Here is a 115,343-nt window from a genome sequence, read left to right on the forward strand (position 1 = left end):
TGTCACAAGACTCCATCGACAAAATGGCCAAGAGCGGCACAGTTGCGGTGCTACTACCAGGCGCTTTCTACTTCCTGCGCGAGACCAAGCTGCCACCAATAGACGAACTGCGCCAAGCAGGCGTACCCATTGCCGTCGCCTCCGACAGCAACCCCGGCACCTCGCCAGCGCAATCACTATTGCTCATGCTCAATATGGCCTGCACTCTCTTCCGTATGACGCCCCTTGAAGCACTACAAGGCGTCACCATCAACGCCGCTAAAGCTCTAGGACTAGAAGATAAGGTGGGCAGTATTGAAATAGGCAAAAGCGCTGAACTCGCGCTGTGGGATATTGACCACCCTAATCAGTTAAGTTATCAGTTAGGTGGGAATAACTTAGTTAAAGTTTATAACTCGACTAATAAACAATAGCTCGTCATGCCGTGGCACCACAGGCACTCCCAATGGTCGATCACCACCGTATCCAGAGTCTTTTCTAACTTGCAAAAAAGTCACCCAGGAATTAAAGTCGGCCATGCTAAAATATGTATTTATAATTAAGGAGAACTAAGATGCAATTACTTTGGGGCGCAATAATACTCGTTGTAGGCTTGGCGATAGGAGCTGTAGTTGAAGTTCCATTTTTTAAGTTTGATTCAAAAAACAGCATTCCTGTGCACTCTCCGGGAGACTTACTTTTTGAAGATAAGAACCCTAGAGACTTAACGGAAAGTAAAATCATAAGAATTGTTTTTAAAAAAGAGCTACCCAACGAAGTTGTATTCGAAGTTACATATAACTTTTTGGAAAATGACAAGCAAGGACGTAAAGTTGGTTTATGGACTGATAGTAACTTTTGGTCGTTTAGTCACGGGAAGTTAAAACAGGGACTGAATACTGTTACTGTAAAGTCCATTTTATCTTCACGATCTGAGGCTGTACATGTATCTGAGACGTTGACATTCACGATATCAAGTTCAGAAAATAAGTATAATAACTGGCTGGATAAGGAAGTAATTAACTTCAATAAAATATGGTTCCAATGTGAAAAGCATGAAACATGTAATTTTGTTTTTAATGCTTTATCACATGAAACAAAGGAAAAAGTTTTTAGTCGTGCCCATAAGTAAGACAATTATGGAGTTAAACTAAACTCTGCTTTACTATTGCGTTGCTTTTGATTTAAGTTTGTTAATAGCGGTCAAAAGCAGCGCATTGCAACTTCAGGACTAAGTCCTTAATCACTCCCCCAACCTTATGCGCCTTTTCCTTATCAAACAATCTTAATTTTTCATTTAAATACGTAGCCTGCGACAACTCTAGCTGGATGGTATAGATATTATCCTCTGGCTTGGCGTATTGACGAGTAATAAAACCGCCTTTAAAGCGTCCGTTGATAATTTTTGAATAGTCACCGGTATCGAAGTTTTCGAGCACTGCTTTAAGCTCGTCGCTTACAGTTTGGCCTTCGTTTGTGCCGAAGTTAAAGTCTGGCAACTGGCCATCGAAGAAACGCGGAACGTGGGACTGAATGGTGTGTGCTTCAAACAGTAAACAATAACCGAACTTGTCTTTGGCTTGCTTAATTAGGCGCTCTAACTCTTGATGATACGGTTTCCAGTACAATTCTGTTCGTCGAGCGACCTCATGCGAATCAGGCTCTTCGTCTTCTTCGTATAGTGCTTCTAAATCAAAGGTCGATGTTGGGCAAAGCTCAGTATTATCAGCTCCTTTGTACAGCACTTTACCGCTACAGTCTCGATTTAAGTCAATCAGGTAACGTGAATAGTTAGCGTTAATTCGAGTGACTTTTAGCTCTTCTAAATAGTCATAAAGTTGTACTAGATACCAGTCGGTGTCGGCGCTATTCAAGGCGGTGTCCGTCATCTGCTCTAAGACATCATGCGGGATAAACTGCCCGTGATGCGGCATCGAAACAATAATAGGCGAATCCTGCTCGACTAGATCGAATACTGGTATTTCAGCCTCACTAAAACGCAGGCTGGCTCTATCCAAAATCATAATATCAGCCTCGACATACTGAGTTCGTGCGAGGTCTGAATTGATTAATTCATCGCTGTAATAGTAACTAATCAGCTTTTTGGCGTCGCTAATCAATAACGGACACTGTTGCTCTACCGCACTCCATGATTCCGAGCTTGCGCCTGAATGATTTAAGTACCACTTTACTTGGTACAGGTAATCTAAAAAGAAGTCGGTCAGCGTTCGATGATACTTTTCTTCGGCGCCAAGAACTTTGGTCAGCTTGATAATATCCTGATGGAACTTTTCGCGAGCCTCGACCATAGAGTATTCATGGATATAATCCCAAGCAACTTGTAAATGCGCCAAGTGATTGAATTCACTCGGTTCTATTTGCTGCTTTTTAAATCGTTCGGTTAAAGATTTAGAATTCATTGGTCTCACTTGCCTTTTCTTTATTTCTCTTTTCACTTTTCTTTGCTATTTACGCTTGAAAAGCATACGTATTTATTAGTATAGTTCAACTTGTATATACAACTTAGCATACAGGATTTTTTGCTGGGTTCAAGTCACTACAGGGATTATACAATCAATTAGATTGGAGCTCATGACTGAAGCTAATACTCACCGTTATATGGTGGTAAAAAACTTTATAAAACAAGGTATTGAAGACGAAAGTTGGGCGGAGCACAAACGAGTGCCCTCTGAGAATCAGCTGGTGGAAACCTGTGGCGTCAGTCGCATGACAGCTCGCCGCGCTTTAGATGAACTGACCGAAGAAGGTATTTTGTATCGCGTTCAGGGCCGCGGCACTTTTGTCGCTCCAAAGAAGCTCCATTCGCCGATGCTCGAAATTAGAAATATCGCCGACGAAGTTCAAGATCGTGGTGGAGAATATTCTAATGAATTGATTTTATTGCAAAAAGAGCACTGCCCTACTCACCTTTTACACTACTTTGACTTAGAGGAAGGCGAAGACATTTTCCACTCGATCATGGTCCACAAAGAAAATAAAAAGCCGATTCAGATTGAGCAACGTTACGTTAATCCCAAAGCTGCGCCGGATTACTTAAAACAGAATTTTAATGAGATGACGCCGAACGTCTATCTATCAGAAGTAGCGCCACTAACGCAGGCCGAACATCAAATCGAAGCCAAAGAGGCAGATCCCTTTATGCGGATCACCCTAAAGCTGCAAGAGAATGAGCCGGTGTTATCGATTGATAGAACGACTTGGTCGAAAGAACTCTTGGTCAGCTATTGCCAATTATTCCACCCTGCCAGCCGTTTTAAGCTGACTGGACGATTTACTACTGAACACCAACTGACCGAGCTTTAGCTGGGTTACTTACAATATTAGAGAGGAGTCAAAATGAGCGAACGTTTTGATGCAAGTCGCGAGATAAGAGCGCCAAAAGGTACAGAGTTAAACGCAAAGTCATGGTTAACCGAAGCACCGCTTCGCATGTTAATGAACAATTTAGATCCAGATGTTGCAGAGCATCCGCAAGGCCTAGTGGTTTATGGCGGTATTGGTCGAGCGGCTCGTAACTGGGAATGTTATGACAAAATCGTTGAGTCGTTGAAAGAACTTAACGATGATGAAACGCTTTTAGTACAGTCGGGAAAGCCTGTAGGCGTTTTTAAAACTCACGCTGATGCACCGCGAGTTTTAATCGCGAACTCAAACCTAGTGCCACACTGGGCAAACTGGGAACACTTCAACGAGCTAGACCGAAAAGGTTTAATGATGTACGGCCAGATGACGGCGGGCTCTTGGATTTATATTGGCAGCCAAGGCATTGTGCAAGGCACCTACGAAACGTTTGTTGAAGCGGGTCGTCAACACTTCGACGGCAACACCACAGGCAAATGGATTTTAACCGGCGGTCTTGGTGGTATGGGTGGTGCGCAGCCGCTTGCTGCAACCATGGCAGGCTATTGCATGATCGCCGTTGAGTGCGACGAAACGCGTATCGATTTCCGCCTGCGCACGGGCTATGTCGATAAGAAAGCCACCAGCATTGATGAAGCTTTAAAAATGCTACAAGAAGCTTTGGACAATGGCGAGGCGATTTCGATTGGTTTACTGGGCAACGCGGCTGACGTGTTCCCTGAGCTTCAAAAGCGTGGCGTTAAACCTGACTTAGTGACTGACCAAACATCAGCACATGATCCTGTGAATGGTTATTTGCCACAAGGCTGGACACTTGAAGAGTGGCGCGAAAAAGCGCAATCTAGCCCTGAAGAAGTGACTAAAGCGGCGAAACAATCCATGGCCGTTCAAGTCAAAGCTATGGTTGAGTTTGCTCATGCCGGCATCCCAACCGTCGATTACGGTAACAACATTCGCCAAATGGCGCTGGAAGAAGGTGTCGAAAACGCTTTTGATTTCCCAGGCTTTGTTCCAGCTTATATCCGCCCTCTTTTCTGCCGCGGCGTAGGTCCATTCCGCTGGGTAGCGCTTTCAGGTGATCCAGAAGATATTTACAAAACCGACCAAAAAGTGAAAGAAATCATCGCTGACGATCCGCATCTTCACAACTGGCTGGATATGGCGAAAGAGCGTATTCAATTCCAAGGCTTACCATCGCGTATCTGCTGGGTCGGCTTAGGCTTACGCCATAAACTAGGCTTGGCATTCAATGAAATGGTTAAAAATGGCGAGCTAAAAGCGCCAGTTGTCATTGGTCGTGACCACTTAGATTCAGGCTCAGTAGCCAGCCCAAATCGCGAAACGGAAGGCATGAAAGATGGCTCTGACGCTGTATCTGATTGGCCTTTACTGAACGCCATGTTGAACGTAGCTGGTGGCGCCACTTGGGTATCGTTGCACCACGGCGGCGGCGTTGGCATGGGCTTCTCGCAGCACTCAGGCGTCGTGATTTGCTGTGATGGTACTGACGAAGCTGCCGCACGCATTAATCGTGTACTCTTCAATGATCCAGCGACAGGCGTTATGCGCCACGCAGATGCTGGCTACGAGGCAGCTGTCGAGTGCGCTAAAGAAAATAACTTAAACCTTCCAATGGTTAAGTAGAGCTGACAAACAATTTTAAGGTTATCAATTTATGACAATGTATACATTAACTCCAGGCAAGTTGACGCTTGCCGACTGTCGAGACATTTACTCGAAGCCTTGTCAGATCGAACTAAACGCTGACTTTTACCCAGTGATCGACCGCTCGGCGCAAACAGTCGCAAACGTCGTCGAAAACAACCAGACGGTTTACGGTATTAACACGGGCTTCGGTTTGCTCGCTTCAACACGCATTCCACGCGAAAAATTAGAGCTTCTACAAGAAAGTTTAGTGCTTTCTCATGCCGCAGGCATTGGCGAGTTACTTCCTGATAACGTAGTTCGCTTATTGATGGTGCTTAAACTGTCGAGTCTATCGCAAGGCCACTCAGGCGTGCGTCGCGAGACGGTTGATGCACTGATTAAACTAGTAAACCATGAAGTCTATCCGTGCATTCCGGAAAAAGGCTCTGTCGGTGCCTCAGGCGATCTAGCGCCACTAGCGCACATGAGTTGTACGCTAATTGGCGTCGGTGAAGTACGTCATAAAGGCAAAATTATCAGTGCCGTTGAAGGCTTAAAAGCTGCTGGGCTAGAGCCTTTGACGTTAGCCGCCAAAGAAGGCCTAGCGCTACTGAACGGTACCCAATGCTCAACGGCGCTAGCCTTAGCAGGATTGTTCGGCGCGGAAAACAATTTCTCAGCAGCGATAGTCGCTGGTGGTTTAACGGTTGATGCCGTGCTTGGTTCAGTTGCACCTTTCGATGCACGAATTCATGAAGTTCGTGGCCATGATGGTCAAAAGAAAGTGGCCTTGTCGTTACTGAATCTAATCAAGGGCAGTGAATTAAACGAATCACACGAAGACTGCGACAAGGTACAAGATCCATACTCTTTACGTTGTCAGCCTCAGGTCATGGGCGCAGCTCTCGACCACATGCGTTTCGCTGCTTCGGTATTATTAACTGAAGCCAATGCGGTTTCTGATAACCCGCTAGTCTTCCCCGAAGACGGCGATATTATTTCTGGCGGTAACTTCCACGCAGAGCCAGTCGCTATGTCCTCTGACTTATTGGCCATCGTTATCTCTGAAGTGGGTGCGATTGTGGAGCGTCGTATTGCTCTTATGCTCGATAAACACCTAAGCGGCCTACCAGCCTTCTTAGTCGAAGACAGTGGCGTTAATTCAGGCTTTATGATCGCACAGGTGACTGCCGCAGCATTAGCCTCAGAAAATAAAACATTGGCGCACCCTGCTTCTGTCGATAGTTTACCAACGTCAGCCAATCAAGAAGATCACGTTTCTATGGCTACCTTCGCGGCGCGACGTTTACGCGATATGAACTTCAATACTGCTGGCGTCATTGCAGTTGAGTTATTAAGTGCAGCACAAGGACTGGACTTTAGAGCACCACTTAAAACCTCAGCGACGCTACAGAAAGCTTACGATGCGATCCGTGAAGAAGTCCCTTATTACGATAAAGATCGCCACTTTGGCCCAGATATTGAAGCCATTCGTGAGTTAATTGATAGCGGCTTATTTAATCAATTCGCTAAAGAGTTAGAACTTCCTAGTTTATAAAACTTAAATTGTAATAAGCACAAAAAAAGCGCCAAATCGGCGCTTTTTTAATTCAGGAGCTTTGCTCTGCTTTTCTTACAACTTACATTCCTAACGAAATCTCAGCGATTCTTCGACGGGCTTTCTTGAGCTGAGAAGTAAATTCTTTCTTTTCCAATAAATGTTTGTAGCTGTCCGATTGATAAAGGTGGCTAACTAACTTCTTTTGTCGGATGAACTGCTCTGGCATGTAGTCTACCCCTACTTTGCACCAAGCCATTCCTTTCAGTCTAAGTTGCTCAGGATGGCCTTCACCTTTAACAAACTTGCAGATTGAGACGATCTTATCGGCAGTGTGGTCGTCAATATCAAGGATGTCAGCTTTTGCTGCCGAAGAAACCGCGAGTAACACAATGCCAGTTATAATGGGTTTGTACATTTGCCCTTCTCTATTGCTATTATGGTTGATAACAATAGCTGCTTGAAACCCTTATGTTTGTGTTTATTTTTTTCTGGATTTCACAGCTATATAAAACTCAACGTCAACCTCATGCTTCACCCAGTCTGGGTTTTCCCAAGCACCAAGCCCGAGGTCAAAATCGAGACGATTGATTGTAAAATTACCTGACAAATGCAACAAGTCGACTAGTTCACGAATTTCTAATTTAAAGCTGTAAGGCTTTGTTATTCCTTTAATTTTCAAGTCGCCAGTTATTTCATAAACACCTTTAGAAACAGACTTAATAGAACTTGACTTAAAGTAACTTCTAGGTGAGTTCTCAATATCAAACCAGTTACCTTTTTTGAGCTTTGTGTCACGCTTTTCGCTGCCACTTTCAACCGATGCCAGTTCGATAACAACATCTATCTGGCTAGCCTCTAAATTATGGCTATCAAAAGTCGCTTCAACGTCAAACTCTTTGAAGTGACCAGTGAATGATGTTTTACGATTTTGTACACCGCTAAATTCAATTTTACTGTCTTCTTTTACTAGCTGGTTATACTCGGCAGCCACTGCGGAGAATGGCGTGAAAAAACTCAACATTACAATAAAACTGCTCAACAAATGTTTAACTTTCAACATACTCAACCCACGATTCATAAAATTTTGAAAGATTTAACCCTTTTAGGTTCCTTAGACGTTTATAGTGTTAGAACTAAGGAAATACAAGGTAAACTTTATGCACATTACACATAACTCACATAGCCTTTTAACATTACTTGTCAGCGTAGCGTTAGGTACAACTGCTGTTTCCGCACATGCAAAAACAAAAAGCGAAGCCGTTACCATCTACAGCAGCGCTCAGCCCGGCTCTATTTCACCAAATGTCTACCGCCCTATTCCTGGGCAACATTATGGTCACTACAATGTCCCAGGATACGCTGTCGTTCGTAGCACTCAATCTCACAAGCTCGACAAAGGTCTAAACCGACTCGAAGTTAACGACGTCGCTGCTCTTCTTGACCCAACCACGGTATCATTTCGTTCATTAACTGACCCTGAAGCGCATGTTTTGGAACAAAACTACCAGTTTGACCTGGTTAGCCAGCAGAAATTACTGCAGCGCTATTTAGGAAAAACCATTATTGTAGAACAAGTGCAAGGTGATGATATTAATCGCATTGAAGGTGAGCTGATTAGCGCTACAGGAGGTCTTGTCCTAAAAGATACACGCGGCAACATTCATAGCATTAGGAATTACAGTAACATCAAGTTTCCACAACTTCCCGGTGGCTTGCGGACAAAGCCTACCCTGGTCTGGGATTTGAATGCGACCCAATCTGGTCAGCAAAATATTGAACTGAGCTACCAGACGGAAGGCATGACTTGGTGGTCAGATTATAACGTTGTCTATAACGAGGAAGATAACTGCACACTCGATCTGTCGGCATGGGTTAGTATTATTAATCAATCTGGCGCTAATTTTGAGAATGCCAAGCTGAAACTGATTGCGGGTGATGTCAATCGGGCGCAGCCAGAACAGCCTAGTAGAAACCATATGGTTTATGAAAAAGTGGCATCAGTAGCAGACGGTTCCAGAGGCTTTGAAGAAAAAGCCTTCTTTGAATACCACCTCTATACGCTTGGCCGCCCGGCTACACTTCCTAATAACTCCACAAAGCAGCTGGAGCTGTTCCCTTCCGTAAGTTCAATAAGCTGTAACAAAGAGCTGGTATTCGACGCATCAAGCCAATATCGCTATGTCGGCCTCAATACCAATCAAAGTTATGGCCGCAATACGCAAGGCGACGTTAATGTGTATTTGCGCTTTGATAATAGCGAAAAAAATAACATGGGAATGCCTTTGCCGGCTGGGCGCATTCGAGTTAATCAGAAAGACTCGGACGGCAGTTTGGAGTTCATTGGCGAAGACATTATTGATCATACGCCTAAAGATGAAGACGTTTTGATTAAGATGGGTAATGCTTTTGATATTAAAGGCGAACGCAAACAAACCGACTATCGAGTCGATACCAAAGCTCGAACCATGAGCGAAAGCTTTGAAATTACGCTACGAAACCACAAACCTGAAGCCGCGGATGTCGTCATTAGAGAAACCTTGTATCGCTGGTCTGAGTGGGAAATTGGGCGTAAATCTCACAGTTTCATCAAACAAGACTCCCGCCATATCCACTTTGATGTATCTATTCCGGCTAACGGAGAGGTTACGGTGACTTACACGGTAAACTACTCATGGTAAGGGTTTTACCACTAACGTTATAAACAGGCATAAAAAAGCCGCGATCTTGCTTACAAGTCGCGGCTTTTTCTGGTCTTCGGATTACTCAGCTTTCGCTTTATCACCTGCTTTGATAATAGAGATCTTATCTAAGCTTAAGTGTTCACGGAAAGCGTCATTAACGTCCTCAACAGTTAGAGATTCAAGCTTCTGCTCAAGCTCTTTATCCCAAGTCATTGAGCGCTGTAAATCAAGGTTTCCAGCAAGTGTTCCAACCAAGCGATTATCTTTCGCTCTGTCGATACGGCGGTTTTGAAGCATACCTTTTACAGCAGCATCTAACTCTTCTTGCGTAAAGCCATTTTCGATCACCTTCTCAAACTCTTCTTTAAAGCCAACCTCAACTTTCGCTAAGTTTTCAGGCGCACAAATTGCATAAGCACCAAACGTCGCTTTATCGTCATATGAGCTCGCACTAAAGAATGAACCCGCACCATAACTTAAACCATCTTTTTGGCGTAAACGAGTTGCTAAACGACTGTTCAAGAAACCGCCACCAAAAATTTGATTGGCCACAACTAAGGCTGGGTAATCAGGGTGACTGTCACTAAGCGGTAGTTGAGTCATTGCGCCGAAAGCGGCACCCGCTTTATCCGGTGTGTTAATGAAACGGTTTACTGACTCAACATCTGACGCTGACGTTTCAATACGTTGATAATCAACTTTTGAGTTCCACTCGCCCAATGTTTTTTCTAAAGCCGTCTGTACAGCGTCTTTATCAAAGTCACCAACTACCGCAATATCTGCTGCTTGAGCACCTAGGAAGTTATCATGGAATGTCTTTAACTGTTCCGGCTTAACGTCTTTAATAGCGGCTATCTGCTCATCAATACTCATTGCATACAATGGATGCGATGGGTCGTAAGTATTCATATGACGCCCAAGCTCCGTGAACACTTTGGATGTAGGTTGTTGCTTCTGCTGCTCTAACGCTACAATTCGCTCACGCTTAAGCACTTCCAACTCTTTTGCATCAAATGATGGCTTCTTGAACACTTCTTCCAATAACTGAATAACCTCATTCAAGTTTTCTTTGGTCGTTTCTACCTTAGCAGTTACCTGAGTAGTACCACCTTGGATGCTCACGTTAGCTTTCAAACGATCGAACTCGGACTGCAACTCTTTACGATTATGTTCTGTTGTGCCGCGCTCTAGCATTCCCGCTGTTAGCGAAGGAATGACACCGCTATTTCTTAGGTCTTCTAGATTACCCAAGTCTAGCTGCACCGTTGCTACAACGGACTCGCCTCGTGTTTTCTTTGGCAAATAAATCACTTTAGCGCCGTTAGATAACGTCGAGACAGTCGTTCTTGAATCAATGTTGTCTTGCGATGGGTCAAAGTCTTCACCTTGAGCAACAGCCTCACGTCCCTTATAACCCTTTAACATTGCTTTAACGTCTTCCGCGTCAAGTCGGGCAATTGAATCAGCGCGATCAGGCGACTGTTCTGGCAAGAACAATCCAAGCGTTCGGTTATCATTAACCAAGTACTCTTCTGCGGCGGCTTGAACATCGGCTGCTGTAACTTTTTCTAAGCGATCACGATTTAAGAACAGTAAACGCCAATCACCCATGCCGACCCACTCGGTAAGCTGCAACGCAATACCTTGCGACGAATTAAAGCTTAACTCTATTCCTTTTAAGATTTTTGCTTTGGCACGACTGACTTCTTCGTCAGTAATCGGCTTGCTTTTGATACCTTCAAGCGCGTCTAAAAAAGCTTCTTCTGTTTTTTGAATGTCTTTGTCTTTTCCCACTTGAGCCACAAACAACAATGCGCCGGGCTCGCCTAACTGGAATGGGAAACCAAATGATGATGCCGCTAAACCTTTTTTGACAAGAGAGTCATGCAAGCGACCTGTTTCGCTATCGCCTAAGATCTGAGTCAAAATTTGTGTTGCCGCAAACTTTTCAGAAGGACCCGCAGGCGTTTTGTATAAAGCGCCAACCATTTGGACGTCACCTGGACGACGAATCACTACTCGACGCTCGCCGTCTTGAATCGGCTCTTCCGTGTAAAGCTCAGGAATGACACGTTTTGGTTTCGGAATGTCGCCAAACTCTTCTTCAATTTGCTTAATGATCTGCTCTTCATCAATTTTTCCAGAGACAATCAAGGTCGCGTTATCTGGCTGGTAATACTTACGATAAAAAGCCTGTAAGTTGCTAATATCAACATTTTCGAGATCCGAACGAGCACCAATCGTTGACTTACCATAGTTGTGCCAGTCATAAGCGGTCGACATTAAACGTTGCAACAATACTCGAATAGGATTGTTCTCACCACTTTCAAGTTCGTTACGAACAACCGTCATCTCGCTATCTAAATCTTTCTTTGCGATGAATGAGTTAATCATTCGATCCGCTTCTAAATCTAGCGCCCAAGCAATGTTTTCTGGCGTAGCCGTAACTGTTTCATAATAGTTGGTTCTGTCATACCAGGTCGTGCCGTTTGGTTCAGCACCATGGTCGGTTAACTCTTTAGGAATATCTTTGTGGTCTGGCGTGCCCTTGAACACTAAGTGCTCTAGCAAGTGAGCCATGCCCGTTTCACCGTAGTTTTCATGCTTTGAACCTACGTGATACGTAATATTAACAGTGACTGTTTCTTGGCTTTTGTCTGGAAACAATAAAACTTGAAGCCCGTTATCCAAACGGTACTCCGTAATTCCTTCGACAGAAGTGACTTTTTCAACGCCTTCAGGAAGCTTGGCATAGGCTGTTCCAACGCCTGTTGCTAAGGCGATTGCTAGAAACGTTTTTTTAAATGTTAGAGCCATAGATATCCCTCTACTTAATATCCCGTTGTGGGTGAGTGTTAATGTATTGTACAAATCTTTTGGCCGCGTAACTGCGCGCTGCCAATAGCAAAGCCGAGTATCTTATAAACCTATGTAACAGTATAGGTACTAAATGTTAATAAATATGACAAGAAGTCAGAAATCAACGACTTAAAAAATCTTAGCCATAAAAAAACCGGAAACTAAGGCGTTTCCGGTTTTCTTTTTAACAAGAAATTACAACTAGTATTACCAACCAGTAATCTCTTTCATGGCTGAACCAATATCAGCTAATGAACGTACGGTTTTTACACCAGCATCTTCAAGCGCAGCAAACTTTTCAGCCGCTGTACCTTTACCACCAGCAATAATCGCACCAGCATGCCCCATGCGCTTACCTGGAGGCGCTGTAACACCAGCAATGTAAGAAACGACAGGCTTAGTGACATTTTCTTTGATGTAAGCCGCTGCTTCTTCTTCGGCAGAACCACCAATTTCACCGATCATGACAATCGCCTCAGTCGCTGGATCTTTCTCGAACATTTCAAGAATGTCGATGAAGTTTGAGCCAGGAATTGGATCACCACCGATACCGACGCAGGTTGATTGACCGAAACCAAAGTCAGTGGTTTGCTTAACCGCTTCATAAGTCAAAGTACCTGAACGAGAAACGATACCCACTTTCCCTGGCTTGTGGATATGACCCGGCATAATACCGATTTTACTTTCACCCGGAGTAATAACACCAGGACAGTTAGGGCCGATTAGGCGAACACCTAGACGGTCACACACAATTTTTGCATCCAACATATCAAGCGTTGGAATACCTTCTGTAATACAGATAACTAACTTAATGCCTGCATTAGCAGCTTCTAAGATAGAGTCTTTACAGAAAGGGGCTGGAACGTAAATAACCGATGCTTCTGCGCCTGTTTTTTCAACCGCTTCAGCAACTGTGTTAAATACTGGCAAGCCTAAATGCGTTTGGCCACCTTTGCCAGGTGTCACACCACCAACCATGTTAGTGCCATACTCCATCGCTTGTTCAGTGTGGAATGTGCCTTGTGAACCAGTAATACCCTGACAAATAACTTTTGTGTCTTTATTTAATAGAATACTCATTATTTGCCCTCCGCTGCAGCAACAACTTTTTTCGCTGCGTCAGTTAAGCTTTCTGCTGCGATAATGTTTAAACCTGACTCTGCAAGAACTTTTGTGCCAAGCTCAGCATTGTTACCTTCTAAACGAACGACAACCGGATCTTCAATGCCGACTTCTTTTACAGCACCGATAATACCTTCTGCAATCAAATCACAACGAACGATACCGCCGAAGATATTGACTAAAACTGCTTTTACATTATCGTCAGAAAGAATGATTTTAAATGCTTCAGTCACGCGCTCTTTTGTTGCACCACCGCCTACGTCTAGGAAGTTCGCTGGCTCACCACCGTGTAACTTGATGATGTCCATTGTTCCCATCGCTAGGCCCGCGCCATTAACCATACAACCGATGTTGCCGTCGAGAGCAACATAGTTCAGCTCAAACTTAGCTGCGTGCGCTTCACGCTCGTCTTCTTGCGACGGATCGTGCATTTCAGAGAGATTGTTTTGACGGTACAGGGCATTGCCATCAATATTGATCTTTGCGTCTAAACAGTGCAAGTCGCCGTCATCTTTGATGACTAAAGGGTTAATCTCTAGAAGCGCCAAGTCTTTTTCAGTAAACATTTTGGCTAACTGAATAAAGATATGTGTGAATTGCTTAACTTGTTTGCCTTCTAGACCAAGTTTAAAAGCTAACTCACGCCCTTGATAAGGCTGTGGCCCTACTAATGGATCAATCGTTGCTTTAAGAATTTTTTCAGGCGTTTCCTCAGCAACTTTCTCAATCTCGACACCACCTTCTGTCGAAGCCATAAAGACAACCCGACGTGATGAACGATCGATAACAGCGCCCAAGTACAACTCTTGAGCGATATCTGTGCAAGATTCCACTAAGATTTTGCTCACTGGCTGACCGTTTTCGTCAGTTTGGTAAGTCACCAAGTTCTTACCTAACCATTGTTTAGCAAACTCTTTCACTTCATCTTTAGTTTTAACTAGTTTTACACCGCCTGCTTTACCACGACCACCTGCGTGCACCTGAGCTTTAACCACCCACATGTCACCGCCGATTTGGCCCGCAGCTTCAAAAGCTGACTGAGGGTTATCAACTGCATAACCTTCAGATACTGGTAAACCGTATTCACGGAATAATTGTTTACCTTGATACTCGTGTAGGTTCATTTTGATGTTCCTAATTTCACGTTAATTAAAAAGACAAAAGCCGGATAGTAACTATCCGGCTGTACTTGATACTTATAGATTAAACATCCAATAAGATGCGAGCTGGATCTTCAATAAACTCTTTAATCGTTTTCAAGAAGCCAACTGATTCACGACCATCAATAATTCGATGATCATATGAAAGCGCAACATTCATCATTGGGCGAATAACGATTTCACCATCAATCACAACTGGACGATCTTCCATACGGTTCATACCTAAAATACCACTTTGCGGTGGGTTAATAATTGGCGTTGCCATAAGCGAGCCAAAGACACCACCGTTCGAGATAGTAAAGGTGCCGCCTGTCATCTCTTCGACAGTCAATTTGTTATCGCGAGCCTTTTGACCGAACTCACGAATCTTAGCTTCGATATCCGCCAAGCTCATCGTATCTGCATCACGCAACACTGGAACCACCAAGCCGCGAGGTGAAGATACGGCGACGCCGATATCGTAGTAACCATGATAAACAATGTCGTCACCATCAATTGAAGCGTTTACCGCAGGGTAACGTTTCAAAGCTTCGACCGTTGCTTTTACGAAGAAAGACATGAAGCCCAAACGAGTTTCATGAACTTTCTCAAACTGTTCTTTGTAGCGCGCACGCAATTCAACCACTTCTTTCATGTTGATGTCGTTGAACGTTGTTAGTAACGCTGCATTTTGTTGCGCTTCGACTAAGCGAGTAGCAATCATCTTGCGCAAACGAGTCATTGGCACACGCTTTTCTTCACGCAAGCCTGCTGAGACGCCTTGATTCGAGGCTGTCGCATCAGAAGAGCTCTTCGCTGCGGGTGCAGATTTTTTGCCACCGTCTTTAACAAACTTCTCAACATCTTCTTTAGTAAGACGTCCGCCTTTGCCTGTTGCGGGAATATCGGCAGGATTAAGGTTATGCTCAGCAACTAAACGTCGAACCGCTGGTGATAAAGCATCGTTCTCTTTTGAAGGCTCTGCAGGTTTGTCTTCAGTTTTCTCTTCAGGCTTAGACTCTTTCTTATCGCCCGAAGCGTCTTCTTTTGATTCAGAGTCAGACCCAGCGTCGCCACCAGCACCAGCTTCAAATTTAGCAATCGCTTCTTCTTGAAGAACCGTATCACCTTCTTCTTTCAAGATTTCAGAAATCGCACCATCTTCTGGCGCAACCACTTCTAAAACCACTTTATCAGTCTCAATATCGACCAAGTTCTGATCACGAGATACTGCTTCACCTGGCTTGACGTGCCAAGTAGCAATCGTTGCATCCGCTACTGATTCAGGCAACACAGGAACTTTAATTTCGATAGCCATGTTATAACCTTTTTTACCTTAATTTAATTTTAAATACTGTTTCTCAATGCCTTCAATCTTTAATCCAGACCTAAGGCATCGTTTACTAATCTTGCTTGCTGCTCGTTATGAATGCTGGCATAACCGACTGCTGGTGCAGCTGAGGCAGCTCGGCCTGCAAAAACAACCGGCTCTTTATTGGGTACAGCGTCATCTAAGTTATGGCGACTACAGTACCAAGCGCCCTGATTCTGAGGCTCTTCTTGACACCATACAAATGTATTCGCATTTTTGTATGAGTTCAAAATCTTCTTCACTTCGTCATGCGGGAACGGATACAGCTGTTCGATACGAATAATCGCTACATGCTCTAACTTCTCTTCACGACGCTTCTTCAACAGGTCATAATAGACCTTACCAGAGCACATGACTACCCGCGCCACTTTCTTTTTAACGATTTTATCGATTTCATCAATCGCATTTTGGAACTGACCATTGGTCAGCTCTTCGATGCTCGAAACCGCGTCACGATGACGTAATAAGCTCTTCGGTGTCATCACAATCAATGGCTTACGCATATCACGCACCATTTGACGACGAATCATGTGGAAGGCTTGGGCTGGAGTTGATGGCACAACAACCTGCATATTTTGTTCAGCCGACAGCTGCAAGAAGCGCTCTAAACGCGCCGAACTGTGCTCTGGCCCTTGACCTTCGTAACCATGCGGTAAGAATAAAGTTAAGCCTGATAAACGGCCCCACTTTTGCTCGCCCGAGCTAATAAACTGGTCAATCACGACCTGGGCTCCGTTGGCAAAATCACCAAACTGCGCCTCCCAAATCACCATGGAATTCGGTTCATTGGTTGAATAACCGTACTCAAAGGCCATGACCGCTTCTTCTGAAAGCACTGAGTCAATCACAGTAAAACGCGGCTGATCGTCTTTGATGTTTTGGAGAGGGATATACACTTCGGCGTCATCTTGATCGTGCAATACCGCATGACGGTGGAAGAAGGTTCCGCGGCCGCTGTCTTGGCCACAAATACGAACTTCAAAGCCTTCATCAAGCAAAGTTGCGTACGCTAAAGTTTCAGCAAAACCCCAATCCATTTTGGAATCACCTTTCGCCATCTCTTTACGAGACGCCATGATTTTCTTAACTTGGCGTTGTAGCGGCAGGTCTTCCGGGTAGTCGCAGATGCGTTCGGCTAACTTGTTAAACTTCGCCTTTTTGATTGAGGTATCCGCTGGAGACTGCCAAGACTGACCTTCAAAGGTTGACCAATCTACGCTGTATTCGTTTTTATGGGTCGGAATACGATTAAGCACCACCGAGTCACCTTTATCTAAAAGGTCACGATAATCATCAACAAACGTCTTCGCTTCATCTTGAGAGATAGTCTTTGCTTCGATCAACTTGTCTTCATAAATCTTGCGAGGCGTTGGGTGCTTTTTAATTTTTTGATACATCATTGGCTGAGTTGCGTTTGGCTCATCAGCCTCATTATGGCCGTGACGGCGGTAACAGACTAAATCAATCACCACGTCTTTCTTAAACTTGTTACGGAATTCCAGTGCTAAGCGAGTGACGTATAAAACGGCCTCAGGATCATCACCATTGACGTGGAATACTGGCGCTTCAACCATCTTAGCAACGTCCGTACAGTAAGCTGTAGAACGAGTATCAGCCAGTTTTGACGTTGTGAAGCCAACTTGGTTATTAATAACCACATGCACTGAGCCACCGATATAGAAACCACGGGCTTGAGACATGTTGAAGAGCTCCATGACAACGCCTTGGCCGGTCACTGCTGAGTCACCATGTATCAGAACCGGAACCACCTGTTCACAGTTCGTGTCGTTACGACGCTCTTGACGCGCACGCACCGAACCAATGACAACTGGGCTCACGATTTCAAGGTGTGATGGGTTAAACGCTAGCGCTAAGTGGACAGGGCCACCGTCAGTTTCAACATCACTGGAGTAACCCATATGATACTTAACATCGCCAGAGTTACCTTCTTCAACCACGGCATTTTTACCAGCAAATTCATCAAATAAAACTTCTGGTTTTTTGCCCATCACGTTAACCAGCATATTCAAACGCCCACGGTGGGCCATGCCGATAACGATCTCTTTAGTGCCTTTAGCACCAGCTTGGTTGATGAAGTCCCGCATCATCGGAATAAGGCTGTCGCCCCCTTCCAGTGAGAAACGCTTTGCGCCTGGGAACTTAGAACCTAAATACTTTTCTAGACCTTCTGCAGCGGTTAAACCTTCAAGTGTCTTTTTCTTAGTTTCATCGCGAAAATCATGGGATGACGATGCTGATTCTAGCTTTTCTTGAATCCAACGGCGTTCTTCCAGATCATTGATATGAAGGAACTCAGCGCCAATGGAGTTGCAATAAGTTGACTTTAGACGCTCTACAATCTCTTTAAGCGACTGTTGTTCTGGGCCCGCGAGATTGCCAACATGGAATTTTTTATTTGGATCTACATCACCCAAATCATAAGCTTCAAGACTTAAGTCGGTTGGATAAGGATGCTTCCATAACCCTAAAGGATCGATATTGGCATGGTGGTGACCGCGTGCGCGGTAAGACTCAATAAGATGAAGGACTTTGACTTGCTTAGGATCAGCAGTTGCACTACCGCCACCTTGGCTGAATGCTAATTTTTGACGGTTTATACCAATCTGACGAAAATGCTCGCGAATGTCGCTATGCGCAACTTCTTGTTTATCGCTAACCTTTTCATATTCATCAAATTTTGCACGCCATTCGGCATCGACTGACTGAGGATCTTCAAGATACTGTTCGTAAAGTTCTTCTAAATAGGCCGCGCTACCTCCCGAAAGGTAGGCACTGTCAAACATTGCCTCTAAGCCGTTTTTCATTGTAATTTAACACCACTTCTCGGTATTTGTTTCGCTATGATAACCAAAAATCGCAACTCTTAACACAGTAAGACCCTTTTAATTTACAAAGGGTTACCCTGGGGTCTGTTGCATTCTTAAAAGGCTTTCCTGCAGAGACTATTTTTTTTTAACTGACAAGGCAAAGGGAGTTATTAATAGTCATCTATTAAAACGACCGATAACACTGTCAGATGAAAAAGTAGCCCTGCCCGCTGGGTTGACACAAAATCTCGTCACTCTTTGTTATAGCTCGCTTATTTGGAACACCAAATTTACACTCGCTAATGCCTCGATTGACAAGATTTTGTGAACAACAGGAATGTCTTTTAAGAATACAACAGACCCCAAGTTGCGATTCATGCGTTGTTTATTTTGTTATAAATAAAGCAACCTTATCAACGTTTTGATTAATCACTATCAGATACTACTAATTCAGTACCGTGGATTATACACCACTTTTCAGTAGCATAGAACGGATATGACCAATCGCTTTTGTTGGGTTCAGTCCTTTTGGACAAACGTCAACACAGTTCATGATGCCACGACAACGGAATACGCTGTAAGCGTCATCTAAATCGTTCAAGCGCTCTTCAGTATGAGTATCACGGCTATCCGTCAAGAAACGATACGCCTGTAATAGACCCGCTGGGCCAACGAACTTATCTGGATTCCACCAGAACGATGGGCAAGACGTTGAACAACAAGCGCAAAGGATGCACTCATACAAGCCATCAAGCTTTTCACGGTCTTCAGGAGACTGTAAGCGCTCTTTAGCTGGCGTTTCTGTATCGGCAATCAAGTATGGCTTAATTTTCTCATACTGCTTATAGAACTGAGCCATATCGACCACTAGATCACGAATCACAGGTAAGCCAGGTAGTGGGCGAATAACTACCGGCGATTTCAAGCTTGAAATCGAGGTAATACACGCCAAGCCATTCTTACCATTGATGCTCATACCATCTGAACCACAAACACCCTCACGGCACGAACGACGGAATGATAAGGTTGGATCTTGCTCTTTAAGATCAACCAACACATCCAATAGCATTTTGTCCGAACCTTCAGGAATGTCGAGATCGAACTCCTGCATGTAAGGCTTTTTATCGGTTTCAGGGTTGTAGCGATAAATTTTAAACTTCATATTTTTTAACTCCGCAGTCTCTTCGTTACGGACTCTTCGTTAGCAATTAGTAAGTACGCGCTTTCGGTGGGAAAGCATCAACTTTTTCAGGGTGCATATTAACGTCACGAGTACCCATTTCTTCAGTTGCTGGGTAGTACACTGAGTGAACCAGCCAGTTTTCATCATCACGATCTGGGAAATCTTCGCGGCTGTGAGCACCACGACTTTCGGTACGGTATTCTGCTGCCATCGCTGTTGCGTAAGCAACTTCCATCAAGTTCTCAAGTTCAAGACACTCAACACGCTCCGTATTAAAGCCTTGTGACTTATCTTTTAATACAGCATTTTTCAGGCGCTCACGAAGTTTCTTAACTTTCTCAAGACCTTCTTTCATCAAGTCACCAGTACGGAATACACCGAAGTGATTTTGCATCGTTTGCTGTAGTTCTTTACGCAATTGCGCTACATCTTCACCCTCATTCGACTCTTCCCAACGGTTATAACGAGCCATTGAGCGCTCTGCGTCAGATTCATTAAAGTCTGAGAAAGGTAAGCCTTCACGTAAAGACTCTTCAAGGTGTAAGCCTGCAGCACGGCCAAATACCACCAAATCAAGCAGTGAATTACCACCCAAGCGGTTTGCACCGTGTACAGATACACAAGCAACCTCGCCCACCGCGTAGAAACCTTTAACCACTTTCTCTTCGCCGTTTGGATTACGGTCAATCACTTGGCCGAATTTGTTCGTAGGAATACCGCCCATCATGTAGTGACAGGTTGGAACCACTGGAATCGGATCTTTCGCAGGATCAACGTGTGCGAAAATTTTCGCTAGCTCGCTAATACCCGGCAAACGCTTGCCTAAAACTTCTTCACCCAAGTGATCCAGTTTCAAGAATACGTGATCGCCCTCTTCGCCAGCACCACGGCCAGCTAGAATTTCTTTCATCATTGAGCGGGCAACAACGTCACGCGACGCCAAATCTTTCGCGTTTGGTGCATAACGCTCCATAAAACGCTCGCCATCTTTATTGATCAGATAGCCACCTTCACCACGACAACCTTCTGTCACCAATACACCGGCGCCAGCAATACCCGTTGGGTGGAACTGCCACATTTCGATGTCTTGTACTGGAAGTTTTGCACGAAGCGCCATACCAACACCGTCACCAGTATTGATTAAAGCGTTCGTTGTCGAGGCATAAATACGCCCTGAGCCGCCCGTCGCGAATACGGTTGCACGTGATTTAAACAAGGCAACTTCCCCTGTTTCAATCGACATAGCAGTAACACCACACACATCACCCTCTTCATTACGAACGATGTCCATCGCGTACCATTCGTTGAAGAATTGCGTTTGTGCCGCTAAGTTTGCTTGGTAAAGCGTGTGCAATAAGGCGTGGCCGGTACGGTCAGCCGCTGCCGCAGTACGCGCAGCCTGCTCGCCACCGAACTCTTTCGATTGACCACCGAAAGGACGTTGGTAAATTTTACCATTATCCAAACGTGAGAACGGCAAGCCCATGTGCTCCAGCTCATAAACCGCTGCTGGACCATTTTCACACATGTACTCAATCGCATCTTGGTCACCAATATAGTCCGACCCTTTAACGGTATCAAACATATGCCAGCGCCAGTCGTCTGGATGTGAGTTACCCAACGCAACAGTAATACCGCCTTGCGCCGATACCGTGTGCGAACGGGTTGGGAATACTTTTGAAATCAATGCTACTTTCTGGCCGCTTTTAGCAAGTTGTAGCGAGGCACGCATACCAGCGCCACCGCCCCCTACAATTACGGCATCAAAAGTGTACGTAGGTATAGACATGCTTTATAAGCTCCACAATATCTGGATGCCCCACACAATCAGTGAAAGACAAATCACAATAACAATCGCTTGGAAGGCGATACGAATGCCCACTTTAGGCATATAATCGGTCGATACGATCCACAAACCGATCCAAGCGTGAATAACCACTGACAGTAACGTTAAGAACGAAAACACTTTCATAAAAGTGCTGGCGAACAAACCCTGCCAAGCGGTGAACGTAATTTCTGGTGTTGTTGCAAAGAAATAGCCTAGGTAAAGAACGTAGGCCAACATGATTACCGCAGAAAGGCGTTGCAACACCCAATCGTGTAAGCCTGAACGGCCTAAACTAGTGACGGTAGTTACCATACCCAAACTCCTAATAATACTGCTGCAATTGCTGAAAGGACTAAAACACTCCAAGCGCCTCGACGGCCTCCTTTAAGCGTCTCACCAATCCCCAAATCCATCAACAAGTGGCGTACACCTGCGATAACGTGGAAGGCAACTGACGTTAAGATTGCCCAAAGGATGAATTGCCAGAGGAATGATTCAGTGAACATCGCCTGAAGCTCAGCATAACCAGCGCTATCAAACGACTTCTGCAGCATCCATAAAAGGATAGGTACAGCGATGAATAGAACAACACCTGTAATACGATGCAAGATTGATGATATTGCAGGCACAGGAAACCTTACCGTTGTAAGGTCTAAGTTTTTAGGTCTCTTTTTAATCACAAGTATCTTACAAAATTATTGCCTTGGTCGAAGAAGGCATGAGTTTATGCTTTCGCCAGGATATCTACAACTGCTTTAATGTATGTTCGACCCAGAAAAACGGCTTACCTGACGAACTCCCCAGTGATACATATTTCAGACCGAAATTATATAAGTGCTTATCACTGATTACAATTATTTCCCCCCGCTAATTTCATATCATTGGTAAAACTGATGGATTAATAGTAATCGTCATAAAATTAATTTATGAAATTCATTCAAAATTTTGTAGAATGTGTGGCCTTCTTACTCTTAAACACAGCTTTTAGATTAAAAAGTAAGCAATTTATTGTCCCGAGGAGACTATATGTCGGATAAAACAGCTAAACTTAGCCTACCAAATGGCGAAGAACTCACCCTAGACGTGTTAACACCAAGTCTAGGTAAAGACGTCGTTGCCGTTGGTGCATTAGGGAAAGCGGGTTATTTCACTTACGACCCGGGCTATGTATCTACTGGTGCCTGTGAATCAAAGATCACATACATTGATGGCGCCAAAGGACAGCTACTTTATCGCGGTTATCCGATCGAACAGTTAGCGGATAACTCAAATTTTGAAGAAGTTGCCTATTTATTACTTAATGGCGAACTACCAAGCAAAGAACAGTACGACGAATTTGTCGCAAAAATTAATAACCACACCATGGTTCATGAACAAATGATGAGCTTCTTTAACGGCTTCCGTCGTGATGCTCACCCAATGGCTATCATGGTATCGGTGGTTGGTGCTCTTTCAGCCTTCTATCACGACTCACTGGATATTAATAACCCACAACACCGTGATATCAGTGCATTACGTCTAATCTCTAAAGTGCCGACGATTGCTGCAATGTGCTACCGCTACTCAGTAGGCCACCCGTTCGTTTATCCAAATAACGATATGAGCCTCGCTGAAAACTTCTTGAACATGATGTTCAGCATGCCTTCTGAAGATAACTGGAAGCCAGATCCTGTACTGGTTAAAGCGATGGATCGTATTTTTGTACTGCACGCTGACCACGAGCAAAATGCCTCTACGTCAACAGTACGTCTAGCCGGTTCATCAGGCGCTAACCCATTCGCGGCTATCGCGTCAGGTATCGCGTGCCTATGGGGCCCTGCTCACGGCGGTGCTAACGAAGCATGTTTGAACATGCTGCGTGAAATTGGCGATGTAAAGAATATTCCTGAGTACGTTAAGCGCGCTAAAGACAAAAACGACCCGTTCCGTCTAATGGGCTTCGGTCACCGCGTTTATAAGAACTTCGACCCACGCGCGAAAGTGATGCGTGAAAGTGCTCACGAAGTTCTTGAGCTATTGGGTAAACACGACGATCCAACATTTAAGGTTGCTCTTGAGCTTGAGAAAATCGCGCTTGAAGATCCGTACTTCGTCGAGAAGAAGCTATACCCTAACGTTGACTTCTACTCAGGCGTTATCTTAGACGCCATTGGCATCCCAACGAATATGTTTACGGTAATCTTCGCATTATCACGTACCGTCGGCTGGGTCTCTCAATGGAACGAAATGATGGGCGAATCAAGCCGTAAAATCGGTCGTCCTCGTCAGTTGTACACGGGTGAAAAAGCACGTGATTATGTCGACATTAGTTCACGAAAATAACCGACAGCACATTAACTAAAAATAGTTAAAATCTTTGCTGACATTATTTTTTTGAAATGTCTATAATCGGAAAGGAGTGGTCATGAGGCCACTCCTTTTTTTCATGGCGCTAATCGTTAACGATACATCGTCGGCCCTAGAAATTTTGACTCGTTATTTAGCAAACTAAACGCCTCCTAAAAATTTCTGCCCTTCTCGTCTCGTTTTAGCTTAGCTCCCTGAATAATGCTTTATAAATAAATTATATGCTGGTGGATTATGCAGAAGAACGTTAAACCTTGTTACTACGCCGATTATTTACAACTGGATAAATTACTCGACGCACAACATCCAGAAAGTACAAAGTATGGCGCAGAAGCTCACGATGAGACTTTATTCATTATTGTGCACCAAGCCTATGAACTCTGGTTCAAACAGATTTTGCATGAAATTCACGCAATTTTGCCAGTGTTATCAAAAGATCCTGTCGAGGAAGATAAATTAAGCACCGTTAATCTGCGTATCGAGCGCATTCATCGCATCCAAGAAGTCCTAGTCGATCAAATCGATATTTTAGAGACCATGACTCCACTGGACTTTTTGGACTTCCGTGACTACCTTATCCCTGCGTCTGGATTCCAGAGTATTCAATTTAAAGAAATCGAAATTCTATTGGGCTTGAAGTCTGAGTTCCGTATTAATTTCGACAAAAAATCATTCTATAACCGCCTTAATGAAAAAGACCGCAATTACTTAATGAATCTGGAAGAGCAGCCAAGTTTGTTTGATGCGGTAGAGCATTGGCTTGAACGTATGCCGTTTTTAGAGTTTGGTGACTTTAAGTTCTGGCAGAGATATAAAGATGCGGTCGAAGACATGCTGCAACACGACGAGCAAGTGATTAAAGACGCTGACTACTTAACTGACGCAGAAAAGACTTTCCAGTTGAATGATCTATCGAACACTCACGCGAACTTTGATGCGCTTTTTGATAAAGACAAGTATGAAGAACTTAAGCAACAGGGCCGCTTCCGCTTAAGCCAAGAGGCAACCCTAAGCGCCCTCTTTATCAACCTCTACCGCGAACAGCCAATGCTCAACTCGCCATTCCGGTTGCTACAGGGCCTAATAGACATTGATGAAAAGTTTACGACTTGGCGCTACCGTCATACCACGATGGTCCATCGCATGTTAGGAACGAAAATTGGTACCGGTGGTTCTTCAGGTCACGACTACTTGAAGCAAACGACTCAGAACAACCGATTCTTTAGAGATCTGTTTAACCTGACAACGTTCCTTATCCCACGCTCATCACTTCCAGAGCTTCCGCCTGAAGTCGTAAAAGCAGTTAACTTCACATTATAGTCCCATTCTCATTGCCTGAACCAAGCCCATCATCGCCTTGGTTTAGGCAATGGTACAACCTCATAAATTCTAGTAGCTAGACATTTCACTTAGAGTAGAATAATCTCACTCATAGCATCTTTTGAGCTCGTTTTAGCGTTTCTTTGGGGAAGTTTTAACTTTTTTTACGCTTTATAACTTGTGAGCTTTTTCACAACGATAATGCAATAATGCTATACAATTGCCACACCTTGTGGAGAAGTCTGAATACCGATAACACCTTATTCATAGACTTTAAGCTCGTTTAGACCTAGGACTAACACTAACTTTCATATGTTAAAAAAACTAAATCGACCTTCCGTTTGGTTTACCCTGCTGGGTTTAGCCTTACTGGGCTTACACTTTTGGCTGCAACCAACACACGTCAAGCAACTTGGTGCAGAGCTGCTCCACCGTTACTCATTAACCATGTCGTTCGATGCTGCTAACGAAGATATTGTTAACAGAACCTACTTACCGCTGACCAATGATCGACAAGAAGTCATCAACGAGTCATTGCAGTCGGGAACGCTTGAGTTTACCAATGACGAATCCCTGGTCGGTCGCCAAGGTATTTGGACTGGATTTTCAACCACGCCTATTCGGTACAACGCGATCATTTCTTCGCGTGAGCAAAAGTACGATATCGACCCTGAGTTGGATATTCCGACAGATTACCCCCCACACTTAAAACGCTGGCTTGAAGCTACCGATGTGATTCAAGTTAACGACCCTAGAATTCTTGAGCTTTGGATGAATATTCAGCCCAAAGAACGGAAGTTATTGGCGACCTTACGAGCCATTCACGACTATACCTATAAAGAAATTGAAGGCGCTCCGTTTAAAGGCACTACCGACGCCATCACTACCATGGTGCTAAAACGCGCCAGCTGTAACGGCAAGAGCCGATTATTCGTCGCCTTAGCCCGTCTTAATGGTATTCCGACTCGGTTGGTCGGCGGTGTGATTCTTGAAACATCGAAAAAGAAAACTTCACACCAGTGGGTAGAGGCTTATGTTCAGGGACACTGGGTTCCTTTTGATCCCCTAAACGACTATTTCGCACACATTCCACATCACTACCTTGAGCTTTATATCGACGATCAGGCGCTATTTAGTCACACCCGTAATATCAACTTTGACTATATTTTTGATATTAAGCGTGAACATATTGCAGCCCCACTCCTTCGCTTCGATAACGATGAAGGAGCATTTTTCAATGCAGCATCACTACTTGCAAAATTAGGCATTGAGAACAAAACGGCCGGTATTTTCTTACTGTTCCCGTTTGTGGCCTTGTTAATTTCATTTGCAAGAAACGTGCTTGGGATAAAAACCTTTGGTATTTTCATGCCAATGCTGGTTTCCGCAGCCTGCGTTTACACCGGCTTCTGGATGGGCTTGATTGGCTTTATTGGCGTACTCCTCACAGCTTGGCTGGGACAGTTGTATTTTGATAAACATAAACTGCTGAAAATCCCTAGGCTGGCCGCCATCATTACTCTGAATACCATCTTGTTCATTGGTATTTTCATGGCGCTCGGTGAACAGACGCCGCTGCAAATGGGCATGATGACCCTATTCCCCGTAGTCATTATCTCATTCATCGCTGAACGTTTAAGCAATATGTCGCAGGACAATAATTGGTATGAGCTGTTTATTACCAGTATGGGCAGTATTGCCATGATTGCGGTGTGTTACCTCGCGTTCTCCTCGATCACGCTTCAAAGTTTCTTCGCGCTATTCCCTGAAACCCTATTGTTGGTAATGGCTGCACAAATCTTTATTGGCCAATGGACTGGGCTGCGTATTTCAGAGCACTTACGGTTTAAAGGCATTAACAAGCAGAAAAATACGCTTGGCATCAATCAACGCAATCGTGAGTATGTTTACCGCCTTAATGAGCGCAAGTTATTGCAGTTAGCGATTGATAAAATTGAAACCAAGAAAGTACTGTTGCAACAAGGCGTTCCCGTTCCGCAAACGCTCGACATGTGCGACAGTTTTAGGAATTTGGATGAGTTTGTTGAGCACCTGAGAGACTTCAACAGCTTTGTGGTCAAACCGAATCGCGGCTCTCAGGGCAACGGTATCTTGGTTATCGTTAAGAATGATGATGGTACTTTCGTTACCACCTCTGGCAAGCGTTTAAGCCTACTCGATATTCGTTACCATGTTTCAGAAATTATCACCGGTAATTTCGCACAGGACGGCCAGCCAGATACCGCCTACATTGAGCCACTACTCGTGGAGCATCATGGAATTGCAAAAATTGCCAACCTAGGCTTGAGCGATATTCGCGTGATTCTCTGCAATCAAAAAATTATCAGCTGCATGCTACGCGTACCGACAAAACTATCCGATGGTAAAGCGAACCTTCATCAAGGTGCGATCGGGCTGAGTGTCGATACGGAAACCGGTATCACCACGAAATGCAGCTTTAAAGGCAAGGAGCTCAAAGCTCACCCTGATACTGGCTTTGATATTATCGGTATCCAGGTGCCATTCTGGAATAAAATCAAACAGATAGCTGAGAATTCTCAAAAAGCAATTCCTCTTGGCTACATTGGTGTGGATATTTGTATTGATGAAAAGCTTGGGCCAATGGTGCTCGAAGTGAATGGGCGTCCGGGCCTAGAAATACAAAACGTTCAAAACAAAGGTTTTTCTGGAGAAATGGAGACAGCACGTGACAACACCTAATTATAACAAGGGGCTTTCAGCACCAGCGTTATGTGCTATCGTCCTGCTACTGACAATCGGCTTATTAATTATTGAGACGAACGAACGTGACGTCATCAACGACGGTACTTTGATTCAAATTGATGTCGATGACAGCACTAGCGAAAGCGTTGACTCTGGCAGTGATGATGAGGGTTTTGATATTCCCGCTCCCAATCCCGCAGATGACAGCGAGCACAGTGAAATTACCGAAAAAGCCGTCAAAGATACGGTATTAGCCCTATCAGACATCGACTTCTCGAAAAAAGTCTTGTGGAGAATCCACCGTATTGATCCACTAAAAGGTTTCAGCGAAAACGATAAAAATAAAGTATTGTTCAAAGCCGCGCTACAGTTCTTCTCAAACGGTGACTATAAAAAATCTCACACCTTGATTGGTAAGCTTCCGCCCTCCATGCGTCACAAAGAGCGCCCTGGCTTTTATTATGCGCTAGCATTAACTAAAGATGGAAAAACCGAGCGCGCCATCCGCGCTTACCAAGGTCAGCTCGAACGTTTTCCACATCACCAAGCGAGCGCCATCAATTATGGATTGCTGTTGAATGAAGCTAAAGAGTATGAGAAAGCGATCAAAGCCTTTAAATATGCGGTCAATACAACCAGCGGTCGCCGCAAGGCAAAATCCTATCGTAACCTTGGCACGGCTTATTACGAGCTTGGCCAATATGAAGAAGCCGCTAAACGCTTCACTAAGTCTATCGAGTACCAGCCGAACAACAGCACAACCTGGCTGAACTTGGCTGAGGCCCAACAAGAGCTGCCAAAATACTCACAAGCTGAAGTTTTGGAAACCTACCACAAGTCTGTGTCGCTCGCGCCAAACCGTTACAAGCCAGCGCTAAAACGTGCTAACTACTTATTTTCGCAGTTGATGTTCGCCAAAGCCGAAGAAGGCTATAAAGAGGCCCGCAAACGCTCCAGCGATATTGTTGAAACCGCATTAATGCAAAGTATTAACTATCTCGCAGCGGGTAATCTTGAGCGTGCCGATAAAGTCGCTAGTGGTATCAAACAAGCGAATAATGATGAAAAGCAGCTCATTGCATTAATCAAAGCACTGAGCGATGAAGATTACGATGAGGCCGAAGAGCTGGTCGAAGATATCGAGAAAGTAAAACGTTTCGATAACGCGGAGCTTTATCAGTACTTGCGACTAAAGCTTGCAGTGACCCAAAAAAATAAACAGTACCTCAATAAGCTGGACAAAGACATTTTCCAACATCCTGTCGTAGGTTGGCCGAGCCAGTTGGAGTACGCGCGCGGACTACTGATGATAGAGGAGCATAAAAAAGCACAGACGATCGCAGAAGCCATTGCATCGAAGTTACCAAACAGTGCCGAAGCGCATCTCATCAATGGGCAGCTACAACTGCATAACGGTGAAGAAATTGCTGGCTTCAATAGCCTTAAGCACGCTTTTAATATTTACCCTGAAAGTCGCCGCGTCGCCTTTATCTATGCTGTTGAAAATTATAAATTTGAGCGTTTCAAAGAGGCGATTTCCATCATCAATAAACTTTTGGGAAACCATCCGAAAGACATTGAAGCGATTGAGTTAAAAGCTCAAGCTCACCACGCCATTGGGCAGAACGATCTGGCTCGAGCAGCCTACACTGAAGCCTTTGAGCTTGATGAAAAAAACCTTCACTCAGCTTTCGCTCTCGCTAAGCTTGAGTCAGATTTAGGCAATAAACAGCAGAGCCTAGTCATACTCAAAGACTTACTGGACAGAGACAGTTCTTACATTGATGCACGCGAGCTTCGCGCTAAAATCCTGTGTGATTCGCGTCAATATGACGAGTGCATCAGCGAAGCCGATAAACTTCTCGGACTTGATAAAGATAATGAGCTAGCGAAGCAATTGGTAGAGTCTCATGGTGATAAAGTTACACCAGAAGCAGAGCCTGAAGACGAGTCAGAAAGCGAAAAAGAAGAAAACTCGGATGCAGACTCTTCTAAGCCGGATTCAGACGAAAAACCCAAAGAAGACGATCCAAAAAAGGACGACGATAAAAAAGACGACTGAGGTCGTCTTTTTTGTATGAGTTAAGTCAGGTTAAAACGCCAAAGCCTCAAACATCACTTTGCTCAAGAAAAACCTGGGCTAAGCGCTCAAACCCAGCTGCATCATCATTATCAAAGCGATCAACCATGGGGCTGTCGATATCCAAAACGCCTTTTACAGCACCATTAACGATCAACGGCACCACCACCTCACTTTGGGATACAGCATCACAGGCAATATGCCCTTCAAACTCATGCACATTCTTAACCAGTTGAGTTTCACGAGTGGTTGCAGCCGCGCCACAAACGCCTCGGCCAAAAGGAATGTGCACGCAAGCAACCTTTCCCTGATACGGACCTAAAATCAAATGCTCAGCCTTATCAGGATTTGTGACATAAAAGCCGGCCCAATTTAAGTCTGGGATCATTTGAAAAATAAAAGCAGAGGTTTGCGCCATATTGGTCATGGCGTTGGTATCCTGCCCCAACAAAGCTTCCAACTGGAGCGCTAATTGGCGGTAATACTCAGGCTTATCGTTGCGATAATCTTCGATTTGGCTACTATCTAACTCAAACATGGGCTTTTAGCCGTTTAAACATATAATTTGCGCACGATAGCCCACTCTTTGACAGATGACAAGGTTATTTTATCAAGCTCCTTATTACTTTAAGGAATAACTAGATATGGTGTTAATTTGCCTCTTTTACCACTAGCCATACGCAATTTCTCGCGGTAACATAAGTGCTGTATTGAGTCTTTCAAAGAGTTTTAGGAGTAACAGTGTCAATTACCACCAAAGGCAAACGTAGCCCAACCGCCTCCCCCTGTATCGGAACTTGCAGTACCGTTCTTGGCGATGAAGTCTGTCGTGGCTGTGGCAGAACCTTTGATGAAGTCTTAAATTGGCATAACTTCACCGATAATGAAAAAAAAGCGGTCAATTTTCGCCTAAAAATGGAAGGCAAATTAAAGTTCTAATACAATACCCCTTCTTTTTTAAACGTATAACACGAAACAATTACCTTAATAAGCCGAAACGGAGCTTAACACTATGTTAGTAACTATTGTCGATGCCCTTGCGGGGAAACCAGGCATTGGTGAAGAAGTCACCGTCCAAGGGTGGGTTCGCACTCGTCGCGACTCAAAAGCTGGGTTGTCATTCATCAACGTGCATGATGGCAGCTGTTTTAATCCTATCCAAGCCGTAGTCGACAATACTATTGAGAATTACACTTCTGAAGTGATCAAGCTGACCGCCGGCTGTGCCGTAAAAGTCACTGGCACATTGGTTGAGTCGCAAGGCAAAGGCCAATCCTTTGAAATTCAGGCGTCAGGCGTCGAGGTTCTAGGCTGGGTTGAAGATCCAGACACTTATCCAATGCAGCCAAAGCGTCACAGCATGGAGTTCTTGCGTGATAACGCTCACCTACGCCCTCGCACTAATATTTCTGGTGCGGTGGCGCGTGTGCGAAACACCATCGCTCAGGCAATCCACCGCTTCTTCCATAAAAACGGCTTTAACTGGATTCATACACCAATCATTACCGCCTCTGACGCCGAAGGCGCTGGCGAAATGTTCCGTGTTAGCACGCTGGATCAAATGAACCTACCGAAAGATGACAAAGGCAATATTGATTACAGCAAAGATTTCTTTGGCTCAGAGTCGTTCCTAACGGTATCTGGCCAGCTAAACGTGGAAGCTTACTGCATGGCCATGTCTAAAGTTTATACCTTTGGCCCAACGTTCCGCGCTGAAAACTCCAATACCAGCCGTCACTTGGCTGAGTTCTGGATGGTTGAGCCTGAAATTGCGTTTGCAGACTTGAACGATAACGCTGACTTAGCAGAAGACATGATGCGCTATGTCTTCGAAGCCGTATTGAACGAGCGTGAAGACGATATGGAATTCTTCCAGCAGCGCGTCGACAGCGAGTGCATCAACCGCTTACGCAACGTCATCGACAACAAGTTCGAACGCATGGACTATACAGACGTCATCGATATCCTGAAAAAGTCAGACAAAAAGTTCGAATACCCAGTTGAATGGGGCATCGACTTACAGTCTGAACACGAGCGCTTTATCGCCGAAGAACACGTGGGCCGCCCTACGGTAGTCATGAACTACCCGAAAGACATTAAGGCCTTCTACATGCGCTTAAATGACGACGAGAAAACCGTTGCCGCGATGGACGTTCTAGCGCCAGGCATTGGTGAAATCATCGGTGGTGCGCAACGTGAAGAACGCTTAGATATGCTGGATAAGCGTATTGCTGAAATGGGCTTACCGGCTGAGCATTACTGGTGGTACCGCGACCTGCGTCGTTATGGCACAGTGCCTCACGCAGGCTTCGGCTTAGGCTTCGACCGCTGCGTATCGTACGTCACAGGCGTCGCCAATATTCGAGACGTGATTCCATTCCCACGTGTACCGAATAACGTGAGGTTCTAGCTTTACTGTTATCTTTGCATAAACGCCAAGGACGGCGGGAATGCAGAAAATCCAATAGCACCTCTCTTATCTGAAGAAGCATTCCCGTTCAAAATTTAGTAACCCACTACCTTTAGAGCACTAACCCTATTAGCTCGCACCTTTTTACCCCTTTAAAAGTTAGCCTCAAGTGTCCATATTACCGGGCAAATTGGGCATGGATAGCCCAATTTAGTCAAAACGAAACAGGGATGTTTCGTTTGACGGCTCGATCAGTAATATGGACATTTGAGGGATGTCCAACGGACCTAACTTTGGGGGCGAGTTTTTTGGTTCGTTTTTTACTCGTTTAAAAAATGAACATTAGAGTTTCTTTATAATGAAAGTTGAGATGGAAATAATAATTGACATTAAACATTCAACTTTTGCAGCCTTTTTTATATGCTGATATAGTCAACGAAGTCATACACGGTAAGGATCAGGCATGAGTCAGCAAAACAACGACAAGACTAGCGACAATGACAAGCAAAAAGTCACTAAGTCTGGCTATAAAAGCGAGATTACTCAGTTTCTCGAAGAGCTAGATGAAACCATCAAGCCAGACTCCCCTGCCCGCCAAGCTGAACGACAAAAATACGAAGAGATTAACGCCAAGCGCGATAATCCGGACTACGAAGAAAAACAATCGAAATTATGGAAAGGCTTTTAATTTCGTTGAAAGTTTTTAATGGGACTTGGACATGCGCACATTATTTCTGACGCTAACACTGCTGTTGGCAACGTCACCATCGCTTGCTGACATTGGCGATAACGAGCTCACGGTTGAAGAGCAACGTTTAACCGAAGCTAAAAAGCAACTTCCCGAAATTGTAAACCGTTATGACGAAACGATAGAAGCTTTTAAGCGCGAACTTCAAGCCAGCCCAAGCTTTGATAAGACGCTCGCCATGACGACCCAATACGCGGAAGCGCTGTGGCAAATAGCAGTAAAAGACTTACAGACGACAGACTCAACATTTGACGACCGTCCTCTCTACTGGGCTCGCCTAAAAATGACCAAAGCCCTGCGCACGGAAGATCTTGTTAAGCCACTCAAAAAATCAAAAATTGATGAACTGGAAGCCATTATTGATCAAGTTTCCAGAGGCTACAGCACCTTAAGCTTTAATCAAGAATCCGATATCAAAATATTGATTACTGGCTTTGATCCTTTCCTACTCGACAGGAATATTAAGCAAAGCAATCCCTCAGGAGTCGCCGCATTACGCTTAGATAACACCATCATCGAAAAGTATGGTAAAACGATAGAGATCCAAGCGGCCATGTTCCCTGTGCGCTACCAAGATTTTGATGAAGGCATTGTCGAGAAAGTCGTTAAGCCATTCCTAAAAGATAACTCTATCGATATGTTAGCGACCATCAGTATGGGCCGTGAACATTTCGATTTAGAACACTTCCCAGGGCGCCGTCGCTCGTCTTCAGCACCTGATAACAACAATATCTATTCAGGTGGTTCAGCAGCTAAACCCGTTATTGGAAAGCTTGGTGAGAAACACCTCGAAGGCCCAGAATTTGTCCAGTTTTCACTGCCCTACGAGGCCATGATGAAAACCAAAGGCAAATATAAAATTAACGATAATCGAGAGGTCACAACGATTGAAAAAACCTTTAAGCCAAATAGCTTAGAAGAATTAAAAGGCGCAGTAGCCGTCGAAGGTGGTGGTGGCGGCTACCTCTCCAATGAAATCTCCTATCGCACGGTCAACCTAGGCAATAAACTAGATACAAAAGTCCCCACAGGGCATATCCACACACCACGAATTAAAGAATTCGATAAAGACGTAATTAAAGCAATTGTAGAACAAATTAAAGGAATGCTGGTTAATGGAGTTATCGAAGTTAAGCGGTAAAGCACTCACCTTTGCGAAGGTACTTTACGCAATAATTGCTATCTGCATATTTGGCCCAATTGCCTTATATTGGTGCCTTGGCGTTATTTTTACACCTCTTTTCATATATGGATTGTTTTCAGAATCAAGTTTGGAACCTTTGATACCTATTAGTCTTGTTACATTTGGCGGTTTTTCTTTGATTTGCTTCGCTATTCTTAATCACCAAATATTGAATAATAAGATAAGGCTCTACGAGATTAAAACAATACATATTGCTGCAACGATAATAGGATGTCTTATGTGTATTATCGCAGCCTATTTTGTGAAGACCATTGTTTTAACGCCGATTGCTTTAGTCATAACTCTGTACTATTTTGGTTATACAAATAATCGAATAGATATGGGCGCTAGCCCCACCTCACAAAATCATCCACCTCAGGAACAGACTTAGGCTTAAGCTCTTTAGACGGCGTGCCTAAGTAGATAAAACCGACAATGGTATCTTCAAAGTCTAATCCTAGTGGCTGCTTCATGTGGTCATTAAAGGCCAAACTTCCTGTACGCCAGTAAGCGCCATAGCCTAAGTCGTAAGCCCCAAGAATCAAATTCTGCACCCCTGCCCCCGCTGACAAGATTTCCTCAACATGCGGCACCTTAGGGTTATTCTTCGCTTTAGCCACCGCTACAACGACCATAGGCGCGCGGTGAGGCTTGTTTTTAATCTTCTCCTGCTTAGTCACATCAAGATCAGGATCATCTTTCAGAGAAGCTTGAAGCAAATAGTCACCAAAACGACTCAAAGCCTCCTCACCCTCAAAAACAATGTACTCCCAAGGCTTCTGCCCTTTATGATCAGGCGCACGTAAAGCCGCCCTGAACATCAGCTCTAAATGCTCTTTAGAAGGCGCAGGCGCTTCCAAGCGACCACACGACACACGATTAATAATAGACTCGATCATTGTGAATGATTCTCAATTAGAATTTATGAATGAATAATACAATATGTCGTTGGGATTGGCTAATGAAGAGTTGGTTACCGTAGCCTCGATTAGCGGAAGCGTACCAATGGCACTTCCTTTGGTCGTAATCGAGAGAAGTGGTAATCTGTAAGCTGAAAACCTCGAAATCACTTACGTTCTTTCGAGGCTACGGTTGCTCTGACTTACTACACCAGTTCATGACCGCAAAATCTTTTCCATAGATTTGCCCTTGGCAAGCTCATCAATCAACTTGTCGAGATATCGAATCTTGCGCATCAGCGGATCTTCAATCTCTTCAACACGAACGCCACATACAACACCCTTGATGAGAGATACGTTGGGGTTAAGCGTCGGTGCCTCGGCAAAGAATGTGGCTAAGTCACTCTCGGCGCCAATCTGATTAGCTAGATCATCAGAGCTATAACCGGTAAGCCAACAAATGATTTGTATGACCTCCTCTTCAGTTCTGTTTTTCTTCTCAGCCTTTTGGACATAGAGAGGATATATTTTTGAGAATGCCATAGAGAAGATTTTGTGATCAGACATTTTTTAATCTCCTAAGTGTATGTAAATGTAGCCTCAAGTGTCGGCGTAATCGAGAGAATGGTAAACTATCAACATAAAACCTCGAAATCGTTTACGCTTTTTCGAGGCTAGGCTTAATCAAAATAATATACTCTGACCCCATTAACTCGACTCGATCATTGTGAATGATTCTCAATTAGAATTTATGAGTGAATGATACAATATGTGGTTAGGATTGGCTAATGAAGAGTTGGTTAAGGTAATGGATTATAGAGGTACTGTATTTAATGATGGGAATATCTGAGAAAACCCAGTTTCATTATCTCCAACAGTGAGTACGATAATACTGTTTAGGGATGTAACATAGCCAACTTGTTCCCTGCCTACTCCATTAATGACAACGGTAATAGAGCCTTCACCTGTATCAGTCTGCTTAAAACGATATGTACCACCTGACTTAAGATCGAAGCTTTCATACTCACCAGACGGGAATTTAAGAACAACATCAAAGTTTTGACTCGCTGTACTTACAATATGAAAATGCCCTTCCATCATAAATTGCTTGTCGATCTCTCCACGAAGTAGCCATGCACAAAGACAGCCCACAATAAAACTGATAAAAATAGATAGCAGTACTTTAGATTTTTTCATACTTTATATGCAATCAACGTAAACTCAGTTAGGCAAAATGAATGTGGCCTCGATTAGCATTAGCGTAATCGAGGGAGTTGGCAGCCTGCCAACTGAAAACCTAGCAGCCGTTTCACTTCTTCGAGGCTACGCTTGCTTGGGACAATATTACTGTACCAATTAACCATCTAATAAACATAATCCAGTCCTTTTAATTACCATTTTAAGATGTTGGTTATATTGCTCATGAAACCTACCATGTATTTGGAACATCTTAATTTCGGCACCTGAGTTTAAGACCAAATAAGATGTCAGACTGTAGTTAACAGTGATATGTTCTCTTTGCCTATAATGCCCATCATAGTACTGATGATTTATAACTGACTTTAAACCTACAGCTTCCGAGCTTTTTAGATAGGTTGTCTTTAATAATATCAACCGTCTTACAATTATTATGCTTTCGGACTTCAGATCGAAGAAAATGGTCTTATAGTTAAAGCAAAAAAAGACTGTTAAAACTATAAATAAAACTGGATAAAAAGCTACCCCAGCATTCTTTCTATCAAATACAGGAAACCAAAACTGCCATAAGATGTAAGCTAACCATACTAAAGAAAGAGTCAGCAATAAAAAACCTATAAACCTGCCTTTGGAACTAGGCTTATTACTTATCGTTACCACATTATTTTCAGTAGTAAAATTATAGGACATAATTTTTAAGCATCATACCGGAATTAAAGGTTGGAACCATAGCGAAAGCTTAATCAATGAAAGTGATAAATTATTAACAATAACCCTCTGCGCTTGCTCTAATAAATAATAGCAAGATCAGTTGGTTGTGGGAAGTGATCTGGTTTTATATAGAAATAAAGTGTTGTCATCCTGACGAAAGTCAGGATCTAGTGACTTTGTTATGAGGAAAGCAGTCTCGGAAATAACCAAGTTGTCGTAGGGGCGCAGAGTTTTTCTTTCGTAGGGGAGGCAGAATTTTGCTCCCTTCGGGGAGTACTCAGCACATCCTGTGCTTCGCCCTTCGGGCCAGCGTCGCCCTGCTCCGCTGTTAAAATTTGTTCCCGACAAATTTTTCGAACCCCTACAGGGGATCTCCACCCCCATACAGAATACGCAGACATAAAAAAACCCAGCTAAAAAGCTGGGTTTATTTATGTGGTATCCCGTAGGGGAGTCGAACCCCTGTTACCGCCGTGAAAGGGCGGTGTCCTAGGCCTCTAGACGAACGGGACACAAAACTTGTTGTTTGAAGCGGTTGTTACTGTATGCCTCAAACGCGGGCGAAATAATAATGTTATCGGGTATCTTTGTCAAAGGTTAATTGCACTTTTTTTATAATTTTAGCGTTTTTTTTGTTTTTAGCTCTAAAATCAATCACTTTGCTTAAATTTCAAGCGCTTAAAACGAAAAAGCCGCCAGAGAGCTATCCCTGACGGCCTGTCACGACTCTTTGTTTTGAGTATTATGATTGGTCGGCTTTACGCTCTTTCATGCGTTTTTTCTTTTCCGCCCAACGTGCTTTCATTTTGGCTTTAATTTCTGCTTTTTTGGCTTGTTGCTCTGGCGTTAGTAACGCGTTGATTTGGTGGCTGGCATTGGCTTTGATCACCACTTTATCAGCGAATACGGATTGATACTGAGCATGAAGGCTGCGAACGGCTTGTTCGCTGTAGTCTGGGCTATTCACTAGGTCGCGAAGCGCTTGCTTGTAGGCTTTGAGTGATTCATGTAGTCCTTTCTTCTGCTCTTTGGCGTTTTTCATGATACTTTTGACTTCAGCTTTTTGTTCATCGCTAAGGTCAAGCTTCTTAAGGATGTACATACCGCCGCGATCATGTTTTTTTGCATGTTTGTGGCTATCATGGTTTGGGCCTGCTTGCGCCGGTGCTACGGCAAATGCTCCAGCAAACAGAGCAACCATTGATAAGTAAGCTAAAGGTTTCGCTAAAGTGTTCATAGTATTTCCTCTCAGTCGGTGTATTTATTTTGAACACTGATCAGTCTACGCCGAGCTATACAAAGCAACGCTAAGCCAATGTAAAGTTTAGGTAAAAGTAGTTTATTCAAAACGTTAACGAGGCTATAACATAAGGTAGTGATATTACTGCAAAAATCCGCCTAGCACCCAGTAACAATACTCATGAGCAAACAAGTCTTAATAATTGATGATGATAAAGAGCTTTCGAGCTTGCTGCTTGAATATCTGACCAGCGAACAAATCCACTGCGATCAAGCTTTTGATGGCGAGTCAGGGCTGAACTTCTGTAAGCAAAAGCCGTATGACCTGATATTACTGGATATTATGATGCCGGGCATTGATGGGCTGGAAACTCTGAAACAGCTGCGTCGCTTTAGTAAAGTCCCGGTGTTAATGTTGACCGCCCGTGGCGAAGATTACGATAAAATTCTTGGGCTTGAGCTGGGCGCGGACGATTATTTGCCCAAACCTTTTAATCACCGGGAACTGCTGGCTCGGGTTAAAGCGATACTGCGCCGCTTTGACTATGCTCAGGAAGAAAAGAAAAGTAATATACAAAAAGCGGGGACTTTGGTGATGAATCATAATACCCACATGGTTCATATCGCTGGCGAAGAAGTTGAACTGACTGGAACCGAATATCAGTTTCTAGCGTTTTTGTTGGAGAACTTTGGTAACTTGGTCAGCAAAGACGAATTAAGTAAAGAAATTCTTGGTCGTCGTATTGTGCAATATGATCGCAGTATTGATGTTCACATTAGTAACCTGCGCAAAAAATTAAAGTGTGAGTCTGAGTTGGAAATTAAAACCATTCGGGGCTCAGGCTATCGACTTATCAGCAAAGAACTTTCGGATACTCCATAACGCGATGTTGAAAACTTTAAATCCTTTTAACTCACTCTTCGGCAGAATCTTTTTAGGTTTCTGGGGAACGGTGATCTTTATCGTTGGTATTGTTTTACTGGTAAACCAGCAGCTGGCTACCTGGGACAAGGTACGCCCTGCTGATAAGTATCAACTTAAATCGCTGTATAAAGTCTCTGACATGTTGACTGAAGCACCACATTACACTATTGAAAAGCTTGCCAAAAAGCTGGAAAACAAGTTTAAGAACACCATGATTGTGCTGAAAGATGCCGACACCGGAAAAATGGTTTACCCACCGAAAATTCATCCAAGGTTAAATAAAGGCATCATTTCTAATTTAGCCTTAAAAGCTGAGCCTCTCCAAGTTCGAAGTGAGCATATTACGGTGATCGGGCCTAAGCTTTTTGATCGCGGCGACAAAAGCTATCAGCTGATGTTAATTTCTAAAAACCGTCACTCCGATCATTTTTGGGCACAACTATGGAAAATGCCTATTTGGTTAAAGCTGATACTATTAGCGTTAGTGACCCTAGTCCCCTGCTGGTTAATTGCGCGTAACATCAGCAAGCCCGTGACCAAACTCCGTTATAGCAGCCAAACGCTCGCTAGCGGCGACTTACAGCATCGTGTCGAAGGCTTTGATAAGCGTCAGGATGAAATTGGTCATCTCGCCAATGACTTTAATAACATGGCCGACAAACTATCTTCCTTGATCAGTTTATATAAACGCCTCTTAGCCGATGTGTCCCACGAGCTTCGCACGCCGTTAACACGTCTTGAGTTGTCGCTGGCGATGGCTTTAAAAGAACCCGAGAATAACCAGCGTCAGCTTGCACGAGCAGAGCGAGAACTGCATAAACTGGATGATATTATAGGTAACGTTTTGCGGTTGGCAAAGCTGGAAAATCATGAAGTGTCTATCGAACAAAAGGAAGTCGATTTAACCGACTTACTATCGCAAATTATTCGCTCCTGTCAGCTGGAGGCTCGCGCCAAACACATAGACATTCACAGCGAGATTAGCGATGACTTGACGCTAATCGGTGACGAGATTTTACTCAGCTTTGCATTTGATAATGTGATTCGTAACGCCATTAAGTACAGCCCCGAAAAGAGCTGCGTATCCATTAGCTCGACGCAAGATAACGCCTATATTCGAGTCATCATTCAAGATCAGGGCACAGGCGTGGATGAGCATGAGCTGGAACAGCTATTCGTGCCCTTCTTCCGTGGCAAGCAGGCGATGCAGGAATCTAATGGTGCAGGACTTGGACTAGCTATCGCCAGCAAAGCTATTATGCGCCATGGTGGTACTATTTATGCTGAAAACATCACATCACAAGATGCTGGAAGCGCTGGTGAATTGTTAGGACTGAGTGTTACTATAAAGTTACCCATTCACGTTACCGCTTAGTGTTATGAGTAAAAAAATCAGTTACCGGCAACAGTTGAGCAACAACTTGATTGCTATCGTGAGCCTACTGGTTGCCGTGGCAGCCCTGACGTATAACACTTGGCGCAGCTCGACTACTGAAGTAAACCGTAATTACCGAAATGCATCCTTCCAACTGATCATACAGCTGGCTGAGCTACAGAGTATAACCAATGAGCTTCACTTCAATGCCCCGACAAACAATGACCAAACTTGGCAACGCTACTTCGATAAAAGTTTAATCGAAGGCTGGGGGCACATAGCCCTGATTGAAGACTTATCCCCCCTACTCTCTGATGACTTCACTCAAGAAGCACAACATCTCAAAGACACGTGGCAACAATACCACCGACAACTCGGTACGAAGCCCTCCGCCGAACAAAATATCACGAGTCACATTCAAAGCATGCGAACTATGACCAGAGAGTTTATTTCGACATTGGATTAGAGATCTAAGCAGTAAAGGGTAAGCCTTTTACTCTCTGTAATCCTGCGCTTTACAGGTTTCAGTGACTTTATTGCAGAAGGCAGAAACAATCTTGGAATTACCGAAGCTAGCCGAGGGGCGCAGAGTTTTGCTCCTTCGGGGAGACCGAAAACTACGTAGGGGAGGCAGAGTTTTGCTCCTTCGGGGAGGCCGAAAACTCCAATCATCCATGGTTGTCGTCGAAATGTTTAAAAGCTCCGCTACGGGAAATACAGACATAAAAAAACCCAGCTAAAAAGCTGGGTTTTCTTTATGTGGTATCCCGTAGGGGAGTACTCCGCGCTTCCTGCGCTCCGCCCTTCGGGCCAGCGTCGCCCTGCTCCGCTGTTTAAATTTGTTCCCGACAAATTTATCGAACCCTTACAGGGGTTCTCCATCACCCTAGAAAATATACGGATATAAAAAAGCCCGACCAAATGGTCGAGCTTTATTTATATGGTATCCCGTAGGGGAGTCGAACCCCTGTTACCGCCGTGAAAGGGCGGTGTCCTAGGCCTCTAGACGAACGGGACACAAAACTTTTTAAATCAATGTACTTTTTGCTAATGCGCGGCGGATACGAAGGAAGTTTATTCTAATAAACGACTGAGTATCCAACAATGCAGTAACGAAAAGTGGTGGAGCTAAGCGGGATCGAACCGCTGACCTCTACACTGCCAGTGTAGCGCTCTCCCAGCTGAGCTATAGCCCCCTAAACTGGCGCGCATTTTAGCACGGAGGTCGATCCTGTCAACTGCAATTTGGTGGATTTTATCGACTTGCTGGAGAAAGCTTTGTATAGTTCTGACATCTACATAACCAAGTGGGACAATTCTATACTCATGAAATACTTAGCTTTTATACTTAGCGCCGTTATGGCGACTCAGGCTCAGGCCGATCAAGCTAAAGACTTTACCGCTGAGGATCTGGTCACGTTACACCGCGTTGGCGCAGCGACCTTATCACCCGACGGCAAAAGCGTTGCGTACCAATTACGCAGCACCGACCTCGAAGCAGACAGGGGACGTTATGATATCTACATGGTATCATCAGACGGTGACAACACTCAACAAGTCACCACGCACCCCAGCTCAGACACCTCCCCTACTTGGTCGTCAGATGGACGCAAGCTTTTCTTCTTATCCAGCCGTAACGGCTCTAATCAGTTATACGCTTTCGACGTTAAAACAAAAAACATCTCGCAAATAACTGACTTCCCCGTTGCTGTGGATAGCTACAAGCTTTCCACTGACAACCAGCACATGGTCTTCAGTGCAACGGTGTTCCCGGAGTGTAAGGACTTGATCTGTAGCAAGAAAAAATTGGCTCAGCGTAAAACTCAAAAGGCAACGGGCAAGTTATACGATCAAACTTTCGTTCGCCACTGGGATCACTGGTTAGACGGAACGCAAAGTCGATTATTTAGCGTGAGTCTGGCCAAAGCTGATAGCGAGTCTGTGGTTCCACTCTCACACGCCTTGAATGGTAATGTCCCATCACGTCCATTTGGCGGTGCTGAGGAATACACCATTAGCCCTGATGGTAAAACGGTGGTGTTTACTTTGCGCATTGCGGATGACAAAGAATCTCGTTCGACTAATTTTGATATCTACTCGACGCCTATTGCGGGCGGTCAAATAGAAAACTTAACCTTAGCTAATAAGGCGTGGGATACACAGCCTGTATTTAGCCCTGATGGCACTCAATTAGCCTGGTTAGCCATGGACCGTCCTGGCTTTGAAGCCGACCGACTCCAAGTCCAGATTAAAGACCTAAAGAGCGGCGAAGTGACGAATGTTACGAAAGACTGGGATCGCTCTGTGTCGAGCTTCCAGTTTAGTCATGATGGAAAGACCTTATATATCACTGGTAACAATATTGGCAAGAAATCGCTGTGGGCTTTTGATATTGAAAGCAAAGAGCCGACACTACTGACCCATACAGGTTACGTTGGTGGCGTTAGCGTCGGTTCTGACCAGCTGATTTTTCAATACGATGACTTGAAGCGCCCAGCTGATCTCTATCGTTTAGATTTAAGTAGCGGTCGAGCACAACAGATTACTCAGGTTAATAAAGCTAAGCTGGCTAATTTACAGTTTGGCGATTACGAGCAGTTTAGTTTCAAAGGCTGGAATGATGAAACCGTTTATGGCTACGTTGTTAAACCTGCCGACTTCGATCCTGACCAATCCTACCCGCTTGCGTTTTTAATCCATGGCGGCCCACAGGGAAGTTTTGGTGATCACTTTCATTACCGTTGGAATCCACAAACATACACAGGCCAAGGCTTTGTTGCCGTCATGATCGATTTTCATGGCTCAACGGGTTACGGACAAGAGTTCACCGACTCAATTACTGGCGACTGGGGCGGAAAGCCATTGGTCGACTTGCAAGAAGGCATGACGTACATCGATAACACTTACTCGTACATAGATACCGATAATAGCTGTGCACTAGGCGCTTCTTATGGTGGCTACATGATTAACTGGATTGCAGGTCAGTGGCCGGATCAATTTAAGTGTCTAGTCAACCATGATGGCATCTTTGATAATCGAATGATGTACTACGCCACAGAAGAGTTATGGTTCGTTGAGTGGGAGAATGGAGGCGCCTACTTCGACACGCCTGAAACGTTTGAAAAACATAACCCAGTTCATCATGTTAAAAACTGGAAAACGCCGATGCTCGTCGTGCAAGGCACAAAAGACTTCCGCGTGCCTGAAACTCAATCGCTAGGGACCTTTACAGCGCTTCAACGACAAGGCATTCCAAGCCAGTTGCTGGTGTTTGAGGACGAAAACCATTGGGTATTGAAACCAAACAACAGCATGCAGTGGCATCAAGTTGTTAATGACTGGCTTCATCAATGGCTTAATAAAGAGTCTCAAAGGTAGCTTGTCAATCGTACTAACTCATTGAAATAAAAGGTGCTTTCGGGCACCTTTTTTTATGTATCCATTGTGTGTCGTTTGAAACATTTGTTAACTTTTTGTCACTACAAAACATTAGTTATCGGACCTCTCGCTCCGTATAATGTAATCATCAAAATTTTTCTAGTGCTAACAGTACTTTGCGGGGCTTTATGAACAAACGAATTATTTTAGGAACAGTTATTCTTATCGGAAGTTTTGTGGGAATTCTCTTATTGAGCTCTTTAAAACCTGAGCCACCAAAGAAGAAGCCCGTCGTTCAGGCTACAGTTGTGGAAACAAAGGTTGTTAATAAAGAGTCAACTCAGTTCATCGTTGACAGCCAAGGTCCTGTACAGCCAGTGACCAACACCAGTTTAGTTGCTGAGGTTAGTGGCCGAATCACTAAAGTATCAGACAAATTCCGCGTAGGCTCGTTTGTGAAAAAAGGTGACTTACTGCTTGAGGTCGATCCTGCCAACTACATTGCCAGCGTGCGTTCAGCCGAAGCTAACTTAGCGCAAGCTAAAGCCAACCTACAAAATGCCCAAGCAACGACCGACCAAGCCCGTAAAGACTGGGAGAAAATTGGTCGTGGTGAAGCTAATGATCTCGTGTTGAGAATCCCCCAGCTCAACCAAGCAAAAGCATCAGTACAGTCAGCAGAAGCAGCGTTATACAGAGCGCGCCAAGATCTGGAAAGAACCAAAGTTAAGGCGAGCTTTGACGCACTGGTCAAGTCTAAAAATGTTGGCCTAGGCCAGTTTGTTAATATGGGCTCTCAAGTCGCTGTCCTTTTCGGTACTGATACGGCTGAAGTTCGGTTGCCAATCCCTGATCAACAAATCGCTTATCTCAACCTTCCAAGCCAAGGTAATGACAAAACTTACCCTGACGTTCGTTTAAGCGGCGTTTTCGCTGGCGAGGAAAAAGAGTGGTTTGGTAAATTGGTTCGCACCGAAGGGGTGGTTGAGGAAAGTAACCGTTTAACTTACCTTGTTGCACAAATTAACGACCCTTATGGTTTAGACAGTCAAAGAGAAACCCCTCTACGTTTTGGTACCTTTGTTAAAGCTGAAATTGCTGGCAAAGAAAAAGATGGCCTCATCACATTGCCTCGCCAAGCGCTTTACTATGGATCAAAAGTACTCACTCTGGTTAATGAAAGTGAAATTCAATTAGTCGATGTTGAGCTAGCGCGTACTGAAAGCAATACAATCTTCGTTAGTGCTGGACTAGAAGATGGACAAGAAGTCATCACGACTCCTGTTCAAAATCCCGTAAATGGTATGAAGGTTAAAAAGCTTTCAACGTTACAAGCAGAGCGACAGAAAGCTGCCGAAGAAAAGTTAGCGAAGCAAAATGAGGATGATGAGCAGTCCAATAACGAATCTGAGTCTGGTGAAAAGTCACAAACGGCTTCTGTGAGCCAATAGGAGTCGAGTATGTCAAAAGAATTCGATACTAACACCGGCATCATTTCATGGTTTGCTCGCAACTCGGTTGCAGCCAACCTGCTTATGATTGCCATTATTGTTGCCGGTATTATCGGCATCACAAAACTGCGTCAGCAAGTCTTCCCAGACATGGTGACCAATTCTATTAGCGTACAAATCCCTTACCCGGGAGCTGCTCCACAGGAAGTCGAGGAAGGCATTGTTATTCTCATTGAAGAGAATATTAAAGAGATTGAAGGCATCAAAAAAATCAACTCCAGCGCTCGTGAGGGCTCGGGAAGCATTAATATTGAAGTCGAAGAAGGCTATGAAGTCGCATCAGTACTTGATGAAGTGAAAATACGCATCGACTCAATCCCTAACCTTCCGGACTTGGCTGAGCGTCCCGTTATTTACGAAAACCGCATGCAGCGCCAAGTGATGTGGATCAGTGTTTTTGGTGATGCTGGCGAAAGAGCTCTTAAAGAATACGCAAACGACATCAAAACTGAATTACTGTCACAACCCAATGTGTCCATTGTACAAGTTAATGGTACACGCCCCTATGAAGTTGGCATCATGGTCAGCGACTATCAGCTACGAAAGTATGGCTTAACACTACAACAAGTCGCGCAAGCAATTCGTAGCTACTCACTCGACCTACCAAGCGGCACGATCAAAACTCGTGGCGGTGACATCCTAGTTCGTACTAAAAATCAGGCGTATACAGGTTTAGACTTCGCACAGATACCATTAATGACGTTACCCGACGGGACTTCATTATTAGTCGGTGATATTGCTGCGATTGATGATGGTTTTGCTGAGTATCAATTTATTTCGCGTTTTGATGGCAAAGACTCGGTCAACATGCGCATCCAAGCATCGCTAGAATCTGACGACCTATTAATCGCAGAGGAAGTTTATGCTTACCTAGATAAAAAACAAAGTGAGTTACCACACGGTATTTCCGTTGATGCATGGGGCGATGGTACTTATTACTTGAAAGGCCGTTTAGAAATGATGCAGAAGAACATGATTGCCGGTGTTATTCTGGTCTTTATCGTTCTGGCTTTATTCCTACGCTTTAAACTCGCCTTCTGGGTTATGGTTGGTATTCCACTGTGTTTCTTGGGTGCATTCGCCTTGATGTACATGTACCCAGCATTCGCCATGACCATCAATATGATCACCCTCTTCGGCTTCATACTGGTTCTGGGAATTGTGGTCGATGACGCGATTATTATCGCAGAGAGTGCCTGGTCATCGATTGAAAAGCACGGGCACAGCGTTGACAGTGTTGTTAAAGGCGCGCGCAAGGTTGCACTACCCGCCACCTTTGGTGTACTCACCACCATGGCGGCATTCTACCCTACTCTAGCCATCAGCGGTCCTTGGACCAATGCGATGGCGTCAATGGGATTGGTCGTTATATTCTGCTTAATGTTCTCGCTAGTTGAGTCAAAGTTAATTTTGCCTGCTCACTTGGCTCATATGAAACTGAACAAAGTTGAAGACACCAAGAACCCAGCCTTAAGAAAAGTTAAGCAATTTTTCCGCAGTATTAGACTAGCAATCAGTGGCGCATTAAAACGCTTTATTAGTAATGTTTACGCACCCGGTCTGAAAAAACTTTTACACTACCGCGGCTTAACCGTTCTGAGCTTTATCTGTCTGTTGATGATCACCACTGTCGGATTTATCAGTGGTGGCTTAGTCAAAACAACCATGATGCCGAATATTCCTGGCGATGGGGTTTTTGTTGAAGTCAAAATGGCGGAAGGCTCTACTGCCGAGCAAACCATTAAAAGTATTACCATCGTCGAGCAAAAGCTTAATGAAATTCACGAAGAAGTTAAGGCTGAGTATGGGATTGGTGTTAAGCAGCACTCGGTAACGTGGAGCAATAATAATACTGGCGCCTACATGTGGACTGAGTTGGTTAAAAGCGAAAATATGCCCATTAACCAATACGAGTTTACTGACATGTGGCGCGATCGCGTAGGCCAACTCCCCTCTGTTCAAGAAGTTAGCTTTGGTAATGGCGGACCAGGTGGCGGCGGTGTTGGATATCGCTTAATTGGTAGCGATATTGATGAGTTACAAATCGTTTCAGAAAAAATTAAGACCAAATTGTCTGAGTATGATGGTGTTTATGACATCAGTGATGGCTTATCCGGTGGTAAAGAAGAAATCGTTGTCGACTTAAAACCTCACGGCCGTAACTTAGGTCTAACCGTTCAGGGCTTGTCGACACAGGTACGAAACGCTTTTTACGGTGCGGAGGCGCAGCGCTTCTTACGCGACACAGAGGAAGTCAGAGTTTTTGTTCGCTACCCGCTTGAAGATAGACGCTCTATCGGTAATTTGGAGCAAATGCCTGTCAGAACACCTAGTGGCGAGTATGTGTCTTTCTCAGATGTGGCGACTTATAAAGTGAGCGAAGGTTACTCTCGAATTTCACGCATTGATGGCGTGCGAGCAAACCGAATCTCAGCCGACGTCAGTCAGCAGGCCGCAATCACGCCTGGGCAAGTTCACAGTGACATGATGCAGAATGTGATTCCGGACATTCTTCAGGAACACCCATCGGTTAAGTTAGTGCCTGGTGGCCCAAGTGAAGACGAGCAAACTTTAGTAGGTGAGCTAGTACTAGGCGGGCTTATCGCGTTGATGATGATTTATGGCTTAATGGCTATTCCGCTAAAGTCATACGTTAAACCTGCCGTTGTTATGTCAGCAATACCTTTTGGTATTATCGGCGCAATGTTTGGTCACTTACTTCTAGGCTTAGATCTAAGCATGTTCTCATTCTTCGGTATTATTGCTTTATCAGGGGTGGTTGTGAATGACAGTCTATTGATGGTTGATTTCATAGGTCGAGCGCGTGAAGAAGGTATGAGTCGCACCGATGCGGCAATCAGTGCCGGTACTCAGCGCTTCCGTGCTATCGTCTTGACTTCATTGACCACCTTCTTCGGCTTACTTCCAATTACCATGGAAACAAGTCTACAGGCACAGCTGGTCATCCCAATGGCGGTGTCACTGGGCTTTGGTATCGTATTCGCGACTTTAATCACCTTAGTTTGGGTTCCTTGTTTGTACGTGCTCATGGGCAATACTCGTGACTGGTTCCTTAAACGCGATGCGAAAAGCTTAGAAGCTAAGCAGCGTGAAGCCTACGAAAATAACTAAATATCACTAATCAAGGTTAAAGGGGCTTCGGCCCCTTTTTTATGCTGATTAGCATCTTAGGAATATCACCGAAATTACATAAAATCTAGTTGTATTCACAAGCAGGACCTTTACACTATTCTTAAGTCTTTCAGAATCTAAATTTATGCTTAAGAGAACTAAAATTGTCGCCACATTAGGCCCAGCTACTGACACTGAAGAAGCAATTCGTTCTTTGATTGAAGCTGGCGCTAATGTGTTTCGCCTTAACTTTTCCCATGGAGAAGCCGAAGACCATATCCAACGTGCTCAAAAGATCCGAAAAATCGGCAAGGATATGGACAAGTACATCGGCGTTCTAGGCGATCTCCAAGGGCCTAAAATCCGAATTTCAAAATTCCAAAATGACAAAGTGACACTTGAAGCGGGTCAACAATTCATACTGGATGCCGAGTTAGACAAAAACTCTGGCAACGACCAAGCCGTAGGTATTGATTACAAAGATCTGCCTAACGATGTCAAAGCCGGTAACCATCTCATGCTAGACGATGGTCGTATTCAGTTCGAAGTCACAAAAACAACAGCGACAACTATCGTCTGTAAGGTCATCGTCGGCGGTATTTTAAGTAATAACAAGGGCATTAACCTGCTTGGAGGTGGACTCTCGGCACCGGCTTTAACGGATAAAGATAAGCAAGACATTAAAACAGCCGTCAGCATGGATGTGGACTACTTGGCCGTGTCTTTCCCTCGCAGTGCAGCGGACATTGAAGAAGCCCGCCGTTTATTACACGAGGCAGGCGGTAGCTCCGCATTAGTGGCTAAGATCGAGCGTGCTGAGACCGTCAATGATGAAAGCATTTTGGATGACATCATACTGGCTTCAGATGCCGTTATGGTTGCTCGAGGTGACTTAGGTGTCGAGATTGGTGATGCCCAGCTGATCGGCGTGCAGAAGCGAATCATTGAACGAGCGCGCGTCCTTAATCGTGTCGTGATCACGGCGACTCAAATGATGGAAAGCATGATCCACAACCCCATTCCAACTCGAGCCGAAGTCTTCGATGTTGCCAATGCTATTCTGGATGGTACCGATGCAGTTATGCTCAGCGCTGAAACAGCGACCGGCGACAACCCTGCCCGCACCGTCGATGCCATGGCCAATGTTTGCCAAGGTGCAGAAAACCAGTCGCTTGCAAAGACCTCAAATCACAGAATTGATATTGAGTTTGAACGAGTGGATGAAACTATTGCTATGGCAGCCATGTATAGCGCCAATCATCTGAAAGGCGTTAAAGCCATCATCGCTCTAACGGAATCCGGCTCGACCGCACTCTGGTTATCAAGGATTCGCTCCGGCATTCCTATTTTTGCTTTAAGTCGAAGTACTCGGACACTACGCAAAGTGTCGCTTTATCGGGGAGTAGAAGCATTAGAGTTTGATCCTACCGTATTAGCCAGACACGATGTAAACCGCCTGGCGGTAGAAGAGCTTGTCAGTCATGGACATGTGCAAAATGGTGACCTTGTGATTATTACGAAAGGTGACTCCATGGGCACACTTGGTGGTACCAACGCCATGAAAATTGTTCGCGTTGGTGAAGTCATATAAGACAAGGCTCGTCTTAATAACTGATAAACAACACCACACCAACAAACGCAAACACAATGCCTAGAAGCTTTCTTCTAGGCAGCTCCTCTTTTAAGAATAACCAAGCAAAAATCACGATAAAAACATTGGTCGTTTCGTTAAGCACCGATGCTGTACTGGCGTCAGTATATTTATAGCCCGCAAGCCAAAAGATCATGGTGATATAAGTTGCCAGCACACTCGCGGTGATTAACCAACGCCAATCACGAGGTTGCTTAATGTCATGAATCACTGTAGTCAGTTTTTGGGTCAAGGTAAGAAAGAGTAACGTTCCTACAATTCCCCCTAGTAAGCGAAGGGTAATGATCCAAAAGAACCCATCACCTTCGATAATTCGTTTAACCATCACGATACCAATCGCGTTTAGTAGAACCGCCCCCATAGCAAATCCAAGTCCTTGAAAAAACGTGACTGCGTCAACGTGCTTTCGATTTTTTTGATAGGTGACTAGAAAAATACCCAGTAACACCAAAAGAAAAGCAGCGAACTGTACAAGGTTTAAATGCTCACCTAAAAAAATCACCGACAGAATAACCACAAAAGGACTGTACAAACTGGCCACAATTGCCGTATTGCCTGCGCCTACTTTTTTTAACGCTTGGAAGTACCAAGTATCGGCAACAGCGATTCCAATAAAGCCACTGACTAAGACCAAGCTCCATTCCCATCCAGTCAATTGTGGCAGTACAGCCCCTTCTACCATTAGGGCTGTGGGTATCAATAAAGATGCGCCTAAGATATTTTTAAAAAGGTTTAAAGAAGTCGCGCTTAAGGTTTCGCCAGCCTGTTTGAACAGAATAACAGCCGTCGCCCAGGTCAGTGCGCTGGCCAAAGAAAATAACTCTCCAAGGCCAATATTAGCCGTTTCAATAAATGCTAGTGACACATGAATCCTGTTAGCCGCGTTATACTGACTGCAAAATTATCACATTAACTTTGATGAGGACAGAACGGGAGAATTTTCACTGAGGGAAATCAGACAGGAATCAAAACGGTATAATCAATATCAAGAACAAAATCATCATGAAGCTTAGATTTTTCAGACACAGCCTTCTCAAACTGCGGTCTAAGCGCTTTCCAGGAATTATTCTTATAGCCCAGCGTTCTCAAGCGCATCGCACCGAACCCAGCTCCAAGATCAGCAGTCTTCACGACTTGTGTCGCCGCGTAGATGGTATCTCCTGCAAAACTCGGATTTAGGTGGGAGCCAGCATTAATCGCAGCCACCCATTGAGCATTAGCCAAACCATTATGAGAAATAGAGCGGCAGATGGAAATGATATGACCACCATAAACAAGACGCTGCTTGTGAGTTGAAGAAGCCATTTGATGATGATTAAAGTGCACTTTGGCATTATTCTGGTACAGCTTTGTGGCCATGGTGTGCTCACTATCATCGATCGTTAAACCGTCAATATGATCTATCCACTCGCCTTTGTCATAATCATTTAACCGGAATGACTCCCCGCTTAACCGATTATCGTAGCCCGATAAAGTAAGCGACTGAGGCGTTGGCAGGCTTTCAAAAGAAACGCTGGAAGATAATTGAGGTTGTACTGCAAAGGTATTTTGCATGCCTTCTTGACGCTTATTCACCATGACCCAGCGCTTCCAACTCAAGACCAGATAACCTTGCTGATTCATTGCTTTTGAGTGAACGTAGACGATTCCAGTTTTGCCGTTAGAGTTTTCTTTTAAGCCGATAACTTCAGATACGACCGTAATAGTATCACCCACAAAGACGGGCTCAATAAACTCGACCTCAGCGTAGCCTAAGTTTGCAACTGCATTTAAAGAGATATCGTTGACTGTCTTGCCGAAGGCGATCTGGAATAACAAGATGTTGTCGATAGGCGGTTTTTTATAACCTAACTGCTCAGCAAACTCATGATTGCAATACAGGCTATAACGACTTCCGGTAAGTGCAATGTAAATGCTGTTATCAGCTTCTGTAATGGTTCGGGCTGTAGCATGAGAAAGAACCTGACCTAAGGAAAAGTCCTCAAAAAAATGTCCCGCTGAAGCTTTATTCATAAGTCCCTCAATGCTTATCTAACAACACCCAACAATTCATTCTGACCTATCGCTTTGACGGTATTGTACAAACTGATCACACGCTCAGCCCACTCTCGTAGCGATGGTTCAATAAGCCTATCATCAATAACTGCTACATTGCGACCTTCTTTATTCGCTTTCTCGATAGCCTCAATAATCGCTTTAGCTCTGGCAATATCGACCTGCTTAGGAGTAAAGGCGTCATTCGTATAATCCAGCTGGATAGGATGAACCACGGCCTTTCCATCAAAGCCCAAGTCACGCGCTTGTCGGCAGGAAAACTCACAAGCCTCAACACTCTTGAGATCAAAGTGAGGCCCATCAATCACACATTTTTTGTAACCGCGAGCCGCTAAAATCACCAATGACAAGCTGGTCAGCAAGCCGAGTCGATCTTTAGTTTGATTGATTTTCAAATCATTTGAAAGATCCGTGGTGCCCATAACCACAGCAACCAACCGCTCACTGGCAGCACAGATTTCTTCAGCATGTAACACACCCAATGGGCTTTCAATATTGATCATGATATCAATCTGATCATCCCTATGTTGATCAATTTTCTTGATCGCATCCTTCAACTGCTGAGCCGATTCGATACGAGGCAACATGATGGCATCAATCTTTAAATCGGCAATAGCTTTTACATCATCCTCACCCCACTCACTGTCCAAGGAGTTTACCCTAACAACAACTTCTGAATGCTGATAATCATCAGACTCCAGTAACTTTTTTCTTAATAGTTCACGCCCAACAGCTTTTTGCCCGGGAGGGACTGACTCTTGAAAATCAAACACAATACTATCCGCATCCAAGGTACGAGCTTTATCCATATAACGCTCAACATGCGTTGGAACATAAAGCATTGTTCTGCGCGGGCGATAATTCATCGTGGTTTCCATTAGTTTGTACCTTTGTTTCGAATGTCTTGAATCAATGTTTTACGGAGAACTTTGCCGTTTTTGGTTCTCGGATAGCTCTCCATGAAATGAACTTTTTTGGGGGCTTTATACTTTGCTAAGTGCTTTAGGCCATAATCCAACAACTCATCTTCTGAAAGCTCGTAACCAGACTCTTTAATCACACAAATAGAGACCAAAGTTTTATCGGGACCTATCTCTTCGCCTATAGCAACACAGTCAGCAACACCATCATGAGCCTTAATTACACGTTCGACTTCATGCGGCGACACCCTAAAACCAAAGGTATTAATGATGTCGTCTTTGCGTCCTAAAAACCAAATATACCCCTGTTTGTCTTTTCTTGCATAATCGCCCGTAAAGAACCAGCCGTCATGACGGGCTTTCTCAGTTTCATCAGGCAGTTGCCAATAGCTCAAAAATAGACCGGGGTCATTTTCATGAATACAAATCATGCCCTCTTCCCCTTCTTTAACGGGCTTTTGATTTTCATCAAGCAACTCAACATAATGACCCGGCTGGACAAAGCCGGCAGCACCAGGAACAACGGCTGCATCTTTATGTTGCGATATATAGTAAGAGACCTCAGACATGCCGATTGCTTCATAAATAGGCTTACCAAATCGCCCTTCCCAGGCTTGCTGCATTTCATCCGAAAGGTGTTCACCAGCACTCATGCAATGCTTCAGGCTGGGTAAGTCGCTTGCTTGGTAATCTGTTTTCTGGATGATCTGCCGGTAAATGGTCGGGACACCAATAAAGATGGAACACTCGTGCTTTTGAATAAGCTTAGGCCAAGTCTCCGCATCGTTGCCGCCTTCATAGGCGATCACGGTATGACCATGCAAAAGTGGATCCATCAGCGCCGAACCGAGCACATAAGTCCAGTTAAATTTACCGGAGTGCATAATACGCTCAGTCTTGGAGTCATCTAAATCAAACCAATATTGACTCGCCGGTAGTCGCCCTAACAAAGCTCTCTGTGCATGTAGCACACCTTTTGGATAGCCGGTAGTTCCGGATGTGTAAACTAGGTATGCTGGGTCATTAACCTTACTACGATGAGATTGAAACTCACTGGACTGCTCCGCTAAAGCCTGAGTCAGCTCAACAAGCTTATAGCGTTCACTGGGCTTAACACTACTCGATTCAAAACCACCCTTCCCGATCAGCAACACCAGTTCAACTTGCGTATCACCCAATTCTGCGGCCAACTCAGGCCACATAGCCTTATCCGTCACTAAAACCTTAGCGCCAGAATCTTTTGCTAAATAGGCCACTTCGTTAGCGGATAAGAGCGTCGAAGTCGGCACTGCAACAGCGCCAAATTTTATTGCGCCAAAAAACGATACAGGGTATTCAATGGAGTTTGGCAAACGAATCAAAATACGCTCACCGTGGGTTAAACCATGTGAGTCCAATAGGTTCGCAAACTGGGCAGTTAAACAACTTAATTCGTCATAAGTGACCGAGGCTTGCCCTAACACGTCATTCTCAATAATTAACGCTTCTTGTGACGCTTTATCAGTGCTAGTGTGCTGATCAATACAAGCTTCCGTGATATTGAAGTACTCAGGAAGATCCCAAGTCCACTGACCATCGCTCCGCTGCTTTAATATGTCATCAAACTGATACTTCATATTAGATCATTCCGTACGGCCAGTTTTCACGGATAACATGAACCGGTAAGCGCTTGATGACGTCCATAGCGAAAGCCTTATCCTTATCCCCCAAAGACTTGAGCGCATAAGCTCTTAATAAGCTTTGCAAAGCTTTACCAAACATTGGTGGATCAAGCATCTCACCTTCAAACTTAATCGCTCCACCTAATAGCGCATCAGCTTCAATCGCCTGCTCTAGTATGTGCACATTGCGTTTAATTTGCAGTGGTGATGGCGTAAATGCAGTTTTACATAAGTGGACATGAAACGGATGAATGACTTGTTTTCCAGTCAGCCCCATTTGCGCCTCGACGAGTGCATGTTGATGGACCACATGAGACTCATGCTCACCATGCAAGTCTAGCCAACGTCTAACTTCGTTTGGCTCGATATAAGACTCAGGCATGGGCGTTTTATTGATTAAAACCTCAACACCACCAATAACCCCTTTACCGGCTATGCGAGCCTCAAGTAACAGCATTCGAAGATACGTTTTTAACTCATCAATCCAGCCTTCTGGCGTTAAGTGAATCGCCATCGCCTTAGAAAAATCGTGAATCCCAAAAACCACATGCCTAACTGTCGAGTATTGCATCAGCTCTGGAGAAATTTTTAATGAGCGAGGATGCTCAATGATTGGTTGGATTTCAATTTTAGGGTTCACACCGACCAACCAAGCGGATAAATCTCTAATTTCAGCAGCGCCGTAAACTTCACCGGCCTTGGCTAGGATAATGACATCAATATGCTCAGCACATTCTTTAATTAACTTCAGGTCTTCTTCGTATTCGTCGGTACGGAAAGGGTTAATTCGCAAAGCAATTTGGAACTGACGCTCTTCAAATAAAGGCAACTCTTTGCGTAGCAACTCACGGCTCATCTCTTTTTGACGACAACCGTCCTCTAAATCAAAGAGTAGCGTATGAGCACTGGTATTGTGCGCGTATTTGCGCATTCGATTAGACGCCTGCTCCATGGTTTCATAAATGCCGTCCGCTGGAGAGTACTTTACTGGTGGATAATACAGCTGTATTCCTGGCCAATATCCCCCCAAGACCATTTGCTCATCAACTTTTTCCAAAAAAGAGTGTTCTTGCATCATTTCAACTAATCCGACCAGTGGTAGTTGATAAATAAACCACATTCAAACGCTTATTTCAAATTATTGTTTGAATTTTTCTAATCTATCGTTAGTATAAATCAAACGATAGCTAATGCGACTTTTCAGAAGTATTAACTATGTCATTGAGTTATAAGGAGAAAATAGTGAGTTCGATGGTTCACCCAAACGAAGCATTGTTTAATGCCGAAAAACAATTCCCGATTATTCCGACCTGCGAACACTTTGCTGGAAGTGAGAAGTTAATTATCAAGGCCTTAGAGTTACAAGATAAGTTTGGCCCAGTGTTTGATATTACCTGTGACTGCGAAGATGGTGCTCAGGCTGGCAAAGAAAAAGAACATGCCGAAATGATCGCTCGTGTACTATCCAGCGACAACAATAAACATAATATGGCCGGCGTTCGAATCCATGATTACACTCACGATCATTGGAAAGCTGATGTCGATATCCTGATGCCGGCTATTGGCGATCGCGTCGCTTACTTTACCTTGCCTAAAACTCACCGAGCAGCACATATCGTTGAAATGGTGGATTACATCAAAGCCAAAGCTAAAGAGCATAAGGTCAATCGAGAAATCCCGATCCATGTACTGATTGAAACTCATGGAGCACTAAAAGAAGTTTGGGACATCGCAGCCATAGACTGGGTACAAGTGCTTGATTTTGGCATGATGGACTTTGTCAGCGATCATCAAGGCGCGATTCCAGCAGCTTGCATGCGCAGCCCTGGTCAGTTTGACCATCCGCTACTAGCGCGAGCTAAATCCGAAATGGCAACTGCCGCACTCGCCAACGGCGTGGTTCCGTCACACAACGTAACCTTAGATTTAAAAAATCCATACCAAACCTTTAAAGATGCTGAGCGGGCGCGTCATGAGTTTGGCTTCCTCAGAATGTGGAGCATTTACCCGACCCAAATTCAATCCATCGTCGATGCCATGAAGCCTGATTACTCAGAGGTTGACGATGCGGTAAATATCCTTGTCGCAGCTCAAGACAATCACTGGGGCCCCATCCAATACGATGGCGAACTCCATGACCGAGCTACTTATCGTTATTATTGGCAGTTATTGCAGCGGGCTCAGGTCACTGGATTTGAATTACCTGAAGAAGCAACAAAACGATTTTTTAGCTGACCGGTAAAGCTACATCATTGCTCATAAAAAAACGCGCCGAGGCGCGTTTTTTCTATTTCATAATTACAACTGAAAAGCGTAACTAAACTTAGTAAACAATGTTCTTCCTGTTTTTTTAAATCTCGATACAGAGTCATCTTCAAAACCATTGTCCGAATAGCCCAAGTAAAATGCCGTTCTAGGATTCCACTTGTAGGTATAGAGCAATTGTCGACTAATAAAAGTTTCCTGTTCAACCTGGCTCGGATCGGAGTATAGGGCAGTATTATAGTCCACATCACTGTATCGAACGATTAGGCGTAAAAAGCTTTTATCATCAAAGTGATAACTGGTGTTTAGGTTACTGATGACGGCATCAAACAACGGCTGCTCGTTGACGGTAAATTCAGTTTTGCGACGATCAAAACTTAACAACCAATGATCATTGACCTGCCACTCAGTAAATAAACTATAGGTGTCGGACTCGCCAGGTCTGTTATGCCTAAAGTCGATGGTATCAGCCGCTTCTAAATACACACCTAATCTCAAACTTCCAATAGGACGGAAGCTGCTTTCCATCCAGTAATACTGTTCATCAAACCATATCTGCTCGTAAAACGTATCTCGGTTGGCGCTACCAAAGAAAAAGAATGACCGATATTGACCATTCAATTGAAAGCCAACTTCGCGCTGCTGCTCGTATTTCTGCCCAGAGGTTAAATGACGTTCCTTGTACTCTCCACTAACTTTGTACTCATGGAAAAAATCGTCGTCATCGCCATACCAGCGACGCCCCACTCCTACAACATCTTTGGTGTTACCGACAACGCCTAAAAACCCTAAGTCGGTTCTAAAGTCATCATCAAAGTCAGAACGGGTGGCATACCAGTTCCAATGCTTGTCACGATGGCTATAATTTAATTCGAAACCTCTACCCGTAGTATTGGGTTCAAGCCCGAACCGTTGTTGCATATCCTCGGTGTTATCCGAGTCAGAGTACATCAACTGATAACGCAAGGTTCCTGCGTCGTAAAGTTTCTGGCTACCATCGATGGACAACACGGTATTCTCATAACCATCCGCCGAGCGGTTTGTCGCTAAAAAACCCACTTGAGAATTTTCACCAACATCTAAAGAATAACGTGCAGCGGCAACATCACTTTCAACATCACCTAAGTTACTGTCTCGTAAAGTATAAACCGAAGAGCTTTGTGCTCCTGGAATAATGAAGCTGGTGGTTTGATCGCGAGAAACCAGAACGCCGTACGAGTGACCACTGTTCTTACCCGTATACTTCACTCCAAAATCGGGATCCGCGATATTCCTTGTATGAAGTAAGTTATAACGGGTATTGAAATACTCGGCGCCATCCAAGAAGAAAGGTCGCTTTTCGGGGAAAAATAAAGAAAATCGGTTGTTAACACCTAGCTGGGCGGCATCGGTTTCTACTTGTGAAAAGTCTGGGTTAATCGTGGCATTAAGTACAGAGTTATCAGTGACACCCCATCGTAAATCGGCTCCAGCATTATAATTCACACCCTCGCTCTGCCATTGTGTTTGTGCCGGTGGGTTGCGAAACTCATTTTTATCTGCTGCGATATAAGGCGTTATTTCCAAATTGCTGCCGCTTACAATGTTATCCAGCCCTTCAGCTTTCGCTATTTGACAAAGAACGCAGCTCAAATTTTGATCATTAGGCGAATAGGCTAAACGGTAATGAACATCTCGTGGGTAAAATCGAATAAAATCGATACCCCAAGTTTTTGGGCCGTCAGTATTAGGAAAACGAAGCACTTTAAACGGTAGCTCAATTTCAACAGTATAGCCATCATCGTCAAAGTGGCCGGCACTCTCCCAAATAGCATCCCACGATGAATCCTCTCGCAACAACACATCATCTTCAATACTATCGCCTTGAATCCCTAATGGGTTAACAAAGAAATTGTAAGCTTTGCGCTCATCATTAAAGGTATCCACTTTAAAGCCGACGGTATCTTCGCCATAAATTTGGTCACGCTTCTTATAGGAGGCTTGTATGAGCTCAGGCTCAGGATCATACGCCTTGATAGCCACTAACAGCGAATCGCCATTTTCTGCTATGTAAGCAACGGTCTTTACTTTCGGTTCAACATTTTGGCTAGGTTGGGTTTCATAACGGTATTCAACTTTTGTCGCGTGTTGCCAAAAGTCCTCATCCATTCGACCATCAACGGTGATCTGAGCCTCAACTTTGGGGATACTAATGACTGATGCATTATTATTAGTCTCAGGCTGTACTGCCTCTGATTTACCGATAGAAACGGCAATCAAAGCTATCATTAGCAACTGCTTCATACGTACTACTTAACTTTATCGAAAGTGAATGATTATAACGTTCTAATTACTTTTAGTTTGAGAAAAGTGTATCGAAATTTATCGTCACTTTTGCATCATTTTACATCATAAAGAGAGTAAGAATAGAAGATTATGCTAAGACTTATTGCGTTCAGTAACTTCGATGAGATGAAACCCGAAAGGTGTTCTAACTGGCCCATGAATGACCTTCAGTGAACGGGTGAATACAACTTCATCAAACTCTTTAACCATCATTCCCGGTCTAAAAACACCTAAATCACCACCTCGACTCCCGGATGGGCAGACCGAATGTTTAACGGCCATTTCAGAAAAGTCCATGCCTGACTCGATGTTTTTCTTTATTTCCTGACAAAGTTGCTCGTCGCTGACTAAGATATGTCTGGCTGATGCTTTCATAGTCTCCTCCCTTTAAAAGCACCAGCTAGACTACACTAAAGATGGTTAATTGTGAAGCAGTTAACGCTTGATGATTTTTCTACAAGCTCCTAATAAACCTAGTAAAATTAGCATGAAGATTCCTGTGCTACCGCCTCCGGATTCGCTACTGGTGGTCGAAGAAGGAGGATTCGGGCTCGAGTCACGAGTATCGCTATTGGCATCTTCAAGAGGAACCTGAAGTAGTGGAGAGAACTCTGGCGATACATCATCTAACACTTCACCACTATTGGCATCGATAACTTCAAGCCTAAAGTCGTAGTAGTTTGCAGGATAACCTGACTGCCAGTTTCCGCTTATTTCAAACGCGTCTTCCGAGCTGTAACCATAAACAGTAAACACATCGGTCTCTGTTTCAAACTGCCACGAACCACCATCAGTGCGTTGGTACAAGTTGACATAGACATCACGGTCAGCGGTATCTTCAGTATCAACATCAAAGGTTATCGTGAACTCGCGATAAAAACCATCGTCGTCGCTATCAGTGAAGATTTCAGTTTTAACATTATCGACATAGGTATCACTGGTAACGCCTGTCGACTCATAAGTTTTATCTTCTAGCGGTAAATTTGCCAAATCATAATCATCATAAGGATCAAGCGTATCAACAGTATCAGAGTAACCATACTCGAATAAGTCAATTAAAACCTCATAATTACCCGGTGGGAAACCCGTATTCAAGCGCGTAGTGACGCTATACTCATCCGAGCCATAATCATAATAGATCTCAAACACATCGGTTGTGTAATAGTGTGTCCACTGAGTGTCTCCTACTCGACGAATAAAGAGCTCGGCATAAACATCGAAGTAGTCGGCATAAGACGAGTCAACATCGAAATCAACCCGTAACTGGCTGTAATAACCATCACCATCATTATCATCAAACAACAACACAGCAGCGTCATGGATATAGAGATGACTCAAACCATTCTTTTGTGCTTTACCTGAAGATTTCGGTAACTTGCTAGTCTCTGCTCGATGCTTTTGCATCTCAGCACGAGTGGTATTTTTTTGGTTCTTAAAATCGAGGCTTTGGAATGCTTTTAATTCTTGCTCTAGATTGCTGCTCGATTGTTGACTTGAATAGACATTGGTACGTACAACAGAGCTGGACTGTCCTTTTAACGAACCAGTCTCAATATCATCGTTAACCACGGTGGTTGTTTTCGCGCGTTTAGCAATTGCGGTAGTAATAGTGGCGCTAGTTTCTGCACCTACTTGGATATTCTTTTGTTCAGCTTGACTGGCGTCGACGCCTGAAATGCTCAGCATAATGGCTGAGGCTAATACACTGTATTTATTGATTAATTTAAACATTTTCGTCTCCTATTCGTCATAACCAGCCCCGAAATCGGCTTACTCCCTTATAAAACTTGACCTCGGGGGAGCTTGCGTACTAGTACAACAAAAGTGAAATGAACCATAACTGAATCAATGTCAAAATTCGTTAAATACGCCAAAACCTCTACCTAGATATTTGCAATTAGTCTTATATAATGGGTTCCAATATCCAATTCTGGACAATCAAATAAGGTCAAACATGCCGCTTCCAAGCTTTAAAGTGCACTTAGAAACCAACGAAACTATTACGCCCAACATCCGTAAACTGGTGTTTCGGTTAGACGATCCTAAAACCATCACCTATAAACCGGGTCAGTTTGTTTCGTTTATGCTCGGCACTGAAGATGATCGCCCTATTAAGCGTAGCTACTCCATCGCCAATTTAGAAAAGGACGGAGATAACACCACCTACATTGAATTTGTTATCTCTTACGTTGATGGTGGAAAAGCCAGTGAGTTGTTTTTTAATGCCGAGCCTGGCATGGAAATGGAGATGACGGGGCCCTTCGGTCTGCTTTGTTTAACGGAAGAATTACCGAAACGTGTCTTTTTAGTAGGTACAGGCACAGGAGTCGCCCCTTACCGCTCAATGATTGAGCAAATTAAAAATCGAACTGACACCGAGTTTCACATTCTTTTTGGTGCCCAGTATTTAAAAGATATGTTCTACCTAGATGACTTTAAAGCGGTCGCCTTACTGGATCATGTGCATTTCCACCCATGCTTAAGTCGTGAGGACAAACCGGACTGTGTCGCCGGCTATGTACAAACTAAACTCAAAGAGCTTAACCCCAACCCAGAAACCGATATGGCCTACCTTTGTGGCAACCCTAATATGGTCGATGAAGTTTTTGAGATGCTTAAAGATAAAGAGTTTGGGGTTAAACAGGTTAAACGCGAAAAGTATGTCTTTAGTCGGTTTTAAGATTACTTAAGCGACGTTAACAACCGTTTAAAACTGAGCAGGTAATCAAAAATCTTTTTTTCGCATTGTGCTAAACTCCGCTCATTGAACAATAACAAGCTTAAACATAAACAGGAATCAGACATGAAAACATCAAACAAAACCACGGCATTACGAGCCTTGAGCCTCTCAGTTATTCTCGCTCTGGGAGCCTGTTCTGATAACTCAGAGACTACTCAGGCTGAAAAAACTGAACACACTGCCGCAGACAACGTCGCTGTGACGGACAAAGCCGAGCAAATGACGTCAGAAGAACCCGTCGCAGACGATTACTCGCGATTCGATATTTACGCTCCCTTTACTTTGACCAGCGATCTAAGTCATTTATCTGATAACCAGAAAGCCATGATCAGCCTATTAATTGACGCGGGCAAAATCATGGATGGCTTATTCTGGAAACAAGCATTTGGCGACAAAGAAGCCCTGTTAGCTGACATCGAAAACCCTAAAGCCAAACAGTTCGCTATCATCAATTATGGGCCTTGGGATCGATTGGACAACAATAAGCCCTTTATTGATGGCTACAAAGACAAATCAAAAGGTGCAGAGTATTATCCTGACGACATGACGGTCACTGAGTTTGAAAACTGGGAGCAACCCGGCAAAAAAGGCCTGTACTCTTTCGTACGTCGTGATGATCAGGGCAACCTGACACTTGTGCCTTATTCAGTGGCTTTTAAAAAGGAGCTGACAGAAGCCAGTGACTTACTTCGAAAAGCCGCTGAGTTGGCTGAGGATGAAGGTTTCAAGAACTACCTAAAACTTAGAGCGGATGCTTTGTTAACGGACAATTACCAGCCATCTGACTTCGCGTGGATGGACACTAAAACAAACCCTGTCGAAGTCGTGACTGGCCCTATTGAAACCTATGAAGACCAGCTATTCGGTTACAGAGCAGCCTTCTCAACTTACGTTCTTATTAAAGATCTTGAGTGGAGCCAACGTCTTTCTCGCTTCGCAGCGTTTTTGCCAGAGCTGCAAAAAGGCTTGCCTGTTGACGATAAATACAAGCAAGAGATGCCCGGCACCGACAGTGATTTAAACGCTTATGACGTGGTCTTTTATGCGGGTGACAGTAACGCTGGCTCAAAAACCATTGCTATTAATTTACCAAACGATGAAAAGGTTCAGTTAGCCAAAGGTACCCGCCGCTTACAGCTTAAAAATGCTATGCGCGCAAAGTTTGATAAAATATTAGTTCCTATCGCGGATGAGCTGATCGCTCAAGATCAGCGTGAACACATCACCTTTGATGCATTTTTCGCTAACACCATGTTCCATGAAGTGGCTCATGGTCTTGGCATTAAAAACACCATCAATGATAAAGGTACGGTTCGCAGCGCTCTGAAAGAAACAGCCTCTGCACTGGAAGAAGGTAAAGCGGATATTCTTGGACTTTACATGATCAGTAAGCTTTACGAGAAAGGCGAAATTAAAGAAGGCGAGCTAATGGATAATTACGTCACCTTTATGGCTGGTATTTTCCGCTCGGTCCGCTTTGGTGCGAGTAGCGCGCACGGTAAAGCCAACATGGTGCGATTTAATTTCTTCAAGGACAATGGCGCCTTTGAGCGTAACGAAAAAACCGGTCATTACAGCGTGAACTTCGAGAAAATGACCCAAGCGATGAATGACTTGTCTGAAAAAATTCTCGTGATTCAAGGCAACGGTGATTACGAAGCAGCTAAAAGCTTACTCAATACACAGGGTATAATCAGCGAACAGCTTGCAGCAGACTTGAAACTGCTAGAAGAAAGACAAATTCCCGTAGACGTTACCTTTAAACAAGGCAAAGAAGTATTAGGTCTTAAATAAAACACTCTTGCCACCCTTCGGGGTGGCACCCTCTAATCTCTTGCCTAGCTAACAATTGCCCCCTTTTTACTATAGAATATTCAGCTTATTACTAGGCTAACTTTTGGATATGGCAACTTTTTCCCTACTAGTCACAGCTAACCCATACTCGTCTCAAGGTCAATTTAGCGCCATTCAATTTGCTAAAACCTTACTAGAGCAGGGCCACGTCATTAAGCGGGTCTTTTTTTATGCTGACGGTGTCTTGGTCGCCAGCCGATTAAACTGCCCTCCTTCTGACGAATATCACCTGACAAAAACGTGGGCCAAGTTAGCCATTGAGCATAACTTTGAACTGGTCGCCTGCGTTACCGTAGCGATGAAGCGTGGCGTAACAAACGTCGCCGAAGCAGAGCGCAATGTGCTCATCGGAGATAACCTCGATCCAGCTTTTGAAATAAGCGGTCTAGGACAGCTCACGGAAGCTATGCTAGAAAGCGATCGATTAGTGAGCTTTGGGTAATGGCTATGAGTAAATCCTTATCCATCATCTTTAATAAGGCTCCTTACGGCACTCAGTCGGGCAGAGAACTGTTGGATATTGCTTTAATGGCAGCCGCCTTTGACATGGAGATCTGCGCCCTCTTCATTGATGACGGCATCTATCAACTTCTTCGAGACCAGCAGCCAGATATCCTTCATATGAAGAATCATAGCGCAACTTTTAAGGCGCTAGAGTTGTATGGCATCGAAACCGTTTTGGTGTCCAGTGAAGACTTACGACTTCGACATCTTTCGACGGAACAACTCATGCCTGTTGCAGAACAAGCCGAACCAAACAAAATTCAACAAGTCATTGCCCAGTCAGACTTTGTATTTATGTTGTGAGTGACCGATGAAGACATTATACATTCTTAACAACCCCAAATTATTCGATCAATGCCGTTCCGCCATGTCTGAAAATGACGCCATGTTACTGATCGAAAATGCCGTGATAGTGTCTCGACAATTACCTGCCATAGAACATGGCTTTGTCCTAGAGGAAGACCTTATTGCCAGAGGCTTAGCGCAAGACACAGACTGGACAAAAGTGTCTTACAAAGGATTTGTTGAGCTAACCCTAGAGTATGATAAATCGGTTTCCTGGTTATGATAGTGGATTTAAAGACACTCCCTCGCGATAAACAAGGCTACTTAACCGACTCATCGGTGTGGAATGAAGAGGTTGCTATCGCTATTGGTCAGGAAGAAGATATCGAACTGACCGATGACCATTGGCAAGTTATACGCTACGTTCGTCAGTTTTATGAAGAGTTCAACACCAGCCCGTCTATACGCCCTCTGGTGAAGTATTTAGCCAAAGAGTGGTCGTCTGAGAAAGGCAACAGTATTTACCTGCACATCCTGTTTCCAGAAGGCCCAGCGAAGCAAGCCACTAAAATTGCGGGACTTCCTAAGCCAGCTCGCTGTATCTAGTGGCTATAAAGGCGTTTTAGTATTGAAAATTATTGTTAAGGAATGATTCAGGTCGATTGTTTAGGATAGTAACCAAAGGTAAAATACTGCAACATTGTTAGTTTTGCGACGTTAAATCCTTGATTGAGGGGAAAATATGAACAAATTTATGTCTAAAGCATTGATAGCTTTAACATTTTTATCATTCAGCCTAGCCAGCTTTGCTTATCAAGATCCGAAGATTCATCTTGAAGAAGTGACGAAGAAAATTAGTGCTGAGGTTCTGAATAATAAAGATAAAATCAAAAATGACTCTGAATATGCCAAAAGCCTAATCCGTGACTACCTATTACCTGAAGTCGATAGTGAGTACATGGCTAAGCGCATTTTAGGCAAAACTTACTGGATGCAAGCTAGCGCAGAGCAACGTGAAAAATTCATCACTGAGTTTATTGGTTTGTTGTTGAATAGCTACGCCAAAGGTCTTGCCAATTATGATGGGCAACCGATCACTTATGACGACACCCAGTATTCTAAGAGTGGTAACTTGGCCAACGTGCGTTCTACCATCGTTCCTAATGAAGGTGAGCCTATTCTAATTGATTACCGCCTTAAGGTTCAGCCTGATGAAAAGTGGCTCGTCACAGACGTTATCATTGAAGGCGTCAGCATGGCCAAAAGTTATGCCAACCAATACCGTGAGCAAATTTCTAAAATTGGCTTAGAAGAAACATTAAAAAAGCTTGAAGCTGAAAATCAAAAAGCTAAAGAAGCAACTGAGATCAGCGATAAAAAAGTAGAACAATCATAATCGCCATTCTAGTGTACGCATAAAAAAAGCCGCTTAAAGCGGCTTTTTTATTGAGTGAAAAAGTTAAAGCTGACTTAATATATTTTCAGCTGAGCTTTTTTCAAAGCCTTTTTCATCCACCTCTAATGACGTCACAACGCCATCATCAGCAATTAATGCGAAACGCTTCGAGCGAACGCCCATGCCGAAACCTGTTCCATCCATTTCTAAACCTAGAGCTTCTGCAAAATCTGCATTACCATCAGCCACCATTAGCAAATTCTCAGCGTTTTGATCTTTACTCCATGCATTCATCACAAAAGCATCATTCACAGACATGCAAGCCACCGTATCAACGCCTTTATCTTTAAACTGCTCGTAGTTCACCACAAAGCCCGGCAAATGCGCCGCAGAGCATGTTGGAGTAAAAGCACCAGGGACGGCAAATAACACAACCTTTTTACCTGAAAAAATATCATCTGTTTGGATATCTTTTGGACCCTCTTCACCCATCACTTTAATCGTAACATTAGGTAATTTGTCACCGACTTTTATCATATCATCCTCTCTATCACTAAATTAAAGGTGCCTACTTACTCGTCAGGCATCACTATCCATAAAACAATGTAAATGATAACACCAGCGAAGGCGGTACACACGGTTAATAAAGCATAGATAATTCGAGTTAATGATGTATCCCAGCCTAGCCACTTCGCTAAACCACCACAGACACCTGCGATAACTCTATCTCGCGAACGCTTTAATTCAGCCATAAGATTCTCCTTAATAAACGTCATATCTATTTAATATAAGGTTAAGACGTTGAGATGCAAGGAAATAGTTTTGAACAAATGTAAATATTTGCGACTGATGCCTCACCATCTCGACATCAGTAAGGGCTCAATAATCGACTTTGCCTCTTAGCGATTTTTTCTGCGCATTTTGCTTTTTATTTTCAAGGCGTCTGCGCTTCGCCGCTTTGGAAGGTTTCGTTGGAATGCGTTTTTTGGGTGCTTTGAGGCAGCGCTGAATAGCTTGGCGAAGACGTTTTAGAGCATCATCTCGGTTTCGGTCTTGAGTACGATGGCTTTGTGCTTTTATGACTAATACGCCCTCAGTAGTGATGCGAGAGTCGTTACTGTTAAGCAACCGCTGCTTCACTTCCTTAGGCAAGGAAGAATGAGTAATATCAAAGCGCAAGTGAATCGCCGAAGCGACCTTGTTGACATTCTGACCACCCGCACCTTGAGCACGGATGGCCTGTAAGTCAATCTCATAATCACCGAGTGATATGCTTTTACTGATAAATAAGGCCATGAGTGTGGTTACTTATCCGTCATTTGGGTTTTTGCTGACTGCTGTTGTTTGGCTTGCTTTTTCCACTGACGACGCATAGCAATTGATGTCAGCACTTCAGAGCCGATGTGCTTTTCACCACGCGCTTTCGCAAGTTGCACCTGACGCTCACGCTCAATATAACGCTGACGTTGCTCTGGCGTTTGCTTATCGTAACAGTGAGGGCAGCTAACCCCTTTTTCATATTTTTCGTGATGCATTTCATCGTCGGTGATTGGCATTCGACAAGCATGGCACTGATCGTATTGACCTTTCTGTAAGTCATGATCAACCGCTACACGATTATCAAACACAAAACACTCACCTTCCCATAGCGTCTCGTCTTTCTCGACCTCTTCTAAATATTTCAGAATACCGCCTTCTAAGTGAAAGACATTATCAAAACCCTGCTCTTTTAAATAAGCCGTCGATTTTTCACAACGAATACCGCCTGTACAAAACATGGCAACTTTTTTGTGTTTCTCAGGGTCCAGGTTTTGCTTAACGTATTCAGGAAATTCACGGAAGGTTTCGGTTTTAGGGTTAACTGCACCCTTGAAGGTTCCAATACCCACTTCATAATCATTACGAGTATCGATTAGCAGAACCTCAGGATCTGAAATAAGTGCATTCCAATCCTTAGGCTTAACGTAAGTACCAACCACTTCTTTCGGATCAATACCCTCAACGCCCATGGTGACGATTTCCTTTTTCAATTTCACTTTAGTGCGATAAAAAGGCATGGTTTCGTCGAAAGACTCTTTATGATCCAGCTCGGCAAGACGCTCATCACTTTTTAGCCAAGCAAGAAGGTTATTAACACCTTCACGTGAACCAGCTACTGTTCCATTGATCCCCTCATGGGCAAGCAACAAAGTACCTTTAACCTCGTTATCAAGCATGACATCAAGCAGAGGTTGACGGATTTCTTCGAAATTTTCGAGTGTGACAAATTTATAGAGTGCGCAAACAACAACAGGGGTTGAAGCTGCATTTGATGCAGGTGTAGACATAATTCAATTTTCCTCAGCTGACTGGAACGTAAAACCAGTGCAAATTTCTGCCGAGATTGTAATGGTTTTTATGGCATTTGTGTAGGGGTTCTGGCTATTTTTTGTACTATTTGAAAAACCGCCATAGGATATGGTTAGCATTTATACGTAAACCAACGCTCCTATAACAGATGGATAACTTCAATTAATGCTTTCTGTAACGAGTAACCCTATTATTGAACACCTTAACCCCAGCCAAAAGCCCAAACATTGACGCGTTCAATAAGCCCAAAGTAGCTCCAAGTAAAAGGTCAAATGAAGTCTTACCATTAATACCAGCAACGATACCAACTATTGCGCCTAACACAGCGCCACTAATTGACAGTGTTATAAGATTGAGACAGTTAAAGAATCTTAAAAAATAAAAGGTCGGTAACCCTATAAATATAGTTACAAGGTAGCTAACTAAAGCCATTGCAAGGATAATACTAACCCCAAGATCATCGATACGCTGCCCAAGAATTAACGCCGGAATCGCTGAAAACAAAGGGATCATTAAAGGAGCGATTAATAGAGCCCTTATGACTTTATACTTTTCTTTTTGTTTAATAACCTTCTCACTTATCATTAATACCAAACATCATGTCCATGTTGCTTTAACCACAGCTCAGCTTTTTGATAGTCAGGACAATATTTTTCTACAAGCGCCCAAAATCGTTTCGAGTGGTTGAGGTGCTTTAGATGGCACAGCTCGTGGATAATCAGGTAATCAATCACAGAGTTTGGTGTTAATAAAATCAATTGGTTAAGCTGAACGACACCCTTTCTGGTGCAGTGCCCCCACTGAGTTTTTGTTTTCCTGAAGCGGACACCAGTAAGCTTACGTCCTAACCCCATATGCTCGGCCCAAGCTTTGACTTTACTGGGCAAAATATCTTTGGCCTGATTAAGGAGCCAGCGATCCATTTGTTTTGATAAAGACTCAGCGTTTAATTCGGTATTTTGAATGATGAAACCGCTGTCGGAGACCCTAATTCTATTAGCGCCTTTTTTAATGGATATGACTCTGTCTTTTCCAAGATAATGGATCAATTGTCCATCGCTAAGTCTTAATCGGTTTTCGTTTCGCTCTGCCTGCTCAACAAGTTTACGAGCTATCCACTTGGCTTTTTGATAGACAAAGCTTTCTATCCAATCTTGCGGCGCTTTTTGTGGCGCTCTGACTTTAACTTTTTGGTGATGGACTTCAATAGATAGGGTTTTGCGATCGCTTCTTATGATTTCATAATCGAATTTGTTTATACCTTCAAGCTCCACGCTAACCCCTAATGCGTATCAGCAATTTCATTGATCACCAAATGCCCTGAAGCCAATAATTTCTTTTGGCTTGCTGTCAGTTTTTTAACTTTTAGTTCCGCTTTAAGGGCTAATGATTTATTGCTGAATTCGGTGTGATAAATCATGGTCAAAGGCTGTCGACCACGCAAGTATTTGGCGCACTTAGGACTGTTTGATTGGTGTTCTTCAAAGCGACGAGTGAGATCGGTGGTTATTCCTGTGTATAAGGTTTCATCCCTGCAACGTAAGATGTATAAGTGCCAAGTGTCTTGTTCTTTTTCGGACATAGCTCATTATTCGTTGGTGTATAAACGCCCCGCCCTAATTAAGCGAGGTTTGAAGTATACATTTTCAACTGAGCTAACACTAACCTTTTTTCCACTCGAAGGTGCGTGTACAAATTGTCCGTGACCGATGTAAATGCCGACGTGAGAAGGTTTGCCATTGATGCGGTAAAACAACAAATCTCCCGGCTGAATATCGTCTTTATCCACTTCATAAGAAGCTGCTAACTGAGCATAGGATACTCGCGGAACCTGCTCACCAACTTTGGTATGTGAATAATAAACTAACCCACTGCAATCAAAACCTTCTCTCGGACTACTGCCGCCATAGCGATAATCCACACCGACCATAGACTGTGCGATTTGTGCAATAGTCAAACCTTTATCTTCCGTTTTGGGATTCTGCTGGTGCGCGATTTTATCACTGCGTTCTGTCGACGAAGTTTGACGCGGCTTACTGGCACAACTGACCAGCAGTAGACTGAGCACTGCTGAGAGTATTATCGTTGAGGTCGAGGTATGTCGTTCATTTTTCATGCAGTTAGACTAGCATGAGAAAGCTGAATTTACACTAAACGGAGTCCTGAATTGAGAAAACTGGCCAATAATTGTCATTGCCGTGGAGGCAGGAATCTCAAAAAATCATAGCGGGAATGACGGACATCAGTAATTCGGCAGACTGACTGGCGCTTCTTGCAACTCAGCAAACTGCACACGCAAGTCTAAAATTTGTTCTTGCCAATACTGTACTGAGCCAAAGTAAGGAAAGGCAAACTTGAAAGCAGGATCATGCCAACGACGAGCCAACCAAGCGCTATGATAAATCATGCGTAATGTTCGCAGGCACTCAACAAGCTGTAATTCCGCAACATTGAAATCACAGAATTCCTGGTAGCCTTCGATAATCTCCATCAACTGTTTTTGTTGTTGCTCACGTTCGCCCGACAATAGCATCCAGATATCCTGCACAGCCGGAGCCATGCGTGAGTCATCCAGATCAACAAAGTGAGGGTTGTCATCACGCCATAAAATATTGCCCACATGGCAGTCGCCATGAACCCGAATATTGCGCTGTTGACCTGCTCTTTGCCACCGCTCATCAACTAGATTCATCAAGTCACGGGCGATGCTTTCATACGGCATTTTGACCTCTGCAGGAAGCGCATGCTCGATAATATAGTCGATGCTGTCGTGACCGTAAGTCTGTGGTGTTAAAGCAGGACGATGGTGATACTCTTTTGCCTGACCCACTCTATGGATACGGCCCAAGAATCGCCCCAAGGTAAAAAGATTATCCAGATTATCCAGCTCTGGCGCATGCCCGCCTTTCCGCTCAAATAAAGCGCAATAGTACCCCTGATACTGAAACAGACTCTCGCCTTGTGTGATAATGGGTGCGACCACTGGAAGCTCTTGTTCAGTCAGCTCAAAACAATAGGCATGTTCTTCGAGTATTTGCTCTTTGGTCCAACGGTTGGGTCGATAAAACTTTGCGATAACCGGCGTCGCGTCTTCAATCCCAATTTGTAAGACGCGATTTTCATAACTGTTAAGGGCAATAGCACGACCATCCGAATAAAACCCTCTCGACTCAACCGCATCCAGAATAAAGTCTGGCGTTAATGCCTCGAAAGGATTTTCTTTTGTCATGCTAGTGTCTTTAGTCACAAGTGATTAACCGCCTAATTCATCATCAGCAACGAAATATCGCGGATCTTCGGCTGAGTTTTTTTCGACTAAGTTACCGGCTTTCTTCAGCAACTTAATACAGTCTGGACTCAGGTGTAACAAGTGAAGCTTCTTACCCGCTTTCTCGTATCGCATCGCTAAAGAGTCAATGACTTCAATACCTGAGTGATCCCATACGCGTGAACCCTCGAAGTCAATATAGACTTCGTCTAAGTCGGTACGCGCAGAAAACTGTTCAGCAAAGTGAGTCGTTGAGCCAAAGAATAAAGGTCCACGGACAGTATAAAATGCCTTACCATCTTTTTCCGTACGTCGTACGCGCACACGCTTGGCGCTGGTCCAGGCGAACACTAGTGCCGATAAGATCACACCCACAAACACAGCCATCGCAAGATCCGTGATCACCGTGACCACTGACACCACCACTAGGACAAAAGCGTCGTGGCGCGGCACTTTGCGCATAATACGGAAGCTGGCCCACTCAAATGTGCCAATAACAACGATAAACATCACACCAATCAACGCCGCAACAGGGATCTGCTCAATCCACTCTGAAGCAAACAAAATAAAGGCCAGCAAGAATAATGCCGCCGCAATACCCGATGTACGTCCTCGACCACCCGAATTCACGTTAATCAAACTTTGTCCGATCATGGCACAACCACCCATACCACCAAAGAAACCAGTGGCCGTATTGGCTAAACCTTGAGCAAAACACTCTTTATTGCCTTTACCACGAGTTTCCGTAATTTCATCAATCAAGCGTAAGGTCAGTAACGATTCGATAAGACCAATCGCCGCTAACACCACCGCATACGGCAAAATGATTTGTAATGTTTCAAAATTAAGGGGCACAGAAGGGATATGGAACTCAGGGAAGCCACCGCCGATACTTGCGATATCGCCAACAGTCTTGGTTGGCATATCGAAGCCTAGTACTAAAGCCGACACCACCAAAATCGCTGCAAGTGACGCTGGTATCGCCTTAGTCAGCTTAGGCATTAGATAGATGATCACCATCGTCAACAAGACCAGGCCCAACATCAAGTAAAGCTCTGTTCCTTGTAACCATGCGACATCAATGCTCGACCCTTCTAAGAAGGTGCCATCAAGCCAACTCGCAGCATTCTCGTCTTTAACGCCAAACTGTTTAAGTTGCGCAAGAAAAATGACGATCGCCAGACCGTTAACAAATCCCAGCATGACAGGATGTGGCACCATACGGATCAGTTTACCGAGCTTCATCCAGCCCGCTAGCATCTGTAAAATCCCCATCAGCACCACGGTTGCAAATAAATATTCAACGCCGTGATCTGCCACTAAAGCGACCATCACAACCGCTAAAGCGCCGGTAGCACCAGAAATCATACCTGGGCGACCACCGAAGATGGAGGTAATTAAACCCACCATAAACGCCGCGTACAACCCCACTAAAGGATCTACATTAGCCACAAACGCGAATGCCACCGCTTCTGGCACCAGCGCCAAAGCAACAGTCAAACCCGACAGTAAGTCATTTTTCAGACTCGCCGTCTTATTCACTATTAAATCAATCATTTTTCTTACCGAGCAGGTGAATTACCCCAGAACGGGGTCAGATAAGGCGCGCATTCTACAGAAAAGGCCGGTTGTTCTCAAATCACTACCGACCTTTCAATAAGTTAGCTCTCACTCGTAGCTTTATCAGGCGTTAAGCGCTTTTCGCTACCCATTGAAGCCGTCAGTACTTTTTTCATAGCTTCGCTTGGCGGCATATCTAGCTCTTTGATTTTATCCTTAGGCATGAACAGGGTAAAACCGCCGATTTGATAGCTCATGGGAATGTACACCGCTATCAACTGGTCACGCTCTCCTAGCGTTTCATCTTCGCTAGTCACAAAGCCAATCACCTCAGCACCGTCTTGAACTTCAACTAACACTGCCTTTTGTAACTTCTCTTTCTCAGAGGGTGATAAAAAGCGCACCATGTCGTTAAAGGCGCTATAAACCGCGCTCACCACAGGGATCCGCTCCATCAGCTTATTAAGGCCGCGAATAATCAGCTGCCCAAGGTACAGTCGAATTAAAAGTCCCATGCCAAAAATAAGCGCCACGCCCAAAATTAAGCCCAGTCCAGGCCAATACATTTTAGCGGGCATGACCAATAGCAATAGTTTACTGAGATAGGTCTCAAGCGTCGATACTAACCACACCAAGATGGCAATGGTTAAAATGATCGGAAGTATCGCGAATAACCCCTGAAAAAAAATTTTACTTAATGTTTTCATATAATGTTGTTATCAAAATGAATGATTATTGTTTTTCGGCAAAGTCTTTAAACTGCTGCATGTAACTCATGGTTTGTTTCGGAAATGCTTTCTTCATAAAAAAGCCCATGAACTTCATGGTTAAACTAGTAAAAGTGAATTCATTAATCGTTGTCCAATGGGTTTGGTCGCTACCGACTGGCTTAAAGCGATTCTCCATCCGATTAATGACTCCTTTGGTTTCGTAAGTCGCTGTAAAGTCTTCTGGTAAGTTACGAGTTTCGATGGTCTCTACCATTTCACACTCGCGCTTCCCCATCAAGTAAACAATGCTCGACTTTGCACCCGGCTGCCCTTCTTCTCCACTGAGGTGCTGGAATGAAACCAACTCTGGCTGCCACTCTTTCAAGTTGTCAGGGTTATCGAATAATGTCACAACCTCACCAACTGGTTTATTAATGATAATGTCCAACTTATACTGCATAACCGCTCCTTAAATAGCTAACACCCTGATATCAAACAGTCTATAACGGCTATCCTTGCAAACCTAGCACTATTTTCCTAATCCTCTTTATAGGGTGAGTGCTCTAAATAAGACTGATAGTTAATCATGATCCATTCCTGCTCTTGGGCGACGGCATTTGCAATCGCCTCGCGGAAATTCCGGTGGCTGATATGATGAAAAGAACGTGTAAGGACCGGCATAAAGCCACGAGCTAATTTATGCTCGCCCTGAGCGCCTGGCTCAAATAATGCCAATTGATGCTTAATCGCGTATTCAATGCCTTGATAATAGCAGGTCTCGAAATGCAAAAACTCCACTTCCTCAAAGCACCCCCAGTAGCGGCCATAAAGCCCATCGTCTGAACGCATAAAAAATGCACCCGCAAGTGGCTCTCCGTCATGCTTGGCGAGTAACAGCAGCGTCTGCTCAGGCATCGCCTTTGCACAAGCAGCAAAGAAATTCTCACTCAGTTGCGCCCAACCGCCCTTTTTGTCAAACGTATTGCGATACATACGATCAAACAAGGCCCAGTCCTCAGCACTAGCGCTATGACCATCGAGCCATTCAAAGGTCCAGCCAGCTCCTGCTTGGTCAAAGCTCCGCCTTTCTCGTAGAATATTTTTACGCTTTTTAGCTTTGAGTACAGATAAGAAGTCAGAAAAACTTGTGTAATCACGATTGTGCCAGTGGAATTGAATGTCTTGTTTGGCGATCAACGACTCTGACTCAAGAATCCCAGCTTCCTGCTTGCCCACAAAATTGATGTGCCAACCGCTCATATGACTTTGTTCCGCCCACTGGATAGCCGCCCGATAAAGCGCAGGCCACTTCTCCGGGGCTAGCGAAGTCATCAACCTTGGTCCGGTAATGGGCGTTAATGGCACGGCCGTAAGCGATTTTGGGTAATACTCTAAACCATGACGCTGGTAAGCGTCAGCCCAAGCCCAATCAAACACATACTCGCCGTATGAGTGCGCCTTGATATAGTTTGGAAGGACTGCAACTAAACTCTGCTTCTCGTAAAAAGCCAAATGACACGGCTGCCACCCTTTTTTGGCGCAGACAGACTCCGTTTGCTCAAGAACCTTGAGGAACGCGTGCTGGATAAATGGATTGCTTGATTGTTCTTGCGGAAGGTGCGCTAACAGGGTTTGCCAATCGTCAGCATGAATTGCTTCGATAGAGGTTTTAAGCTCAAGAGTAATGGCGTCTGACAAAGCAAAACACAGGTTAAATAAGGATGAATTTGATTGTAACTAAGGGACTAACAACAAGCCAATAAAAAACCCGAACATCATGATGGGGAGATGTTCGGGTTAAGGGGTATTGGGGTAAAATACCTAATGAAACGATAATTTGGGGTAAATACTAGAACAATGTAATGACTAGCGCTGATAATACAACAGCAGCAATTACAGCTACTAATGCACTCTCGATATGCTCGCTCATAACCATCTCCTTTAAGATTAAGACCGTAAGTGTTTGCTACGAGGAGAATTATAGGGATTTTATGTGACAGTTTTAAGACATTTTCGCAGGATATTTTTTAACCTTTCGAATAAGTAAAACTAATAGAATGCAAATCTGAGATTAAAACTAGATTTAGAGTGAGAATAAGGTCACGAAAAGGCTGTTTTTGCCTAATTTTCGAGGGGTTGCCAAGAAAAACTAATGCAGAAATGAATCCAAAAAAGCCGCCCGAAGGCGGCTTTACAGACTCAACAAATGGTTGAAAATCTTATTTGAGTCTTGATTTACTCGTCGTCTGCTTCAATTAAGCCGCGACTAATCATCAAGTATTTCGGATCGGCCTCTTTACCACGGAACTTTTTGTACAGTTCCAGCGGATCTTGAGTACCACCTTTTGACAAAATAAACTCGACATACTTGTCCGCAGTCTCTTTATCAAAGATGCCGTTTTCACGGAATGCTTGATAGGCGTCAGCAGCGAAGATCTCAGACCAAATATAGCTGTAATAGCCTGCTGAGTAACCGCCGCTTGCGCTTGAGAAAATGTGGTTAAAGTACGTTGAGCGATAACGTGGCGCAATTTCTGGAATAAGCCCAAGCTCATCCAAAGTCGCTTTCTCGAATGCATCAGCGTCTTTAAGCTCACTACCATCGAGTGTATGCCAAGCCATGTCTAAAAGAGCTGCAGCCATGTACTCAGTGGTCGCAAAGCCTTGGTTAAACTTCGACGCCGCTTGGATCTTATTGATCAACTCCTGCGGAATCACTTCACCGGTTTTGTAGTGCTTAGCAAACTCAGCCAAAACTTCAGGCTCTAGCATCCAGTTCTCCAATACTTGCGAAGGGAACTCCACAAAATCGCGTGGAACTGATGTACCGGTTTGCGAAGGATAGACACCGTCTGACAATAGGCCATGCGCAGCGTGTCCAAATTCATGGAATAAAGTACTCGCTTGGTCAAACGTCAATAACGTTGGCTCATCACCTACTGGGCGTGGGTAGTTCAATACATTAACAATGATTGGCTTAACAAACTCACCGTCTTCCGTCACAAACTGTTTACGGTATGAGTTCATCCAAGCACCACCACGCTTACCATCGCGAACATAAAAGTCCGAAATGTAAATACCAATAAGCTCGCCATCGTTATCAGTCACTTCAAACGTGCGCACATCGTCGTGGTATTTCGGCAGGTCAAAACGCTCTTTAAAGTTCATGCCAAACAGCGTTTTAGCGGTATAAAACACGCCCTGCAAAGTACTTTCTAAAGAGAAATACGGCTTTACTGCTGCTTCATCCAGCGCATACTTTTCGTTACGCACCTTCTCCGCATAATAGCGCCAGTCAGAAGCTTTCAGTTTGAAGTCTTCGCCAGACTTCTCAATTTGCTCCTGCATCAAAGCACGCTCAGCTTTCGCTTGCTCAAGCGCCGCAGGCCAAACTTGGTTCAATAAGTTGTACACGTTTTCAGCATTTTTAGCGGTACGCTCTTCTAAAACAAAGTCTGCATGAGTGTCATAACCCAGCAACTGCGCTTTCTCCGAACGAAGTTGAGCTAATTTAGCTGCATTCTTTTTGTTATCAAACTCGTTGTCGTTATCACCACGGTGCGTGTAGGCGTAATACATTTTTTCACGCAACTCAGGCTTTTCTGAGTACATCAAGAATGGGGTTTTACTTGGACGGTGCGTTGTAAAGACCCACTTGCCTTCGTGACCACGCTTCTCAGCCGTATCCGCCGCGGCATCAATTAAACCTTGCGATAAACCCGCTAAGTCTTCTTTGTTATCAATAACCATTTCCCAGTTATTGGTTTCAGCCAAAACGTTTTCAGAGAACGATAAAGCCAACTCGGTCATCTCTTTGTTCAGCGCACGAAGCTGCTGCTTCTCTTCATCATTTAACTGAGCACCACCACGGACGAAAGACTTGTAATTTTCTTCCAAAAGACGCATCTGGTCTTCGCGTAAGCCTAACTCATCGCGTTGGTTATAAATCGTTTCAACGCGCTTAAAAAGGTTAGCGTTTAAGCTAACATCATCGCGCAATGCAGAAAGTTTTGGGCCGACATCCTTTTGGATCTTCTGTAATTCAGGATTGGTATTTGCCGACGTCAAGTTGAAGAAGACGTTAGCAACCTTAGTCATTAGCTTGCCGTTATACTCCATCGCAACAATGGTATTCTCAAACGTTGGCGCTTCAGGATTGTTGGCAATGGCTTCGACTTCTGCACGAGCTTCGGCAATAGCTTTTTCGAAAGCAGGAGCAAAGTGCTCATCTTTGATTTTATCAAATGGCGGCATGCCATAAGGCGTGTCCCACTCCATAAAGAAAGGGTTGCTGTCAGCCATCGCTGCGTCATTTTGAGCATTCGCAGCATCATTATTGGCCATATCAGCAGTATTCTGTTCGGTCTGCGCAGCCTTAGTTTCAGTAGCATCAGCCTGTTTAGCTGAATCATCACCACAGCCAGCGGCCAGTACAGCCGAGACAATAGCTGCCCCAAGAGTTAATTTTTTCATATAAAAGTACCTGTAGTTCTTGTATGAATACGTACAACTGATCTTTTATACGTGGTCTAAAACCAATAGGCAAGGCATAGCCTGGATAAGAAAACAGAAAAATGTAACAAAGTTCAACAGTGCACTAAGGGTAATTAGCGGACTAATCCATATCGTTTATATGTTGAACACTCATAACAATTTTCAATATTGTGTAAATATCAGTCTGATTTAAAGCACTCAGAAAAAAGGAGCCCGAAGACTCCTTTTTCAGTGTCTAGATAATCACCGTTACATCGAAACGGTTTCCATATCTTCAGCTTCACGCAGTCTTTTCTGCCGAGATTTAGCATAAAGAAGCTTAGCCTCTTCCAGCCGCCCTTCTTCTTCAAGCAACGCAACATGCATCTTGCGGTACATTCGTAAAGAATAGAAGCTAAATGGACTGAAGAATAACTTTATGATCACTGGCATCAACTCAATAGCAATGAAGAAGATCTTGAGCAACAAGCTAAACAACATGGCTGCATGACCAATCTCAGGATCATTGTGAATACTTTGCAAGGCTAGGTATCGACGCAACATACCCGTTTTAACTTCATAAAAAAGGCCATCATTCTCTAGCTTCAACCGGTATTCATCCATCTTGGTTTGTTTGCGATCAATCTGCTGATTGAGTGCCGTAGTGGCCGCGGTTAAATCATCTTCGAGGCGAAGGATAGTTTGTTCGTTTTGCTCAAAATTGGTTTCACTCAAAACGAGCTGGTTGCGTTGTGCCTGAACGTCATTCAACTCGCTCGTGGCAGCTTCGATTCTTGGCTTAATTTCATCTAACCGAGCCTGCGTATCAACTAGAGCTGTTTCCAAGATGCCAATCTGCTTTTCAAGGTCAGAGTAAGTTGCGACGGCTCGCTTATACTTAGGTCCTTCGGTCGGGGCACGTCCATCCTTACCTGTACGCTCTAAGAGTGCTTCATTAAACCAATAATCGTATTCTTTGCGTGCATTAGCCAGACGCTCATTAATACTGGAAATTTCAGCATTTAAGACCTGTTGCGACTTTTGCAACTCTTCTACATTGTTCTGCCTAACGTCCAAGGTATTTTCTACAGACTGCGTATCGTTAGACTCTTTCGCGGCTTGGTAAGCGGCATTTTGACTGCGCAACGTCTGCATCTGATTTTGCAGTTCGTCGATACGTCCGCGCTCGACACTGATCGCCGTATCCAACTCTTTTTCATGCGATTCAAGCTTGGCGAAGTACTCACGGTTCTTGACGTTTGACTCTTGCTGAATCTGTTCATCAATAGCATTAGACTGCAGACTGATTTCAGCCAAAGTCGCCAAACCGATAGCAATGATCAGGGAGTAAATAATTCTAGGGATTAGTCCAAGAAGACTTCGCAAAGGAATACCGCTTTTAAAAGGATTTCTTAAAGCCCAATCGGAGCCGATAATCGCCTGGTCTAAAAAGAACAAGGTTAAAGCAAAAATAAAGCCTGTGATGATTGCTGCGGTGGTGCCAAGGAATAAAGACACACCGTAGGCAAATAACATAAAGGTAAATATAAAGGTTACTAGCTGACGGAAAACCATGGCATAAGCCAGCATTCGGTCATAACGGCCACACTCTTTTAGAACCTCTGAATCCGTTAGAGAAAGGAAGCTTATCAGCTTAAAAAAACGTGAGTCTTTCTTGTGTGTCATAGCCCTACCTCAAAATAAGTGTCATTAAATATAAGCAAACCACTCATACCAAGCGGTTACTGCTTTTGATGGTGGGGATCACAAAAAGAGTTCTAGCTTTGAATAATGGACCCTCGTTCCCCCTTTTAGCGTGGTCGCCCAAACCACAGAGACGTCAGGGCAAACGCTAAGTCCCAATAAGGCTTAGATGCTTCATACGCAAAGAAAGTTTAAATCCAAATGTAAGGAACTGTGACATCAGCTGACATCAAGCCATATGGATAGTACAAAGGGGCGCTTTTAGTGTAGACTTCGAGCAGGACATAAAGATTAGAGACTTCTGATGTAGCCAGGTTATTCCAAAGACCCCATCAGAATTATTATAGAAAAATCAATGAAATATGCTTAAAAGAAGCGCAGCATTACTGACTCTTCCAATCCTTCTACTCTGCAAAAGTTTATACGCGGAAAGCGCCAATACGTTTCTGAGTAATTGTAAAGAAGCGGTCACCTCACAAGACAATTCACAGGCCATTGAGGTTTGTGAGCGTCAATTATCCAGTGCCGCAGACACCCAGTCAGTGGCAGAAGCGACGATGATTCGACTTGAGCTAGCGGACTTGTACGCTTTACAAGAAGACCGAGAGCAAAGCCGTCACCTATTGCAACAAGTGAAAGCTAGCGAGTCTTTTGTTCTCAATCAAAACATCCGTTATCGCTGGAACCGTGCGATAGGAATGGATTATTTACATCAAACACAATACACAGAAGCGACCGAGTATCTGCAACAAGCTTACGACATTGCCCAGCTGGCCAACGACAACACCCTCCTCGCCAAAAGTGCAAACGACCTAGGCTTAATTTACTACAAACAGAAAAACTACAAACAAGCCCTTCTGCACTATAAGCAAAGCCTTAAGCTGAAAGAAACGCTGGGGAATCGCTACTACATCGGTACAACACTCAATAACTTAGGCCTCTTGAATAAAGAACTAAAAAATTACTCCGAAGCCATAGACTATTACCAGCAAGCCCTAGAGCAATTTTTAACTTACACAGAAATTGATAACTTTGATCAAAGAGTGTTTACCAACATTTCGCATTTATACGAAGATCTTGCAGTTACCTACAGTCTTAGTGGCGATATCAAACAGGGGGAAAAGTATACTCGGCGAGTCATTGATACTTTTTCTCGAAAGCTCGGCGAAAACAACAAAGTCCGCGCCATGAAAAATTTAGCGCTGATACATCTCGAACTCCAGCAACCGCAAAAGGCTCAGCTGTTTATCCAAGAAGCGGTGCATTATGCAGCTTCTGACAGTAAATATTTAGCAGAGCTTGACTACATCAAAGCCCATATTGCGTTTCTCAACAACAAATATGAAGAAGCCAAGCAACTAATCAACCAGTCGATACCACTTTCGATGGCTCAAAGTGACTCAGTTATTTTAGAGAAATCGTTTTATCTCTTGCACCAAATCAACGTGCAACAAGAAAATGTGAACCAAGCTTTAGACAGCCTAAAACAATCGTATCACTACAAAGAGCAAAGCCTTAAAGCTCAATACGAAAGCGACCTCAGGGTGATACAAGAGCAGATTGAAAAAGAACGTGTTGAGCGTCGACTGATCGCTGAACAATTAAAAAGTCAGCAACAAAACAATCGAATCCAGTCCTTATCCAACACGATCCTTGTGATTTCCTTAGTGCTTGTCATTATTGCCTTTTGCGCGACTTTCATCATCTACCGCAAAGTCAAAGAGAAACAGCGACTGGTCGAGTCCATCAAAAGTCATAAAGAAAAACTGTTGCTGCTTGAGTCTGAGCAGGATGGGGATAGCACACAAGATGATAGCAGCAGCGAAGGTGAATATTACGACTTCAGACAACAACTTGTCGACTTACTGGTTGAAACGCTATCTTTATGGGAAAAAGCCACTCGAACCGATCGAATTGAACTCGCAGAAAAAAGTGGTATCTGGAAAGTCTCTATTGACGATGGAAGGCTTAGAACACGGTCACTCGACAAGTATATTGATATCAATAAAATCCCACGCAACCCACGCTGGCGCAATGTGGTTAAAACCAGTCATTATGTTCTTGCCGAATGTCCTTTAGAGAACCAAGAGCGCTCAAAATTAGAAAGCAAACTTGATAAAGTCATGACCGTGGTTAAGCAGCGTTCTGTATCGCAAAGCTCTTAAATCCTAATGATCTAAGAGCTTCACTACCCCCTAATGAATGGGTCTCCCTTAAAACTTAGAATATTCCTTGGGTGCTGGTTCTGCTGTTGTGGTGTCTGATGGGTAAACACAATCAAAAGAAATGCCTTGGGCAGTGTCATAGTAATCGTGATGACCACTGGCCGCTTCCATATTGTCAACAAAGCTGGTTGGCGCCGTAAAACGAGCCGTTAAGCCATCAGGATAACTTGCTGCATGCAACGAAGCATATGCGTTACAGGTGAAGGTTCCGACCATGGCCGCTTTATAAAAATGGTCAACCTGACCACAAGTTTTTGCTGTCGCCATCTGATCGCCACAGGTCCCTTTCTTTAGCGGCGGCAAATCTTGCTCGACTCGCTTCTGATCAAGCCAGGCTTCATAATCAAAAAACTGGCTGTAATCATTATAATTATCTTCAATCTGGCTGCCATTGAAGGAAAAAGAGGTGGCGATAACCACTGATTGGTTTGAGTTCAAACTGGTACTCGGTAATTCATGAGCACTGGCAGACATCATCAAAACGCTGCTCAAAGCAATTGCGACTAAAGACTTCATTGGCGTCACTTTCTCCTAATGTTATATGTTTTCTCAATGATAAAATAAGACTCCGGCACTATACCCACTCCTCGCTCACAATTACCACCAAAATCACGGGCAATTTAGGGTAAAAAGATCGCTAAAATTACAATAACTGATTGTTTTTAAAGGATATGATAGAGATTGGTTTTAACTCCAGCTTTCCTTTAACGATAAGTCATTGTTTGATTCACAGATTTTTGATGTCCGTTCTGATATAGTGAAATTGTCTTTCAGACAAAAAGGAGGTTCGTATGTCACGTTTACTCTATAAAGCTGAGCATTTAGCTGAGCTGGAGAGCACCTACGAGGATCTTCGTATTTCAGGTGTTTCCGATGATCACCTACATGTCATTGCTAAAAAACAAGGGCGAGTTCTTCGCCGCGGTCTTAATGCAGCCAATAATTGGTATAAAACCGACATCCTTAATGGTGCCAACAAAGGAGCCATAATAGGGTTTGCCTTATCCATTGTTATGTCAATTATTTTCTATGCAACCAATGCCTTTGGCGGTAGTTATGGCTTCGTAGGCGTTCTAGCCACAATAGTCCTTTTTACAGCTTTTGGAATTTGGTTTGGTGGCTTTATTGGTCTTCAATCTCGAAATCATGCTTTAAAAGAGTTTTATCATGTGGTTGATGAGGGTAAGTACCTTTTATTAATTGACCTAACATTGGCCGAAGAATCCAACATTAAACAGATCATGAGCACGCGACACCCTGCTCTAGAGCTTTTAAGCGATCATGCAGAAACAACGATACCAATGAAAATCATGCAACGAATGCATTAAGTTTTCTGGCTTCGTTCAACTTTTCCTTAGCTCCCAGTTAAGTTTGGAGCTAAGGATGTTTTTTTGCTTCAAAACCCTTCCCTCTAGACCTTCAACACTTATCAGCAGTTTTCCAAACATCTGTCTGCAAAGCTTTAACTTCACTAGCTCACAGTTTATTATCGAGTAACACAAATCCAATGGGGAGTTCTAATGATTGTAAAAACAATAAAGTTTGCACTGGTAAGCGCGCTTCTGTTTAGCAGTTCGATTCAAGCAGCCGACCGCGTTACCGGTGAAATGCACGCAACCCGCTCAGAAGTCATTGCGCCACAAGCCATGGCAGCGACGAGCCAGCCCTTGGCAACACAAGTGGCGCTAGACGTTATGAAAAATGGCGGCAATGCAATTGATGCGGCTATTGCAGCCAACGCAGCTCTTGGCTTGATGGAGCCAACCGGAAGCGGTATCGGAGGCGATTTATACGCTATTTTGTGGCATGAAAAGTCTCAACGACTGTACGGTCTTAACGCATCTGGACGCTCCCCCAAAGGGTTGAGTTATGACAAATTACAACAAGAGTTAGAAACTTTAGGCCGAGACGACCTCCCTCCTTATGGCATGCTACCGATTTCCGTTCCAGGTGCTGTCGATGGTTGGTTTGAGCTACACAGTAAATTTGGCAACATGCCGATGGATCAAGTTTTACAACCGGCCATTGAGTACGCAGAAAATGGCTTCCCCGTATCAGAGCTGATTGCTTACTATTGGAATTTAAGCGTCCCTCGCCTCAGCCCACAGCCTGGAAGCTTTAAAGAAACCTTCACCATCGACGGCAAAGCCCCTCGCGAAGGCCAAATGTTTAAAAACCCCGAACTGGCGAATACCTATAAGTTATTAGCAAAAAACGGACGTTATGCGTTTTATCAAGGTGAAATCGCGAAAAAGATTGATGAATTCATGAAAGCTAACGGTGGTTATCTACGCTACGAAGACCTTGCTGAGCATGATTCTAACTGGGTAGAACCGCTAGGTGTCGAATACAAGGGACATACACTGTGGGAGCTTCCACCCAATGGCCAAGGCATTGCCGCACTACAGATGCTACAAACCCTTAAGCATTTTGACTTGGCTGAAATGGGCTATAACTCCACTGAAAGCATACACACGATGGTCGAAGCCAAAAAATTAGCGTTTGAAGATAGAGCTAAGTTTTATGCTGATTTAGATTTCGCTAAGCAGCCGATCGATGCATTAATTTCTGAAGAGTACGGCAAGAAACGCGCTGAGTTAATCACCAAAAGAGCTGCTCGCACGGTTCAGGCAGGCAATCCAAACCTAACGGAAGGCGATACGATTTACCTGACCACCGCTGACAGTGACGGCAATATGGTGTCACTAATTCAAAGTAATTATCGTGGCATGGGATCAGGCGTTGTAGTACCCGGTTTGGGTTTCGTGTTCCAAGACAGAGGTCAGTTATTCTCAATGGATAAATCACATGCCAACGTCTACGAGCCCAACAAGCGACCTTTCCACACGATTATTCCAGCGTTTGTGACCAAAGATGGGAAACCTTACATGAGCTATGGTGTTATGGGAGGAGCCATGCAGCCACAAGGCCATGTCCAGATCTTAATTAACATAGTTGATTACGGCATGAACTTACAAGAAGCTGGTGATGCGACTCGATGGCAGCACATGGGCTCGACTGAACCGACAGAAAGTCAGGCTAAGTACCTCACGGATGGCGGTTACGTCGAAATAGAATCTGGCGTATCGGCACAGGTTCTTCGAGAGTTACAGCAAAAAGGGCATGATGTCCGAAGCGGTAATGGCGGTTTTGGTGGCTATCAAGCGATCATGCGCGATCACGAAGAAGGTGTTTATCGTGGCGCCTCAGAATCTCGCAAAGATGGTCAAGCAGCAGGCTATTAACCGCGAAAAACACCCTGATAACCAAGAAAAAAAGCGGTTTTCTTAAACCGCTTTTTCAATAATGGACTTCTCCATAACATAGTCATCCATAACAAAACCACCACCAATGTCTTTAATCACCGAGTCAACCCTTTGAAACCCGAGTTTCTCATAAGCATCAATGGTAGCCGAGTTAAACTTATTAACAGTCAAACGAATGACTGTCGCAGACTGGCGTTTAGCTTGTTCAATAATAAAATCCAGTGCCTTGCGCCCTATTCCCTTTCCTCGAACTTCTTTAGCCACATAAATTTTGCTTAAAAATAACGAATTATCTTCATAGTGATAACTAAAATAGCCAACCGGATGACTCTGCTCAAACATTAAATGGTAATTGGCGCCATCCTGAATCTGGCGCTTAATAGCGGGGGTGGTTTGATATTTACTGAGCATGTAAACAACTTGCTCTCGACCAATAATCGGTCGGTAATGCTCGTGCCAAATTTTACTCGCTAACATTTCAACGAGAGAAATATCATCTTTAGATGCAACTTGATTAATTATTGTTTTTACCATGTCCAAATTTCCTAACTAATATAACCAGACTAAAACAGGCTAATCATACTTGATCCCTATCCCATTTTTGTACCTTTGGATAAGTTTTTTGGAGAAACGTGTGGTGGTTCAAATTTTATGATTCACTTTCGCATTGAACGAGTTCACAGTATTAGTAGCATCATAAATTCCCCGGATTTAGGATTATATTTTTTTATCCTTACGGGTGCTTCTTTTTGCGCCCAGAGTATTTCTTTTTATTTTTGCACCACAACCAAAACCATACTCCACTAACAGTAATCCAGATTAAAGCTAACCCACTGACCACCGCTAAACTGAAATAGGTGGTACCGCCGACATAAGCAATATGCAATGGGTAAATCATTTGTGACAACTGCGTCCCAAGAGTTTCATTACGATAATCTGTAATCTCAGCAATCCGGCTACTGTTGGGATAGAAGGTGACATAGCTTCTACCATTAGGATGCCACTCCTCCGGTTGTTTTAACCTCAACCGGTCGCTGTTGTGGTAAACCATGACCGGGCGTACTTCTGGCATGACTTTATTCAGTTCACGAATTCTGGTTTCCATGGTCCCATCGAGATCTCTAGCCGCAGTATTTTGCCGTTCAATGATCGGTTGATAATCAGTAGAAGTGCTCTTTTGTTGTGGAAAGAGAGCATTGAGCCCAGTGTTAAATACTTGGTAATAAATCATACCCACGCCAGTTAACACTAATAACATCATCGGTAAGCATAAAATCACACCGAGCGTGCGGTGTGATTGCCATAAAGTTTGCCCCCACTTCTTACTCTTAGGCTTTGAAAGGGTTACTGCGATAACGCGCTTCCCCCACTTCCCTTTTGGCCACCACTTAATAATTCCTGTAATAAAAATCAAAAGTGTTAATAAGCCAAAAATCCCCTGTAATTCTTCACCAAAATCATTTAAAAGAAGATGGTGATGGAACTCAAGAAACCAACTGATCCAGTCGCCATAGCGTTCTCGACTTAACAGCAGATCACCACTATGAGAGAAATAATGCCGCGCACCGTTATCATCAATCGTTTCGATCCAAGGGTGTAAGTCTGTCGGGATAAAACTATAAGCTGCTTTATCGTTTACTGCGTCCGATGTGAGCACATCAAGGGCTTGTTGCTGCGAAGCAGTAGGCTGGTTTTGCAACTGGGTATACTGGATTTCGAGTAACTCATTTTTATAGAGCAATACAGTCCCAGTTATTGTGACCAACAAAAGCCAAAGGCTGAGAACGAGTCCCAGCCATTTGTGTAGAAACAATGAAAACTTTTTCACGAATATTCCAAGCGTTAAGCCGTTACCCCTACCGATTAAAAGCTGTAGCGCCAGTTCAACCGAAGTGTTCTGCCACGACCTTTGAAGTTTCCTCCGTCGTTACCGGCCGTTTGGGAATAGTAAGTGAAATAATCTTCATCCAGTAAGTTCTCAACACCGAAAGTAAATTCACCAGCAGTATCCGTCAGCATATTGATACTAAAATCAAGCGTAGAGTAACCCTCAAAATTATTGATGGCTTCTGTACCGCTGTATATCTTACGATCAAAGAAGCTGTTCAGCTGCAAACGACTGCCAACCATCCCTGTCCAACTTTGCTTCCAGAATACATTTAAGCGGCGTGGAGTGATATTTCGTCCACCCAGCTTGGTGTCTACTCGACCATCATCATCGCTGTCGAACTCACCATCATTATCAGCATACAAAGCACCAATACTTGCATCTTGGGTCAGTGAGTATTGGGCCGATAACTCAAAACCGTTAATTTCTGTTTTTTCACGATTCACTTCAAAAATACCATCAGCATTAGGTGATAAACGCGCACCAAGGTCTGAGTCCGATTCAAAGTAACTGATGGATAAAGCTAAGTCACGACCAAAGTACTCAACACCAACTTCGTTGTTTTCAGTCAATACTGGCTGCAAATTCAAGAAAGAATCGACGGACTGATTTGGCTGGTCAATACCACGAAGGACACGACCCACATCCGGCATACTAAAGCCTTCTGAGACGCTGACAAAACCGCGCCATTCATCAGTGAACTCATAAACCACACCAAAGTTAGTCAGGAGCTCATTAAACGATGGCTCACCACCTTCAACATCTTGGCTGCCGTATGATGCCAACGTCGTAAAATCATCAACGATCAGTTTGCCGTACTCATAACGTAAACCTGCGCTAAAGCTCCACGGCCCTTCGTTTAAACGAGTTTGTAAATAAGGTGCCCAGTTTTCAAAGTCAGTCTCTGGAACCCACTTACGACCTGTTTGCGCCAATTCTTGATAGGTGCGATCGCGTAAAAAGTCGAGACCTGTCGTGATATCAATATTACTATTAGCAACTTCTAGCCAATTTAAAGTGACGCGCGAACCCAGTTTATTCGAATCATTGCGCGACTGATCATAAAGATCATCGCCGAACGCTGGGTCCTGGAATGTACCGAAGCGACCGCCGCCATACAATGCCGAGAAGTCCTGTGAAAATAGCTGCCACTTCAGATCAGCGCCCAACCAATCAGCATCACTAAAGTTAAGACTAACCGTCGTCACTTCATTTTCTGCTGGTTCACCCTCAATCTCGCCACGAACCGATGTCGCCGGAATACCATTAACGCGATCACCGGTCACCGTCACATAATCACCGTTTGTGGCAACCTGATAATGATTCACCATCAACTGCAATTGCTGCTCACTGTTGAATTGGTAAATAACCTTACCAAACAAATCTTCGCTGCTTGAGTCCATGGTATCGCCTTGCGTGGTATCGACGCCGACTAACTCGCCATTACCATCGACATACATCCCAGTTTCACGCAGGTGCAAGCCCGCAACAAACTGCCACTGACCTTCTCCATGCGACACTAAGTAGCCTGCGTCGTATGACATACCTTCTGAGGTTTCACTTGTTGGCGCCGATACGCCTGCCGTGACTTGATGCTCAGTGCCGCTTTTAGCCGTTTTTGTAATAATATTAATAATGCCGCCGCTCGCTCCCAAGCCTTGAATCGCACTAGCGCCGTGAATCACTTCCACGCGCTCAATCATCATCGGATCAATAGTGTTACCTGAGCGCGCACCATTTCTTAGTGGGTTGGACTGTGGCACCCCATCAATTAAGTACAAAGGGGTTCGTCCGCGTAAGGTTTCACCCGAGCTGGTCAGTTTTTGCCTGGATGGACTATAAGACGGTAACAAGTTTCCCAGGATGTCTGACAGTGAGTTACTGACCGAGAGTTGCTGTCGAATTTCTTCACCATCAATGATGGTCACCGTCGCCGGAACCGCACTTTGCTGAAGCGGAGCTCGTGTTGCTGATACCACCATGGTTTCTGTTTTATTATGATCGTCTGCGTTTGCAGAGAAACTTGCTGAAGCCAATACGCCAATTACAGCGCTAGAAATGATTGAAAAGTTCATGTCTCAACCCATTAACCGAAAAGATGTTGCGAATGATAACAGTTATCATTACGGGATCAAGTCATATTTGCATGTTGGCTTGCTCTTTCTTGCAGTTAGGACACAAAAAAAGCGCCATCTAGGCGCTTTTTAATAAGAATATCAATACGTTATTAACGTTATTCTTTGCTCATCTCGATAACTTCTTCAACAGTTTTACCATCCAGTGCATCTTGGACAGCTTCTTCAGCTTTCTCTGGATTCCCCATGTTTTGCATCGCAACCTTCATTGTCACAGCCATAATCGCCATGCCAAACTCCGTTTTCTCAGCTTCAGTCATGTCTTTAGTCATTTCTTCCACTGACTCTTTCATCGCTTGTTCGCTTGAGGCATCAATGGTTGGTGCTCCACAAGCCGTTAGAAATAGAGTCATTGCAAAGGCAACCAACAAATAAGTAAACTTCTTCATAATATCGTCCTGTAATAATCCAGAACACATCATACCGCTAAAGATCAAAAATAGGAATCATGGGAGCTGGCAGCTTTAGCGTGTTAGATTGTGGATTTATTATGACCGCTTTATTGCTACAATGGTCTCACCATAAAACGTCATACCACAATAGTGTCTCAAGCTAACCGCCCTTCTTTCATTCAACTACCCGACAGTGATAACTATGCTACGGTGATAGACTTTCTAGTCAGTCACTTCCCCCATATCAGCAAACAGACATGGCTTCAGCGTGCCGCAAACGGCAAACTTTTTTGGAAAGATGGTGCTTCTATTGCTATAGACACTCAATACCAAGCAAATAGATTGGTAGGCTACTATCGGGAAGTCGTGGCTGAGCCGAAAATTCCTTTTGAAGAAACCATCATAGAGTCGAACTCTCACTTTATAATTGCGCACAAACCACCCTTTCTGCCGGTTATGCCTGGGGGTGTTTTCGTCAACGAATGCCTTCAAGAAAGACTGATTAAGCGTACCGGGATTAAGGCGCTACAAGCAGTTCACCGACTCGATCGTGATACTTCCGGCTTAGTATTATTATCAACCAATCCCGATACTCGCCATCAATACCACCAGTTATTTGCAGATCGAACGATAAGCAAGCGCTACCAAGCAGTTTCAAATCTCAAATCATCAGAATCAATAGTCGGCAAAACATGGCAGGTAAAGAATTATTTAAGACGTTCAGTCCCACAGTTTTTATTTGAAAACTGTGAAGACTCAAACGAGGGACAGTACGCTGAATCACATATTCAATGCATTGAGCAGTCGGCTAAGAAGGCCCTGTTTACACTTTCACCGCTGACCGGACGTACCCATCAGTTACGATTACACATGATGAGTATCGGCTTCTCAATCGAGAATGATCGCTTTTACCCAACCTTGCAACCTAAGCAGCCGGATAACTACCAACAGCCAATGCAACTCCATGCTAAATCTCTGGCCTTTACCGATCCGATTAGTGGTAAAGCGCTTGAGTTTCACTCGCCTTTCTCTCTCAGACTTTAGCACGACTCTTAACGAGTGTTTGACGAAAAATAGCGCAGAAGTTAGACCGAATCAGAGCCGGCAATAATCAACGAAGAGTTCAACCAATCTTTTATCTACTGAATGTAGTTAACCCAAAGCAGGTAAAAAGACCCCATCATGATCAAGCTGGCAAGAGTTATGACGACACCGTCTTCCGTGCTCAAGCCAACCGCCGCAAGAACAATCGCGAATGCAGGCAACATAACAGCAAAAGGCACCAACTCCAAAGGAATCATAATTAACCCCGCTAAAGCGCAAAGTAGCGCCACGAGACGCTTAACAACGCCTTGAGAAAGAACAGACACTCTTGGCTTAAACCAACGGTCGACTTTTTGGGTATAGGGTGACGATTTATCAATAACCTGAGCCAGCTTGTCTTGGCTAAATCCAATAGACTTTAACTTTTGTGGTAGCCAGGGGTGCTTCTTTCCCCAGACCATCTGAATGGCGATTAAAAAGATTAAAATACCACACGCGCTCGGAATGCCTGGGATGGCGCCGGTGGGAAATAAAGCGACTAATGCAGGAGCTAACAGTATCGGTCCGAAACCACGGTTTTCTAAATGCTCAACCACTTCGCCAAGCTCGACCTTCTCCCCTGAAGCGTTTTCTTTTACTGATTGCAACACATCAGTAATGCCCATACGTTTTTGCGACAAGCCGACATCCTTACATTGAAGTTATTGGCTCATATCATACTGAAATTCCGCATAAATCAAAGCCAACCTTGGGCGCTTTTGCAATCCTTCACTTTCTATTCACAATCTGCGGACGATACTAAGAGGATGAAAACAGCCATTATTTTCGGTTCCAGTGGCGGTATTGGCCACCAATTCGTTGAGTATTGCCTTACTCGATATGAGCATGTCTTTGCCTGCACACGTCGACTACAACGGTTTAAAACCATCGAAAGGGACAACAGTGGCAAGCTGCATCTAATGCAACTTGATCCAAGCTCTGAAACCGAACTACAACTGTTTTCAGAGTATTTAACCGGTCGCGACTTTGACGTACAACTCATCATTAATGCCTGTGGTCTACTTCATGATGAAACACAACAATTGACGCCGGAAAAGAAAATCGAAGACTTTAATGCAGAGAATTTTGAAAAAGTTATCAGAGCAAATACGTTAATTACCCCTCTAATTGCAAAGCACCTTCTATTACACCTTAACAAGGGTGGGAAGGCGCTGAAGCAAACTGCTATTTTCGCAGCGTTATCAGCTCGGGTTGGCAGTATTGGCGATAACCATCTTGGCGGCTGGTACAGCTATCGGGCGAGTAAAGCGGCGCTGAATCAAGTTATCAAAACCTTATCGATCGAAGCCAGCAGGCGCTTTAAACATTGCTCAATAATCGCCATTCATCCTGGAACGACTGACACCAACCTTTCAGAACCCTTTCAAGCAAACGTACCACCAGAAAAACTGTTCACTCCAGAGTTTGCCATCGATAAAATGATGGCGGTGATCGAGCAAGCGAGCACGGAGGACAGCGGAAAATTCTACGCTTGGGATGGCTCGCTAATCGAATGGTAACTATTCAAAGCGAGGCTCTTCACCCAGTCTAGCGTATGGAAACTCATCTTCCTTAGATAAGCGATAATATTGATTCAAACCACCGATCCCCACATTACTTTACTTTCCAAGTCTAAATAGCCTTTATCATTGACTGCATCATCAGGAGCAATAATGTGTTGAATTTGACCAATCATTAAGCGCGTCTCATTCAGCTCAATCGGTAGCTGCTGACAGAACTTAACGCCAAACTTGATGGTGGCTTCTTTGACGTAAGGTGCTTTAAACCCGTCGATATACTCTTCTGTAAAACCACACTTCTCAAATTCAGAGACATTGCTTGGAAACTTGGTCGATGTGTAATGCGCATTTTTGATATGACTCGCAGGAACATGGTTCACCGTAAAAAAACTATTTTCCAGAATATTGTCGTAAGTATTTCGCGGGACCTCATCGGTAGGACGAGTGATAAAGCCCACTAGAGCAGGATCACTCCCTAAGTGCACAACCGAACTAAAAATAGCAAGATTGCTTAGGCCATCACTATTTATCGTACCGATAAGGTTCGCAGGCTTCACACCTGTGATGCTATTAATTAAGTTTAGTCGATACTTGCGTTCTAACTGTTGAATATCGCTAACTGATAAATTCATTCAATACCTCCGATTGCGTGGTCCTACTATGACACAATCAATATCAATATTGAGTGAAGGTTTAGAAAGCAAAAAACTTAAATCACCCATAGGTTCATAAATTCATTCACCGGGGTTTCAAGCAGTGACTCTTCATCAAGACATAAATCAATAATTTCTTCGCCATGTCTTTTAGGAAAGCGCGTATAAACATTCTTCTTAAACTTTTCGATTAAGACAGGAATCCCCTCTTCCCTACGTCTTCTATGACCGAGCGGGTATTCAACGGTAACTTTATCGGTAGAGCTGCCGTCTTTAAAAAACACTTGAACCGCGTTAGCGATACTCCGTTTGCTTGGCTCGTGATAGTCCTTTGACCATTCTTTATTTTCTTGAAGGGTCATCTTGTCACGCAAAACATCGATGCGTGAATCTTGTGCCACATCATCTTCATAATGATCGGCATTTAATTCGCCGAATAATAAACCACACGCCACCATGTACTGAATACAGTGATCACGATCAGCAGGATTGTGTAACTCTCCCTCTTTCGAAATAATTCGAATGGCAGATTCGTGGGTGGTCAATTCGATACGCTCGATGTCATCAATTTTGTGAGCGACACTATCGTGTAACTCGATAGAAGCTTCGACCGCGGTTTGACCGTGGAACTCTGCTGGATACGAAATCTTAAACAAAATGTTTTCCATCACGTAAGAACCAAAGTCACGCTGAAAACTAAAAGGGTTGCCGTTAAACGAAACGTCATAGAACCCCCAGGTCTTAGCACTTAATGCGCTCGGATAGCCCATCTCACCGGTCAATGTCATCATCGCCAATCTAACTGCTCGCGACGTCGCGTCACCCGCAGCCCAGGACTTTCGTGAGCCGGTGTTTGGCGTATGGCGATACGTTCGCAAAGACTGGCCATCGACAAACGCTTGTGACACCGCATCAATAATATCGTCTCTACTACCACCCATCATTTGCGTCACGACTGCCGTTGATGCCACTTTTACCAGAATCACGTGATCCAAACCGACCCGATTGAAACTATTATCCAGTGCTAATACGCCTTGAATTTCATGCGCCTTAACCATCGCCTCTAAAACCGTTTTCATGGTCAGCGGTGCGTAACCTTCTGCGATAGACTGGCGACTTAAAAAGTCTGCAATGGCTAGAATTCCACCGAGGTTATCCGAGGGGTGCCCCCACTCTGCGGCCAGCCAAGTATCGTTGTAATCCAGCCAGCGAATCATACAGCCAATATCAAAAGCGGCTTTGACCGGATCCATTTCGAATTGTGTTCCAGGAACCCGCGCCCCGTTTGGCACCACAGTGCCTGGTGCCAATGGGCCTAAATGCTTAGTACATTCAGGGTAGCGTAGAGCAAGTAAACCGCAGCCCAATGTATCCATTAAGCAATATCGAGCTGTGGTCATGGCCTCGTTGCTTTCGACCGTATAATCCGCAATATACTCCGCGATACGAACTAACTCAGGATCTGGATCGGGGCGTACGTTCGACTCTACATTATTCGACATGGTAACTCCTTGCTCATGATGAATGTTATTCTATTCACCTTAAACATACGCAGCGCCTATCTCAAGCGACAAATGTTAAGTTTGATTAATCCTGTCGCGCCTTCTTTTAAAACCCACTTCCAACTTGCATAAAAATCAGCCACAATGATGCTCAGAAAATAAACAACGACAATAATAACGGATGAGCCAACACTACCCAAAAAGCTATTACGCGGCGACCAAAAATCACGAGCTAAACGATGACGTTTTTGAAGACAACCTCGAGGTTGAAACCTGTATCGTCGGCGGAGGCTATGCGGGACTAATGACGGCACTGGGCTTAGTGGAACGTGGGCATACCAATATCGCCATCATAGAAAAGCATGGTGTTGGCTATGGCTGCTCAGGTCGCAACGGAGGCTTAGTGTTCGGTGGTTATTCGTTAGGCGCTAGGGCTTTGATCAAACAAGTCGGTCTTGAGCAAGCCAAAGAGTTGTATCAATTTACTCAAGCAGCCGTAAGCCTCATTCGTCGCCGCGTCGTTCAATACACCATTAACTGTGATTTGGTCGATAAAGGTGCGCTCTGGGCGAACTGGTTTAAAGATCAAAAACTGCTTCATCGAGAGCGCGACTTCATGCGCGAAACGATGGGCATTGAGTGGGACTACATCACCCCCGAAGCGCTCAAGGAAAAATTAAAAACCGAGCAATACCATGGCGCTCTCTACGAGCCCAATGCGATGCACTTCCACCCACTCAACTATGCGTTAGGCATCGCCAAAGAATTACAAAAACAAAAGGTCAAAATTTATCAAGGTTGTGAAGTCACGGATATTGATTACAGCAGTGCAACCAAGCGTATCACCACAACCAAAGGAACCCTTCACTCTAAAAATCTAGTTGTCTCTGGTGGTGGTTATATTGGAAACTTATTTAAACCAGTTTCACGATCAATCCTACCCATTGCTACCTACGTCATGACCACCGAACCACTCGGCGAACGGCTTTTGGATGCCATCAATACCCCATCAGCCGTGTACGATACACGCTTTGCCTTCGACTATTACAGGCCGTTAAGAGACGGCCGAATTTTATGGGGCGGCCGGATCAATGCCAACACCCAAAAACCCAAAGACCTTAACCATATTCTTCAGCGTGACATGCTAAAAGTCTTCCCGCAGCTCAAAGGTGTTAACGTTGAATACGATTGGCAAGGCTGGATGGCTTACGCCAGACATCAAATGGCTCAAATTGGTCAAGTTGCGCCGAACGTTTGGTACAACACCGGCTTTGGTGGACACGGCGTAGCGCCGACCACAGCCGCCGGTGAAATCGTTGCCGCTGCTATTACTGGCGAAAACGACCATTACAAAAAGTTTGAAGCCTGGGATTTGCCTTGGAATGGTGGAGCATTTGGCCCACCAGCAGCGCAACTCAGCTACTGGTGGTATCAACTCAAAGACTGGTGGAAAGAAAAGCTGGAGTAAATTTAAGTTGGGGAGATTTTATTTGAGCCGGTTTCTTACTGTTAATCCCACGATGCGTTATTTTAGTTCCTTACCTCTTTAGCAAATCAATTAAAAATTGATAACCAGTCCATATCCCCACTTAAAAAATAGGAATAGGATGGATTACTGGTCATGATGACCAGTAAGTAAGTTAGGAGGATTTACGATGAACGATAAAGCCATTATAGCCTTAGCATTAAGCGCTATTCTCACTACCCCACTGTTAAGCCCTACAGCTCAAGCCAACCCACAATCGAAACAGGCAGCTTATCTCGAGTTACTCGACCAACAAATCGCTATCCTGAATAATTTTGGCTCAGAACAACAAGTCAAGAACTTAGAGTCCGCAAAAAATGGTTTGCTGTTTCTAAGCGATGAAGAATTAAATACATTGCCAGATGTAGACTATTTAACTAGCTTGAAAAGTTCTAATCAGATCTTGTTGAATAACATACAAACCACAACTGTTCAAAAGCAAAGCAGTAACTTCAACATCCAAGCAACAACAACCTTAACCCCACCCGACTACCCGAACTTCCCTCTTTGTGCCACGTCTCCTGGACAAAGACATGACGATCTAGTCGTATTCATCTCAGAGCAAGCCCTTTTTGTCGCTGAGTCGGTGCGCGAAGTCGCATCCAGAGGCTGTGAGCAGGTAGTCGTTGCTTTAGGTGCCGGTGGCAATACATCAGCAGCCTGTATCGTAACTGACGCCGTTTATATTGCGGCCAAAGAAGCCCACAATATTATCAGCTTCTGTGACGCCGAAGTTGACGAAGCGCAGCTTGAAGCAGCATTTCTAAGAACTGAAGATCTATTCAATCTCGGACACGAAATTTCAAGCGAATTGTTGACCCACGACACTGATCTGAAAAGTAACTTAACGACTCATGATACTGAGGTTAAAGCAAACCTCATGACTCACGATACGGATATCAAATCCAATCTAGCGACACATGATTTGGACATCAAAAATTTACTCATTCAGGTTTTAGCCAACCAAGGGGAAATGCTAGCGAATCAAACAACCATTATTGAGTTACTGAATACACCACAGGGTAAACGCCCAGCTTGGAATGATCAGTAATAACCATTTATCTCAAGCAATAAATAAAGCCAGCAACCGCTGGCTTTATTATAAGCAGTGTCCTGCGGACAATCTGTTGCTAACAAACTCTTGCCCTAGTGGAAACTATTTAGGCTTACCCTTAACAATAAACCCAGTATCAACACCAAACCAAAATTCGTTTTTGGCTTCGTCATAATACATGTGACGCACTGAGCCGCCGCTCTCAACAATCGTTTTACTGACAAACGCTTTTGAGTCTGTATCAAAACCCAGCATCACGTTAGGGTAAGGCCCAGTTTCCGCAAACCAAATACGTTCTTCGCTATCCAAGACCGTACCGTAAGGTTGGCTGTCATGACCGTTTGGCGATAACCACTCCGTAAACTTCTCAGTTTCAGGGTTATACTGACCTAAATAGCCGCGGTTAAAGTCTACATACCAAACCGAATCATCAGAGGTGACTTCCAAGCGACGCGGACGCGCTTTTTCCCGAGGAATATCGACTTCTTTCAACACCATAGTCTCAGGATCAACCGTCGCTAACTTATTAGTACCGACCATCACCACCCAAGGCACGCCCTCTGAATTCAGTTTAATACCGTAAGGACGTGAGCCTTTTTCAGTGCCTGTTGCAAAACGCACCTCGCCCGACTCAACATCTAAATGCCCAATCACGTTCGAGTGCTGCGCGGTAAACCAAATGTTTTCATCTGAATCGAAAATCAAGGTGTGTGGATCTTTAATTGCCTCAGGCATTGGGAACTGCTCAATATCACCAGTCTCAGGATCGATTCTACCGATATGAGCATTTTGATTACCCGCATACCAAACGCCACCATCGCTCGCCACGATTAAATTATGCGGATGCGAACCTTCTGGAACCGAGAACTGTTTCATAGCGCCCGTCTCAGGGTTCAAACGAGCAATATAATTACCCGCCTGCCCACAAAACCACACCATACCGTCAGGTGCCACCGCAGGATCACGCGGACGACCGCCCCACTCGACTTCAAAAGGCTCTAATTCCAATAATGAAGGTAAAGACGAACTATCTTCAGTAGATGACTTTTTATCCTCGGAAGCAACCGCCACCGAACTAAAAGCCAAACTTGACGCAAACAGCAGTGAAGAAACCACCGCAGGAAAAACTAAATAACGACGAAACATACTAACTCCATGGTTAAAAAGCTTAGAGCCAGTATAAAGATTAAACAATTCAGTAGCAAAGCGCCACTTAACAAACGAGGAGTTGCCAATAGTTATAGGTGACAACTCCACGTAGCCTCGATTAGTTTTAGCGTAATCGAGGTTCCCTTCTACTTAAAACCTCGAAGTTCCTTCGAGGCTACGCTTCCTAATCTTGCTTAAATTACGCACCTTGATAAGCAGCCAATTCTTCATTCATAACTCGGGTGAATTCTGTAAGAACTTTTGAGGATGTATTGATATAAAACTCGAGTGTTTCAAGTGAAATTGATGCATGCAAAGGAGCTCCCTCATGTATTGCAAGATTTCTCTTTGCAGTTAGCTCACCAATAAATGAAGCCGTATCAAAGTCATCTTCATCAAGTAAAGATGATTCAGGCTGAGGTATATCAATTCGTCTAAATATATTATCTATACCAACCTTTTCAAATAGCTTTTTTAATTGTAACTCCCCATGCTTACCTTTTGGGTACTTGACTTTGCAATCAATATTAAAGCTTTCTCCTTCACTCCATAGTTTTTTTATTATTAATAGTTGCCTTTCAACTTTTCCTATATCCCCTCCATTTTTTACAGCAGAGCTCAACTTATCAACCAACTCTATCGACTGCTCAACTTTCAATCGGTTGTTTATTTTACATGTTGTGAGTCCAATTTTGTTAACTAGCTTTAAAAATTGCTTTAATAATCTTTCAGTGTATACCTCTATAGACGTGACTATATCGATTACGATTAGATTAGTCAGTAACTCCCTCTTTTCATTATCGTCTTTACAGAGCTCATATAGGAAATCCGTTTGTGAAAAATAATCATCTCTATCGAAACTTATCATAATTCTAACCATTAATTACGGAGTCGAACATTTCTTTCATGAAGCTAACTCTTTTTACGAGTTTCGATTTTGCTGAAGTACTAGACGTAATTGACTCAAAAAACTCACCATCCTCCTCTTGTGATGCAAAAATTTTTTTAAATTTTTCTAAAAGCTCATCCTTATGCTCTTGAATGTCTTGATAACTATAGTTATCAACAGCGATCATCTGACAATCCATCAATGATAGGTTTAATTTTGTATCAAAAACTTCTTGTTCGTAGTCCCACTTTCTAAAGCTGTTATTTCCAAAAATCGCATGTACCTTTCTAATGTTTTCAGATAACCTCGAGAGTATCTCCTCTATTACTTCACTACCAATGTTCCTATTTGCTAACATATAGTCATTCAAAAACTTCTTCATTACTCCTGGGTAGGTTTCAAAGCTACTTTTTGAAGATTCTGTTACTGCTAAAGCTCTCAATATTATTTCGACATCTTTAAACCTATTATGGGGTTTTGATAAATTCAATATTGATAATAAGTTTTCGTCCTCAGCCATCTTATGTAATGCATTATTAAACTCACCACGAAATAGACAGTTTCTTAATTCTTGGGGGTTAAGCTGAACAGCTCCCTGATTAATACGCATAAACACATCGAACTTTATATCTGGATGAGAGTCTTCATGAATGGCAACAATCCTTATATTACCTCCATGGAATAATCTTTGAGGCTTATCATCAAGGCTTGAGTAGTTTAACGTGTTCAATTCAGAAAGTACCTCTAGACCTCGTAGCTTGAATTGATTAGTGTAAAACCTATAAAGCGATGTTAACCGTTGTTGGCCATCAATCACATTCCATGTCCCATCCTCCTCAACCGAAACAAAGACTTGTGGTATAGGTATATTTAACCAGATTGACTCAATTAATAATGACGCTCTTTTATTATCCCACACCGAGTTTCTCTGAAAGCTTGGCTTAAGATCTATATCTTCTCTCTCTATCATGCCCATTAAATCTATGACAGACTTGTCATAAGGCTGTGTTCTAAGCTTACGGACTTCACGAGGTACCTCCGTAATTTCATTTTCTAACTCTTCAGACTCTTCAATTTGTAATGCGTCGGACATATTATTCTCCTTTTTTTTGTGAACTATCGCACAAAAAATGCCACGTGACAAATGTGGCTTTAATGCAAATATGACTTAGGTATCAGTTAGTTAGATATTTTATTTCCACACTTCCTTCATCAGGTTATAGGCATTTAATCCTAAAACTTTTTCAATACGAGTACTGCTGTGGCCTCTATCCGCTAACTTATTGGCTAGTTTGTAGAATTGGTCGGGGCCTACAATATCATGCATAAAGTTTAGGTTGCCGATCTTTTCGCCTGCAGCTGCAGCTCCGTTGTCTAAGCGGTGTTGCGTCATTTTGTCAGTGCTTTGTTGCACCTTTTTCATGTCGTCGATTCCTGTGTAACCACCATCGGTGCCAATCGATACATGGTCTTCGCCACAGACGTTTATCGCGTGTTCGATATGTGCGACAAGGTGATCCGAGTTGGCTTTACTGTCGGGCGCGAGGAATGGCATAAAGTAGACGCCGAACAAACCGCCTTTGTCCGCGAGCAACCGCAATTCTTTGTCGGTCTTGTTTCGTGGGAAGTCTGCTAACGTACGGCAGCCACTATGACTAATGGTTACAGGCGCTTTACTCGCGGCTAACGCTTCTAAGCAAGTTCGTTCCCCGCTGTGACTTAAATCGATAAGTACATTCGATTCATTCATCTTCTCGACGACCTTGTGGCCAAACTCAGTCAGCGGCAAGCGTGGATTGGTATTCGCCCCGCCACCGATCTGATTCTGGCCGTTATAAGTTAACTGCATGGTTAAGACGCCAAGGTGCTTAAAGGTATCAATATGATCGAGGTTATCGCCAATGACGTGGCTGTTTTGGAATCCTAAGGTCACCGCGACTTTATTGTCTTTTTGCGCCTGCTCAATGTCGTTAAAGGTTCTGACTAGCGTCAGCACGTCTGAATTCGCATCAATCAGCTTTTGATGCTGACTTAAAATCGTTACCGCCTGCTCAAAAGCATCATCACCTGGATACGCAGGAAAAGGCGCGCCCGTGGTCTGTCGGTAACAGCTTAACCCACTCGCCAATACATCCCCTCGCAAGCGCTCCGTCATGCGCCAGTTGTCTTGAATACCGCCTGTTGGGTCATTGATGTCATACAACACACCTAAGCCATCAAACACAAACCAATCATCATACTGTTCGCGACTGATACGCGTAGCACTTGATGAGGACGCAAACGCCCCGCCAGAGCCAAGGTTTAAGCCAACTGTCGCAGCAGCTAGAGCCGTATTCGTCATAAAAGTGCGTCTATTCATGGTTTCGTCCTTAATGGAGGTTAACTGTCTATTGCTACAATCTATTGCTACAAACAACAACATTGCAACACATTGCGCAACATGTTACATTTATTTTTGTAATTAAGTCAACTTTATAGAATTCGAGCTAGAGTATGTATTCAAAAAACGGCATAAACGGTAAGGCGCTATTAGGCAAACGAGCAGAGGATCTCAGTAACCTCATCGAAGAACAAAGCCAACCCATATTCGATAGCTTAGGCATAATAGTCCCGATTAAGTCCTGCTCCACCCTACTGAGCCTATTCGAGCTACAACAAGCCTCCGTCACCGATCTCGCGCGTCAACTCGACCAATCACACCAATTGGTCAAACAAAAGCTACCAAAACTTCTAAAGCTCGAGGTTATACAACAATCTCCAGACAAAGAAGACAAAAGACGCACCCTCTACTCGCTAACGCCCGAAGGCTTAGTCCAAAGTAAAAAGATTAAAGAATACTTAAAACAATCCGAAAAACTCGTCAATAGTATTTCCCAAGACATCGGCGTCGATATTTTCGACGCCATTGATAACGCGATTAAAGCTATAAAGGAAAGAAGTTTGTTAGAAAGGTTTCAAGCAGAAAAAAAAGATAGTTAAAATTGGTCACCATTACCCCGTCATATTGAGCTTAATTACTTAGAAAATATAGCAATCAAAATCATGGAAGATTTTGATAAGAATTTTCAACACAGGGATGTGATGTAAATTCTGGTGCGTTAAGTATTTTATAAGAAATTAAGGTAGTCTCGCGAAGCGAGTCCTCAATATGGGGGGGTCGTTTCTTTTCGTCCCTTTTCTTTGGACAAGCAAAGAAAAGGGACTCGCTGAGTAGCGAAAAAGATTAAATATTGAGTCACTGGATACCGTGGTTAAACCACGGTATGACAAGAGAAGAGTTAGAAACAATCCCCAGGCACTCTTACCCAGCCTTCCATCAAAATTCTAGCGCTTCGGCTCATGAATACTTTTTTAGCTATCCATTGGCCGTTTTGGAGTTCAGTTTCAGCACCGACTTTTAAGGTGCCTGATGGATGACCAAAGACCACACTTTGACGATCACCGCCACCAGCGGCTAAGTTCACCACTGTGCCCGGAATGGTGGAAGCTGTTGCTATGGCAACGGCAGCTGTGCCCATCATGGCGTGGTGGAGCTTACCCATAGACAAGGCGCGTACATTGAGATCGATATCGCTGGCGCTGATGTTTTTACCGCTAGAGGACACGTAGTCTGCTGGCGGTGCGACAAACGCAACTTTGGGCGTGTGCTGACGGTTAGCGGCCTCTTCGATGTTTTCGATAAGGCCCATCTTCACTGCCCCATGCGCTCGAATCGTTTCAAACATTTCTAAAGCTTCGTCGTCGCTGTTAATGGCTTCCTGTAACTCGGTGCCGTTATAAGTTTTGCCATTAAAGTTAATTTCGTCAGCGTTTAAGAAAATCGTTGGAATACCCGCGGTAATCATAGTTGCTTTGAATGTACCGATGTTCGGTACTTCTAGCTCGTCTACCAAGTTACCCGTTGGGAACATTGAGCCTTCACCTGCTGGATCTAAAAAGTCGACCTGCACTTCTGCCGCGGGAAACGTCACGCCGTCGAGAATAAAGTCACCCGTTTCTTGCACCTGACCATTGGTAATCGGCACGTGAGCAATAATAGTTTTCTCAATATTAGCCTGCCAGATACGCACTTCAGCATGACCATTTTCTGGAATACGTTCAGGATCAACTAAACCACTGTTTATCGCAAAAGAGCCAACCGCCGCAGTTAAATTACCGCAGTTACCACTCCAATCGATAAATGGTTTGTCGATAGAAACCTGACCGAATAAATAATCCACATCATGATCCGCGATGTCGCTTTTCGACAAGATCACTGTTTTGCTGGTGCTTGACGTTGCGCCGCCCATGCCATCAGTATGTTTACCGTAAGGATCAGGACTTCCCACCACACGTAATAACAAGGCATCACGCGCTGGCCCCGGAACTTGCGCCTCTTCGGGCAAGTCGCTTAGGTTAAAGAACACACCTTTACTGGTTCCGCCACGCATGTAAGTGGCTGGGATCTTGATTTGTGGAGAGAAAGTCTGTGACATGGGTTTAACCTTTTGTTCTAGTCATTCTAAGGGATGACAACTGTCTATGTCATAGGTTGGGTTAGCTATGCGTAACCCAACAATAAGTCTGTAACAATCGTTGGGTTACGAGCCTGCGCTCTAACCCAACCTATATTCACTAATTCAGTCATCCCCGCGGAAGCGGGGATCTTTTTATATCGGTTATAAGTTTTAAAGATTCCCGCTTTCGCGGGAATGACAGTTCTTGATTAATATTAACTCGCTGCTAAAAAATCTTGCGCGAAACGCTGCAACACACCACCAGCGGAATAAATCGAAACTTCTTCCGCGGTATCCAGACGGCAAATCATTGGAACTTCAACTCGCTCGCCGTCTTTACGCTTGATAACCAACGTCATGGTTGCGCCTGGTGCGATATCACCTTCGACGTCATAAGTCTCAGTACCGTCAATGTTCAGCGTTTTACGAGTGGTTCCTTCTTCAAACTGAAGCGGTAGTACGCCCATACCAATTAAATTAGTACGGTGAATACGTTCAAAACCTTCTGCCGCAATCACTTGAACACCCGCTAAGCGAACACCTTTCGCCGCCCAGTCACGCGAAGAACCCTGACCATAGTCAGCACCAGCCACAATAATTAGCGGTTGCTTGCGCTTCATGTAGGTTTCAATCGTTTCCCACATACGCATCTCTTTGCCTTCCGGCTCAAGGCGTGCCAATGACCCTTGCTTCACTTCGCCATTTCCATCACGAACCATTTCGTTCAATAGCTTCGGGTTAGCGAATGTCGCACGCTGCGCTGTTAAGTGGTCGCCACGGTGCGTTGCATAAGAGTTATAGTCTTCTTCCGGCACGCCCATTTTATCCAAGTAGGCACCAGCCGCACTCGACTTTTGGATTGCGTTCGATGGCGACAAGTGATCCGTAGTAATGTTATCGCCAAGCACTGCCAACGGACGCATATCTTTCATGCTACGCTCGCCAGCCAACGCACCTTCCCAATAAGGAGGACGACGGATATAAGTGCTCATTTCGCGCCAATCATACAATGGATCGGTTTTATCGCCCATGTCCACTTCAACATTAAACATTGGTTCGTACACATCACGGAATTGTTGCGGCTTCACGCTTTCCGAAATAATCGAATCAATCTCTTCATCGGTTGGCCAAATGTCTTTCAAGGTTACTGGGTTACCGTCTTGGTCAGTACCTAGAACACCTTTTTCGATATCAAAACGAATCGTACCCGCGATAGCGTAAGCCACAACTAATGGCGGCGAAGCTAGGAACGCTTGATCCGCGTGTGGATGAATACGACCATCAAAATTACGGTTACCCGATAGCACCGCCGTCGAATACAAATCACGCTCTTCAATTTCCTGCTTAATTTTTGGATCAAGCGCACCGCTCATGCCGTTACACGAAGTACAGGCGTAACCAACGACACCAAAACCAAGCTTTTCCATTTCAGGCAGTAAGTTTGACTCTTCTAAGTAAGCCGTTACGGCTTTAGAGCCCGGTGCCAACGATGTTTTCACCCAAGGCTTACGCGTTAAGCCTAGCTTGTTCGCGTTGCGCGCGATAATACCTGCGGCAATCATGTTGCGAGGGTTACTGGTATTAGTACAACTCGTAATTGCTGCAATAATACAAGCGCCGTCCGGCATTTTGCCTTCTTCGATCTCGTAATCTTTTACGATGCCCTTCTCAGCCAAATCCGTTGTTGAAACACGTGCGTGAGGATTCGATGGACCAGCTAAGTTTCGACCTACTGATGATAAATCAAACGTTAATACACGCTCGTACTCAGCATCTTTCAAACCGTCAGCCCACAGACCTGTTTCTTTGGCGTATTGCTCGACTAACTTAACTTGCTCGTCATCACGGCCAGTAAGCTTTAAATAATCAATGGTCTGCTCGTCGATATAGAACATACCTGCAGTCGCGCCGTACTCTGGCGTCATGTTCGAAATCGTCGCACGATCACCCAGCGTTAAGTGCGAAGCACCTTCGCCAAAGAACTCTAGGTAGGCTGAAACCACACGCTCATTACGTAAGAACTCCGTAATCGCCAATACAATATCCGTACCGGTAATGCCTGGTTGTGGTTTACCCGTTAGCTCTACGCCCACGATGTCAGGAAGACGCATGTAAGACGCACGGCCTAGCATGACGCTTTCCGCTTCTAGGCCACCAACTCCCACAGCAATAACACCTAGTGCATCGACCATTGGCGTGTGACTATCGGTGCCTACTAATGTATCTGGAAAAGCAACACCGTCTCGTGCTTGAATTACTGGCGACATACGCTCCAAGTTAATCTGGTGCATAATACCGTTACCTGGTGGAACCACGTTGACGTTCTTAAACGCTGTTTTACACCAGTTAATAAAGTGGAAGCGGTCTTCGTTACGACGTTCTTCAATCGCTCGGTTCTTTTCGAAAGCATCTTTCTCAAAACCGCCATGCTCAACGGCTAACGAGTGATCCACGATAAGCTGTGTTGGAACTACTGGGTTAACCTGCGCCGGATCACCACCACCTTCAGCGATAGCGTCGCGCAAACCCGCCAAATCAACAAATGCCGTTTGACCAAGAATATCGTGACAAACTACACGCGCTGGAAACCATGGAAAATCCAAATCACGCTTTCGCTCGATAAGCTGCTTCAAACTCGCCGTCAGTGACTCAGGATCGCAACGACGGACCAAGTTCTCAGCGAGAACTTTAGACGTGTATGGAAGTTTATCGTAAGCACCTTCTTGAATATCCTCGACCGCTTGACGCGTATCGAAATAGTCTAAGTCAGTGCCTTCTAGTTTCTTTCTGTAGTTTGTATTCATTATGTAATCTTTGGTCTCTTTTGCATTTGTAGTGCCTTAACGCATAGCACTAAATTTTTCTTGCCACTTTCACTAAAACGGGAATCTTTCATAGTAACTAATTTCGAGATTCCCGCCTTCGCGGGAATGACGAAATCTATACTCTAAAAAACATTTTGACTATCGTTTGTCGATTTTGACAAACTCCCTCGGCTCCGGCCCCGTATAGTTGGCGCTCGGACGAATAATCTTACCGTCTTGACGCTGTTCCATCACGTGTGCAGACCAGCCAGTAATACGTGACATCACGAAAATTGGCGTGAACATCGACGTTGGAATACCCATCTTGTTGTAAGACACGGCCGAGAACCAGTCTAGGTTAGGGAACATTTTCTTTTCGTCCCACATCACTGTTTCAAGGCGCTCTGCGATATTAAACAAGTTGGTATCGCCCTGCTCCACTGACAACTCTTTCGCCACTTTCTTGATGACGTCATTACGAGGGTCGCCCGTTGTGTAAACTGGGTGACCGAAACCAATCACGATTTCTTTACGCGCGATACGCTCTTTAATGTCAGCTTCTGCTTGGTCTGGATTGTCGTAACGCATTTGAATGTCTAGCGCCACTTCGTTCGCACCACCATGCTTAGGACCACGTAGCGCACCAATACCACCACAAATCGCTGAGTACATGTCTGAACCTGTACCTGTAATTACGCGGCTAGTAAATGTTGATGCGTTGAACTCATGCTCTGCATAAAGGTTCAATGAAATCTGCATCGCACGAACCCATGAGTCTGGGCAAGGCTCGCCGTGTAGTAAGTGTAGGAAGTGACCCGCGATAGATTCTTCGTCTGTTTCTAGCTCAATCGCCACGCCATTGTGCGAGAAGTGGTACCAATAAAGAAGCATTGATGGGAACGATGCCATGAGGCGATCCGCGATATCTTTCGCTTCGTTCAACGGTTGGCTTTCACGTTCTGGTAAAACAGTGCCTAAAATCGAACAACCCGTACGTAGCACGTCCATTGGGTGTGCATTGGCAGGAATAAGTTCTAGTGCGTCTTGGACTAGTGCTGGCAAACCACGTAGCGCTTTTAATTTACGCTTGTAGTTATTTAATTCAGCAGCGTTAGGCAACTTACCGTGAATTAATAAATGTGCGACTTCTTCAAACTCACAGCTTTCTGCCAAATCTAGAATGTCATAACCGCGGTAGTGTAAATCGTTTCCGCTACGACCCACAGTACATAGGGCAGTGTTACCTGCTGGTACGCCTGATAAGGCTACCGACTTTTTTGGTTTTGGTAAAACTGACTCACTCATACTATCTACTCCTGTTTTTAAATTTAAATTCTCTTTAATGTCCAACACCTATGCTCACTCATGTCATCCTGAACTGTGACCAAGGGAAATGCCTTTAGGTAATTCAGGATCTGAGAACTCAGTGGCATAGCCTTGTAAAGATCCTGAATCAAGTTCAGGATGACATGCAAGGTAACGTCTACTTTTCTTTACCTTCAGCAAAAAGCTTATCCAGCTTCTGCTCATAATCATGGTAGCCAAGGAAATCATACAACTCTTCACGCGTTTGCATAATCTCGACCACATCGCGCTGATGACCTTTTTCTAGAACGTCGCGATAGAAAGTCTCAGCAGCTTTATTCATAGCGCGGTATGCACCACAGCAATACAAAACGATATCAACGCCCTGCTCGCCTAACTCTTCACACGAGAATAATGGCGTTTGGCCAAACTCAGTAATGTTCGCCAAAATTGGAGCGTTCACATGTTCACGGAAATATTTATAATCTTCCAGCTTGCTCATCGCTTCTGGGAAAATCATATCAGCGCCCGCTTCTAAACACGCATTCGAACGATCAATCGCTGACTGCATACCTTCGACACCAAGCGCATCAGTTCGTGCCATAATCACGAAGTTTTCGTCGGTACGCGCATCAACTGCTGCTTTAATACGATCAACCATTTCCTGCTGGCTAACGATTTCTTTATTTGGACGGTGACCACAACGCTTCGCTGCTACTTGGTCTTCCATGTGGAAGCCTGCCGCGCCAGCTTTGATTAAAGAACGCGTAGTGCGCGCGATATTAAAAGCGCCACCGAAACCGGTATCGATATCCACTAATAATGGCAGACTACAAACGTCAGTAATACGACGTATGTCTACTAATAGGTCTTCAGCAGTAGAAATACCTAGGTCAGGCATCCCCAACGAGTTCGCAGCCACACCGCCACCCGAAAGGTAAACCGCCTTGTGACCCACTTGCTCAGCCATACGCGCCGCGTACGCTGTAATGGTACCCATTACCTGTAACGGATTATTTTCTTCAACTGCTTTTCTTAATTTTAAACCTGCACTCATAATTCTTTGCCTTTTTCTTTTTTGTTGGGTTACGACTTTGTCTAACCCAACCTATTACGTATTTTTCACCAAGATTCCAGCTCAAGGCTGGAATGACAAATATCTAACTATTGGCGTAGCGAGCGATGGAAAGACAAGGCACAAAACAAAATTTAGATGCGGAGTTTACTAATAGTAAATACCCAAGGGGGCAGACCCTGACAAAGCTAAATTTTGTTTTTAACGCCGTATTTCCAAGCGCAGTAGCCAAGCTGCTATAGCTAAATCAGCCTGCTAACTTAACTTTCCAAACTTGCGGCCCCGTCTTATGGACACTTTCGCCCGACGAGTCCACCGCAACCGTCACTGGCATATCTTCAACTTCAAACTCATACACCGCTTCCATACCAAGCTCTGGGAAAGCGACGACACGTGAGTTCTTAATCGCTTTAGAGACTAAGTAAGCCGCGCCACCTGTGGCCATTAAGTACACTGATTCATGCTTTTTAATCGCTTCAATCGCTTCGTCGCCACGTTCAGCTTTACCGATCATGCCGAGTAAGCCCGTCTTATCCAGCATCATTTCAGTGAACTTATCCATACGCGTTGCGGTTGTTGGGCCTGCAGGGCCTACCGCTTCGTCGCGTACCGCGTCTACTGGGCCTACGTAATAGATAAAACGGTTATTGAAGTCGAGGCCTTCTGGCAAGCCTTCGCCTGAATCCAGTAAGTCTTTAATCTTTTTATGTGCGGCATCACGGCCGGTTAAAATTTTGCCGTTTAACAACAAGACATCGCCGGGCTTCCAGCTCGCGACCTCTTCAGGCGTGACATTGTCCATATCGACTCGCTTAGCGTCAGCAGAAGCTTCATATTCCATATCAGGCCAATCTTCGATAGACGGTGGGGTTAGCATAGCAGGCCCAGCGCCGTCTAATGTGAAGTGTATATGACGGGTGGCTGCACAGTTTGGAATCATCGCTACCGGTTTTGAGGCTGCGTGAGTTGGCCAATCTTTGATTTTGACATCAAGAACGGTGGTCACACCGCCAAGACCTTGAGCACCGATACCCAGTTTATTAACCGCCTCGTAAATTTCGATACGCAATTCTTCGACTTTATTGCTTGGGCCTTTTTTCAATAAGTCCTGCATATCGATCGGATCCATTAGGGATTCTTTCGCCAGAACCATGGCTTTTTCAGCGGTACCACCGACACCAATACCCAGCATGCCCGGTGGACACCAGCCAGCACCCATCTTAGGCACGGTTTCGACAACCCAGTCCACAATCGAATCACTTGGATTTAGCATGACAAACTTTGATTTGTTTTCAGAGCCACCACCTTTTGCGGCACAAGTGACGTCGACTTTATCGCCTTTAACCATTTCGACGTGCACCACCGCGGGCGTGTTGTCTTTAGAGTTAAGACGCTTACCCGCAGGGTCCATTAATACTGATGCGCGAAGAGGATTGTCTTCATTGGTATAAGCGCGACGAACGCCCTCATCCACCATTTCTTGAATCGTCATGCCGCCTTCAAAGCGTGCGTCCATACCCACTTTGACGAAAGCACAGGCAATTCCAGTATCCTGACAAACAGGTCTATGGCCTGTGGCAGACATGCGCGAATTGACTAGAATTTGTTTCATGGCGTCTTTAGCGGCAGGACTTTCTTCTTTTTCATAAGCCGCTGACATGGCTTGGACGAAATCTTTCGGATGGTAATAGGAAATATACTGGAAAGCGTCAGCAACGCTTTCGATAAAATCTTCGGCTTTAATTATGCCCATGCAAGGTCTCTCCGAATCTTGGTTTGCTGAGTTTATGTGAGTTACACTGAGCTTCGCTATACAAGCTACACATAAACCTCTAAAATCGGTGCATCATTATACAGGCTGGATCAGGCGTTTCCCAAATTTTGGGCGTGAATAAAGCTCAACAGCCTCTCATTTAGCTTACTTTTTAGTCAATCTGCATGAAAAAAGAGCAAACAGAAGCCGCATTCGTTGAATTACCTTATCGTGAGCCCGTCGATGTTCGAGCGCTTTTTGGACACTTTGCGGACGAACCTTGGGCGTTACTACTAGACAGTGGAAAGACTCTCCACCAAGCCGCACAGTTTGACATTATTCTTGCAAGACCAAGAGCAACCTTTGCTTTCTCAGATGGCGAGTCAGACGTTACAGGCGCGGAGATAACGATCAGCAATGATCCTTTTGACGATCTCAAGCGTTTTTACCAACTCGGTTTAGAAGATGCCCAGGCATTACCTGACGAGCTATCACAATTACCTTTTCACGGTGGTATCGCCGGTTACTGTAGTTATGATGCTGGTCGATACGTGGAAAAGCTTCCGACCAACGCCGAAGACGATATTGAATTGCCCGAACTCGCTTTTGGTTTGTATGAGTGGGCTTTTATAAGCGATCACCGAAATCACAAAAGTTACTTAGTAAAATTCTGCCACTATTGTGATGCTTATTGGAAAGATATTGTGGCTGAATTTGAAACACTTTATCAAGACGGCGTTAGCGCGCAACGCGAAGCTTTCCGCTTAAACGGAGGTTGGCAAAGCAACATGAACAAAGAGGGTTACATTAAACGCTTTAACCAAGTTCATGAATATATCCATGCTGGCGACTGTTATCAGGTGAATCTGGCCCAGCGCTTTACTGCTGACTTTGAAGGACATCCATGGAACGCCTATCTAAGGCTGACTGAACACAATCAGGCCCCCTTCTCGTCATATATGAATCTTGGAGAGCAACAAATATTGTCGCTGTCACCTGAACGATTTATACAGGTTTACCCTCAAGGCAAAGGCAAAAATAAAAAGCTGCATGTGGTTACGCAACCGATTAAAGGCACACGCCCACGTAGCAAGGATGAAGCAGAGGATAAACGATTATCCGATGAGCTAGAGAATAGCGAAAAAGACCGCGCCGAAAACTTAATGATTGTCGATCTGCTTCGTAACGATATTGGGCGCAATGCTGAGATTGGCTCGGTTAAGGTCACTAAATTATTTGAGCTCCAATCCTTTATTTCAGTTCACCATTTGGTCAGTACCATTGAAGCTGATTTAGCGCAACAAAGCGACGTTTTCACTTTGCTTAAACATTGCTTCCCGGGTGGCTCTATTACCGGTGCACCGAAAGTTCGGGCGATGGAAATTATCGAAGAACTAGAGCCTCACCGCCGCAGTATTTATTGTGGCTCAGTGATGTATTTGGATTTCCGAGGCTACCTTGACTCAAACATTGCGATCCGCACTTTAGTCACTGACAACAACAAAATCCATGCTTGGGGCGGTGGCGGTTTGGTTGCTGACTCAGAAGCAGAAAACGAGTACGAAGAAACGTTACATAAGCTCAGTAAAATACTGCCGGTTCTTGATGATGAGTAAGATGATTACACTCGACCAAATCCAGCAGGCATTAGACGCAGCTGATGAAATAACGCCTCGTACTGCGAAGCTAAGACCAAGCGCGGTTCTAGTCCCCCTGATTGAAAAGTCAGATGGATTGCACCTGCTGTTGACACAACGTGCTGAACATTTGCGTCACCATGCCGGACAAATTAGTTTTCCCGGCGGTAGTATGGACGATACTGATGATAATTTAGTCCACACAGCGCTTCGTGAAACCGAGGAGGAAGTGGGGATTGCGCAAGCCGATATTCAAGTGCTCGGCAAACTGCCCTTGCAGCCCACAGGCTCAGGTTTCTTAATTCAGCCTGTTGTGGGTATCTTACCTAACAATTTTGAGCTGATTTTGTGCCAAGATGAAGTATCGTCTGCTTTTGAAGCACCGCTCGACTTTCTGTTCGATTCGAACAATCAAATTCACTCATACAAAGAGTATGGCGGCAAAAATTACTCTATCTATTCAATCCCTTACGATGGTTGGAATATCTGGGGCGCGACCGCTAATATCATCGTAAAATTTTCTCAGTTGATAAACCACTCAACATATATCGATAAGTTATAAATAACTGGTCAGATGTCAGGCTTCTAACCGCTTGCTTTCATAGCCAGTGGCACCTATAACCATTACAATAAAGCTATCAACTTCAAATGAGGTAAACACTTTGGCGATTAGCGTATTCGACATGTTCAGCATTGGTATTGGCCCTTCCAGCTCTCACACGGTTGGCCCGATGCGTGCAGCACATCGTTTTATCGAGTTCATCACCGAAAAAGGGTTATTAGACTCGACGCATCGTGTTGTCAGTGAGTTATATGGTTCACTAGGAGCTACCGGTAAAGGTCACGGCTCTGACACCGCTGTACTGCTAGGCTTAGAGGGACACTTACCCGAGGAAATTAATCCCGATATTATTCCAGAGCGCTTAGAAGTCATTCGTGGTGATGGCAAGATTCACTTGAATGAAGCAAAAGTGATCAACTTTAATGAAGACAAAGATCTCGTTTTATACAAGAAAAAGTCACTCCCAAAGCATGCCAACGGGATGATTTTTTATGCGTACGACGAAGACGGAAATCAAATAGCGCAAAGAACTTTTTATTCTGTTGGTGGCGGCTTCGTGGTAAATGATGATGTCGATGCAGATGCGCCCATCATCGAAGATGACACTAAGGTTAAATACCCTTTCAGCTCGGCTAAAGAGTTAATGGACATTTGCGAAGAAGAAGGCATTTGCATTTCTACTTTGATGATGGAAAACGAAAAGTCATGGCGCTCCGAAGAAGAAGTCCGCAGTAAGCTTTTGGAAATTTGGCGTGCTATGGAAGAGTGCATTAAGCGCGGCTGTAACCGCGAGGGAATTTTACCGGGTGGCCTAAAAGTAAAACGTCGTGCGCCGGGAATTTATCGCAAGTTAAAGTCAGAAAGCAACACCACAGATACCTTGTCCACCATGGACTGGGTAGACTTATATGCTCTAGCAGTAAATGAAGAGAATGCGGCTGGCGGACGTGTTGTCACAGCTCCGACGAATGGTGCTGCGGGCATTATTCCTGCTGTCTTGTATTACTTCATGCGCTTTAATCCAAACGCCGATGAAAAAGCCGTCATTCGGTTCTTGCTAACCGCAGGCGCGATTGGCGTTTTGTATAAGTTAAACGCTTCCATTTCTGGTGCAGAAGTGGGTTGCCAAGGCGAAGTCGGCACAGCCTGCTCGATGGCCGCTGGCGCTTTAACAGAAGTCATGGGCGGCTCTCCCCTGCAAGTGGAAAATGCTGCAGAAATCGGCATGGAACATAACTTAGGTTTAACCTGTGATCCGGTGGGCGGTTTAGTGCAGGTGCCATGCATTGAACGTAACGCCATGGGTGCGATTAAAGCCATTAACGCCTCTCGCTTAGCGATGCGTGGCGATGGTCAACACAAGGTCTCACTGGATAAAGTCATTAAGACCATGTGGGCGACCGGTAAAGATATGCGCGACAAATACAAGGAAACTGCTCGTGGCGGTTTAGCGGTACACATTATTGAGTGCTAGATTTGTATCTTTTATCCCTGTAAAGGCGCTGCGGCGCCTTTTTTGGTTTCTGCCACAATTAAGCTTCTTCACTTAACTAATGACGCTCTTCTGATATAGTGGTCTTAACAATAGAAATACTATCTCAGGGGGAGTTATTATGTCTCATGTTCTGATCACTGGTGGTACCGGCTTTATTGGGCGCAACCTTGTGCCTTTGCTTAAAGCTCAATCCCATGAGGTTACGGTCTTAACCCGCTCTCCTGATAAATACCGAGCCTACCCAACGTTTAAAGACGTTAAACTCACCAGCTCTTTAACCGAGGTATCGGCTGTCGATGTTGTTATCAATTTGGCCGGGGCCAATTTATCGGCAAAGCGTTGGAGTGACCGCTATAAGCAAGAAATCGTCGAAAGCCGCTTAAACTTGACCGAGAACTTAGTGCAGTGGATTAATGGCCAACAACAAAAACCTCATACTCTCATTAGTGGCTCAGCT

General features: G+C 44.2%; 98 protein-coding genes and 3 tRNA genes (2 of these 101 running past the window's edge). 41 read left to right on the forward strand and 60 right to left on the reverse strand.

Annotated features, from left to right (window positions below):
• Positions 1-413, forward strand: the 3' portion of a protein-coding gene (hutI, locus tag ABD943_RS01495; protein ID WP_345291428.1) for an imidazolonepropionase. 838 nt of this gene lie to the left of the window's left edge; only the last 413 of its 1,251 coding nucleotides appear in the window; the start codon falls outside the window, past its left edge; the stop codon is at positions 411-413.
• 140 nt (positions 414-553) lie between these two features.
• The gene (locus ABD943_RS01500) at positions 554-1,111 is read left to right on the forward strand and encodes a hypothetical protein (protein WP_345291429.1); all 558 of its coding nucleotides are present in this window, start codon (positions 554-556) and stop codon (positions 1,109-1,111) included.
• Positions 1,112-1,172: 61 nt separating this feature from the next.
• Here ABD943_RS01500 and ABD943_RS01505 read toward each other — a convergent pair whose 3' ends face one another.
• Positions 1,173-2,399, reverse strand: a complete 1,227-nt coding sequence (locus ABD943_RS01505) for an N-formylglutamate amidohydrolase (protein WP_345291430.1) — start codon at positions 2,397-2,399, stop codon at positions 1,173-1,175.
• Between the two features lie 172 nt (positions 2,400-2,571).
• On the opposite strand from ABD943_RS01505, the gene hutC reads away from it, so the two are divergent.
• From hutC to hutH, 3 genes are read left to right on the forward strand one after another with little or no spacing between them, the layout of a single operon-like run.
• Complete coding sequence (gene hutC, locus ABD943_RS01510) at positions 2,572-3,303, forward strand: histidine utilization transcriptional repressor HutC (RefSeq protein WP_345291431.1); 732 nt, start codon at positions 2,572-2,574, stop codon at positions 3,301-3,303.
• A gap of 33 nt (positions 3,304-3,336) precedes the next feature.
• Positions 3,337-5,004, forward strand: coding sequence for a urocanate hydratase (hutU, locus tag ABD943_RS01515; protein ID WP_345291432.1), 1,668 nt, complete (start codon positions 3,337-3,339; stop codon positions 5,002-5,004).
• 31 nt (positions 5,005-5,035) lie between these two features.
• Positions 5,036-6,565: a histidine ammonia-lyase gene (hutH, locus tag ABD943_RS01520; protein WP_345291433.1), complete on the forward strand. Its 1,530-nt coding sequence runs from the start codon at positions 5,036-5,038 to the stop codon at positions 6,563-6,565.
• Between the two features lie 82 nt (positions 6,566-6,647).
• Here the strand turns inward: hutH and ABD943_RS01525 are convergent, their stop codons facing one another.
• A complete protein-coding gene (locus ABD943_RS01525) occupies positions 6,648-6,983 on the reverse strand; it encodes a hypothetical protein (RefSeq protein WP_345291434.1) in 336 nt (111 codons plus the stop codon).
• A 63-nt stretch (positions 6,984-7,046) separates the two neighbouring features.
• Positions 7,047-7,628, reverse strand: coding sequence for a YceI family protein (locus tag ABD943_RS01530; protein WP_345291435.1), 582 nt, complete (start codon positions 7,626-7,628; stop codon positions 7,047-7,049).
• Positions 7,629-7,725: 97 nt separating this feature from the next.
• On the opposite strand from ABD943_RS01530, the gene ABD943_RS01535 reads away from it, so the two are divergent.
• Positions 7,726-9,246, forward strand: coding sequence for a DUF4139 domain-containing protein (locus ABD943_RS01535; protein ID WP_345291436.1), 1,521 nt, complete (start codon positions 7,726-7,728; stop codon positions 9,244-9,246).
• Between the two features lie 81 nt (positions 9,247-9,327).
• On the opposite strand, the gene ABD943_RS01540 is transcribed toward ABD943_RS01535, so the two are convergent.
• From ABD943_RS01540 to sdhC, 9 genes are all read right to left on the reverse strand, one after another.
• A complete protein-coding gene (locus ABD943_RS01540) occupies positions 9,328-12,066 on the reverse strand; it encodes a M16 family metallopeptidase (protein WP_345291437.1) in 2,739 nt (912 codons plus the stop codon).
• Between the two features lie 249 nt (positions 12,067-12,315).
• Entirely contained in the window at positions 12,316-13,188 is an 873-nt protein-coding gene (gene sucD / locus ABD943_RS01545) for a succinate--CoA ligase subunit alpha (RefSeq protein ID WP_345291438.1), read from the reverse strand.
• Positions 13,188-14,354, reverse strand: coding sequence for an ADP-forming succinate--CoA ligase subunit beta (gene sucC, locus ABD943_RS01550; RefSeq protein WP_345291439.1), 1,167 nt, complete (start codon positions 14,352-14,354; stop codon positions 13,188-13,190). Before sucC ends, sucD begins: the two co-directional genes overlap by 1 nt.
• Positions 14,355-14,433: 79 nt before the next feature.
• Positions 14,434-15,687, reverse strand: coding sequence for a 2-oxoglutarate dehydrogenase complex dihydrolipoyllysine-residue succinyltransferase (odhB, locus tag ABD943_RS01555; protein ID WP_345291440.1), 1,254 nt, complete (start codon positions 15,685-15,687; stop codon positions 14,434-14,436).
• Positions 15,688-15,746: 59 nt separating this feature from the next.
• The gene (locus tag ABD943_RS01560; protein ID WP_345291441.1) at positions 15,747-18,566 is read right to left on the reverse strand and encodes a 2-oxoglutarate dehydrogenase E1 component; all 2,820 of its coding nucleotides are present in this window, start codon (positions 18,564-18,566) and stop codon (positions 15,747-15,749) included.
• A 466-nt stretch (positions 18,567-19,032) separates the two neighbouring features.
• Complete coding sequence (locus tag ABD943_RS01565; RefSeq protein ID WP_345291442.1) at positions 19,033-19,731, reverse strand: succinate dehydrogenase iron-sulfur subunit; 699 nt, start codon at positions 19,729-19,731, stop codon at positions 19,033-19,035.
• 46 nt (positions 19,732-19,777) lie between these two features.
• Positions 19,778-21,541 carry a succinate dehydrogenase flavoprotein subunit gene (gene sdhA, locus ABD943_RS01570; RefSeq protein ID WP_345291443.1) on the reverse strand — a complete coding sequence of 588 codons (1,764 nt, stop codon included), beginning with the start codon at positions 21,539-21,541 and terminating at the stop codon, positions 19,778-19,780.
• A gap of 3 nt (positions 21,542-21,544) precedes the next feature.
• Positions 21,545-21,892: a succinate dehydrogenase, hydrophobic membrane anchor protein gene (gene sdhD / locus ABD943_RS01575; protein WP_345291444.1), complete on the reverse strand. Its 348-nt coding sequence runs from the start codon at positions 21,890-21,892 to the stop codon at positions 21,545-21,547.
• Entirely contained in the window at positions 21,886-22,260 is a 375-nt protein-coding gene (gene sdhC, locus ABD943_RS01580; RefSeq protein WP_345291445.1) for a succinate dehydrogenase, cytochrome b556 subunit, read from the reverse strand. Before sdhC ends, sdhD begins: the two co-directional genes overlap by 7 nt.
• A gap of 346 nt (positions 22,261-22,606) precedes the next feature.
• On the opposite strand from sdhC, the gene gltA reads away from it, so the two are divergent.
• The 4 genes from gltA (at position 22,607) to ABD943_RS01600 (ending at position 30,032) form a co-directional block, all read left to right on the forward strand.
• Positions 22,607-23,902 (forward strand): citrate synthase, encoded by a 1,296-nt coding sequence (gltA, locus tag ABD943_RS01585; protein ID WP_345291446.1) that lies wholly within the window; start codon positions 22,607-22,609, stop codon positions 23,900-23,902.
• A 258-nt stretch (positions 23,903-24,160) separates the two neighbouring features.
• On the forward strand, positions 24,161-25,246 hold the full coding sequence (locus ABD943_RS01590) for a tryptophan 2,3-dioxygenase family protein (RefSeq protein WP_345291447.1): 1,086 nt from the start codon (positions 24,161-24,163) through the stop codon (positions 25,244-25,246).
• 312 nt (positions 25,247-25,558) lie between these two features.
• Entirely contained in the window at positions 25,559-27,967 is a 2,409-nt protein-coding gene (locus ABD943_RS01595) for a sugar-transfer associated ATP-grasp domain-containing protein (protein ID WP_345291448.1), read from the forward strand.
• Positions 27,954-30,032 (forward strand): tetratricopeptide repeat protein, encoded by a 2,079-nt coding sequence (locus ABD943_RS01600; RefSeq protein WP_345291449.1) that lies wholly within the window; start codon positions 27,954-27,956, stop codon positions 30,030-30,032. Before ABD943_RS01595 ends, ABD943_RS01600 begins: the two co-directional genes overlap by 14 nt.
• A 46-nt stretch (positions 30,033-30,078) precedes the next feature.
• On the opposite strand, the gene ABD943_RS01605 is transcribed toward ABD943_RS01600, so the two are convergent.
• A complete protein-coding gene (locus tag ABD943_RS01605) occupies positions 30,079-30,588 on the reverse strand; it encodes a GAF domain-containing protein (protein ID WP_345291450.1) in 510 nt (169 codons plus the stop codon).
• Positions 30,589-30,791: 203 nt separating this feature from the next.
• Between ABD943_RS01605 and ABD943_RS01610 the strand changes: the two genes are divergently transcribed.
• The 4 genes from ABD943_RS01610 (at position 30,792) to ABD943_RS01625 (ending at position 34,349) form a co-directional block, all read left to right on the forward strand.
• Entirely contained in the window at positions 30,792-30,989 is a 198-nt protein-coding gene (locus ABD943_RS01610; RefSeq protein WP_223579611.1) for a DUF1289 domain-containing protein, read from the forward strand.
• Between the two features lie 73 nt (positions 30,990-31,062).
• Positions 31,063-32,460, forward strand: a complete 1,398-nt coding sequence (gene asnS, locus ABD943_RS01615) for an asparagine--tRNA ligase (RefSeq protein WP_345291451.1) — start codon at positions 31,063-31,065, stop codon at positions 32,458-32,460.
• A gap of 463 nt (positions 32,461-32,923) precedes the next feature.
• Positions 32,924-33,148, forward strand: a complete 225-nt coding sequence (locus tag ABD943_RS01620; RefSeq protein WP_345291452.1) for a CBU_0585 family protein — start codon at positions 32,924-32,926, stop codon at positions 33,146-33,148.
• Between the two features lie 31 nt (positions 33,149-33,179).
• A complete protein-coding gene (locus ABD943_RS01625) occupies positions 33,180-34,349 on the forward strand; it encodes a hypothetical protein (protein WP_345291453.1) in 1,170 nt (389 codons plus the stop codon).
• Between the two features lie 389 nt (positions 34,350-34,738).
• On the opposite strand, the gene ABD943_RS01630 is transcribed toward ABD943_RS01625, so the two are convergent.
• From ABD943_RS01630 to ABD943_RS01650, 5 genes are all read right to left on the reverse strand, one after another.
• Positions 34,739-35,290: a nitroreductase family protein gene (locus ABD943_RS01630; protein ID WP_345291454.1), complete on the reverse strand. Its 552-nt coding sequence runs from the start codon at positions 35,288-35,290 to the stop codon at positions 34,739-34,741.
• A 216-nt stretch (positions 35,291-35,506) separates the two neighbouring features.
• Positions 35,507-35,857 (reverse strand): DUF2200 domain-containing protein, encoded by a 351-nt coding sequence (locus tag ABD943_RS01635; RefSeq protein WP_345291455.1) that lies wholly within the window; start codon positions 35,855-35,857, stop codon positions 35,507-35,509.
• Positions 35,858-36,103: 246 nt separating this feature from the next.
• Positions 36,104-36,487: a hypothetical protein gene (locus tag ABD943_RS01640; protein WP_345291456.1), complete on the reverse strand. Its 384-nt coding sequence runs from the start codon at positions 36,485-36,487 to the stop codon at positions 36,104-36,106.
• 1,147 nt (positions 36,488-37,634) lie between these two features.
• Positions 37,635-37,710 (reverse strand) — tRNA-Glu (locus ABD943_RS01645).
• Positions 37,711-37,940: 230 nt separating this feature from the next.
• Positions 37,941-38,435 (reverse strand): Spy/CpxP family protein refolding chaperone, encoded by a 495-nt coding sequence (locus ABD943_RS01650; protein WP_345291457.1) that lies wholly within the window; start codon positions 38,433-38,435, stop codon positions 37,941-37,943.
• A 183-nt stretch (positions 38,436-38,618) separates the two neighbouring features.
• Here ABD943_RS01650 and ABD943_RS01655 point away from each other — a divergent pair, with 183 nt between their 5' ends.
• The 3 genes from ABD943_RS01655 to ABD943_RS01665 are packed head-to-tail and all read left to right on the forward strand — an operon-like array spanning position 38,619 to position 41,203.
• On the forward strand, positions 38,619-39,320 hold the full coding sequence (locus ABD943_RS01655) for a response regulator transcription factor (RefSeq protein ID WP_345291458.1): 702 nt from the start codon (positions 38,619-38,621) through the stop codon (positions 39,318-39,320).
• Positions 39,321-39,324: 4 nt separating this feature from the next.
• Positions 39,325-40,737, forward strand: a complete 1,413-nt coding sequence (locus ABD943_RS01660; RefSeq protein WP_345291459.1) for a sensor histidine kinase — start codon at positions 39,325-39,327, stop codon at positions 40,735-40,737.
• A 4-nt stretch (positions 40,738-40,741) separates the two neighbouring features.
• A complete protein-coding gene (locus ABD943_RS01665; RefSeq protein ID WP_345291460.1) occupies positions 40,742-41,203 on the forward strand; it encodes a hypothetical protein in 462 nt (153 codons plus the stop codon).
• A 475-nt stretch (positions 41,204-41,678) separates the two neighbouring features.
• Here ABD943_RS01665 and ABD943_RS01670 read toward each other — a convergent pair.
• Both ABD943_RS01670 and ABD943_RS01675 read right to left on the reverse strand, forming a co-directional pair.
• Positions 41,679-41,754 (reverse strand) — tRNA-Glu (locus ABD943_RS01670).
• Positions 41,755-41,857: 103 nt separating this feature from the next.
• A tRNA-Ala gene (locus ABD943_RS01675) sits at positions 41,858-41,933 on the reverse strand.
• A 130-nt stretch (positions 41,934-42,063) separates the two neighbouring features.
• Here ABD943_RS01675 and ABD943_RS01680 point away from each other — a divergent pair.
• The 4 genes from ABD943_RS01680 to pyk all read left to right on the forward strand — a co-directional run bounded on the left by ABD943_RS01680 (position 42,064) and on the right by pyk (position 50,349).
• Positions 42,064-44,115, forward strand: coding sequence for a S9 family peptidase (locus tag ABD943_RS01680; RefSeq protein WP_345291461.1), 2,052 nt, complete (start codon positions 42,064-42,066; stop codon positions 44,113-44,115).
• Positions 44,116-44,303: 188 nt separating this feature from the next.
• Entirely contained in the window at positions 44,304-45,566 is a 1,263-nt protein-coding gene (locus tag ABD943_RS01685) for an efflux RND transporter periplasmic adaptor subunit (protein WP_345291462.1), read from the forward strand.
• A gap of 9 nt (positions 45,567-45,575) precedes the next feature.
• Positions 45,576-48,758 carry an efflux RND transporter permease subunit gene (locus ABD943_RS01690; protein WP_345291463.1) on the forward strand — a complete coding sequence of 1,061 codons (3,183 nt, stop codon included), beginning with the start codon at positions 45,576-45,578 and terminating at the stop codon, positions 48,756-48,758.
• 145 nt (positions 48,759-48,903) lie between these two features.
• On the forward strand, positions 48,904-50,349 hold the full coding sequence (gene pyk / locus ABD943_RS01695; RefSeq protein WP_345291464.1) for a pyruvate kinase: 1,446 nt from the start codon (positions 48,904-48,906) through the stop codon (positions 50,347-50,349).
• Positions 50,350-50,362: 13 nt separating this feature from the next.
• Here the strand turns inward: pyk and ABD943_RS01700 are convergent, their stop codons facing one another.
• The 5 genes from ABD943_RS01700 to ABD943_RS01720 form a co-directional block, all read right to left on the reverse strand.
• On the reverse strand, positions 50,363-51,274 hold the full coding sequence (locus ABD943_RS01700) for a DMT family transporter (protein ID WP_345291465.1): 912 nt from the start codon (positions 51,272-51,274) through the stop codon (positions 50,363-50,365).
• 89 nt (positions 51,275-51,363) lie between these two features.
• The gene (locus tag ABD943_RS01705) at positions 51,364-52,422 is read right to left on the reverse strand and encodes a MaoC family dehydratase (protein WP_345291466.1); all 1,059 of its coding nucleotides are present in this window, start codon (positions 52,420-52,422) and stop codon (positions 51,364-51,366) included.
• Positions 52,423-52,436: 14 nt separating this feature from the next.
• Positions 52,437-53,342 carry an HpcH/HpaI aldolase/citrate lyase family protein gene (locus ABD943_RS01710; protein ID WP_345291467.1) on the reverse strand — a complete coding sequence of 302 codons (906 nt, stop codon included), beginning with the start codon at positions 53,340-53,342 and terminating at the stop codon, positions 52,437-52,439.
• Positions 53,342-55,000 carry an acetate--CoA ligase gene (locus tag ABD943_RS01715; RefSeq protein ID WP_345291468.1) on the reverse strand — a complete coding sequence of 553 codons (1,659 nt, stop codon included), beginning with the start codon at positions 54,998-55,000 and terminating at the stop codon, positions 53,342-53,344. Before ABD943_RS01715 ends, ABD943_RS01710 begins: the two co-directional genes overlap by 1 nt.
• Position 55,001: 1 nt before the next feature.
• Positions 55,002-56,123 carry an HpcH/HpaI aldolase/citrate lyase family protein gene (locus ABD943_RS01720; protein WP_345292669.1) on the reverse strand — a complete coding sequence of 374 codons (1,122 nt, stop codon included), beginning with the start codon at positions 56,121-56,123 and terminating at the stop codon, positions 55,002-55,004.
• Between the two features lie 164 nt (positions 56,124-56,287).
• Between ABD943_RS01720 and ABD943_RS01725 the strand changes: the two genes are divergently transcribed.
• Complete coding sequence (locus tag ABD943_RS01725; protein ID WP_345291469.1) at positions 56,288-57,280, forward strand: HpcH/HpaI aldolase/citrate lyase family protein; 993 nt, start codon at positions 56,288-56,290, stop codon at positions 57,278-57,280.
• A 63-nt stretch (positions 57,281-57,343) separates the two neighbouring features.
• Here ABD943_RS01725 and ABD943_RS01730 read toward each other — a convergent pair whose 3' ends face one another.
• From ABD943_RS01730 to ABD943_RS01740, 3 genes are all read right to left on the reverse strand, one after another.
• The gene (locus ABD943_RS01730) at positions 57,344-59,593 is read right to left on the reverse strand and encodes a DUF5916 domain-containing protein (RefSeq protein WP_345291470.1); all 2,250 of its coding nucleotides are present in this window, start codon (positions 59,591-59,593) and stop codon (positions 57,344-57,346) included.
• A gap of 135 nt (positions 59,594-59,728) precedes the next feature.
• A complete protein-coding gene (locus tag ABD943_RS01735; RefSeq protein WP_345291471.1) occupies positions 59,729-60,010 on the reverse strand; it encodes a peptidylprolyl isomerase in 282 nt (93 codons plus the stop codon).
• A 60-nt stretch (positions 60,011-60,070) separates the two neighbouring features.
• Positions 60,071-61,366 (reverse strand): choice-of-anchor H family protein, encoded by a 1,296-nt coding sequence (locus ABD943_RS01740; RefSeq protein WP_345291472.1) that lies wholly within the window; start codon positions 61,364-61,366, stop codon positions 60,071-60,073.
• 223 nt (positions 61,367-61,589) lie between these two features.
• On the opposite strand from ABD943_RS01740, the gene ABD943_RS01745 reads away from it, so the two are divergent.
• The 7 genes from ABD943_RS01745 (at position 61,590) to ABD943_RS01775 (ending at position 66,414) form a co-directional block, all read left to right on the forward strand.
• Positions 61,590-62,315 carry an FAD-binding oxidoreductase gene (locus tag ABD943_RS01745; protein ID WP_345291473.1) on the forward strand — a complete coding sequence of 242 codons (726 nt, stop codon included), beginning with the start codon at positions 61,590-61,592 and terminating at the stop codon, positions 62,313-62,315.
• Between the two features lie 123 nt (positions 62,316-62,438).
• Entirely contained in the window at positions 62,439-64,169 is a 1,731-nt protein-coding gene (locus ABD943_RS01750; protein ID WP_345291474.1) for a dipeptidyl-peptidase 3 family protein, read from the forward strand.
• Positions 64,170-64,278: 109 nt separating this feature from the next.
• The gene (gene tusD, locus ABD943_RS01755) at positions 64,279-64,671 is read left to right on the forward strand and encodes a sulfurtransferase complex subunit TusD (RefSeq protein WP_345291475.1); all 393 of its coding nucleotides are present in this window, start codon (positions 64,279-64,281) and stop codon (positions 64,669-64,671) included.
• Between the two features lie 5 nt (positions 64,672-64,676).
• On the forward strand, positions 64,677-65,036 hold the full coding sequence (tusC, locus tag ABD943_RS01760) for a sulfurtransferase complex subunit TusC (protein ID WP_345291476.1): 360 nt from the start codon (positions 64,677-64,679) through the stop codon (positions 65,034-65,036).
• A gap of 7 nt (positions 65,037-65,043) precedes the next feature.
• Positions 65,044-65,301 (forward strand): sulfurtransferase complex subunit TusB, encoded by a 258-nt coding sequence (gene tusB / locus ABD943_RS01765; protein WP_345291477.1) that lies wholly within the window; start codon positions 65,044-65,046, stop codon positions 65,299-65,301.
• Positions 65,298-65,624, forward strand: a complete 327-nt coding sequence (locus ABD943_RS01770) for a TusE/DsrC/DsvC family sulfur relay protein (protein ID WP_345291478.1) — start codon at positions 65,298-65,300, stop codon at positions 65,622-65,624. The genes tusB and ABD943_RS01770 overlap by 4 nt, the downstream gene beginning before the upstream one ends.
• A 136-nt stretch (positions 65,625-65,760) precedes the next feature.
• Positions 65,761-66,414 (forward strand): MlaC/ttg2D family ABC transporter substrate-binding protein, encoded by a 654-nt coding sequence (locus tag ABD943_RS01775; protein ID WP_345291479.1) that lies wholly within the window; start codon positions 65,761-65,763, stop codon positions 66,412-66,414.
• A gap of 63 nt (positions 66,415-66,477) precedes the next feature.
• Here the strand turns inward: ABD943_RS01775 and ABD943_RS01780 are convergent, their stop codons facing one another.
• The 15 genes from ABD943_RS01780 to ABD943_RS01850 form a co-directional block, all read right to left on the reverse strand.
• Positions 66,478-66,951 (reverse strand): peroxiredoxin, encoded by a 474-nt coding sequence (locus ABD943_RS01780; protein ID WP_345291480.1) that lies wholly within the window; start codon positions 66,949-66,951, stop codon positions 66,478-66,480.
• Positions 66,952-66,986: 35 nt separating this feature from the next.
• Positions 66,987-67,166: a PspC domain-containing protein gene (locus tag ABD943_RS01785; RefSeq protein ID WP_345291481.1), complete on the reverse strand. Its 180-nt coding sequence runs from the start codon at positions 67,164-67,166 to the stop codon at positions 66,987-66,989.
• 127 nt (positions 67,167-67,293) lie between these two features.
• Positions 67,294-67,710 carry an alternative ribosome rescue aminoacyl-tRNA hydrolase ArfB gene (arfB, locus tag ABD943_RS01790; RefSeq protein ID WP_345291482.1) on the reverse strand — a complete coding sequence of 139 codons (417 nt, stop codon included), beginning with the start codon at positions 67,708-67,710 and terminating at the stop codon, positions 67,294-67,296.
• 8 nt (positions 67,711-67,718) lie between these two features.
• Positions 67,719-68,741, reverse strand: a complete 1,023-nt coding sequence (gene trhO / locus ABD943_RS01795) for an oxygen-dependent tRNA uridine(34) hydroxylase TrhO (RefSeq protein ID WP_345291483.1) — start codon at positions 68,739-68,741, stop codon at positions 67,719-67,721.
• A 184-nt stretch (positions 68,742-68,925) separates the two neighbouring features.
• Positions 68,926-69,348, reverse strand: coding sequence for a hypothetical protein (locus ABD943_RS01800; protein WP_345291484.1), 423 nt, complete (start codon positions 69,346-69,348; stop codon positions 68,926-68,928).
• On the reverse strand, positions 69,348-70,037 hold the full coding sequence (locus ABD943_RS01805; protein WP_345291485.1) for a M48 family metallopeptidase: 690 nt from the start codon (positions 70,035-70,037) through the stop codon (positions 69,348-69,350). Before ABD943_RS01805 ends, ABD943_RS01800 begins: the two co-directional genes overlap by 1 nt.
• Positions 70,038-70,045: 8 nt before the next feature.
• Positions 70,046-70,345: a GIY-YIG nuclease family protein gene (locus ABD943_RS01810; RefSeq protein ID WP_345291486.1), complete on the reverse strand. Its 300-nt coding sequence runs from the start codon at positions 70,343-70,345 to the stop codon at positions 70,046-70,048.
• Between the two features lie 6 nt (positions 70,346-70,351).
• The gene (locus tag ABD943_RS01815; RefSeq protein WP_345291487.1) at positions 70,352-70,879 is read right to left on the reverse strand and encodes a C40 family peptidase; all 528 of its coding nucleotides are present in this window, start codon (positions 70,877-70,879) and stop codon (positions 70,352-70,354) included.
• Positions 70,880-71,005: 126 nt separating this feature from the next.
• Positions 71,006-71,992 (reverse strand): serine/threonine protein kinase, encoded by a 987-nt coding sequence (locus ABD943_RS01820; RefSeq protein WP_345291488.1) that lies wholly within the window; start codon positions 71,990-71,992, stop codon positions 71,006-71,008.
• A 24-nt stretch (positions 71,993-72,016) separates the two neighbouring features.
• Positions 72,017-73,588 carry a SulP family inorganic anion transporter gene (locus tag ABD943_RS01825; RefSeq protein WP_345291489.1) on the reverse strand — a complete coding sequence of 524 codons (1,572 nt, stop codon included), beginning with the start codon at positions 73,586-73,588 and terminating at the stop codon, positions 72,017-72,019.
• Between the two features lie 104 nt (positions 73,589-73,692).
• Complete coding sequence (locus ABD943_RS01830) at positions 73,693-74,298, reverse strand: DUF502 domain-containing protein (RefSeq protein ID WP_345291490.1); 606 nt, start codon at positions 74,296-74,298, stop codon at positions 73,693-73,695.
• A gap of 25 nt (positions 74,299-74,323) precedes the next feature.
• The gene (locus ABD943_RS01835; RefSeq protein ID WP_345291491.1) at positions 74,324-74,761 is read right to left on the reverse strand and encodes an SRPBCC family protein; all 438 of its coding nucleotides are present in this window, start codon (positions 74,759-74,761) and stop codon (positions 74,324-74,326) included.
• Between the two features lie 77 nt (positions 74,762-74,838).
• The gene (locus ABD943_RS01840) at positions 74,839-75,999 is read right to left on the reverse strand and encodes a GNAT family N-acetyltransferase (RefSeq protein WP_345291492.1); all 1,161 of its coding nucleotides are present in this window, start codon (positions 75,997-75,999) and stop codon (positions 74,839-74,841) included.
• 537 nt (positions 76,000-76,536) lie between these two features.
• Complete coding sequence (locus tag ABD943_RS01845; protein WP_345291493.1) at positions 76,537-78,774, reverse strand: M3 family metallopeptidase; 2,238 nt, start codon at positions 78,772-78,774, stop codon at positions 76,537-76,539.
• A 270-nt stretch (positions 78,775-79,044) separates the two neighbouring features.
• Entirely contained in the window at positions 79,045-80,460 is a 1,416-nt protein-coding gene (locus ABD943_RS01850) for a DUF4407 domain-containing protein (RefSeq protein ID WP_345291494.1), read from the reverse strand.
• A gap of 380 nt (positions 80,461-80,840) precedes the next feature.
• Between ABD943_RS01850 and ABD943_RS01855 the strand changes: the two genes are divergently transcribed.
• The gene (locus ABD943_RS01855) at positions 80,841-82,643 is read left to right on the forward strand and encodes a tetratricopeptide repeat protein (protein WP_345291495.1); all 1,803 of its coding nucleotides are present in this window, start codon (positions 80,841-80,843) and stop codon (positions 82,641-82,643) included.
• A 48-nt stretch (positions 82,644-82,691) separates the two neighbouring features.
• Here the strand turns inward: ABD943_RS01855 and ABD943_RS01860 are convergent, their stop codons facing one another.
• Complete coding sequence (locus tag ABD943_RS01860; protein WP_345291496.1) at positions 82,692-83,219, reverse strand: hypothetical protein; 528 nt, start codon at positions 83,217-83,219, stop codon at positions 82,692-82,694.
• A 275-nt stretch (positions 83,220-83,494) separates the two neighbouring features.
• On the opposite strand from ABD943_RS01860, the gene ABD943_RS01865 reads away from it, so the two are divergent.
• Together ABD943_RS01865 and ggt are read left to right on the forward strand one after the other, a co-directional pair.
• Positions 83,495-84,031: a hypothetical protein gene (locus ABD943_RS01865; RefSeq protein ID WP_345291497.1), complete on the forward strand. Its 537-nt coding sequence runs from the start codon at positions 83,495-83,497 to the stop codon at positions 84,029-84,031.
• 195 nt (positions 84,032-84,226) lie between these two features.
• The gene (gene ggt, locus ABD943_RS01870) at positions 84,227-85,948 is read left to right on the forward strand and encodes a gamma-glutamyltransferase (protein ID WP_425559460.1); all 1,722 of its coding nucleotides are present in this window, start codon (positions 84,227-84,229) and stop codon (positions 85,946-85,948) included.
• A gap of 42 nt (positions 85,949-85,990) precedes the next feature.
• Here the strand turns inward: ggt and ABD943_RS01875 are convergent, their stop codons facing one another.
• The 4 genes from ABD943_RS01875 to ABD943_RS01890 form a co-directional block, all read right to left on the reverse strand.
• A complete protein-coding gene (locus ABD943_RS01875; RefSeq protein WP_345291499.1) occupies positions 85,991-86,503 on the reverse strand; it encodes a GNAT family N-acetyltransferase in 513 nt (170 codons plus the stop codon).
• 199 nt (positions 86,504-86,702) lie between these two features.
• On the reverse strand, positions 86,703-87,797 hold the full coding sequence (locus ABD943_RS01880) for a PepSY-associated TM helix domain-containing protein (RefSeq protein ID WP_345291500.1): 1,095 nt from the start codon (positions 87,795-87,797) through the stop codon (positions 86,703-86,705).
• 35 nt (positions 87,798-87,832) lie between these two features.
• Positions 87,833-89,932 carry a TonB-dependent receptor gene (locus tag ABD943_RS01885; RefSeq protein ID WP_345291501.1) on the reverse strand — a complete coding sequence of 700 codons (2,100 nt, stop codon included), beginning with the start codon at positions 89,930-89,932 and terminating at the stop codon, positions 87,833-87,835.
• Positions 89,933-90,090: 158 nt separating this feature from the next.
• Positions 90,091-90,381, reverse strand: a complete 291-nt coding sequence (locus ABD943_RS01890) for a DUF6694 family lipoprotein (protein ID WP_345291502.1) — start codon at positions 90,379-90,381, stop codon at positions 90,091-90,093.
• Positions 90,382-90,534: 153 nt separating this feature from the next.
• Here ABD943_RS01890 and ABD943_RS01895 point away from each other — a divergent pair, with 153 nt between their 5' ends.
• Entirely contained in the window at positions 90,535-91,428 is an 894-nt protein-coding gene (locus tag ABD943_RS01895; RefSeq protein WP_345291503.1) for a pseudouridine synthase, read from the forward strand.
• A gap of 95 nt (positions 91,429-91,523) precedes the next feature.
• Here the strand turns inward: ABD943_RS01895 and ABD943_RS01900 are convergent, their stop codons facing one another.
• Positions 91,524-92,108 (reverse strand): exopolysaccharide biosynthesis protein, encoded by a 585-nt coding sequence (locus ABD943_RS01900; protein ID WP_345291504.1) that lies wholly within the window; start codon positions 92,106-92,108, stop codon positions 91,524-91,526.
• Positions 92,109-92,234: 126 nt separating this feature from the next.
• On the opposite strand from ABD943_RS01900, the gene ABD943_RS01905 reads away from it, so the two are divergent.
• Positions 92,235-92,987 carry an SDR family NAD(P)-dependent oxidoreductase gene (locus tag ABD943_RS01905; RefSeq protein ID WP_345291505.1) on the forward strand — a complete coding sequence of 251 codons (753 nt, stop codon included), beginning with the start codon at positions 92,235-92,237 and terminating at the stop codon, positions 92,985-92,987.
• Positions 92,988-93,061: 74 nt separating this feature from the next.
• Here the strand turns inward: ABD943_RS01905 and ABD943_RS01910 are convergent, their stop codons facing one another.
• The gene (locus ABD943_RS01910) at positions 93,062-93,619 is read right to left on the reverse strand and encodes a flavin reductase family protein (RefSeq protein ID WP_345291506.1); all 558 of its coding nucleotides are present in this window, start codon (positions 93,617-93,619) and stop codon (positions 93,062-93,064) included.
• 77 nt (positions 93,620-93,696) lie between these two features.
• On the reverse strand, positions 93,697-95,142 hold the full coding sequence (locus ABD943_RS01915; protein WP_345291507.1) for a bifunctional 2-methylcitrate dehydratase/aconitate hydratase: 1,446 nt from the start codon (positions 95,140-95,142) through the stop codon (positions 93,697-93,699).
• A gap of 181 nt (positions 95,143-95,323) precedes the next feature.
• Between ABD943_RS01915 and ABD943_RS01920 the strand changes: the two genes are divergently transcribed.
• Together ABD943_RS01920 and ABD943_RS01925 are read left to right on the forward strand one after the other, a co-directional pair.
• Positions 95,324-96,610 carry an NAD(P)/FAD-dependent oxidoreductase gene (locus ABD943_RS01920; RefSeq protein WP_345291508.1) on the forward strand — a complete coding sequence of 429 codons (1,287 nt, stop codon included), beginning with the start codon at positions 95,324-95,326 and terminating at the stop codon, positions 96,608-96,610.
• Positions 96,611-96,797: 187 nt separating this feature from the next.
• Positions 96,798-97,718, forward strand: a complete 921-nt coding sequence (locus ABD943_RS01925) for a hypothetical protein (RefSeq protein ID WP_345291509.1) — start codon at positions 96,798-96,800, stop codon at positions 97,716-97,718.
• A 105-nt stretch (positions 97,719-97,823) separates the two neighbouring features.
• Here the strand turns inward: ABD943_RS01925 and ABD943_RS01930 are convergent, their stop codons facing one another.
• From ABD943_RS01930 to ABD943_RS01945, 4 genes are all read right to left on the reverse strand, one after another.
• A complete protein-coding gene (locus tag ABD943_RS01930; protein ID WP_345291510.1) occupies positions 97,824-98,867 on the reverse strand; it encodes a Vgb family protein in 1,044 nt (347 codons plus the stop codon).
• 202 nt (positions 98,868-99,069) lie between these two features.
• Positions 99,070-99,738, reverse strand: coding sequence for a HEPN domain-containing protein (locus ABD943_RS01935; RefSeq protein ID WP_345291511.1), 669 nt, complete (start codon positions 99,736-99,738; stop codon positions 99,070-99,072).
• 4 nt (positions 99,739-99,742) lie between these two features.
• The gene (locus ABD943_RS01940; protein WP_345291512.1) at positions 99,743-100,852 is read right to left on the reverse strand and encodes a DUF262 domain-containing protein; all 1,110 of its coding nucleotides are present in this window, start codon (positions 100,850-100,852) and stop codon (positions 99,743-99,745) included.
• Between the two features lie 99 nt (positions 100,853-100,951).
• Positions 100,952-102,118 carry a dipeptidase gene (locus tag ABD943_RS01945; protein ID WP_345291513.1) on the reverse strand — a complete coding sequence of 389 codons (1,167 nt, stop codon included), beginning with the start codon at positions 102,116-102,118 and terminating at the stop codon, positions 100,952-100,954.
• A 134-nt stretch (positions 102,119-102,252) separates the two neighbouring features.
• Between ABD943_RS01945 and ABD943_RS01950 the strand changes: the two genes are divergently transcribed.
• Positions 102,253-102,738 (forward strand): winged helix DNA-binding protein, encoded by a 486-nt coding sequence (locus tag ABD943_RS01950; protein WP_345291514.1) that lies wholly within the window; start codon positions 102,253-102,255, stop codon positions 102,736-102,738.
• 299 nt (positions 102,739-103,037) lie between these two features.
• Here ABD943_RS01950 and prpF read toward each other — a convergent pair whose 3' ends face one another.
• The 5 genes from prpF to ABD943_RS01975 all read right to left on the reverse strand — a co-directional run bounded on the left by prpF (position 103,038) and on the right by ABD943_RS01975 (position 111,192).
• On the reverse strand, positions 103,038-104,234 hold the full coding sequence (gene prpF / locus ABD943_RS01955; protein WP_345291515.1) for a 2-methylaconitate cis-trans isomerase PrpF: 1,197 nt from the start codon (positions 104,232-104,234) through the stop codon (positions 103,038-103,040).
• 236 nt (positions 104,235-104,470) lie between these two features.
• Positions 104,471-107,059 carry a Fe/S-dependent 2-methylisocitrate dehydratase AcnD gene (acnD, locus tag ABD943_RS01960; protein WP_345291516.1) on the reverse strand — a complete coding sequence of 863 codons (2,589 nt, stop codon included), beginning with the start codon at positions 107,057-107,059 and terminating at the stop codon, positions 104,471-104,473.
• Positions 107,060-107,218: 159 nt separating this feature from the next.
• Positions 107,219-108,364 (reverse strand): bifunctional 2-methylcitrate synthase/citrate synthase, encoded by a 1,146-nt coding sequence (gene prpC, locus ABD943_RS01965; protein ID WP_345291517.1) that lies wholly within the window; start codon positions 108,362-108,364, stop codon positions 107,219-107,221.
• Positions 108,365-108,542: 178 nt separating this feature from the next.
• Positions 108,543-109,421 (reverse strand): methylisocitrate lyase, encoded by an 879-nt coding sequence (gene prpB, locus ABD943_RS01970; protein WP_223579757.1) that lies wholly within the window; start codon positions 109,419-109,421, stop codon positions 108,543-108,545.
• A gap of 265 nt (positions 109,422-109,686) precedes the next feature.
• Complete coding sequence (locus tag ABD943_RS01975) at positions 109,687-111,192, reverse strand: fumarate hydratase (RefSeq protein WP_345291518.1); 1,506 nt, start codon at positions 111,190-111,192, stop codon at positions 109,687-109,689.
• Positions 111,193-111,377: 185 nt separating this feature from the next.
• Between ABD943_RS01975 and pabB the strand changes: the two genes are divergently transcribed.
• The 4 genes from pabB to ABD943_RS01995 form a co-directional block, all read left to right on the forward strand.
• Positions 111,378-112,808 (forward strand): aminodeoxychorismate synthase component I, encoded by a 1,431-nt coding sequence (pabB, locus tag ABD943_RS01980; RefSeq protein WP_345291519.1) that lies wholly within the window; start codon positions 111,378-111,380, stop codon positions 112,806-112,808.
• Between the two features lies 1 nt (position 112,809).
• Positions 112,810-113,391 (forward strand): CoA pyrophosphatase, encoded by a 582-nt coding sequence (locus ABD943_RS01985; protein WP_345291520.1) that lies wholly within the window; start codon positions 112,810-112,812, stop codon positions 113,389-113,391.
• A gap of 100 nt (positions 113,392-113,491) precedes the next feature.
• On the forward strand, positions 113,492-114,865 hold the full coding sequence (locus ABD943_RS01990) for an L-serine ammonia-lyase (RefSeq protein ID WP_345291521.1): 1,374 nt from the start codon (positions 113,492-113,494) through the stop codon (positions 114,863-114,865).
• Between the two features lie 139 nt (positions 114,866-115,004).
• Positions 115,005-115,343 carry the 5' portion of a TIGR01777 family oxidoreductase gene (locus tag ABD943_RS01995; protein WP_345291522.1) on the forward strand. 558 nt of this gene lie beyond the right edge of the window, so only the first 339 of its 897 coding nucleotides appear in the window; the start codon lies at positions 115,005-115,007; the stop codon falls past the right edge of the window.

This window comes from Kangiella marina, from assembly GCF_039541235.1.
Classification (GTDB): domain Bacteria; phylum Pseudomonadota; class Gammaproteobacteria; order Enterobacterales; family Kangiellaceae; genus Kangiella; species Kangiella marina.

Bases quoted from the DNA above. Each gene is read 5' to 3' on its own strand.
- ABD943_RS01500 (WP_345291429.1), top strand. From the start codon at position 554: ATGCAATTACTTTGGGGCGCAATAATACTCGTTGTAGGCTTGGCGATA.
- ABD943_RS01505 (WP_345291430.1), bottom strand. From the start codon at position 2,399: ATGAATTCTAAATCTTTAACCGAACGATTTAAAAAGCAGCAAATAGAA.
- hutC (WP_345291431.1), top strand. From the start codon at position 2,572: ATGACTGAAGCTAATACTCACCGTTATATGGTGGTAAAAAACTTTATA.
- hutU (WP_345291432.1), top strand. From the start codon at position 3,337: ATGAGCGAACGTTTTGATGCAAGTCGCGAGATAAGAGCGCCAAAAGGT.
- hutH (WP_345291433.1), top strand. From the start codon at position 5,036: ATGACAATGTATACATTAACTCCAGGCAAGTTGACGCTTGCCGACTGT.
- ABD943_RS01525 (WP_345291434.1), bottom strand. From the start codon at position 6,983: ATGTACAAACCCATTATAACTGGCATTGTGTTACTCGCGGTTTCTTCG.
- ABD943_RS01530 (WP_345291435.1), bottom strand. From the start codon at position 7,628: ATGTTGAAAGTTAAACATTTGTTGAGCAGTTTTATTGTAATGTTGAGT.
- ABD943_RS01535 (WP_345291436.1), top strand. From the start codon at position 7,726: ATGCACATTACACATAACTCACATAGCCTTTTAACATTACTTGTCAGC.
- ABD943_RS01540 (WP_345291437.1), bottom strand. From the start codon at position 12,066: ATGGCTCTAACATTTAAAAAAACGTTTCTAGCAATCGCCTTAGCAACA.
- sucD (WP_345291438.1), bottom strand. From the start codon at position 13,188: ATGAGTATTCTATTAAATAAAGACACAAAAGTTATTTGTCAGGGTATT.
- sucC (WP_345291439.1), bottom strand. From the start codon at position 14,354: ATGAACCTACACGAGTATCAAGGTAAACAATTATTCCGTGAATACGGT.
- odhB (WP_345291440.1), bottom strand. From the start codon at position 15,687: ATGGCTATCGAAATTAAAGTTCCTGTGTTGCCTGAATCAGTAGCGGAT.
- ABD943_RS01560 (WP_345291441.1), bottom strand. From the start codon at position 18,566: ATGAAAAACGGCTTAGAGGCAATGTTTGACAGTGCCTACCTTTCGGGA.
- ABD943_RS01565 (WP_345291442.1), bottom strand. From the start codon at position 19,731: ATGAAGTTTAAAATTTATCGCTACAACCCTGAAACCGATAAAAAGCCT.
- sdhA (WP_345291443.1), bottom strand. From the start codon at position 21,541: ATGTCTATACCTACGTACACTTTTGATGCCGTAATTGTAGGGGGCGGT.
- sdhD (WP_345291444.1), bottom strand. From the start codon at position 21,892: ATGGTAACTACCGTCACTAGTTTAGGCCGTTCAGGCTTACACGATTGG.
- gltA (WP_345291446.1), top strand. From the start codon at position 22,607: ATGTCGGATAAAACAGCTAAACTTAGCCTACCAAATGGCGAAGAACTC.
- ABD943_RS01590 (WP_345291447.1), top strand. From the start codon at position 24,161: ATGCAGAAGAACGTTAAACCTTGTTACTACGCCGATTATTTACAACTG.
- ABD943_RS01595 (WP_345291448.1), top strand. From the start codon at position 25,559: ATGTTAAAAAAACTAAATCGACCTTCCGTTTGGTTTACCCTGCTGGGT.
- ABD943_RS01605 (WP_345291450.1), bottom strand. From the start codon at position 30,588: ATGTTTGAGTTAGATAGTAGCCAAATCGAAGATTATCGCAACGATAAG.
- asnS (WP_345291451.1), top strand. From the start codon at position 31,063: ATGTTAGTAACTATTGTCGATGCCCTTGCGGGGAAACCAGGCATTGGT.
- ABD943_RS01620 (WP_345291452.1), top strand. From the start codon at position 32,924: ATGAGTCAGCAAAACAACGACAAGACTAGCGACAATGACAAGCAAAAA.
- ABD943_RS01625 (WP_345291453.1), top strand. From the start codon at position 33,180: ATGCGCACATTATTTCTGACGCTAACACTGCTGTTGGCAACGTCACCA.
- ABD943_RS01630 (WP_345291454.1), bottom strand. From the start codon at position 35,290: ATGATCGAGTCTATTATTAATCGTGTGTCGTGTGGTCGCTTGGAAGCG.
- ABD943_RS01635 (WP_345291455.1), bottom strand. From the start codon at position 35,857: ATGTCTGATCACAAAATCTTCTCTATGGCATTCTCAAAAATATATCCT.
- ABD943_RS01640 (WP_345291456.1), bottom strand. From the start codon at position 36,487: ATGAAAAAATCTAAAGTACTGCTATCTATTTTTATCAGTTTTATTGTG.
- ABD943_RS01650 (WP_345291457.1), bottom strand. From the start codon at position 38,435: ATGAACACTTTAGCGAAACCTTTAGCTTACTTATCAATGGTTGCTCTG.
- ABD943_RS01655 (WP_345291458.1), top strand. From the start codon at position 38,619: ATGAGCAAACAAGTCTTAATAATTGATGATGATAAAGAGCTTTCGAGC.
- ABD943_RS01660 (WP_345291459.1), top strand. From the start codon at position 39,325: ATGTTGAAAACTTTAAATCCTTTTAACTCACTCTTCGGCAGAATCTTT.
- ABD943_RS01665 (WP_345291460.1), top strand. From the start codon at position 40,742: ATGAGTAAAAAAATCAGTTACCGGCAACAGTTGAGCAACAACTTGATT.
- ABD943_RS01680 (WP_345291461.1), top strand. From the start codon at position 42,064: ATGAAATACTTAGCTTTTATACTTAGCGCCGTTATGGCGACTCAGGCT.
- ABD943_RS01685 (WP_345291462.1), top strand. From the start codon at position 44,304: ATGAACAAACGAATTATTTTAGGAACAGTTATTCTTATCGGAAGTTTT.
- ABD943_RS01690 (WP_345291463.1), top strand. From the start codon at position 45,576: ATGTCAAAAGAATTCGATACTAACACCGGCATCATTTCATGGTTTGCT.
- pyk (WP_345291464.1), top strand. From the start codon at position 48,904: ATGCTTAAGAGAACTAAAATTGTCGCCACATTAGGCCCAGCTACTGAC.
- ABD943_RS01705 (WP_345291466.1), bottom strand. From the start codon at position 52,422: ATGAATAAAGCTTCAGCGGGACATTTTTTTGAGGACTTTTCCTTAGGT.
- ABD943_RS01710 (WP_345291467.1), bottom strand. From the start codon at position 53,342: ATGGAAACCACGATGAATTATCGCCCGCGCAGAACAATGCTTTATGTT.
- ABD943_RS01715 (WP_345291468.1), bottom strand. From the start codon at position 55,000: ATGAAGTATCAGTTTGATGACATATTAAAGCAGCGGAGCGATGGTCAG.
- ABD943_RS01720 (WP_345292669.1), bottom strand. From the start codon at position 56,123: ATGATGCAAGAACACTCTTTTTTGGAAAAAGTTGATGAGCAAATGGTC.
- ABD943_RS01730 (WP_345291470.1), bottom strand. From the start codon at position 59,593: ATGAAGCAGTTGCTAATGATAGCTTTGATTGCCGTTTCTATCGGTAAA.
- ABD943_RS01735 (WP_345291471.1), bottom strand. From the start codon at position 60,010: ATGAAAGCATCAGCCAGACATATCTTAGTCAGCGACGAGCAACTTTGT.
- ABD943_RS01740 (WP_345291472.1), bottom strand. From the start codon at position 61,366: ATGTTTAAATTAATCAATAAATACAGTGTATTAGCCTCAGCCATTATG.
- ABD943_RS01745 (WP_345291473.1), top strand. From the start codon at position 61,590: ATGCCGCTTCCAAGCTTTAAAGTGCACTTAGAAACCAACGAAACTATT.
- ABD943_RS01750 (WP_345291474.1), top strand. From the start codon at position 62,439: ATGAAAACATCAAACAAAACCACGGCATTACGAGCCTTGAGCCTCTCA.
- tusD (WP_345291475.1), top strand. From the start codon at position 64,279: ATGGCAACTTTTTCCCTACTAGTCACAGCTAACCCATACTCGTCTCAA.
- tusC (WP_345291476.1), top strand. From the start codon at position 64,677: ATGAGTAAATCCTTATCCATCATCTTTAATAAGGCTCCTTACGGCACT.
- tusB (WP_345291477.1), top strand. From the start codon at position 65,044: ATGAAGACATTATACATTCTTAACAACCCCAAATTATTCGATCAATGC.
- ABD943_RS01770 (WP_345291478.1), top strand. From the start codon at position 65,298: ATGATAGTGGATTTAAAGACACTCCCTCGCGATAAACAAGGCTACTTA.
- ABD943_RS01775 (WP_345291479.1), top strand. From the start codon at position 65,761: ATGAACAAATTTATGTCTAAAGCATTGATAGCTTTAACATTTTTATCA.
- ABD943_RS01780 (WP_345291480.1), bottom strand. From the start codon at position 66,951: ATGATAAAAGTCGGTGACAAATTACCTAATGTTACGATTAAAGTGATG.
- ABD943_RS01785 (WP_345291481.1), bottom strand. From the start codon at position 67,166: ATGGCTGAATTAAAGCGTTCGCGAGATAGAGTTATCGCAGGTGTCTGT.
- arfB (WP_345291482.1), bottom strand. From the start codon at position 67,710: ATGGCCTTATTTATCAGTAAAAGCATATCACTCGGTGATTATGAGATT.
- trhO (WP_345291483.1), bottom strand. From the start codon at position 68,741: ATGTCTACACCTGCATCAAATGCAGCTTCAACCCCTGTTGTTGTTTGC.
- ABD943_RS01800 (WP_345291484.1), bottom strand. From the start codon at position 69,348: ATGATAAGTGAGAAGGTTATTAAACAAAAAGAAAAGTATAAAGTCATA.
- ABD943_RS01810 (WP_345291486.1), bottom strand. From the start codon at position 70,345: ATGTCCGAAAAAGAACAAGACACTTGGCACTTATACATCTTACGTTGC.
- ABD943_RS01815 (WP_345291487.1), bottom strand. From the start codon at position 70,879: ATGAAAAATGAACGACATACCTCGACCTCAACGATAATACTCTCAGCA.
- ABD943_RS01820 (WP_345291488.1), bottom strand. From the start codon at position 71,992: ATGACAAAAGAAAATCCTTTCGAGGCATTAACGCCAGACTTTATTCTG.
- ABD943_RS01825 (WP_345291489.1), bottom strand. From the start codon at position 73,588: ATGATTGATTTAATAGTGAATAAGACGGCGAGTCTGAAAAATGACTTA.
- ABD943_RS01830 (WP_345291490.1), bottom strand. From the start codon at position 74,298: ATGAAAACATTAAGTAAAATTTTTTTTCAGGGGTTATTCGCGATACTT.
- ABD943_RS01835 (WP_345291491.1), bottom strand. From the start codon at position 74,761: ATGCAGTATAAGTTGGACATTATCATTAATAAACCAGTTGGTGAGGTT.
- ABD943_RS01845 (WP_345291493.1), bottom strand. From the start codon at position 78,774: ATGAAAAAATTAACTCTTGGGGCAGCTATTGTCTCGGCTGTACTGGCC.
- ABD943_RS01850 (WP_345291494.1), bottom strand. From the start codon at position 80,460: ATGACACACAAGAAAGACTCACGTTTTTTTAAGCTGATAAGCTTCCTT.
- ABD943_RS01855 (WP_345291495.1), top strand. From the start codon at position 80,841: ATGCTTAAAAGAAGCGCAGCATTACTGACTCTTCCAATCCTTCTACTC.
- ABD943_RS01860 (WP_345291496.1), bottom strand. From the start codon at position 83,219: ATGAAGTCTTTAGTCGCAATTGCTTTGAGCAGCGTTTTGATGATGTCT.
- ABD943_RS01865 (WP_345291497.1), top strand. From the start codon at position 83,495: ATGTCACGTTTACTCTATAAAGCTGAGCATTTAGCTGAGCTGGAGAGC.
- ABD943_RS01875 (WP_345291499.1), bottom strand. From the start codon at position 86,503: ATGGTAAAAACAATAATTAATCAAGTTGCATCTAAAGATGATATTTCT.
- ABD943_RS01885 (WP_345291501.1), bottom strand. From the start codon at position 89,932: ATGAACTTTTCAATCATTTCTAGCGCTGTAATTGGCGTATTGGCTTCA.
- ABD943_RS01890 (WP_345291502.1), bottom strand. From the start codon at position 90,381: ATGAAGAAGTTTACTTATTTGTTGGTTGCCTTTGCAATGACTCTATTT.
- ABD943_RS01905 (WP_345291505.1), top strand. From the start codon at position 92,235: ATGAAAACAGCCATTATTTTCGGTTCCAGTGGCGGTATTGGCCACCAA.
- ABD943_RS01910 (WP_345291506.1), bottom strand. From the start codon at position 93,619: ATGAATTTATCAGTTAGCGATATTCAACAGTTAGAACGCAAGTATCGA.
- ABD943_RS01915 (WP_345291507.1), bottom strand. From the start codon at position 95,142: ATGTCGAATAATGTAGAGTCGAACGTACGCCCCGATCCAGATCCTGAG.
- ABD943_RS01920 (WP_345291508.1), top strand. From the start codon at position 95,324: ATGAGCCAACACTACCCAAAAAGCTATTACGCGGCGACCAAAAATCAC.
- ABD943_RS01925 (WP_345291509.1), top strand. From the start codon at position 96,798: ATGAACGATAAAGCCATTATAGCCTTAGCATTAAGCGCTATTCTCACT.
- ABD943_RS01930 (WP_345291510.1), bottom strand. From the start codon at position 98,867: ATGTTTCGTCGTTATTTAGTTTTTCCTGCGGTGGTTTCTTCACTGCTG.
- ABD943_RS01935 (WP_345291511.1), bottom strand. From the start codon at position 99,738: ATGATAAGTTTCGATAGAGATGATTATTTTTCACAAACGGATTTCCTA.
- ABD943_RS01940 (WP_345291512.1), bottom strand. From the start codon at position 100,852: ATGTCCGACGCATTACAAATTGAAGAGTCTGAAGAGTTAGAAAATGAA.
- ABD943_RS01945 (WP_345291513.1), bottom strand. From the start codon at position 102,118: ATGAATAGACGCACTTTTATGACGAATACGGCTCTAGCTGCTGCGACA.
- ABD943_RS01950 (WP_345291514.1), top strand. From the start codon at position 102,253: ATGTATTCAAAAAACGGCATAAACGGTAAGGCGCTATTAGGCAAACGA.
- prpF (WP_345291515.1), bottom strand. From the start codon at position 104,234: ATGTCACAGACTTTCTCTCCACAAATCAAGATCCCAGCCACTTACATG.
- acnD (WP_345291516.1), bottom strand. From the start codon at position 107,059: ATGAATACAAACTACAGAAAGAAACTAGAAGGCACTGACTTAGACTAT.
- prpC (WP_345291517.1), bottom strand. From the start codon at position 108,364: ATGAGTGAGTCAGTTTTACCAAAACCAAAAAAGTCGGTAGCCTTATCA.
- prpB (WP_223579757.1), bottom strand. From the start codon at position 109,421: ATGAGTGCAGGTTTAAAATTAAGAAAAGCAGTTGAAGAAAATAATCCG.
- ABD943_RS01975 (WP_345291518.1), bottom strand. From the start codon at position 111,192: ATGGGCATAATTAAAGCCGAAGATTTTATCGAAAGCGTTGCTGACGCT.
- pabB (WP_345291519.1), top strand. From the start codon at position 111,378: ATGAAAAAAGAGCAAACAGAAGCCGCATTCGTTGAATTACCTTATCGT.
- ABD943_RS01985 (WP_345291520.1), top strand. From the start codon at position 112,810: ATGATTACACTCGACCAAATCCAGCAGGCATTAGACGCAGCTGATGAA.